This window comes from Kitasatospora fiedleri (assembly GCF_948472415.1).
In the GTDB taxonomy this organism is placed as follows: domain Bacteria; phylum Actinomycetota; class Actinomycetes; order Streptomycetales; family Streptomycetaceae; genus Kitasatospora; species Kitasatospora fiedleri.
The window spans coordinates 618828-733645 of the sequence record NZ_OX419519.1; the positions used below are offsets into that span (position 1 = coordinate 618828).

The 114818-nt window shown below is 75.8% G+C and carries 82 protein-coding genes and 24 pseudogenes (2 of these 106 cut by a window edge); 46 read left to right on the plus strand and 60 right to left on the minus strand.

Annotated features, from left to right (window positions below):
* The 4 genes from QMQ26_RS03215 to QMQ26_RS03230 form a co-directional block, all read left to right on the plus strand.
* Window positions 1–321: the 3' end of an ABC transporter ATP-binding protein gene (locus QMQ26_RS03215; protein WP_282204684.1), read on the plus strand. It extends 660 nt beyond the left edge of the window; the window shows 321 of its 981 coding nt (coding positions 661–981); its start codon lies off the left edge, out of view; the stop codon is at window positions 319–321.
* A gap of 5 nt (window positions 322–326) precedes the next feature.
* Window positions 327–1169: an ABC-2 transporter permease gene (locus QMQ26_RS03220; RefSeq protein WP_282206398.1), complete on the plus strand. Its 843-nt coding sequence runs from the start codon at window positions 327–329 to the stop codon at window positions 1167–1169.
* A gap of 272 nt (window positions 1170–1441) precedes the next feature.
* A complete protein-coding gene (locus QMQ26_RS03225; RefSeq protein WP_404814046.1) occupies window positions 1442–2911 on the plus strand; it encodes a sensor histidine kinase in 1470 nt (489 codons plus the stop codon).
* Window positions 2908–3582, plus strand: a complete 675-nt coding sequence (locus tag QMQ26_RS03230) for a response regulator (protein WP_282204685.1) — start codon at window positions 2908–2910, stop codon at window positions 3580–3582. Before QMQ26_RS03225 ends, QMQ26_RS03230 begins: the two co-directional genes overlap by 4 nt.
* A 361-nt stretch (window positions 3583–3943) precedes the next feature.
* On the opposite strand, the gene QMQ26_RS03235 is transcribed toward QMQ26_RS03230, so the two are convergent.
* Window positions 3944–4120, minus strand: coding sequence for a hypothetical protein (locus tag QMQ26_RS03235; protein WP_282204686.1), 177 nt, complete (start codon window positions 4118–4120; stop codon window positions 3944–3946).
* Window positions 4121–4225: 105 nt separating this feature from the next.
* Here QMQ26_RS03235 and QMQ26_RS03240 point away from each other — a divergent pair, with 105 nt between their 5' ends.
* Entirely contained in the window at window positions 4226–4594 is a 369-nt protein-coding gene (locus tag QMQ26_RS03240; protein ID WP_282204687.1) for a phosphatase PAP2 family protein, read from the plus strand.
* A 114-nt stretch (window positions 4595–4708) separates the two neighbouring features.
* On the opposite strand, the gene QMQ26_RS03245 is transcribed toward QMQ26_RS03240, so the two are convergent.
* The 4 genes and pseudogenes from QMQ26_RS03245 to QMQ26_RS03260 form a co-directional block, all read right to left on the minus strand.
* Window positions 4709–5065 (minus strand): hypothetical protein, encoded by a 357-nt coding sequence (locus QMQ26_RS03245; RefSeq protein WP_282204688.1) that lies wholly within the window; start codon window positions 5063–5065, stop codon window positions 4709–4711.
* A 350-nt stretch (window positions 5066–5415) separates the two neighbouring features.
* Window positions 5416–6402: pseudogene (locus QMQ26_RS03250) on the minus strand (serine/threonine-protein kinase); the annotation flags it as partial.
* Window positions 6403–6445: 43 nt separating this feature from the next.
* A complete protein-coding gene (locus QMQ26_RS03255; RefSeq protein ID WP_282204689.1) occupies window positions 6446–7870 on the minus strand; it encodes a glycosyltransferase family 2 protein in 1425 nt (474 codons plus the stop codon).
* Window positions 7860–8009: a hypothetical protein gene (locus QMQ26_RS03260; RefSeq protein WP_199527991.1), complete on the minus strand. Its 150-nt coding sequence runs from the start codon at window positions 8007–8009 to the stop codon at window positions 7860–7862. The genes QMQ26_RS03255 and QMQ26_RS03260 overlap by 11 nt, the downstream gene beginning before the upstream one ends.
* Window positions 8010–8338: 329 nt before the next feature.
* On the opposite strand from QMQ26_RS03260, the gene QMQ26_RS03265 reads away from it, so the two are divergent.
* The gene (locus QMQ26_RS03265; protein WP_100834796.1) at window positions 8339–8665 is read left to right on the plus strand and encodes a putative quinol monooxygenase; all 327 of its coding nucleotides are present in this window, start codon (window positions 8339–8341) and stop codon (window positions 8663–8665) included.
* A gap of 45 nt (window positions 8666–8710) precedes the next feature.
* On the opposite strand, the gene QMQ26_RS03270 is transcribed toward QMQ26_RS03265, so the two are convergent.
* Window positions 8711–9673 (minus strand): TerC family protein, encoded by a 963-nt coding sequence (locus tag QMQ26_RS03270; protein ID WP_100834797.1) that lies wholly within the window; start codon window positions 9671–9673, stop codon window positions 8711–8713.
* 188 nt (window positions 9674–9861) lie between these two features.
* Between QMQ26_RS03270 and QMQ26_RS03275 the strand changes: the two genes are divergently transcribed.
* Window positions 9862–10938, plus strand: a complete 1077-nt coding sequence (locus QMQ26_RS03275; protein ID WP_282204690.1) for a winged helix DNA-binding domain-containing protein — start codon at window positions 9862–9864, stop codon at window positions 10936–10938.
* A 92-nt stretch (window positions 10939–11030) separates the two neighbouring features.
* On the opposite strand, the gene QMQ26_RS03280 is transcribed toward QMQ26_RS03275, so the two are convergent.
* Complete coding sequence (locus QMQ26_RS03280; protein ID WP_100834799.1) at window positions 11031–11378, minus strand: PRC domain containing protein; 348 nt, start codon at window positions 11376–11378, stop codon at window positions 11031–11033.
* A gap of 295 nt (window positions 11379–11673) precedes the next feature.
* Here QMQ26_RS03280 and QMQ26_RS03285 point away from each other — a divergent pair, with 295 nt between their 5' ends.
* Window positions 11674–14916: a penicillin acylase family protein gene (locus tag QMQ26_RS03285; RefSeq protein ID WP_282204691.1), complete on the plus strand. Its 3243-nt coding sequence runs from the start codon at window positions 11674–11676 to the stop codon at window positions 14914–14916.
* 49 nt (window positions 14917–14965) lie between these two features.
* On the opposite strand, the pseudogene QMQ26_RS03290 reads toward QMQ26_RS03285, so the two are convergent.
* From QMQ26_RS03290 to QMQ26_RS03300, 3 genes and pseudogenes are all read right to left on the minus strand, one after another.
* Window positions 14966–17001: pseudogene (locus tag QMQ26_RS03290) on the minus strand (ABC transporter ATP-binding protein).
* Window positions 17002–17090: 89 nt separating this feature from the next.
* Window positions 17091–18065: an ABC transporter permease gene (locus tag QMQ26_RS03295; protein ID WP_282204692.1), complete on the minus strand. Its 975-nt coding sequence runs from the start codon at window positions 18063–18065 to the stop codon at window positions 17091–17093.
* Between the two features lie 142 nt (window positions 18066–18207).
* A complete protein-coding gene (locus QMQ26_RS03300; protein WP_282204693.1) occupies window positions 18208–19191 on the minus strand; it encodes an ABC transporter permease in 984 nt (327 codons plus the stop codon).
* Window positions 19192–19553: 362 nt separating this feature from the next.
* Here QMQ26_RS03300 and QMQ26_RS03305 point away from each other — a divergent pair, with 362 nt between their 5' ends.
* Window positions 19554–21248, plus strand: a complete 1695-nt coding sequence (locus tag QMQ26_RS03305) for an ABC transporter family substrate-binding protein (protein ID WP_282204694.1) — start codon at window positions 19554–19556, stop codon at window positions 21246–21248.
* Window positions 21249–21361: 113 nt separating this feature from the next.
* Here QMQ26_RS03305 and pip read toward each other — a convergent pair whose 3' ends face one another.
* The 5 genes from pip to QMQ26_RS03330 form a co-directional block, all read right to left on the minus strand.
* The gene (pip, locus tag QMQ26_RS03310; RefSeq protein ID WP_282204695.1) at window positions 21362–22348 is read right to left on the minus strand and encodes a prolyl aminopeptidase; all 987 of its coding nucleotides are present in this window, start codon (window positions 22346–22348) and stop codon (window positions 21362–21364) included.
* A 92-nt stretch (window positions 22349–22440) separates the two neighbouring features.
* The gene (locus QMQ26_RS03315; RefSeq protein ID WP_282204696.1) at window positions 22441–25266 is read right to left on the minus strand and encodes a carbohydrate-binding protein; all 2826 of its coding nucleotides are present in this window, start codon (window positions 25264–25266) and stop codon (window positions 22441–22443) included.
* A gap of 292 nt (window positions 25267–25558) precedes the next feature.
* Window positions 25559–25840: a hypothetical protein gene (locus tag QMQ26_RS03320; protein WP_282204697.1), complete on the minus strand. Its 282-nt coding sequence runs from the start codon at window positions 25838–25840 to the stop codon at window positions 25559–25561.
* A gap of 162 nt (window positions 25841–26002) precedes the next feature.
* Complete coding sequence (locus QMQ26_RS03325; RefSeq protein ID WP_282204698.1) at window positions 26003–26371, minus strand: hypothetical protein; 369 nt, start codon at window positions 26369–26371, stop codon at window positions 26003–26005.
* Between the two features lie 172 nt (window positions 26372–26543).
* Window positions 26544–26846: a DUF3040 domain-containing protein gene (locus QMQ26_RS03330; protein ID WP_159072960.1), complete on the minus strand. Its 303-nt coding sequence runs from the start codon at window positions 26844–26846 to the stop codon at window positions 26544–26546.
* 294 nt (window positions 26847–27140) lie between these two features.
* Between QMQ26_RS03330 and QMQ26_RS03335 the strand changes: the two genes are divergently transcribed.
* The 5 genes and pseudogenes from QMQ26_RS03335 (at window position 27141) to QMQ26_RS03355 (ending at window position 32235) form a co-directional block, all read left to right on the plus strand.
* Window positions 27141–27662, plus strand: coding sequence for an SRPBCC family protein (locus tag QMQ26_RS03335; protein ID WP_318552180.1), 522 nt, complete (start codon window positions 27141–27143; stop codon window positions 27660–27662).
* A 182-nt stretch (window positions 27663–27844) separates the two neighbouring features.
* Window positions 27845–29176, plus strand: a complete 1332-nt coding sequence (locus QMQ26_RS03340; protein WP_282206401.1) for an NAD(P)/FAD-dependent oxidoreductase — start codon at window positions 27845–27847, stop codon at window positions 29174–29176.
* A gap of 59 nt (window positions 29177–29235) precedes the next feature.
* Window positions 29236–29955 (plus strand): annotated as a pseudogene (locus tag QMQ26_RS03345) (DUF1365 domain-containing protein); the annotation flags it as partial.
* A 199-nt stretch (window positions 29956–30154) separates the two neighbouring features.
* Window positions 30155–31417 (plus strand): class I SAM-dependent methyltransferase, encoded by a 1263-nt coding sequence (locus tag QMQ26_RS03350; RefSeq protein WP_282204699.1) that lies wholly within the window; start codon window positions 30155–30157, stop codon window positions 31415–31417.
* A 56-nt stretch (window positions 31418–31473) separates the two neighbouring features.
* A complete protein-coding gene (locus QMQ26_RS03355) occupies window positions 31474–32235 on the plus strand; it encodes a DUF1295 domain-containing protein (RefSeq protein ID WP_282206402.1) in 762 nt (253 codons plus the stop codon).
* Window positions 32236–32274: 39 nt separating this feature from the next.
* On the opposite strand, the gene QMQ26_RS03360 is transcribed toward QMQ26_RS03355, so the two are convergent.
* The 4 genes from QMQ26_RS03360 to QMQ26_RS03375 form a co-directional block, all read right to left on the minus strand.
* Window positions 32275–32718 (minus strand): hypothetical protein, encoded by a 444-nt coding sequence (locus QMQ26_RS03360; RefSeq protein ID WP_100834812.1) that lies wholly within the window; start codon window positions 32716–32718, stop codon window positions 32275–32277.
* A gap of 118 nt (window positions 32719–32836) precedes the next feature.
* Complete coding sequence (locus QMQ26_RS03365) at window positions 32837–33601, minus strand: anti-sigma factor (protein WP_100834813.1); 765 nt, start codon at window positions 33599–33601, stop codon at window positions 32837–32839.
* Window positions 33598–34185 (minus strand): ECF RNA polymerase sigma factor SigK, encoded by a 588-nt coding sequence (gene sigK / locus QMQ26_RS03370; RefSeq protein ID WP_111552376.1) that lies wholly within the window; start codon window positions 34183–34185, stop codon window positions 33598–33600. The genes QMQ26_RS03365 and sigK overlap by 4 nt, the downstream gene beginning before the upstream one ends.
* A gap of 187 nt (window positions 34186–34372) precedes the next feature.
* Entirely contained in the window at window positions 34373–34777 is a 405-nt protein-coding gene (locus QMQ26_RS03375) for an SsgA family sporulation/cell division regulator (protein ID WP_159072961.1), read from the minus strand.
* A 301-nt stretch (window positions 34778–35078) separates the two neighbouring features.
* Here QMQ26_RS03375 and QMQ26_RS03380 point away from each other — a divergent pair, with 301 nt between their 5' ends.
* From QMQ26_RS03380 to QMQ26_RS03390, 3 genes are all read left to right on the plus strand, one after another.
* Window positions 35079–36248 (plus strand): DNA alkylation repair protein, encoded by a 1170-nt coding sequence (locus QMQ26_RS03380; protein WP_282204700.1) that lies wholly within the window; start codon window positions 35079–35081, stop codon window positions 36246–36248.
* A gap of 84 nt (window positions 36249–36332) precedes the next feature.
* Window positions 36333–37418: an S-(hydroxymethyl)mycothiol dehydrogenase gene (locus QMQ26_RS03385; protein ID WP_100834818.1), complete on the plus strand. Its 1086-nt coding sequence runs from the start codon at window positions 36333–36335 to the stop codon at window positions 37416–37418.
* Window positions 37418–38047, plus strand: coding sequence for an MBL fold metallo-hydrolase (locus QMQ26_RS03390; protein ID WP_100834819.1), 630 nt, complete (start codon window positions 37418–37420; stop codon window positions 38045–38047). Before QMQ26_RS03385 ends, QMQ26_RS03390 begins: the two co-directional genes overlap by 1 nt.
* 7 nt (window positions 38048–38054) lie before the next feature.
* On the opposite strand, the gene QMQ26_RS03395 is transcribed toward QMQ26_RS03390, so the two are convergent.
* The 3 genes from QMQ26_RS03395 to QMQ26_RS03405 form a co-directional block, all read right to left on the minus strand.
* Complete coding sequence (locus QMQ26_RS03395; protein WP_282204701.1) at window positions 38055–38702, minus strand: AAA family ATPase; 648 nt, start codon at window positions 38700–38702, stop codon at window positions 38055–38057.
* Window positions 38703–38769: 67 nt separating this feature from the next.
* Window positions 38770–38976 carry a ferredoxin gene (locus tag QMQ26_RS03400; RefSeq protein ID WP_100834821.1) on the minus strand — a complete coding sequence of 69 codons (207 nt, stop codon included), beginning with the start codon at window positions 38974–38976 and terminating at the stop codon, window positions 38770–38772.
* 29 nt (window positions 38977–39005) lie between these two features.
* On the minus strand, window positions 39006–40196 hold the full coding sequence (locus QMQ26_RS03405) for a cytochrome P450 (RefSeq protein WP_282204702.1): 1191 nt from the start codon (window positions 40194–40196) through the stop codon (window positions 39006–39008).
* A 567-nt stretch (window positions 40197–40763) separates the two neighbouring features.
* Between QMQ26_RS03405 and QMQ26_RS03410 the strand changes: the two genes are divergently transcribed.
* A complete protein-coding gene (locus QMQ26_RS03410; protein WP_282204703.1) occupies window positions 40764–41348 on the plus strand; it encodes a TMEM165/GDT1 family protein in 585 nt (194 codons plus the stop codon).
* Between the two features lie 309 nt (window positions 41349–41657).
* Here QMQ26_RS03410 and QMQ26_RS03415 read toward each other — a convergent pair whose 3' ends face one another.
* Complete coding sequence (locus QMQ26_RS03415; RefSeq protein ID WP_100834824.1) at window positions 41658–42161, minus strand: MarR family winged helix-turn-helix transcriptional regulator; 504 nt, start codon at window positions 42159–42161, stop codon at window positions 41658–41660.
* A 93-nt stretch (window positions 42162–42254) separates the two neighbouring features.
* Between QMQ26_RS03415 and QMQ26_RS03420 the strand changes: the two are divergent.
* A pseudogene (locus QMQ26_RS03420) lies at window positions 42255–43417 on the plus strand (PP2C family protein-serine/threonine phosphatase).
* 37 nt (window positions 43418–43454) lie between these two features.
* On the opposite strand, the gene QMQ26_RS03425 reads toward QMQ26_RS03420, so the two are convergent.
* Entirely contained in the window at window positions 43455–43715 is a 261-nt protein-coding gene (locus QMQ26_RS03425) for a hypothetical protein (RefSeq protein ID WP_282204704.1), read from the minus strand.
* A gap of 903 nt (window positions 43716–44618) precedes the next feature.
* On the opposite strand from QMQ26_RS03425, the gene QMQ26_RS03430 reads away from it, so the two are divergent.
* Window positions 44619–45785, plus strand: coding sequence for a PP2C family protein-serine/threonine phosphatase (locus tag QMQ26_RS03430; protein WP_282204705.1), 1167 nt, complete (start codon window positions 44619–44621; stop codon window positions 45783–45785).
* A gap of 616 nt (window positions 45786–46401) precedes the next feature.
* On the opposite strand, the gene QMQ26_RS03435 is transcribed toward QMQ26_RS03430, so the two are convergent.
* The 3 genes and pseudogenes from QMQ26_RS03435 to QMQ26_RS03440 form a co-directional block, all read right to left on the minus strand.
* Window positions 46402–46638: a hypothetical protein gene (locus tag QMQ26_RS03435; protein WP_282204706.1), complete on the minus strand. Its 237-nt coding sequence runs from the start codon at window positions 46636–46638 to the stop codon at window positions 46402–46404.
* A gap of 128 nt (window positions 46639–46766) precedes the next feature.
* A pseudogene (locus QMQ26_RS37910) lies at window positions 46767–47078 on the minus strand (low temperature requirement protein A); the annotation flags it as partial.
* A gap of 54 nt (window positions 47079–47132) precedes the next feature.
* Window positions 47133–48493: pseudogene (locus QMQ26_RS03440) on the minus strand (vWA domain-containing protein).
* Window positions 48494–48590: 97 nt separating this feature from the next.
* Here QMQ26_RS03440 and QMQ26_RS03445 point away from each other — a divergent pair.
* Both QMQ26_RS03445 and QMQ26_RS03450 read left to right on the plus strand, forming a co-directional pair.
* The gene (locus QMQ26_RS03445) at window positions 48591–49328 is read left to right on the plus strand and encodes a DedA family protein (RefSeq protein WP_282204707.1); all 738 of its coding nucleotides are present in this window, start codon (window positions 48591–48593) and stop codon (window positions 49326–49328) included.
* Entirely contained in the window at window positions 49328–50095 is a 768-nt protein-coding gene (locus QMQ26_RS03450) for an HPF/RaiA family ribosome-associated protein (protein WP_282204708.1), read from the plus strand. The genes QMQ26_RS03445 and QMQ26_RS03450 overlap by 1 nt, the downstream gene beginning before the upstream one ends.
* Before the next feature lie 163 nt (window positions 50096–50258).
* Here the strand turns inward: QMQ26_RS03450 and QMQ26_RS03455 are convergent.
* The 4 genes and pseudogenes from QMQ26_RS03455 to QMQ26_RS03470 form a co-directional block, all read right to left on the minus strand.
* A pseudogene (locus tag QMQ26_RS03455) lies at window positions 50259–51111 on the minus strand (DMT family transporter).
* A gap of 96 nt (window positions 51112–51207) precedes the next feature.
* Complete coding sequence (locus QMQ26_RS03460) at window positions 51208–52218, minus strand: hypothetical protein (protein WP_282204709.1); 1011 nt, start codon at window positions 52216–52218, stop codon at window positions 51208–51210.
* Between the two features lie 493 nt (window positions 52219–52711).
* Window positions 52712–54550, minus strand: coding sequence for a hypothetical protein (locus QMQ26_RS03465; RefSeq protein ID WP_282204710.1), 1839 nt, complete (start codon window positions 54548–54550; stop codon window positions 52712–52714).
* 291 nt (window positions 54551–54841) lie between these two features.
* A pseudogene (locus tag QMQ26_RS03470) lies at window positions 54842–56472 on the minus strand (AMP-binding protein).
* A gap of 257 nt (window positions 56473–56729) precedes the next feature.
* Between QMQ26_RS03470 and QMQ26_RS03475 the strand changes: the two are divergent.
* The 9 genes and pseudogenes from QMQ26_RS03475 (at window position 56730) to QMQ26_RS03515 (ending at window position 64751) form a co-directional block, all read left to right on the plus strand.
* On the plus strand, window positions 56730–57605 hold the full coding sequence (locus QMQ26_RS03475) for a 2,3-dihydro-2,3-dihydroxybenzoate dehydrogenase (protein ID WP_282204711.1): 876 nt from the start codon (window positions 56730–56732) through the stop codon (window positions 57603–57605).
* A 213-nt stretch (window positions 57606–57818) separates the two neighbouring features.
* Window positions 57819–59033: an isochorismate synthase gene (locus tag QMQ26_RS03480; RefSeq protein WP_282204712.1), complete on the plus strand. Its 1215-nt coding sequence runs from the start codon at window positions 57819–57821 to the stop codon at window positions 59031–59033.
* The gene (locus tag QMQ26_RS03485; RefSeq protein ID WP_282204713.1) at window positions 59030–59335 is read left to right on the plus strand and encodes a hypothetical protein; all 306 of its coding nucleotides are present in this window, start codon (window positions 59030–59032) and stop codon (window positions 59333–59335) included. Before QMQ26_RS03480 ends, QMQ26_RS03485 begins: the two co-directional genes overlap by 4 nt.
* Window positions 59332–60932: pseudogene (locus tag QMQ26_RS03490) on the plus strand ((2,3-dihydroxybenzoyl)adenylate synthase). Before QMQ26_RS03485 ends, QMQ26_RS03490 begins: the two are co-directional and overlap by 4 nt.
* Window positions 60933–60975: 43 nt before the next feature.
* Entirely contained in the window at window positions 60976–61635 is a 660-nt protein-coding gene (locus QMQ26_RS03495) for an isochorismatase family protein (protein ID WP_282204714.1), read from the plus strand.
* Window positions 61632–62426 (plus strand): ABC transporter ATP-binding protein, encoded by a 795-nt coding sequence (locus tag QMQ26_RS03500; protein ID WP_282204715.1) that lies wholly within the window; start codon window positions 61632–61634, stop codon window positions 62424–62426. The genes QMQ26_RS03495 and QMQ26_RS03500 overlap by 4 nt, the downstream gene beginning before the upstream one ends.
* Window positions 62423–62713 (plus strand): annotated as a pseudogene (locus QMQ26_RS03505) (GNAT family N-acetyltransferase); the annotation flags it as partial. The gene QMQ26_RS03500 and the pseudogene QMQ26_RS03505, both read left to right, overlap by 4 nt.
* A gap of 265 nt (window positions 62714–62978) precedes the next feature.
* Entirely contained in the window at window positions 62979–63878 is a 900-nt protein-coding gene (locus tag QMQ26_RS03510; RefSeq protein ID WP_282204716.1) for an amidohydrolase family protein, read from the plus strand.
* Between the two features lie 51 nt (window positions 63879–63929).
* Complete coding sequence (locus QMQ26_RS03515) at window positions 63930–64751, plus strand: alpha/beta hydrolase (protein ID WP_282204717.1); 822 nt, start codon at window positions 63930–63932, stop codon at window positions 64749–64751.
* Between the two features lie 88 nt (window positions 64752–64839).
* Here QMQ26_RS03515 and QMQ26_RS03520 read toward each other — a convergent pair.
* From QMQ26_RS03520 to argB, 21 genes and pseudogenes are all read right to left on the minus strand, one after another.
* Window positions 64840–65870: pseudogene (locus tag QMQ26_RS03520) on the minus strand (FecCD family ABC transporter permease).
* A gap of 50 nt (window positions 65871–65920) precedes the next feature.
* Entirely contained in the window at window positions 65921–66973 is a 1053-nt protein-coding gene (locus tag QMQ26_RS03525) for a FecCD family ABC transporter permease (RefSeq protein WP_282204718.1), read from the minus strand.
* The gene (locus tag QMQ26_RS03530) at window positions 66970–67803 is read right to left on the minus strand and encodes a siderophore-interacting protein (protein WP_282204719.1); all 834 of its coding nucleotides are present in this window, start codon (window positions 67801–67803) and stop codon (window positions 66970–66972) included. Before QMQ26_RS03530 ends, QMQ26_RS03525 begins: the two co-directional genes overlap by 4 nt.
* A 100-nt stretch (window positions 67804–67903) precedes the next feature.
* Window positions 67904–68929, minus strand: coding sequence for an ABC transporter ATP-binding protein (locus QMQ26_RS03535; protein WP_282204720.1), 1026 nt, complete (start codon window positions 68927–68929; stop codon window positions 67904–67906).
* Between the two features lie 77 nt (window positions 68930–69006).
* A complete protein-coding gene (locus QMQ26_RS03540; RefSeq protein WP_282204721.1) occupies window positions 69007–69651 on the minus strand; it encodes an ABC transporter transmembrane domain-containing protein in 645 nt (214 codons plus the stop codon).
* The gene (locus QMQ26_RS03545) at window positions 69644–71416 is read right to left on the minus strand and encodes an ABC transporter ATP-binding protein (protein ID WP_282204722.1); all 1773 of its coding nucleotides are present in this window, start codon (window positions 71414–71416) and stop codon (window positions 69644–69646) included. Before QMQ26_RS03545 ends, QMQ26_RS03540 begins: the two co-directional genes overlap by 8 nt.
* 397 nt (window positions 71417–71813) lie before the next feature.
* Window positions 71814–72026: an MbtH family protein gene (locus QMQ26_RS03550; protein ID WP_100834845.1), complete on the minus strand. Its 213-nt coding sequence runs from the start codon at window positions 72024–72026 to the stop codon at window positions 71814–71816.
* Between the two features lie 148 nt (window positions 72027–72174).
* A pseudogene (locus tag QMQ26_RS03560) lies at window positions 72175–77111 on the minus strand (amino acid adenylation domain-containing protein); the annotation flags it as partial.
* A 168-nt stretch (window positions 77112–77279) separates the two neighbouring features.
* The gene (locus QMQ26_RS38625; protein WP_282206404.1) at window positions 77280–77927 is read right to left on the minus strand and encodes a condensation domain-containing protein; all 648 of its coding nucleotides are present in this window, start codon (window positions 77925–77927) and stop codon (window positions 77280–77282) included.
* Window positions 77819–80215 (minus strand): annotated as a pseudogene (locus QMQ26_RS03575) (amino acid adenylation domain-containing protein); the annotation flags it as partial. The pseudogene QMQ26_RS03575 and the gene QMQ26_RS38625, both read right to left, overlap by 109 nt.
* Window positions 80216–80424: 209 nt before the next feature.
* A pseudogene (locus QMQ26_RS03580) lies at window positions 80425–80934 on the minus strand (condensation domain-containing protein); the annotation flags it as partial.
* Window positions 80935–80966: 32 nt separating this feature from the next.
* Complete coding sequence (locus QMQ26_RS03585; RefSeq protein WP_282204725.1) at window positions 80967–81746, minus strand: condensation domain-containing protein; 780 nt, start codon at window positions 81744–81746, stop codon at window positions 80967–80969.
* 56 nt (window positions 81747–81802) lie between these two features.
* Window positions 81803–84016 carry a condensation domain-containing protein gene (locus QMQ26_RS03590; RefSeq protein WP_282204726.1) on the minus strand — a complete coding sequence of 738 codons (2214 nt, stop codon included), beginning with the start codon at window positions 84014–84016 and terminating at the stop codon, window positions 81803–81805.
* A 59-nt stretch (window positions 84017–84075) separates the two neighbouring features.
* Window positions 84076–85473, minus strand: a pseudogene (locus QMQ26_RS03595) (amino acid adenylation domain-containing protein); the annotation flags it as partial.
* Window positions 85474–85636: 163 nt separating this feature from the next.
* A pseudogene (locus QMQ26_RS37915) lies at window positions 85637–86263 on the minus strand (condensation domain-containing protein); the annotation flags it as partial.
* Between the two features lie 94 nt (window positions 86264–86357).
* Window positions 86358–86735: pseudogene (locus QMQ26_RS37920) on the minus strand (phosphopantetheine-binding protein); the annotation flags it as partial.
* A 228-nt stretch (window positions 86736–86963) separates the two neighbouring features.
* Window positions 86964–94247: a non-ribosomal peptide synthetase gene (locus tag QMQ26_RS03600; RefSeq protein ID WP_282204727.1), complete on the minus strand. Its 7284-nt coding sequence runs from the start codon at window positions 94245–94247 to the stop codon at window positions 86964–86966.
* 216 nt (window positions 94248–94463) lie between these two features.
* Complete coding sequence (locus QMQ26_RS03605) at window positions 94464–95459, minus strand: ABC transporter substrate-binding protein (protein WP_282204728.1); 996 nt, start codon at window positions 95457–95459, stop codon at window positions 94464–94466.
* 70 nt (window positions 95460–95529) lie between these two features.
* Window positions 95530–95775 carry a phosphopantetheine-binding protein gene (locus QMQ26_RS03610; protein ID WP_100834849.1) on the minus strand — a complete coding sequence of 82 codons (246 nt, stop codon included), beginning with the start codon at window positions 95773–95775 and terminating at the stop codon, window positions 95530–95532.
* A gap of 100 nt (window positions 95776–95875) precedes the next feature.
* The gene (locus QMQ26_RS03615) at window positions 95876–97243 is read right to left on the minus strand and encodes a lysine N(6)-hydroxylase/L-ornithine N(5)-oxygenase family protein (protein ID WP_282204729.1); all 1368 of its coding nucleotides are present in this window, start codon (window positions 97241–97243) and stop codon (window positions 95876–95878) included.
* A gap of 114 nt (window positions 97244–97357) precedes the next feature.
* Window positions 97358–98305, minus strand: a complete 948-nt coding sequence (gene argB / locus QMQ26_RS03620; protein ID WP_282206406.1) for an acetylglutamate kinase — start codon at window positions 98303–98305, stop codon at window positions 97358–97360.
* Window positions 98306–98832: 527 nt separating this feature from the next.
* Here argB and QMQ26_RS37925 point away from each other — a divergent pair.
* The 5 genes and pseudogenes from QMQ26_RS37925 to QMQ26_RS37935 form a co-directional block, all read left to right on the plus strand.
* Window positions 98833–99474, plus strand: a complete 642-nt coding sequence (locus QMQ26_RS37925) for a glycoside hydrolase family 16 protein (protein WP_404814049.1) — start codon at window positions 98833–98835, stop codon at window positions 99472–99474.
* 153 nt (window positions 99475–99627) lie between these two features.
* Window positions 99628–99924, plus strand: a pseudogene (locus QMQ26_RS37930) (ricin-type beta-trefoil lectin domain protein); the annotation flags it as partial.
* A 256-nt stretch (window positions 99925–100180) separates the two neighbouring features.
* Window positions 100181–100528 (plus strand): annotated as a pseudogene (locus tag QMQ26_RS03630) (carbohydrate-binding protein); the annotation flags it as partial.
* Between the two features lie 79 nt (window positions 100529–100607).
* Window positions 100608–100703: pseudogene (locus tag QMQ26_RS03635) on the plus strand (beta-1,3-glucanase family protein); the annotation flags it as partial.
* A gap of 121 nt (window positions 100704–100824) precedes the next feature.
* Window positions 100825–101334 (plus strand): annotated as a pseudogene (locus tag QMQ26_RS37935) (beta-1,3-glucanase family protein); the annotation flags it as partial.
* Here the strand turns inward: QMQ26_RS37935 and QMQ26_RS37940 are convergent.
* Window positions 101301–101525 carry a hypothetical protein gene (locus QMQ26_RS37940; RefSeq protein WP_404814255.1) on the minus strand — a complete coding sequence of 75 codons (225 nt, stop codon included), beginning with the start codon at window positions 101523–101525 and terminating at the stop codon, window positions 101301–101303. The pseudogene QMQ26_RS37935 and the gene QMQ26_RS37940 overlap by 34 nt on opposite strands.
* A gap of 63 nt (window positions 101526–101588) precedes the next feature.
* Here QMQ26_RS37940 and QMQ26_RS37945 point away from each other — a divergent pair.
* Window positions 101589–101851 (plus strand): annotated as a pseudogene (locus QMQ26_RS37945) (carbohydrate-binding protein); the annotation flags it as partial.
* A 131-nt stretch (window positions 101852–101982) separates the two neighbouring features.
* On the opposite strand, the pseudogene QMQ26_RS03650 reads toward QMQ26_RS37945, so the two are convergent.
* The 6 genes and pseudogenes from QMQ26_RS03650 to QMQ26_RS03675 form a co-directional block, all read right to left on the minus strand.
* A pseudogene (locus tag QMQ26_RS03650) lies at window positions 101983–103398 on the minus strand (MFS transporter).
* On the minus strand, window positions 103356–104501 hold the full coding sequence (locus QMQ26_RS03655) for a hypothetical protein (protein WP_282204730.1): 1146 nt from the start codon (window positions 104499–104501) through the stop codon (window positions 103356–103358). The pseudogene QMQ26_RS03650 and the gene QMQ26_RS03655 overlap by 43 nt, the downstream one beginning before the upstream one ends.
* A 360-nt stretch (window positions 104502–104861) precedes the next feature.
* Window positions 104862–105319 (minus strand): annotated as a pseudogene (locus QMQ26_RS03660) (SRPBCC family protein).
* A gap of 254 nt (window positions 105320–105573) precedes the next feature.
* Entirely contained in the window at window positions 105574–106056 is a 483-nt protein-coding gene (locus QMQ26_RS37950; protein WP_404814149.1) for an ATP-binding protein, read from the minus strand.
* Between the two features lie 3 nt (window positions 106057–106059).
* Window positions 106060–106509 (minus strand): STAS domain-containing protein, encoded by a 450-nt coding sequence (locus QMQ26_RS03670; protein ID WP_282204732.1) that lies wholly within the window; start codon window positions 106507–106509, stop codon window positions 106060–106062.
* Between the two features lie 82 nt (window positions 106510–106591).
* A complete protein-coding gene (locus QMQ26_RS03675; RefSeq protein ID WP_282204733.1) occupies window positions 106592–107488 on the minus strand; it encodes a SigB/SigF/SigG family RNA polymerase sigma factor in 897 nt (298 codons plus the stop codon).
* 440 nt (window positions 107489–107928) lie between these two features.
* Between QMQ26_RS03675 and QMQ26_RS03680 the strand changes: the two genes are divergently transcribed.
* A complete protein-coding gene (locus QMQ26_RS03680) occupies window positions 107929–108252 on the plus strand; it encodes a plasmid stabilization protein (RefSeq protein WP_100834857.1) in 324 nt (107 codons plus the stop codon).
* Between the two features lie 629 nt (window positions 108253–108881).
* A complete protein-coding gene (locus tag QMQ26_RS03685) occupies window positions 108882–109262 on the plus strand; it encodes a VOC family protein (protein WP_282204734.1) in 381 nt (126 codons plus the stop codon).
* A 25-nt stretch (window positions 109263–109287) separates the two neighbouring features.
* Here the strand turns inward: QMQ26_RS03685 and QMQ26_RS03690 are convergent, their stop codons facing one another.
* On the minus strand, window positions 109288–109647 hold the full coding sequence (locus QMQ26_RS03690; RefSeq protein WP_282204735.1) for a hypothetical protein: 360 nt from the start codon (window positions 109645–109647) through the stop codon (window positions 109288–109290).
* A 376-nt stretch (window positions 109648–110023) separates the two neighbouring features.
* Between QMQ26_RS03690 and QMQ26_RS03695 the strand changes: the two genes are divergently transcribed.
* The 7 genes from QMQ26_RS03695 to QMQ26_RS03725 form a co-directional block, all read left to right on the plus strand.
* A complete protein-coding gene (locus QMQ26_RS03695; protein WP_100834861.1) occupies window positions 110024–110395 on the plus strand; it encodes a hypothetical protein in 372 nt (123 codons plus the stop codon).
* A gap of 100 nt (window positions 110396–110495) precedes the next feature.
* A complete protein-coding gene (locus tag QMQ26_RS03700) occupies window positions 110496–110705 on the plus strand; it encodes a CsbD family protein (RefSeq protein WP_282204736.1) in 210 nt (69 codons plus the stop codon).
* 435 nt (window positions 110706–111140) lie between these two features.
* Window positions 111141–111440: a WXG100 family type VII secretion target gene (locus QMQ26_RS03705; RefSeq protein ID WP_282204737.1), complete on the plus strand. Its 300-nt coding sequence runs from the start codon at window positions 111141–111143 to the stop codon at window positions 111438–111440.
* Window positions 111440–112651, plus strand: coding sequence for a hypothetical protein (locus QMQ26_RS03710; protein WP_282204738.1), 1212 nt, complete (start codon window positions 111440–111442; stop codon window positions 112649–112651). The genes QMQ26_RS03705 and QMQ26_RS03710 overlap by 1 nt, the downstream gene beginning before the upstream one ends.
* Window positions 112652–112724: 73 nt before the next feature.
* Window positions 112725–113375, plus strand: a complete 651-nt coding sequence (locus tag QMQ26_RS03715; RefSeq protein ID WP_282204739.1) for a hypothetical protein — start codon at window positions 112725–112727, stop codon at window positions 113373–113375.
* Window positions 113372–114148 (plus strand): hypothetical protein, encoded by a 777-nt coding sequence (locus QMQ26_RS03720; RefSeq protein ID WP_282204740.1) that lies wholly within the window; start codon window positions 113372–113374, stop codon window positions 114146–114148. Before QMQ26_RS03715 ends, QMQ26_RS03720 begins: the two co-directional genes overlap by 4 nt.
* A 125-nt stretch (window positions 114149–114273) precedes the next feature.
* On the plus strand, window positions 114274–114818 hold the 5' portion of the coding sequence (locus QMQ26_RS03725) for an HAD family hydrolase (RefSeq protein WP_282204741.1). 142 nt of this gene lie beyond the right edge of the window; only the first 545 of its 687 coding nucleotides appear in the window; its start codon is at window positions 114274–114276; the stop codon falls past the right edge of the window.

Genomic DNA, 114818 nt, shown 5'->3' on the forward strand with positions numbered 1-114818 from the left:
GACCGGGTCACCGTCGCCTCCGCCGACCCGGCGAAGCTGCGCGAACTGCTCACCGGCCCCGGCGTGGAGATCACCGGCCGGGCCGGTGACGAGGAGCTGGAGGTGACCGGCCTGACCGCCCGCCGGATCGGCACCGTCGCGGCCGAACACGGCATCGCGCTGTACGAGTTGGCCACCCGGACGGTCTCGCTGGAACAGGCGTTCATGGACCTGACCCGGGACGCCGTGGAGTACCACGGCACCACCACCGGTGGCGCTGCCACCGCCGCCACCGCCACCACCGCCACCGCCACCGCCGTCGACTCCAGGAGCGCCGCGTGAGCGCCATCGCCCCGTCCCCCGCCCCGTCGTCCGCCGCCGCCGAGCGCCCCGCCCGTCCCCCGTACCGGGTCACCGGCGTCCGGGTGCTGCGCTCGGAGTGGGCGAAGACCTGGTCGCTGCGCTCCACCTGGATCACCCTGGGCCTGGGGCTGTTCTTCCTGGTGGCGTTCGGCCTGATCGCGGCCTTCCAGTTCAAGTCCCGGCTGAACTCGGGCCGCCCGATGGACCGCGACTTCGCCGACGCGAACGCGCTCACCCTCTCGCTGTTCGGCACCAACTTCGCGCAGCTCGCCCTGGGCGTGCTGGGCGTGCTGATCGCGGCGGGCGAGTACTCGACCGGCATGATCCGCTCGACCCTGGCCGCGGTGCCGCGCCGGCTGCCGGTGCTCTGGGCGAAGGCCGCGGTGTTCGGGGTGGTGGCGCTGGTCCTGGCCACCGCCGGGGTGTTCGCGGCCTTCGCGATCGGCAGCGGCGTCCTGTCCGGCACCCGGGCCGCGCTGACCTTCTCGGACCCGGGCGTGCTGCGCGGCCTGTTCGGCGCGGGGCTGTACCTGGGCCTGGTGGGCGTGATCGGCGTGGCGCTGGGCATGCTGCTGCGCTCGATCGCGGGCGGCATCTCGGTGCTGGTCGCCTCGCTGATGCTGGTGCCCGGCCTGGTCCAGCTGCTGCCCAGCTCGTGGCACGACCACATCAGCCCCTACCTGCCCAGCAACGCGGGCCAGGCGGTCTTCGCCCTCCAGCACGACCAGGCCACCCTGTCGCCGGGCGCCGGGCTGGCCGTCTTCGTCCTGTGGACGGCGGCGGCACTGGCGGGCGCGGCGGTACGGCTGGTGCGACGCGACGCGTGAACGCGCGGCGGCCGGACGTCCGGGGGTCGGACGTCCGGGGGTCGAGCGCGTGCGGGCCGAGGGCGGGCTGGCCAAGCGCCCGACGCCTGGCAGACTGACCTGCCGACCTGTCGATCTGTCGACCTACTGGCCCACCGACTTACCGACCTACTGATCTACTGACGACCGATCGACCTGCCAACCTGCCGACCTGCCGACCTGCCACGGCGCCCCGGCGAGCGAGTCCCGGGGCGCCGTGGCGCACCGCCGTCCGACCACCCTGGGGGTCTCCCGTGCCCGATCCGGCCTCCCCCGGCGCCACGCCGCCCGCCGTCCCGCTGTCGGGCCCGCCCGCCCCGGGTGGTGCCGACGCCGCGCCCGGCCACCCCTTCCTGGACCGCCTGGCCCGGATCGGCCAGCGCCTGCGCGGGCTGGACGGGCGGTGGCCGTGGCTGTCGGACGTTGCCGTGGTGGCCTGGGCGTTCCTGCTGCTCGGCGTGCCGGAACTGCTGCACGTCGACGGCGACGAGGAGGGCCCGCGCGGGCACCGCGTGGTCTTCACCCACCTGCCGCTGCCCGCCGCCCTGGCCTTCCAGGCCGCGCTGCTGCTGCCACTGCTGTGGCGCCGCCGCCGGCCGGGGGCAGCGTTCGCCGTGGTGGGCGCGGTGTTCCTGGTGCAGTGGTCGCTGGGCGCGGCGCAGCGGGCGGACGCGGCGCTGCTGCTGGCGCTGTACGCGCTGGCCCTGCACGGGCGGCTGCGGACCCTGGCCTGGGCGTGCGCGGCCAGCGCGGTGGGGGCGGTGGGGGTGGCGGTGCGGATGTCCTCGGCGGTGCCGGTGTGGGACGTGCTGTTCTTCCTGACCACAGCGGTGACGGCGGCCGTCGCGCTGGGCATCGCCGTCCGGATGCGCCGGGCGCGGCTCGCGGGCCTGCGCGAACGGGCGGCCCGGCTGGAGGTGGAGCGCGACCAGCGCAGCCGGTTGGCCGCGGCGGCCGAACGGGCCCGGGTGGCACGGGAGATGCACGACATCATCGGCCACAACCTGTCGGTGATCATCACCCTGGCGGACGGCGGCGCGTACGCGGCCCGTTCCACGCCCGAGCGCGGCCGGGAGGCGCTGGTGCTGATCGGCGACTCGGGGCGGCAGGCGCTGGGCGAGCTGCGCCGGATGCTGGGCGTGCTGCGCGAGCACGGCGACGGCCTCGAACTGGCCCCGCAGCCGAGCATCGCCGACCTGACCGAACTGTGCGGGCGGATTCGGGCGGCCGGGCCGGAGGTGGTCCACCGCACCGAGGGCGCGCTGGAGTCGCTGGACCGCGGGGTGCAGCTGATGGTCTACCGGATCGTCCAGGAGGCGCTGACCAACACGCTCAAGCACGCGGGCCCGGCGGCCCGGGCCCGGGTGTCGGTCTCGCTGGCCGGGGCCCGGCTGCTGGTCCGGGTCGACGACGACGGCGGCCCGCCGGGCGGCGCCCCCTCCCCCGGCGGCCCGCCCGGGGAGGGCCAGGGCGTCACCGGCATGCGGGAACGGGCCGCGCTGTACGGTGGCACCGTCGCGGCGGGCCCGGCCCCGGGCGGGGGCTGGTCGGTGGTCGCCGACCTGGACGTCACCCCCGCGACCGACCTGGGCCTCACCCCGGCTCCCCCGCCCACGAAGCCCACCCCTCTCGCCCCTCTCGCCCCTCCCGCCCCTCCCGCCTCCCCGGCTCCTCCCGCTCCTCCCGTCCCTTCCGTCCTCGACCCGGCCGGAGGCCCGGCATGACCAGCGTCCTGATCGTGGACGACCAGCCCCTGCAACGCTTCGGCTTCCGGATGCTGCTGGAGAGCCAGCCCGACACGTCGGTGGCCGGGGAGGCCGGGCACGGCGCGGAGGCGGTCCGGCTGGCCGCCGAACTGCGGCCGGACGTGGTCCTGATGGACATCCGGATGCCCGGCATGGACGGCATCGAGGCGACCCAGCTGATCGTCGCCGCGGGCGGCCGCTCCCGGGTGCTGGTGCTGACCACCTTCGACCTGGACGAGTACGCGCACGCCGCGCTGCGGGCCGGGGCCAGCGGCTTCCTGCTCAAGGACGCCCACCCCGAGGAACTGCTGGCGGGCGTGCGCGCGGTGGCCGGGGGCGACGCGGTGGTGGCGCCCGCGATCACCCGCCGGCTGCTCGACGCGTACGCCCACCACCTGCCGGCCCGGCCGCCCGGCCCGGTGGAGGAGGACCGGCGGCTGGCCGCGCTGACCGGCCGGGAGCGGGAGATCCTGGTCGCGGTCGGCCGGGGCTGGACCAACGGCGAGATCGCCGGGCGGCTGGTGCTCTCGGAGTCGACGGTGAAGACGCACGTCGGCCGGGTACTCGCCAAGATCGGCGCCCGGGACCGCGTCCAGGCGGTGATCTTCGCCTACGACCTGGGGCTGACCCGCCCCAACCCGCCCTCCTAGCAAAGCGGTTCGCCGACCCGCCGGTGCGAGCGCCCCGGCCCGCGCCGGCCACCACTGGGGCCGCGCCGAACCGGTCCGCCGCCGTGCGGCCGGGCAGCCGTCACCCCCGGCGTCCAGGCCCGGACGGTGGTCCCCGGGGTGGCGGTCGGCGCGGCGCGGTGCCGAGCCGCCGTCAGGTCTTCAAGATCCGTTCAGGACACCTGGGCCGTGCCGGTCGTCACGGTGCCGCCCGCCGCCCTCCGGAAAGGCGCCTCGACCATGTTCCGCTCCTCGGCCCCGCCGACCGCCAGCCTCCTGGACGCGGGATCGCCACCGCGTTCGCCCCGCCGGGCCGGGCCCCGGTGAGCGGCGCGGGGCCGCGTCACTCACCGGCGGTGGCAGCCGCGGCCTGCGGCGGGGCGTTCGCGCTGGTGGCGGTGGTGGTCGCGGTGCACGGGTGGGCGCCGTTCGGGTTCGAGGCGGCGGCGGTGCGCTGGAGCGTGGCGCACCGGCCGGGCGCGGCGCGGTCGGTGGCGGTGGCGGTCACGGAGCTGGGCACCGGCGTCCTCCCGTACCTGCTCGCCCTGGCGGCGGGCGCGGTGTCCCTCCGGACCCGCCGCCCGGCCGGGGCCCGGCGGACGGCGGTGCTGCTGGCCCCCCTGGTGTGGCTGCTGGCGGGGCAGTTGCTCCGGCAGGGACTGATGCGCGCCTTCGCCCGGCCGCGCCCCCGCGCACGGGCTGGGCGTTCGACGCCTCGGGTTTCTCCTTCCCCTCCGGCCACGCCTTCACCTCCGCCCTGTCCGCGGGACTGCTGGCCGTCGCACTGGCCCGGGCCCGGCCCGGAGCCGCCCGCGGCGCGGCAGCGGGAGCGGCCCTGTTCGCCGCCGCGATCGGCACCAGCCGGGTGTACCTGGGCGTGCACTGGCCGCTGGACGTCCTGGGCGGCTGGCTGCTGGCGGCTGGCTGGCTGGCCCTGGGGGTGTGGCTGCTCGGGCGGCGGGATCGGCAGGACCGGCGGGCGGCGGACGGGTAGCGGTGGGCGGAGCCGCCCGGTCGAGGTCCGCCAGCGACGGCGCGGTGCCCGTCGGCCTCGGCGGGGCCTACCCGGTCGGCCGGGCCTGTCGCGAAGGCCGACGGCCGGCCCCGGTCAGGACTTGACCACCTTGAGGATCTTGCCGGTGGCGCCCGCGGTGAGGTAGCCGCCCTCGTCGTAGTCGCCGGAGAGGTAGTAGCGGATGGTGATCTCGTCGGCGAACCAGCCGTAGTCGACGAGCAGATAGGTCGACTTGGGGGTGGGGACGCCGAGTTTGGTCTTGGCGGTGGCCAGGACGGTCGGGATCTGGTTCCAGTCGATCTTGGTGAGGTCGGCGGGGTCCTCGCCCGGGATGACCGTGCCGCCGGGCTCGCTGGTGATCTTGCCGTTGCGGTAGCTGACGTTGTCGTAGTGCTTGGGGTTGTCCTTGGTCAGCACCTTGGCGCTGGCGTACTCCGGATAGATCGACATGTCGATGACGGTGGTGCTGCCGGTGGCCGCGCGGATCTTCTCGACCAGGCCGCGGGCCCCGTCCGGGGTGAGCAGGCCGGTGCCGGGGCGGTGGCGGGGCCGGGGTCGGCGGCGGACGGCGCGCCGGACGGGGCGGTGGCGGACGGGGAGGCGGTGGTGGGCGCGGCCCCGGGGGTGCCCGAGGTGCCGGGGGCGGTGGCGGGGGCCTTCGCGGCGGAGTCGGTGCCGCCGGGCTTCGCGGAGTCGAACCACCCCTGCTGGAACGACCAGCCCAGGAGCCCGGCCGCGACGGCGGCGGCCAGCACGGCCGTCAGCACCGGTCCGGTACGTCGTCGGCGGCGGGGCGGGGGCGCCGTCTCGGTGGGCGCGTGCGGGAGGGCGCCGGCCTCGGTGGGGGCGTACGGCGGCGGGGTGTGCGTCCCGGTGGGGCGGTACGGCGGCGGGGAGTTGGTCTCGGTCGGGGAGAAGGCCGGGCTGCCGCCGAGGGTGCCGTCGATGCCCTGTTCGGCGGCGGCGAAGAGCCGGTCGAGGCGGGCGGCGTCGGGCCGGTCGGCGGGGTCGCGGGCGAGCAGCGCGGTGAGGGTGGGGCCGAGCGGGCCGGAGCGCACCGGTGGCGGGAGCGGCTGGTCGAGGACGGCGGCGAGGGTGGCGATGCTGTTGGCGCGGCGCAGCGGGTGGTGGCCCTCGACGGCGACGTACAGCGTCATGCCGAGCGACCAGAGGTCGGAGGCGGGGTCGCCCTCGTGGCCGCGGATGCGTTCGGGGGCGATGTACTCGGGCGAGCCGATCAGCGCGCCGGTGGCGGTGAGGCTGGTGGACTCGCTGAGCGCCGCGATGCCGAAGTCGGTGAGGACGGGGGTGCCGTCGGTGCGCAGCAGGACGTTGCCCGGTTTGACGTCGCGGTGCTGGATGCCGGCCGCGTGGGCGGCGGTGAGCGCGGCGAGCAGGCCGCGGCCGATCCGGGCGGCCTCCGGCGGGGAGAGCGGGCCGCGGGTGATCCGGTCGTGCAGGGAGCCGCCGGTGACGAGTTCCATCACCAGCCAGGGGTGGGCGAGTTCGGCGTTGTCGACGATGTGGTGGATGGTCACCACGTTGGGGTGCTGGAGCCGGGCCAGCGCCTGGGCCTCGCGCAGCACGCGTTCGCGCAGTTCGTGGGCGGCGGCGGGGTCGGCGGCGAGCATCGCCGGGTCCGGCGGGCGGACCTCCTTGAGCGCGACCTCGCGCTGCAGCATGGTGTCCCTGGCCCGCCAGACCAGGCCCATTCCGCCGCCGCCGAGCCGCGCCAGCAACTCGAAGCGGCCGTCGATCAGTTGGCCGCCCGGCCCGGCTGTCGTCATGGCGCACATCGTAGGGGCTGGGGCGGACGGTCCCCGAACGCCCCTACCCGGCGGCGGGGGCGAGGGCGACCTCGGGCCCGTGCTGGCGGGTGCCCCAGCCGGTGCGCAGGCAGGTGAGCGTGGCGTACCAGCGCACCGGGCGCAGCACCGTCCAGGACCAGGCGACGGCGAGCGGGGTGAGCGCCCAGGTGGCGAGCTGGGAGCGCAGCGGCTGGTCGGAGCGGCGCAGGGTGAGGTAGCGCAGGGTCTGCCCGGCGACGATCAGCAGCGGGACGGCGAGGAGCACCGGCGGCAGCGGGACGCCGGTGCGCCAGGTGCGGGTGAGCAGCAGGGCGGCGGTGGCGGTGGCGGCCAGGTGCTGGTACCAGCGCAGCACCTGGGCCAGCAGCGCGGGGTGGGTGAGCGGAAGGTAGCGCACCCGCCACAGCGAGCGGATGGTGGAGCCGCGCATCCAGCGCAGGTACTGGCGCAGGTGGTGGCCGACGCGCTCCGGCATGGCACTGAACACCAGGGCGGTGGGCTGCTGGACGACCCGGCCGCGCCGCAGCGCGTAGAAGGTGAGCAGCGAGTCGTCGGAGAAGGTGACGGGCCGTCCGGCGAAGGTCTCGGTGAGGTACGCCTCGCGGTGGTCGGTGAGGACCGCGGCGCGGTAGGCGGCGAGCGAGCCGGAACAGACCATGACCGCGCCGAGCGGGGAGAGCGCGGAGCGGTCGACGAGCTGGTTGGTGACGTACCAGAGGTCGGTGATCCGGCTGATCAGGCCGTGCCGGTTGTTGTGGGCGAGGACGACGCCCGCCACCGCCTGGACCCTCGGGTCGGCGAGGGGTTGCAGCAGTTCGTGCAGGGCCCGCGGGTCGAGGCGGGCGTCGGAGTCGACGGTGACCAGGACGTCCGCGCCGGGGCAGTGCGCGGCGGCGGCGAGCTGGGCGGCGCGCTTGCCCCGGTTGGCCTGGCGCTGCCAGGTGGTGCGGACGCCGGCCCGCTCGGCGGCGGCGAGCCACCACGTCCGCAGCTCGGTGCAGTCGGTGGCGGAGCCGTCGTCGACGATGTGCACGGACTGCGGGGGCCGGGCCTGGGCGAGCAGGGAGGCCAGGGAGGTGCGCAGGTAGCCGGGGTCCTCGTTGTACAGCGGGACGAGGACGGCGACCTCCAGCCGGTCGAGTTCCCGCTGCTGCCCGGCGTCGGCCCGGACCGGGCGCTCGGCGAGGTAGAGGACGGTCTGCACGAGGAGCGCCAGCGCGAGCGGCGCCCAGGCCCAGTCCGTCCAGCCCCCGCCCGTCCCCGTCGCGGCGCCCCAGGCGCGCAGCCCGTAGCCGGCCGCGACGACCGCGAGCAGGAACAGCCCGGCGGTGGCGGCCAGCAGCACCCCCGGCCGGTGGCGGTGCGCGACCAGGGGGCGGTCGCCGTCACCGTCCGGGCGGTCGGCGGCAGCGGTACCGGCCGGGCGGCGGTCGCCGTCAGCGGCCACGGCGGAACCCCACCCGCACGCAGAGCACCCCGGCCGCGACCAGCACGGCGGCGACCGCCACCATCCACCATCCGGCGACGGTCAATCCGCCCAGCACCAGCACACCCGCACCGGTCTTCGCCAACTGGTTCTGATACATGCCTGCCCTCACGGGTACGGTGGACGAACGGTCCTCCCCACCGTCGCCGCCGCGCGCCGCTGACGCACCGTCAGGCGGCGGAACGGGTGAGCCCCGCGCCGGGGCCGTCCGCGCCGGGTGCGAGGATCGGGACACGCACGGAGGACTCGCCCGCCGGCACCGCAGGCGCCCGGTGACCGGCCCACTCCCGTCGTACGAGGGCGGTGGCGGCGCGCGCGAGGGCGGTGGCGGCGGGTGGTGGCGGTGGCGGCGGGTGGTGGGCGGATCTGGGAGGGTGGCAGGTGCCGGCACACGTGTCCGTGTGCGTACCAGACACCAGAGGAGCAGTCGTGATCTTCATCGCTGTGAAGTTCACCATCCGGCCCGAGCACAGCGCGGACTGGATCGAGCGGGTCGGGGAGTTCACCTCCGCCACCCGCGCCGAGGAGGGCAACGTCTTCTTCGAGTGGTCCCGCAGCGTCGACGACCCGCACCAGTACGTGCTGTTGGAGGCGTTCCGGGACGGCGAGGCGGGTGCCCGGCACGTCGAGTCGGAGCACTTCAAGACGGCGATGGCCTGGATGCCGGACTCGATCGTCCGGACCCCGGAGATCATCAACGTGGAGGTCCCCGGCAGCGGCTGGAGCGCGATGGCGGAACTCGGCCCGCGCGGCTGAGCCCGCCGCCGCCGGGCGGCCGGGCGGGCGGTGCCCGACGAGCGGTCAGGCGCCGGCCGCCCGGTCCCGGCGGCGGGAGGCCAGCAGGCTGGCCGCGGTGGTGACGACCAGCACCACCACGATGAAGCCCAGCGAGAACGCGATGCCGATCTCCGGGACGTGCACGCCGCTCTCGTGCAGCGCGTGCAGGATCAGCTTGACGCCGATGAAGCCGAGGATCACCGACAGGCCGTAGGACAGGTAGACCAGCCTGGTCAGCAGGCCGCCGATCAGGAAGTACAGCTGGCGCAGGCCCATCAGCGCGAAGGCGTTGGCGGTGAAGACGATGTAGGCGTCCTGGGTCAGGCCGAAGATCGCCGGGATCGAGTCCAGGGCGAACAGCAGGTCGGTGGTGCCGATCGCCAGCATGACGGTCATCATCGGGGTCATCAGCCGGCGGCCGTCCACCCGGACGAACAGCCTGGTGCCGTGGTACTCGTCCGTGGACGGGACGCGCCGCTTGATCAGCCGCAGCAGCCACCCCTCGTGGTACTCCTCCGCCTCCTTGTCCTGCCCGGCCTCCCGCAGCAGCTTGACGGCCGTCCAGACCAGGAACGCGCCGAACAGGTAGAACACCCAGGAGAACCGTTCGACCAGCGCCGCGCCGCCCGCGATGAAGACCGCCCGCAGCGCCAGGGCGACCACCACCCCGAACATCAGCACCCACTGCTGGTAGATCCTCGGCACCGCGAACTTGCCCATGATCAGGATGAACACGAACAGGTTGTCGACGCTCAGCGACTTCTCCGTGACGTACCCGGCGAAGAACTCCACCGCCGACCGCGACCCGGCGTACCCCCACACGAAGCAGCCGAACAGCCCCGCCAGCACCACCCACACCGTGGTCCAGACCCCGGCCTCCTTGATCGAGACCTCGTGCGGCTTGCGCCCCCCGATGAAGAAGTCGGCCACGATCAGGGCGATCAGCACCGCGATGGTGCCGGCCCACAGACCCGCGGACACGTCCAAGGCTGCTCCTCGAGGTCCCGTCGAAAGCACCATCCTGACCGGCCGGAACCGCCCCGCCCGCACGACACACCCGGACGCCCCGGACGGAGGGCGGGTGGGGGTCGGAGCGGGAATTGCGGACGGGAAGTGGCCGGTGCGGTCCGTAGCGTGGCGGTAGGCGAACCACTCGACGGGAGAACCCGCACCGCATGGACGACGTGCTGTCCCTCCGCACCCTGAACCGGACGCTGCTCGAACGGCAGTTCCTCACCGAGCGCACCGGCCGGCCGGTGCCGGAGGTGGTCGAACGGCTGGTCGCGCTCCAGGGGCAGGAGCCGAACTGGCCCCACCTGGGGCTGTGGGCCCGGGTGGCGGGCTTCCGGCGGGCGGACCTGGGGCCGCTGCTCGCGGACGGACGGCTGGTGCGCTCCCTGTCGCTGCGCGGCACCCAGCACCTGTCCGGCGGGGCGGACCTGCCGCAGTGGCGGACGCTGCTCCGGCCGGTGCTGGAGCGCCTCTCCCGGGCCCGGCACTTCGCGGTGGCGACGGAGGGCCTCGACCCGGACGGGATCGCCCTGGCGGCAAGGGAGTTGCTGGCCGAAGGGCCCCTCCCCCGGCGGGCCCTCGGGCAGGCGCTGGCGCGGCGCCGTCCGGGGCGGGACGGGCGGTTGCTGGCGGGCGTCGCGGAGCTGCGGGTGCCGATGGTGCACGGGCCGGAGACCTCCGCCTGGGGGTCCTGGGGCACCCGTCCGAACGTCACCCTGGCGCTCACCGGGGAGCCGGCCGGCGAGCTGCCGGTGGCCGCGGCGGTGCTGCGCTACCTGGCCGCGTTCGGGCCGGCGGGGGTGCGGGACTTCCAGAGCTGGTCCGGACTGACCCGGACCCGCGCGGCGTTCGAGGCGCTGCGGCCCGGGCTGCGGGTGTACCGCGACGAGCGGGGCACCGAGCTGTTCGACCTGCCGGACGCGCCGCTCGCCGACCCGGAGCGGCCCGTCCCGGTGCGCTTCCTGCCCGCCTACGACAACCTGCTGCTCGGGCACGCCGACCGGACCCGGGTGGTCGCCGACGTCCACCGCCCCCTGGTGATGCCGGGCCGGGCCCTGGTCCGCCCGACCTTCCTGCTGGACGGCTCCGTCGCGGGCACCTGGGCGGTCGCCGGAGAGGAGCTGCGGATCTCCCCGTTCGCCCCGCTCCCCGCCGCCCGGGCCCGGGCGGTGACGGCGGAGGCCGAGCGGCTGGCGGCCTTCCTCGGGCCGGAGTGGCGGGTGGCGCTCGCGGCGGGGTGACGGCCCGTCAGGTGGGCACCGGCGGTCCGGACACGCCGGTGCCCACCGCACCCCGTCCGCCGACGGGGTGCGGTGGCGCTCGTGGCGGGCCGTCAGAGGCCGGTGTTGTAGTAGCCGCCGACGGTGCGGCGGTACTCGGGGTCGAGGGCGTGCGACTCGTGGTGGTACTCGGGGGCGTTCTTGATCTCGTCCTTGGTGCTGCCCACCCAGACGGTGCGGGCCTCCTCGTCGATGCGGCGGATGGTGCCCGCCGGGAGGAGGACGCTGCGGCCGAAGATCCACGGGCCGGTGTCGACGACGATGTGGCCGTCCTCGGCCTCGTAGGAGTGCTTGTCGACCTTGCCGATGTGGCCGTCGGCGGCCTCGACCCGGAAGCCGGTCAGATCGACGCCCGGGTTGTAGCCCTCCGCCTTCTCATAGCCCCACATGCCGTTGCTCACAACTGCCTCCTTGGTGAGGGGAGTTCGTCGTTCTGCCGGTTCGGCTGCCCGGTTTTCGGGCGGGCATGCGCGGCTTTTCGACGGATTTGGTGGTTTAAGAGCGACGGAGGGGGCGGCGGTATGGCGCGGGCGGCGGCGGGTGCGCGTTTCCGGGTGTGCCGACGGGGCGTCAACTCGCGTTCATGACAGGTGGATGACAGTTCCGTGGCGGGGCGCGCGGGACCCCTACCGGCAGGTCACCGCGCGGACTAGCGTGCGCCCGGATTCCGATACCAGCTGTCAGGAAGAGGCCCAGGTGCCCGCTGCTCCCGTTCCCCGCCGACTGCGTTCGGCCGCCCTCGCCGTGCTCACCTCCGCCGCGCTGCTGTTCGGCGCGCTCACCGCCCAACCGGCCGCCGGGGCCGCCGCCGGGCCCGCCCCCGCCGCCGGGGACCCGTGCCTGGGGCAGTGCCAGGACATCCTGACGGCGGGCGAGAACGGCCACGCCACGCTGGCCGGGATTCTGCTGCACCAGACCGTGGGGACCCGTCCGGCGCACTCCGCCGACCAGGTCGACGCGTACGACGCGCTGCTGCACGACTACAGCGGCCTGACGCCCGACCAGCTGGCGAGCTACTTCGACGACGCCTCGTTCGGGGTGCCCGCCGGGCAGGTGGAGAGCACCACCACACCGCGCACCGGGGTGACCATCACCCGGGACAAGGCGACCGGCACGCCGCACGTCAAGGGAGTGACCCGCTCGGACACCGAGTTCGGCGCGGGGTACGCGGCCGGGCAGGACCGGCTGTGGCTGATCGACGTGCTGCGGCACGTGGGACGCGGGCAGCTGTCCTCGTTCGCGGGCGGCGCGGCGGGCAACCGGGCGCTGGAGCAGAGCCTGTGGGCGGTGGCCCCGTACACCGAGGCGGACCTCCAGCAGCAGGTGGACCGGGTGAAGGCGGCCGGCCCGCGCGGGGCGCAGGCCTGGCAGGACATCCAGGACTACGTGGCGGGCCTGAACGCCTTCGCGGCGGCCGACGTCGCGGCGAACAACTACCCGGGCGAGTACGTGCTGACCGGCCACGGCTCGACCATCGAGCCGTTCACCGCGACCGACGTGGTGGCGATCTCCTCGGTGATCGGGGCGATCTTCGGCGGCGGCGGGGGCGGCGAGGTCGGCAACGCGCTGGCCCGGCTCGCCTTCCGGCAGCAGCTCGGCACCGAGGCGGGCGACCGGGCGTACGCGGCCTGGCGGGCCGAGGACGACCCGGAGGCGACGCCCACCGTGCACGACGGCAGCAGCTTCCCGTACGCGGCCTCGCCCGCCGCGCCGGTGGGCACCGCGCTGCCCGACCCGGGCTCGGTGACCGAGCTGCCGCACGCCGCCAACGGCACGGGCACCGGGGCGAGTTCGGCCGCGCCCACCACCGCGTCCAGCGCCACGTCCGCCGCCGCGTCCGCCGCCGCCGCGTCCAGCGCCGAGGGCGTGCTGCCCGCCGACCTGATCACCGCGAAGAAGGGCATGTCGAACGCCCTGCTGGTGTCCGGCGCGCACACCGCCTCCGGGCACCCGATCGCGGTCTTCGGCCCGCAGACCGGCTACTACGCGCCGCAGATCCTGATGGTGCAGGAGTTGGACGGGCCGGGCCTGCGCAGCCGGGGCGCGTCCTTCCCGGGGCTGAGCTTCTACGTGGAGATCGGCCGCGGCCTGGACTACTCGTGGAGCGCGACCTCCGCCAACCAGGACATCACCGACACCTTCGCGGTCGACCTGTGCGAGCCGGGCGGCGGCACCCCGAGCACCGCCTCCACCGGCTACCTGCTGGACGGGACGTGCACCCCGTTCGAGCGGCTGACCCGGCACAACGCCTGGCAGCCGAGCACCGCGGACTCCACCGCGGCGGGCTCCTACGATCTGGTGACGCTGCGCTCGGCGTACGGGCTGGTCACCCACACCGGGACGGTCGGCGGGCGGCCGGTGGCGTACACCGCGCTGCGCTCCACCTACCGGCACGAGGCGGACTCGGTGATCGGCTTCCAGCAGTTCAACGACCCGGCGGCGATCACCTCGGCGGCGGCGTTCCAGCGCGCCGCGCAGGACATCGGCTACACCTTCAACTGGTTCTACGCGGACGCCGACCACACCGCGTACTACAACTCCGGCGCCGAGCCGCTGCGCGCGCCCGGCACCGACCCGGACCTGCCGATCCTGGCGCGGTCCGCCTACCTCTGGCAGGGCTGGGACCGGACCGCGAACACCTCCGCGGTCGAGCCGCCCGCCCGGCACGCCCAGTCCACCGACCAGGACTACTACGTCAGTTGGAACAACAAGCAGGCCCCGGGCTTCACCTCGGCCTGGGGCAACGGCGCGGTGCACCGGGCCGACCTGCTGGACTCCCGGGTGAAGGCGCTGACCCAGCGCGGCGGCGTCACCCGCACCGACCTGGTCAAGGCGATGGAGGACGCCGCCAACGTCGACCTGCGGGCCGAGCGGGTGCTGCCCGAGCTGCTCGCGGTGCTGGACTCCGCGCCGGTCACCGACCCGGCGGCGGCCGCCGCGGTCGCCGGGCTGCGGGCCTGGGCGGCGGGCGGCTCGCACCGCCGGGAGGCGAGCAAGGGCGCGGGCGTGTACACCGACGCGGAGGCGATCCGGGTGCTGGACGCCTGGTGGCCGCTGCTGGTGGAGGGCGAGTTCCGGCCCGGCCTGGGCGACGGGCCGTGGCGGGCGCTGACGGCCGTCGCGCCGATCAACGAGACGCCCTCGGGCGGGCAGTTGGGCGGGACGTCCGGCGGCAGCGACATCGCGGCGGGCGAGGCTCACAAGGGCTCGGCGTTCCAGCACGGCTGGTGGTCGTACGTCGACAAGGACCTGCGCACGGTGCTCGGCCGGTCCGTCACCGGCCCGCTGGACCGGGCGTACTGCGGCGGCGGCACGCTCGGCGCCTGCCGGCAGGTACTGCTGACCACGCTCGCCCAGGCGGTGGCGACCCCCGCCGCCACCACCTACCCGGCCGACAAGTACTGCGCGGCGGGCGACCAGCTGTGCGCCGACTCGATCGTGCACCGGGCGATGGGCGGCATCACCGTGCCGCGGATCGCCTGGCAGAACCGGCCCACCTACCAGCAGGTGGTGGAGTTCCCGGCCCGGCGCACCGACGACCTGACCAACCTGGCCCGCGGCGCGACCGCGACCGCCTCCGACTACCAGGACGCGATCGTCGTCTCCTACCCGCCCAAGCAGGCCGTGGACGGCAACCCCGGCACCCGCTGGGCGTCCAAGACGGTGGCCACCGCCTGGCTGAACGTCGACCTGGGCGCGGTCCGCAAGGTCGGCCGGGTGGTGCTGGACTGGTCCGACCAGTACGCCACCTCCTACCGGATCGACGTCTCCACCGACGGCGCCGCCTGGCGCACCGTCTACTCCACCACCACCGACCGCGGCGGCCTGGAGAACCGCTCCTTCACCCCGGTGGACGCCCGGCACGTCCGGGTGGTGCTGCTGGCCCGCGGCACCGACAACCGCTACTCGCTCAACGAGGTCGGCGTGTACGGGAAGTGACCCGCCGCGCCGGGCCCCGGACGGACGCCGTCCGGGGCCCGGCGCGCGTTCAGTCCGGGTAGTGGCAGGCGGCGGTGTGGTCGGCGCCGGGGGCGGCCGGGACGGGGCGCGGCGGTTCGGTGGCGCAGCGGTCGCGCTGGGCGGGGGCGAGGGTGGGGTGGACGGGGCAGCGGGTGCGGAAGGGGCAGCCGAGGTGGCGTTCGGCGGGTGAGGGCGGGTCGCCGGCCAGCAGGCGGCGGGGCGGGCGCGTTCGGCGGGCGGGTCGGGGAGCGGGACGGCGGCGAGCAGGGCCCGGGTGTAGGGGTGGCGGGGGTGGGTGAAGACGCGGGCGGCGGTGCCGGTCTCGACGGTGCGGCCGAGGTACATGACGGCGACCCGGTCGGCGAGGTGGCGCACCACCGACAGGTCGTGCGAGACGAACAGGTAGGCGAGGCCGAGTTCGGCCTTCAGCCGCTGGAGCAGGTTGAGCACCCCGGCCTGGACGGAGACGTCGAGGGCGGAGACGGGTTCGTCCAGCACCAGCAGGTCGGGGCGGACGGCGAGGGCGCGGGCGATGGAGATCCGCTGGCGCTGGCCGCCGGAGAACTCGTGCGGGTAGCGGTCGGCGTGCGCGGGGTCGAGGCCGACCTGGCGCAGCAGTTCGGGGACGCGCCGGCGGGCCTCCGCGGCGGGGGTGCGCTGGGCGAGCAGCGGTTCGGCGAGCACGTCGCCGACCGGCATCCGGGGGTCGAGGGAGGCGGCCGGGTCCTGGAAGACGATCTGGACCCGGGAGCGCAGTCGCCGGACCGCGGCCCGGTCGAGGGCGGCGGTGTCCCGGCCGAGGAGTTCGATCCGGCCGCCCTGCGGGGCGGCCAGCCGGAGGATCTCGTACAGGGTGGTGGACTTGCCGGAGCCGGACTCGCCGACCAGGCCGAGCGTCTCGCCCCGCCGGATGTCGAGGTCGACGCCGTCGACGGCATGCACCTCGCCGGCCCGGCGGCGCAGCAGGCCGCCGCGGTGGCGGGGGAAGCTGCGGGTGAGACCGTGGACGGCGAGGACGGGCTCGCGTTCGGCGCGCGGGCGGGGGACGGCGGCGGCGGGCGGCAGCTCCGGGACGGGGTACACCTCGGCGGGGGCGGGCCGGGCGGCGGCGAGGTGGTCGGCGCGGACGCAGGCGGCGAGGTGGGCCGACGGGGGTTCGCCGGTGCCGGTGAGCGGCGGCTGCGCGGTGCGGCAGCGCTCCTCGACCAGCGGGCAGCGGTCGGCGAACGCGCAGCCGGGGCCGGTGAGTTCACCGGCGGCGGGCGGGGAGCCGGGGATCGGGACGAGTGGTCCGCCGCGGCCGTCGAGCCGGGGGACGGCGCCGATCAGGCCGAGCGTGTAGGGGTGCCGGGGGGCGGCGTACAGCTCGTCGACGGGAGCGGTCTCGACGATCCGCCCGGCGTACATGACGGCGACCCGGTCGGCGCTGCCCGCGATCACCCCGAGGTCGTGGCTGACCAGGACCAGGGCGGCGCCGCTCTCCCGCTGGGCGATGCGCAGCACGTCGAGGACCTGGGCCTGGATGGTGACGTCGAGGGCGGTGGTGGGTTCGTCGGCGAGCAGCACGTCGGGGTCGTTGGCCACCGCCATGGCGATCATGGCGCGTTGGCGCATGCCGCCGGAGAACTCGTGCGGGAAGGCGTCCAGGGCGCGGGCCGGGTCGGGGATGCCGACCAGGTCGAGCAGGTCGGCGGCGCGCTTGCGGGCGGCGGCCCGGCCGAGGTCCTGGTGGATGCGGACGGCTTCGGCGATCTGGTCGCCGATCCGGTAGACCGGGGTGAAGGCGGACAGCGGGTCCTGGAAGACCATGGCGATCCGGCGGCCGCGGACCTCGGCGAGCTGCCGGGCGGGCAGGCCGACCAGTTCGCGGCCGTCCAGCCGGACCGAGCCGCCGGTGCGGGCGGTGGCGGGCAGCAGGCCGAGCACAGCGAGCGCGGTGACGGACTTGCCGGAGCCGGACTCGCCGACCAGGCCGAGCGTCTCGCCCCGGTGCAGGTCGAGGTCGACGCCGCGGACCGCCGGGTGGCCGTCGAAGTCGACGGTGAGGTCGCGGACAGTGAGCAGCGGCGTGGTCGGCGGAGCGGTCGGTGGCGTGGCGGTCTGCGACGTGGCAGGCGGCGGCGTGGCAGGCGGTGGCGTGGCGGGCGGGGTGGTCACGGGGTGCTCCGGCGCGAGGGGGTGGTGGTCGGACGGCGGCGGCGGGGTCGCCGGGCGGGGCGGCGGCGTCCGGCGGCGGCCGTCGGGTCGAGGGCGTCGCGCAGGCCGTCGCCGACCAGGTTGACGGCGAGCACGAACAGCACCAGCAGTCCGGCGGCGAAGTAGAACAGCCAGGGGAAGACGGGGGCGTCGCCCGCGCCGGCGGCCAGCAGGGTGCCGAGCGAGACGTCGGGCGGGCGGACGCCGAAGCCGAAGTAGGAGAGCGCGGCCTCGCTCATCACGGCGCCGCCGACGGTCACGGTGGCGTCGATGATCAGGAACGAGGAGACGTTCGGCAGCACGTGCCGCCAGATGATCCGGAACGGACCGACGCCCATGTACCGTGCGGCGGCGACGAATTCGCGCTCGCGCAGCGAGCGGGTCATCGAGCGGACCACCCGGGCCGTGATCATCCAGTTGAACACGGCGAGCAGCAGCACGAAGGCGATCCAGCCGCTGCCGCGCAGCCGGGGCGAGAGCACGGCGATCACCAGGAAGGCCGGGAAGATCAGCAGCAGGTCGACCAGGAAGGTCAGCACCCGGTCGGTCCAGCCGCCGAAGTACCCGGCGCAGGCCCCGACCAGCGAGGCCAGGCCGGTGGAGAGCACCGCCACCAGCAGTCCGATCACCAGCGACTTCTGTAGGCCCCGGACGGTCTGCGCGAACACGTCCTGACCGAGCCCGTTGGTGCCGAACCAGTGTGCGGCGGAAGGGGGTTGGCGCAGGTTGGCGTAGTCGGGCGCGGCGTAGTCCCAGGGCGTGAGGTAGGGCCCGACGAAGGCCAGCAGGAACAGCAGCACCAGCACGACCGCCCCGGCCACCGCCCCGCGCGAGGCGGCCAGCCGGGCGGCGGCCAACCGCACCCGGCCGCGCGGCGCGAACGCCTCGGCGGAGGACGGCTGCTCGGCGGCGAGGACGAGTTCGGCGCTCATCCCGCCACCACCCGGGCGGACCCGGCGAACGCGACCGCCGACCGGGGTGCGGCTGTCAATCGGAGTGCGGCCGCCGACCGGGGTGCGGCCGTCGATCGGGATGCGGTCGCCAACCGGTCGGCGGGAGAAGCGAGTTCGGCGTTCATGCGGCCCTCACCCGGGGGTCGAGCGCGGCGTGCAGGGCGTCGGCGAGGAAGCCGGCGGCGAGGACGACCACGGCGGCGAACAGGTTGACGGCGACGACCGAGTTGACGTCCTGCTCGTTGACGGCCTGGATGAACCACTCCCCCATGCCGTGCCAGCCGAAAATGGTCTCGGTGAAGGCGGCGCCGGTGAACAGGCCGAGGAAGGCGTAGGCGAACATCGTGGTCATCGGGATGATCGCGGTGCGCAGGCCGTGCTTGAGCAGGGCCCGGCCGCGGGTGAGCCCCTTGGCCTCGGCGGTGCGCAGGTAGTCCGCGCCGAGGACGTCGAGCATGGTGGCGCGCTGGTAGCGGCTGTAGGTGGCCAGGCCGCCGAGGGCGAGCGAGAGGGTGGGCAGCAGCAGGTGCAGCCCCCAGTCGGCGAGGTGGGCGCCGAGGCCGCCGGCCAGGTTGGGCGTCTCGTAGCCGGTGAACGGGATGACGTCGTGTCCGGCGGCGTCCTTGGCGGCGATGGCGCCGTTCTTGAGCAGCAGGGCGAGCAGGAAGACGGGGGTGGAGAGCAGCACGAAGGAGAGCACGGTCAGCAGCCGGTCGGAGAGCCGGTACTGGCGCACCGCGCTCCAGGCCCCGGCGGCGACGCCGAGCAGCATGCCGAGCAGGCTGCCGACCAGCAGCAGCCGGAGCGAGACCCAGATCCGGCGGCCGAACTCGTCGTTGACGGCGGTGCCGTGGATGGTGCGGCCGAGGTCGCCGTGCAGCAGGCCGTCGGCCCAGGTGCCGAAGCGCTGGACCACGGGGGTGCGCTCGTTGAGGTTGAGCGCGGTGAGCTGCCGGTCCACGGACGCGGCGGAGGGCCGGGGCTGCTTGGCCTCGAAGTAGGCGCGGGGGCCGAGTGCGGTGGCGGTGAGGGCGTACGACAGGAACACCGCCGCGGTCAGCAGGGCGGCGTAGTAGCCGAGCCGTTGGGCGAGGTATCGCGTCACGGCCTGCCTCCGGTGTGGTTCGCACACCTGGGGAACATGGTCATTCGCCTTCGTTAGTACGGGTTTTGACGCACTTTCGCGCAGCAGTTGTACGCCACGCCGGACGGTCCGTCCAGGGCCCGCCGCGCCGACGGGTCCACCCGGTCCGGGGAACCCGCTGGTCACAGCTGATCAGACGGGTACGGACGGCGTGTTGCCACAGTGTTGCCCCGCGTTTCACTTCGATCAGTTCTGCACGCCCACCCCTGGTGGGGTGGCTGACGGGCTGTTACGTTCGCCCCGTCGGCACCGACTTGGCTGCCCACCATCAAGTGCCGCCACACCTGGCGGCCCCCACTCTTCGAAACCCGAGGACTCCCCCGATGCGCACACCGCCCGCCACCCGCCGGATCGGCCGCACCGCCGCGGCGGCCCTCGCCGCCCTCCTCGCCGCGACCGCCTGCAGCTCCACCGGCGGGTCGACGGGCGACGTGGCCAAGACCGTCTCCCCCACCGTGGACGCCGAGGACAACAACCCGCAGCCGCTGGACAACATCAAGGACGGCGGCGAGCTGCGGCTGCCGCTCCAGCAGTGGATCACCCAGTGGAACCCGTACCAGGTCGACGGCAGGTACGGGGACGCGGTGGAGATCATGTACTACACCGAGGCCAAGCTCTTCCAGGTCGACGCCAAGGGCGTCTACCACCCCGACCCCTCGTACCTGGTCTCCGCCGAGGTCACCTCCACCTCGCCGCAGGTGGTGACGTACAAGCTCAACCCGAAGGCGGTCTGGTCCGACGGCACCCCGATCGGCTACCGCGACTTCGAGGCGGTCTGGAAGGCGTCCAACGGCAAGGACCCGGCGTACAACCTCGCCGACTCCTCCGGCTACGAGCAGATCTCCGCCGTCGAGCAGGGCGCGGACGCCGGGGAGGTCAAGGTCACCTTCGCCCAGCCGTACGCCGACTGGCAGAACCTGTTCAACCCGCTGCTGCCCGCCTCCGGGATCTCCACCCCGCAGGACTTCAACGACGGCTGGGTGGAGAAGGTCCCGGTCTTCGGCGGCCCGTTCGTGGTCTCGAACGCCGACAAGACCGCGCAGACCATCACGCTCACCCCCAACCCGCACTGGTGGGGCCCGAAGCCCAAGCTGGACCGGATCACCTACCGGGTGCTGGACGCCGCCGCGATCACCCAGGCGTTCCTGAACAACGAGGTCGACCTCGCCTCCGCGGGCACCGCCACCGCGTACGGGCAGCTCAAGGACGCCGCCGGCGCGGCGATCCGCACCGGCACCCCCTGGGACGAGGTGCACATCTCCTTCGGCGGCAACGGCCCGCTCGCCGACCAGAAGGTCCGCCAGGCGCTCGGCCGGGCGATCGACCGCGCCTCGCTGATCAAGATCGCCAACAAGGGCGTCCCGGTGGAGTTCAAGCCGCTCGACAACCACCTGTTCATGACCAACCAGAACGGCTACCGGAACAACGCCGGGGACTGGGCCTCCTACGACCCGACCACCGCGAAGAAGTGGCTGGACGAGGCCGGCTGGAAGGACGCGGGCGGCACCCGCAGCAAGGACGGGCAGCCGCTGGAGCTGCACTACGTGCTGAGCGACGGCTCCAACCAGGCCCAGACCGACCTGGCCACCGCCGTGCAGAACATGCTCCAGCAGGTCGGCGTCAAGCTGACCCTCGACAAGGTCTCCAGCAAGGAGTACTTCACCAAGTACGTCAACCTGGGCAAGTTCGACCTGGCCAGCTGGCGCAACACCGACTCCTTCCCGCTCTCCCAGACGGTGGCGATCTACCGCGCCCCGCAGGGCGACAACGTGTTCGGCAACTACTCGAAGCTCAGCACCCCCGAGATCGACGGCCTGCTGCGCAAGGCCGCCGCCACCCTCGACCCCGCACAGGCCGACGAGCTGTACAACCAGGCCGACGCGAAGATCTGGGAGCTCGGCCACACCCTGGAGCTCTACCAGCGCCCCAGCATCGTCGCCGTCCGCAAGGGCCTGGCCAACTACGGCGCCGGCAGCCTGGCCAGCACCGTGATCACCTCGGTCGGCTGGCAGAAGTAGCCCGCCCCGGGCCGGTGCCCCCGCCCCGGGCGGCACCGGCCCGTCGGCCCCGGCCCGTCGGTCCAGGACCCCGCTGACCCCCGACTCAGGGGCCCCGACTCAGCGGCCCCGGCTCAGCGGTCCTTGAACTCCTCCAGGGCCTCGAACACCGTCCGCCGCATCGCCTCGCCACCGACGTGCCCGGAGTCGTCGAAGACGTGCAGCCGGGCGTCCGGCCACGCCTTCGCCAGCTCCCAGGCCGTCCGCACCGGGCAGCCCATGTCGTACCTGCCGTGCACCAGCACGCCCGGGATGCCCGCCAACTTCCCGGCTCCCCGCAGCAGTTGATCCTCCGCCAGCCAGGCGCCGTTGCTGAAGAAGTGCGCGCAGATCCGGACGAACGCGATCCGGTCGTCCGCCTCCCGGGCGCTGTACATGCCGGGGATGCCGTGGGGCTCGTCCGAGATCACCGCGTCCTCCCAGGCCAGCCAGGCGTCGGCGGCGGCGGCCCGGACCGCCCGGTCGGGGTGCTCCGTCCGCCGCGCGTAGGCGGCCAGCAGGGCGTACACGTCGCCGTCCCAGGTGTGTTCGGGGACGGCGGCCAGGAAGCGGTCCCACGCCTCCGGCTTGAAGGCGGACACCCCGTGGTAGAGCCAGTCGGTCTCGGCCCGGCGGGTGGTGGTCACCGCCTGGAGGACGATCTCGCTGACCCGCTCCGGGTGCTGCTGCGCGTACGCCAGGATCAGCGTCGAGCCCCAGGAGGCGCCGTCCAGCAGCCAGCGCTCGATGCCGAGGTGCGCGCGCAGCCGCTCCATGTCGTCGATCAGGTGCTGCGTGGTGTTCAGCGCCATGTCCGCCGCCGGGTCGCTCGCGTGCGGGATGCTGCGCCCGCAGTTGCGCTGGTCGTAGCGGACCACCCGGTAGCGCGCCGGGTCCCACGCCCGGGTGGGCCGGTCCGGCGCCCCCGCGCCGGGCCCGCCGTGCACGTACAGGGCGGGCTTGCCCGCGGGGTTGCCGAGCTGCTCGTAGGAGATCCGGTTGCCGTCGCCGGTGTCGAGGAACCCGCGGTCGTAGGGGACGGTCGGCGGGTGGAGGAGGTCGTCCAGGGGGGTCGGAGGCATGACGGACGATCCTAACCGGCCTCCTCCGTGCGGCAACTGAATAACCGTCACCCCCCGACGGGCCGCCGGGGGGGTGACGGACCACACCGTGCCTACTGTTGCCAGAGCTGGAGTTCGGAGAGCTGCCCGGCGGGCCAGCCGGTGTTGCCGGTGACCTGGACCCGGACGTAGCGGACCTGGGCGGCGGGGAAGGCGAGGGTGACGGTGTTGTCGGCCGCCGGGTCGAAGAGGTGGGCGGCGGAGGGCTTCAGCGGGGTGAAGGCGGTGCCGTCGGTGGAGCCGAGCAGGGTGAGGGTCTGGGTGCGGGCGCCCCAGCCGGCGGGCAGCCGGAGCACGGCGCGGGAGACCTGCCGGGCGGTGCCGAGGTCGACCTGGGCCCACTGCGGGAAGGCGTTGTTGGCGCTCTCCCAGTAGCTGTTCCGGTTGCCGTCGGTGAGGTTGCCGGAGCCGTAGACGTCGGCGTGCGAGGACTCGGTGGTGGGCCGGCCGGCCGCCAGGTCGGTGGCGGGCGGGGTGGAGGCGCCGGCGAAGCGCAGGTGGTTGAGGTTCCAGCCGCCGGTGTCCTGGACCAGGGTGAGCACCTGGCGTCCGGCGGGCAGGGTGAGGCGGGCGGTGGCATCGCCCCAGGTCTGCCAGTCGCCGGTGGCGGGCAGGGTGACGGCGCCGGTCAGGTCGGCCCCGGTGCCGTTCGCCAGGTGCAGGGCGCCGGTGACGGCGGCGGGCGCGGCGTACCGCAGGGTGACGGTGTACGTCCCGGCGGTGGCGACGTCCACGGTGTAGCGCTGCCACTGGCCGCCCGAGGTCCAGCCGAGGCCGTAGCCGCCGCCGGTGTCGGTGATGGCCTCCAGGTCGACGCCGTCGGCCCGGTAGCCGTTGGCGGTGCCGTTGACGGTGTTGACGAAGTAGCCGGTGCCGGGGCCGCCGGTGTCGTAGTCCTCGGCCTGCACGGTGCCGGGGATCGCGGCGGGCGAACCGCCGTACGGGGCTTCGGGGTTGCCGGTGCCGCCGCCCCAGCTGTTGCCGCTCGCGGTGACGGTGAAGGCCGGTGAGTTGTTGCGGTACGCGGTGGCTCCGGCGGCGCTCAGGCCGGTGACGGTGTTGTCGGTGAGGGTGGCCGAGCCGGTGGGCGCCGGGTAGAACGGCGGGGCGACCACGAAGCCGTTGCGGCCGGGTGCGGTGACGGTGTTGCCGCGCATCAGGGTGTTGGTGGACGCGGAGAGGCCGACGCCGTCGTACAGCGCGTTCAGCACGGTGTTGCCGGTGACGGTGACGTGGTCGACCACGCCGGTGTTCTGGCCGTCGCCGCCGTTGCCGACGTGCAGCGCGGGCTGGCCCTGGCTGTAGCCGTTGCCGCCGGAGCGGACCACGGTGTTGGCGTTCAGGGTGGCGCCGAGCAGGTCGCTGCCGTTGACGCCGAAGCGGCCCGCGCCGAGGCCGATGTAGCGGGCGGTGTCGGAGATCAGGTTGTGCTCGATCAGGTGGCCGCTGCCGCCGTAGACGCCGATGCCCTTGCCGCCCCAGGGCGCGACGACGGTGTTGTGCGTCATGGTGATCCGGGCCATCGGCGTGTAGTACGTCCGGTTGCCGTTGCCGTCGGTGTTGTAGTTCACGGAGTTGACGGCCATGCCGTCGTCGCCGGTGCCGCGGACGAAGTTGTTGTCGGCGGTGATGTCGCTGCCCACCGAGTTGCCGAGCGAGACGTTGTTGACGTTGATGCCGTCGGCCCAGACCGCGGTGACCCGGGCGTTGCGGACGCTGCCGCCGGTGCCCGAGGCCCAGTAGCCGGACTCGACGTGCTGGCTCCAGATGCCGTCGGCGCTCCAGCCGGTGCCGGTGGTGTCCATCGCCCCGCCGCCGCCGTCGACCATCTCCCGGCTGGTGGAGTTGGAGTCCAGGTGGAAGCCCCGGACGTGGGTGGAGGTGAGGTTGAACAGGGCGGCCAGCGGGGTGCGGTTGGGCAGCGGGACGTCGCGGTAGACCGTCGAGTACCACGGGCCGGCGCCGACGATGGTGATGCCCTGGGCGGTCAGGCCGGTGGTGCCGCGCAGGTAGAAGGTGCCGGGCGGGACCCACAGCGTGCGCTGCTGGGCCTGCGCCTGGTTGATGCAGTTCTGGATCGCGGCGGTGGAGTCGACGGCGTCGGGCGCGGCCGAACCGTTGGTCGGGGTGGTGCTCGCGACGGCCCCGCAGTCGGTGATCGACAGCGACCCGGCGGGCCGGGCGGCGGGCGGCGGCGGGTTCTCCGCGTCCAGCACGTCGATGTCGTAGTAGGCGGCGGTGTTGGCGGCGTCCTTGCGCAGTTCGACGGTGCTGCCGGGGGCGATCGGCGCGCCGGTGACGAAGGTGTGCGCCTCGTCGAAGAAGTCCCGCGGGTCGCCGTCGGCGGCGTTCTGGTTGCTGCCGTTGTAGTGGCCGTCGCCGCCCTCGTAGAACCAGCTCTGCTGGGAGTTCAGGTTCAGCGTCTGGCGGAACACCCCGTCCACGTACAGGTTCAGGGTCGCGGTGGTGCCGCCGCCGGTGGCGGAGTCGGGGATGCTCTCGCGCACGTTGATCGCGCTGACCGGCCCGCCGGTGCCGTTGGTCCAGCGCACGCCCTGCCCGGTGGCGGCCAGGTGCACGTACGCGTGCCCGGACGCCTCCAGCGCGGCGCTGGAGTACGGCGTGGTCGGCGCGGCGGTCAGCGCGACGACGGCCGCGCCGCCGGTGGGCGTGCCCGCCTCGGCCTCCCACGGGGCGAACGGGAGGGTGGCGCCCGCGGTGTCGGCGTCCGCGGCTCGGGCGCCCGCCGCGCCGCGGGTGTCCGCCGCGGTGGCGACGGTGGCGGCCGCGGGCGCGGCGAGCGCGGCGGCCAGCAGCGCGGTGGTGGCGAGCAGGGCGGTCCGGGCGCGCGGGCCGGCGCCGGGCAGAGGTCGTCTCATCGAGTCCCTTCCTGGGCGTGCGCGAGGCGCGCTCCGCGAAGGCGCGGGCGCGCTGAGCGAGGAGCGGGGAGCGGTGGAGCGCGGGCGGGGCAGCAGCGAACGTAACCTCGTTGACATGAATCCGCAATGCCTGCACCGGATCACGCAAAATCCCAACTCCACTCGCGCACACCGCAGTCAGGGGCTCGGGCGGGGCGGAGGGCGGGCCCGTGGGGCCGCGACGGGACGGGCCGACAGGGGTGGGGGCGACGGCGCCGTCCCGGCGGTCGACCCGGACGACCGCCGCCCGCCGCTACCCCAGGCCGAGGGCGGCGCGCAGCCGCCCCCGGGTGGCCGCGGCGGCCTCCCGGGTGACGGGGTCGTCGCTGCCGAGGGCATCGCCCAGCAGCAGGTCGGCGGCGGCGACCACGGCGGCGGGGAGGACGATCTCGCGCAGGCCGAGCAGCTGGGCGGCGGCCTGGTGCCCGATCGTCGGGGGACCGGAGGGCCGGTCGTGGGGTTCCGCCGGTTCGGGGACGCGCGGGGGCGTCGCCAGGGGGTGCCCGCCCTGCGGGCGGCGCGGTTCGTTGATCACGGGCATGCTCCGTTCAACGGGCCACGGCCCACGACGGTTACGCGGTCCGCGACGTTCGAGTGCCCCGCCCCCGCGCCCGGCCGGCCCCCGGCCCGGCTCCGTCGCGGGCCGTCGCGGGCCGTCGCGGGCCGTCGCGAGCCACCGTGGGCCGTTACGGCCCGGTCAGGAGGCGTGCCGGTCCGCGACGGCGGCGGGCCCGGGCCCCGACGCGGGCGCGGCCCTGGCCCCGGGCCCGGAGGCGGGCACCGGCGCGGCGGCGGACGGGCCGAGAGCGGGCCGTTCGGGGCGCGGGGCGAGCGTACGGACCCCCGTCGGCAGCGGGGCGGGGGCGGCGGCGGTGTGCGCGGCCCGGAGCCACCGGGCCAGGGCGTGGGCGAACTCGGGACCGATCGCGGCGGCGTGCTGCAACTGGTCCAGATCGCCCGGTCGGAGCGGGACACCGGCCTCCGAGAGGGCGGCCAGCAGGGGTTGCAGCAGCGTCCACTGGAGGCGGACGGCGGGCAGCGGGCTGGTATGCGCAGGCTCTGTCACGTCCGGTCCAACTACCCGCCCCCGACGGGGACACGGCCCGTTCACCCGGTTCCACCACAGGGTGCAACCCGGCTCCGGACGGCGTGCCGCGCCCCGCCGGAAGGCCCGTCCGGTGGTACCGGCGAGGGCCGGCAGGAAGGCCGGCAGGGGGGCCGGCGGCGTCGGCGGGGGCTCAGTCGAGGCGCAGCCGTGCCAGTCGGCGCAGGGCGGCGGCGGCCAGCAGGGCGGTCGCGGTGGCGAGCAGGGCGGCGGCGAGGGGGTGGGGCCCGCCCGCGCCGGCCCACAGGGCGCCGACGGCGGTCGCGGTGGTGAGCAGGGCGACGGCCGCGACCAGCAGGACGGGGCGGTGGCTCAGGCGGGCGGCGGGGCCGGGCGGGTGGTCGAGCCGGCGGTCCAGGCGGGGGTCGGTCCGGCGCAGGTGCTGTTCGATCTCCGCGAGCAGGAGGCGTTCCTGCGGGGTCAGTCGGGTGTCCATGGGTCTGCCGCCTCTCGGGGAGGGGGTGCGGGTGTCGTCGGGCGGGCACGGCGGTGGCGGCCGGTGCGCCGTGCGGGCCGGATCGCCGTTCTCCTCTCGGTGCGGCGGGCCGCGACCATCGCGGGTACCCCTTTCCGGAAAAAAGTCCCGCCGCCGGGCGGTCGGCGCCCACCCGCAGCGCTGGTGCAGCGTTTCGACCCGGGGCGTCCGGGGGTCCGGGAGGTCCGCCCCCACCCCGTCCGCGCCCCCGCACCCATCCGGATCGGGCCCGGCTCCGAACCCCGTGGACACTCCATGGACGTCCCTGTCGACGTCCCCACGGCCGAGGAGGCAGCGATGATCGAGGTGATGCGGGAGATCCCGGTCCGCCGTCCGGCGGATGAGGTGCTGGACTACTTGGCGGATTTCGCGCACGCCGCCGAGTGGGACCCGGGCACCGAGCAGTGCGTCCGGATCGGCCCGAGCGGGAGCGCGGGCACCGGCGCGGGGACGGGCACCGCCACGGGCACGCCGGGGCCGGGCGCGCGGTGGCGGAACGTCTCGGTGTTCCGGGGGCGGCGCACCGAGCTGGTGTACGAGCTGGTGGACCGCGGGCCGGACCAGGTGCTGTTCGTGGGGCGCAACCGCACGGTCACGGCCTCGGACGAGATCACCGTCAGCCCGGGTCCGGGCGGGGCTGGGTCGGTGGTCCGGTACCGGGCGCGGCTGCGGTTCCACGGGCTGGCGCGGCTGGCGGAGCCGTTCCTGCGGCGGGACTTCGAGCGGCTGGCGGACGCGGCCCGACGGCGGATGCCCGAGGTGCTGGACGGCGGCTGAGCGCCCGGCCGGGCCGGTCTCCCCGTTCGGAGCAATCCGCGGACCCGGCGCCTCCGAATGAGGGGCGCAAGGGCCGCCGCGGGCGGCCGGGACCAGTGGGGAGGATCGACGTGACGACACTCGGCACCGTTTCCGCCGGAGGGTTCGTCCCGCCGTCGCGCGAGGGGCGTCCCGTACGGCGGGTGGCCGTGGTGGGTGCGGGGGTGGCGGGGCTGAGCGCGGCGTACGCGCTGGCGCGGGCCGGGGCCGCGGTCGAGCTGTTCGAGGCGGCGGACCGGCTCGGCGGGCACGCGCACACCCAGCGGATCACGGCGGCGGACGGCCGGGAGTTGGCGCTGGACACCGGATTCCTGGTGCACAACACCCGGACGTATCCGGAACTGGTGGGCCTGTTCGACGAGTTGGGCGTGCGGACGCAGGACAGCGACATGAGCATGTCGGTGCACTGCGAGGGCTGCGGCCTGGAGTACGCGGGGGCCCGCGGCCTCTCGGGGCTGCTGGCCACCCCGGGCAACCTGGTCCGGGGCCGGTACCTGCGGATGCTCGGCGAGGTGCCGCGCTTCCACCGCCTGGCCCGCCAGCTGCTGGCCGCGCCGGAGCCGGCCGACCCGGAGCCGGGCGCCGGCGCTGACGGGGCGGACACGGACGGGGCGGACGCGGCCGACCCGAGCCTGCGGGCGTTCCTGGCCCGGCACGGCTTCTCGCCGTACTTCACGCAGCACTTCATCACGCCGCTGGTCTCCGCGGTGTGGTCCTGCGCGCCCGACCTGGCCGGGGACTACCCGGCCCGCTACCTGTTCGCGTTCCTGGCCAACCACGGCCTGCTGAGCGTCACCGGCTCGCCGACCTGGCGCACCGTGGTCGGCGGCTCGGCCACGTACGTGGAGCGGATCGCCGCGCACCTCACCGCGCACTCCGGCACCGTGCACCGCTCGGCGCCGGTGCGCGCGGTGCGGCGGCACCCGGACGGCGTCACGGTGGCCACCGAGGACGGGCGGTGGACCCGGGCGGACGCCGTGGTGGTGGCCGTCCACCCCGACCAGGCGCTGCGGCTGCTCGCCGACCCGACGCCCGCCGAGCGGGAGGTGCTGGGCGCGTTCGCGTACTCCCGCAACCCGACGGTGCTGCACCGGGACGCCTCGGTGCTGCCCCGGGCCGCCTGGGCGCGCGCCTCCTGGAACTACCGGATGCCGGACTGCGACGCGCCCTCCGACCGGGTCCGGGTCAGCTACCACCTGAACCGGCTGCTGCGGCTGGGCGGCGCGGAGGACTACCTGGTCACCCTGAACGAGGACGACCGGCAGCCGGTCCCCGAGCCGCTGGTGGTCTCCCGCACCGTGTACGAGCACCCCGTGTACACCGCCCGCACGGTCGCCGCCCAGCGCCGACTGCCCGAACTGGCCGGTCCCCGCACCACGTTCGCCGGGGCGTACCACGGCTGGGGGTTCCACGAGGACGGCTGCCGCTCCGGCCTGGCCGCCGCCCGCCACCTGCTCGCGACGGTCGCGCCGTGAGTGCCGTGCGCGCGGCGGGTGCCGCGGGTGCGCCGGGCGCCGCGCCGCCCGTGCCGCGCGTGCTGCCCGGCCCGTGGGGCGCGGTGCTGTACGAGACCCGCACCACGCACGTCCGGGCCGAGCCGCGCCGGGTGTTCCGCCACCGCGGCTACCTGTGGCTGGTCGACCTCGACCACCTGCCCCGGCTGCCCCGGGCGCTGCGCCCGCTGGCCCGCTTCCTGCCCCGCGACCACGCCCTCGCGCCCGGCTCCGGCTCCGACCCCGCGAGCATCCGGGAGGACCTGGCCCGCGAACTGGCCGCGCACGGCCTGCGCCCGGCCGGGCGGGTGCTGATGCTGACCCAGGCCCGCTCGTTGGGGTACGTGTTCAACCCGCTGACGGTGTACTGGTGCCGGGACGCGGCGGGCGCGCCGCTGTGCACCGTCGCCGAGGTGCACAACACCTACGGCGAGCGGCACCGCTACCTGCTGTTCCCGGACGGGGCCGGGCACGCGCGGACGGCGAAGGAGTTCTACGTCTCGCCGTTCCTGCCGGTCGACGGCCACTACCGGATGCTGCTGCCGGAGCCGGACGCCCGGCTGCACCTGACCGTGCGACTGGAGCTGCCGGGCGGGCGGGCGTTCACCGCCACGGTGGCCGGCACCGGCCGCCCGGCGGGCCCGGCCGCGCTGCTGCGGGCGGTGCTGCGGCACCCGTTCGCGACCTTCGTCGTCAGTTTGCGCATCCGCTCCCAGGGCATCCGCCTGTGGCTGCGCGGCCTGCCCGTCCACCCGCGCCCGCGCCCGGGGTCGAGCCCGAGGCCGCCGCCGGCCCGTGCCCCCGCCCGGAGGCCGACCCGGGAGCCGGGTCCACCGCCGGTCCCTGCCCCCACGGGCGGCCGGAACCCGGCCCCCGCACCGGCCCGGAGACCGCCGCCGCCCGTCCCCTCCCCCGCACCCGCCACCGTTCCCGTTCCCGTTCCGGAGAGGCACCCCGTCGATGACCACCACCGTCCCCTTCCCGACCGCCGTCGACCCGCTGCGCTGGCCGGACGTCGCCCGGGTGCCGCACGCCCCGCTGCGGGCCGCGGCGGCCGGGCGGCTGCTGCGCCGGGCGGCGGCCCGCCGCGGCCTGCGGGTCGAACTCCCCGGCGGGCGACCGCTGCTGGCCGGCCCGCCGCAGGCCCCGGTGCTGCGGCTGCACCGCCCGGAGGCGTTCCTGCACCGGGTCGGCGCGGGCGGCCTGATCGGCTTCGGCGAGTCCTACCAGGCGGGCGACTGGGACAGTCCGGACCTGGCCCGCCTGCTGACCGCGCTGGCCGCCCGCCCCGAGACCCTGGTGCCGCCCGGCACCGGGTGGCTGCGCCGGCTGTACGTGCGGCGGCCCCCGGCGGCGGAGCTGTCCACGGCCGCCAACGCCCGGCGCAACATCCACCGGCACTACGACCTGTCGAACGAGCTGTTCGGGCTGTTCCTCGACCCGACCATGTCGTACTCCTCGGCGGTGTTCTCCGCCCCCTCCCCCGCCACCCGCTGGGCGGACCTGGTCCCGGCCCAGCACCGCAAGATCGACCGGCTGCTCGACCTGGCCGCCGTCGGCCCCGGCACCCGGCTGCTGGAGATCGGCACCGGCTGGGGCGAACTCGCCCTGCGCGCCGCCGCCCGGGGCGCCCGGGTGGTCACCCTCACGCTCTCCGCGGAACAGCTCGCGCTGGCCCGCCGCCGGATCGCCGACGCCGGGCAGTCCGAGCGGGTCGAGGTCCGGCTCTGCGACTACCGCGAGGCCCGGGGTGAGTTCGACGCGATCGTCAGTTGCGAGATGATCGAGGCCGTCGGACGCCCGTTCTGGCCCGCCTACTTCGGCGCGCTGGACCGGCTGCTCGCCCCCGGCGGCCGGGTCGCCCTGCAGGCCATCACCATGCCGCACGCCCGGATGCTGGCCAGCAGCAGCACGTACACCTGGATTCTCAAGTACGTGTTCCCCGGCGGGCAGATCCCCTCGCTGCGGGCGATCGCGGACACCGCCGCCGCGCACACCCGGCTGCGGGTGGACAGCGCGGACGCGTACGGGCCGCACTACGCCGAGACGCTGCGACTGTGGCGGGAGCGGTTCACCGCCCGGGCCGGGGAGGTCGCGGAGCTGGGCTTCGACGAGGTGTTCCGCCGGATGTGGGAGCTGTACCTGGCGTACTCGGAGGCCGGGTTCCGCACCGGCTACCTGAACGTCCACCAGGTGCTGCTGAGCCGGGACGGCCTGCGGTGAACGCCGCCGCGTTCGGTGTCGGCGCGGCCTGCACCGCCGGCGCGGCCCTCGCCGTGATGCTGCTTGCGTTCGCGGTCGGGGTCCGCACCGGCCGTCACCGGGGCGTCGACGTGGCCTGGGGCCTGGCGTTCACCGCCGTCGCGCTGACCGGCTACGGGCTGTCCGCCGGGTACGGCGACGGCGGGCGGCGGGCGCTGGCCACCGTCCTGGTGGCGGTCTGGGGCCTGCGGCTGGCGGCCCACCTGTGGTGGCGGGCCCGCGGCCTGCCCGAGGACCCGCGCTACGCCCGGATGCTGTCCCGCGCCCCGGAGGGCCCGGCCCGCACCCGGTACGCGCTGCGGACCGTCTACCTGCTCCAGGCCGTCCTGGTCTGGTTCGTCTCGCTGCCGGTGCTGGCCGCCCAGTACCTGCCCGACCCGCTCGGGCCGACCGCCTGGGCGGGCGCGGCCCTGTGGGCGGTCGGCCTGTTCTTCGAGGCGGTCGGCGACGCCCAGTTGGCCCGCTTCAAGGCCGATCCGGCCCACCGCGGCCGGGTGATGGACCGGGGGCTGTGGCGCTACACCCGGCACCCCAACTACTTCGGCGACGCCTGCGTCTGGTGGGGCCTGTTCCTGCTGGTGGCGCACGCGCCGATCGGCTGGGCCTTCGTCGCGAGCCCGCTGCTGATGACGTGGCTGCTGGCCTTCGGCAGCGGCAAGCCCATGCTGGAGAAGCACCTCTCCTCCGGCGAACGCCCCGGCTGGGCCGAGTACACCGCGCGGACCAGTTCCTTCTTCCCGCTCCCGCCGCGCCGCCGCTCCCCGCGGACGGGCGGCTGAGGCCCGGGCCCGGCCACCGCCGGCCCCCACGACCGCCGCTCAGGCCCGGCCGTGCGGGTCGGCGGTGGCGTCCGGGTAGCCCGCCGCCTGCATCACCGCCTCGGCCACCAGCCGGGCCTGTTCGGGCGTCAGGCCCTCGATCGCGTGGCGCAGCGGGCCGGTCCGGACCCCGGCCAGGCCGGCGGCGACGGTGAGGACGGCCTTGGCGGGCTCGCCGAGGCCGTCCCGGGCGGAGGCGCGTCCGGCCTGCCGGGGCCGGCCGAGGCGGTCCATCGCGTGGCGGAAGTCCACGGCGGCGGACGGGCCGTCCGGGCCGTCGGAGGTCGGTACGAAGCCGTTGCGGACCAGCCAGTCGCGGACCTCCGCGACCTGGAAGGCCAGCCGGACGGCCGCCTGCACCGGCGGCTGCCCGGACGCGCCGCGCAGCACCAGTGCGTACAGCCGGGCCCGGTCCTCGTCCCGGAACGGCACCTCGGTCGGCATCGCGCTCTCCCCTCCCCCGCGGGGGTCCACCCCGTTCCCCCCTGCGGAACCTACCCGCGGGAGCGCCCGGTTCCCCCTCGACCCGCCCGGCCGGAGCCGGGCGGGTGCCCGGGCCGGTTCAGCTGAACGGCAGCAGCAGGACCGGGGCGGCGGTCGGGTGCGGGGAGCCGCCGGCCGGTTCGAGGGTGACGCCGACCCCGGCCGCGCCGTTCAGGGCCCCGCTGAGCAGCAGGGTGCCGTCGCCGGTGGGGAGCAGGCCGGCCGGGCGCATGGTGCCGGCGTCGTCGTACCAGAGCTGGTAGGTGCGGCCGGGGCCCGGGTCGGGCAGGCCGGCGGCGAGGAAGCCGGCCCGGTCGCGGGCGGCCGACCAGACCACGGTGGCCGTGCCGCCGTCGGTGGCGGTGGTCGCGGTGCGGGCGTCCGGTGCGGTGAGCAGCGCGGTGACGGACTCCTGCTGCCGGGTGAGCGCGGTGACCCGGTCGCGGGCCCGTTCGGCCTCGCGGTGCTGCTGGACGGCGAGGCCGCCCGCGCCGACGGCCAGGGCGAGGCAGGCGGCGAGCGCCAGCTTCGGGGCGCGGCGGGCGAACCGGGCCCGCGGCGGGGCCGGGCGGGCGACGCGCGGCGCCTCCTGCCGGACGCCCGGCAGCGCGGCCATCACCCGGGACTTCAGCTCCGGGGGCGGGGCCGCGGCCTCGGCCGCCCCGAGCCGGGCCAGGGTGGCGGCGAACTCGGCCGTCTCCTGGGCGCACGACGGGCAGTGGTCGAGGTGGCGCTCGAAGGCATCGTTCTCCTCGGGACTCAGCGCGTGCGCGGCGTACGCGCCGGTCAGGGTGTGCGGGTCGGGGGCGTGCCGGTCGCGGGTGCGCGGGTCGGTGGTGTTCACGCGCCCACCCCCAGGCAGTCGCGCATCCGGATCAGGGCGTCGCGCATCCGGGTCTTGACGGTGCCGAGCGGCGCGCCGAGCACCTGGGCGACCTCGGGGTAGCTGTAGCCGCGGTAGTAGGCCAGGGTGAGCGACTCGCGCTGGAGTTCGGTCAGGGTGCGCAGGCAGCGCCGCACCTGTTCGCGCTCCAGCCGTCCCTCGACCTGTTCGGCGACCTCGTCGTAGGGCGAGCCGCCGTGCGAGGCCGCCGCGGCCTTCCGGTCGCGGTCGGCGGCGGCCTGCGCGGAGCGGACCCGGTCGACGGCCCGCCGGTGCGCGATGGTCAGCACCCAGGACAGCACCTCGCCGCGGTCGGCCTGGTAGCGGGCGGCGGTGCGCCACACCTCCAGCAGGACCTCCTGGGCGACCTCCTCGGACTGCGCGACGTCCCGCACCACCCGCCGCACCAGCCCGAACACCGGGCCGGAGACGGCGTCGTAGAGCGCGGCGAACGCCTCCTGGTCGCCCCGCACCACCCGGGCCAGCAACTCCCGCAGTTCCGGTCCCGGCCGCCGTGGCGGGGCCAGTGACACGACGTGGCTCACCTGCCCACCCCGCCCATGACGTTCCTGCGCTGCACCACCGGCACGGGGGCCTCCCTACGGCGGCCGGAACCCCCGACCGCGACGACTCGACAACACGACTCACCCGCTCTTCGTCACGGCCCGCCGTCCGGATTGCCCCGGACCCGGGCAGTTGTGCGGGTCCTGTCGCCGAGGCCCCCGGCCCGCCCTACGCGGCCCGCAGCCGGGCGATCAGGCCGTCGACGTCGAGGTGCTCGTGCTCGTGGCCGGTCGGGACGAGCGCGTAGCACTCCAGCAGAAAGCCGGTGACGACCTCCGCCGGGATGTTGACCACCGCCGCCCCCGTGCCGCCGTGCAGTGTGATCAGCACCTCGCCGTCGGCGCCGGGCCGGACGGTGACGTCGCCGTGCCCGGCGGGCGCGAGACGGCCCTCGTTGAGCAGGTCGCGCCCGAACACCCATTCCACCGCGTCGATCCGGCCGACCGGTGGGAACACCAGCCGGACGGCGTACGGAACCGAGGAGTCGAAGTGCAGCCCGGCCTCCACCGCCAGGTCCGGGTGCGGGCTGTGCGGAAGCGTGACGGCGGTGGACCAGCAGGTGGCGACGGCCATGCGGTGCGGCCTTCCTTCCAGATGGCGACGGCGAACGGTGCCGAAAGCTGACGGCATGGCCCCGACTACCCACCCGACCCGGAGATGCGTCGATCCACGCAGAACCTTCACCGATGCCCTCCGGTCACCACACGAACGGCCGAATCCGCGGTGCCGGTGGGGCGTGCGGGAGCAGGTGCCGGACCTCCCGTTCCCGTTTGGCGCGCGGCGTGCTGTCAGCGGTGGGCGCTAGCTTCGGGCGACAGCCCGGGTCCGCCTGTCGGGTGGGCGGGCCCGTCGTCCCCGGAGCTCTGGAGCAGGTGTGCCGACCGCCGATGAACTGATCAGTGCCGAGACCGTCCGCGAGTTGGCGGCCGTCCTGGGGGCCGCGGCCCCGCGCGCGTCCGGGTGGCGGGGGGTGGCGGGCTGTGCGGCGGGGTTGGGCGGGCTGGGGCTGAGCGACCGGGCGCGGCTGGTGGGGGGTGCGGTGGTCGCGGAGGCGGGCGGCGGGTACCGGGAGGTGGCGGGGGCGGTGCGGGCCGCGCTGGGGCGGCCGGAGTTGACGGGGTGGATGGTGTGGCCGGTGTCGGAGGCGGTGGCCACCGCCGCGACGGCCTCCGGCGAGCCGGGTGACTTCGCCGACGGACTGGAGCTGCTGGCAGCGCTGACGCCCCGGTTGACCTCGGAGTTCGCGCTGCGCGCCTTCCTGAACGCCGACCTGCCGCGCACCCTGGCCGCCGCGCTGGCCTGGACGTCCTCGCCGGACCCGGCGGTGCGCCGGCTGGCCTGCGAGGGGACCAGGGCGCGGCTGCCGTGGGCCCGGCGGGTCCCGGCGCTGACGGCCGGTCCGGGGGTGACCGTCCCGGTCCTGGACGCGCTGTACCGGGACGCGGACGCGAGCGTGCGCCGTTCGGTGGCCAACCACCTCAACGACCTGTCCCGACTCGATCCGGCGCTGGCCGCCGCGACGGCGGCCCGCTGGGCGGCGGCGCCCGCACCGAGCACGCCGGGCGTGGTGCGGCACGCGATGCGCACGCTGGTGAAGGAGGGCGATCCGGCGGCGCTGGCGCTGGTGGGTTTCCACGGCGGGCGGGCGGACGTCGAGGTGGTCGGCCCGGTGCTGGAGCGGGCCGAGGTCCCGGTGGGCGGCGCGCTGGCGTTCACGGCGCGGGTCGCCAACGTCTCGGACGCGCCGGTCTCGCTGGTGATCGACTACGTGGTGCACCACCGGAAGGCGAACGGCCGCACCACTCCGAAGGTGTTCAAGCTGGCCCGCCGCACCCTGGCGCCGGGGGCCGGCGCCGAGCTGGCCCGGGTCCACTCCTTCCGCCCGATCAGCACCCGGGTCTACCACCCGGGCGGGCACGCGGTGCAGTTGCAGGTGAACGGGCACCGTTTCGACCCGGCGCCGTTCACCCTGCTCCCGGCCGAGGAGCGCTCCCCGCGCGCGCCGGAGGGCCGAACGGGCGACTTCCCGTCCGGAACCGCGTAAGTTCGCTGCTGGGCGACGGCGCCCGCGCCGAACGAACCGGGTGCCGTCGCGGACCGAGTGCCGAGCAGAGGACGGGTACGGAAGATGGCTCAGGTTGTCCGGGGTGTGATCGCGCGTGCGAAGGGGGCGCCGGTGGAGGTGGTGCCCGTCGTGGTGCCGGAGCCGGGGCCGGGTGAGGCGGTGGTGCGGGTGCAGGCGTGCGGGGTGTGCCACACCGACCTGCACTACCGGGAGGGCGGGATCAACGACGAGTTCCCGTTCCTGCTGGGGCACGAGGCGGCGGGCGTGGTGGAGTCGGTCGGCGCGGGCGTGACGGAGGTCGCCCCGGGTGACTTCGTGATCCTCAACTGGCGTGCGGTGTGCGGCCGTTGTCGGGCCTGCAAGCGCGGTCGGCCGTGGTACTGCTTCGCCACCCACAACGCGCGGCAGAAGATGACGCTGGAGGACGGCACCGAGCTGTCCCCGGCGCTGGGCATCGGCGCGTTCGCGGAGAAGACGCTGGTCGCGGCCGGGCAGTGCACCAAGGTCGACCCGGCGGCGTCCCCGGCGGCGGCCGGGCTGCTGGGCTGCGGGGTGATGGCGGGCCTGGGCGCGGCGATCAACACCGGGCAGGTGGGCCGGGGCGACAGCGTCGCGGTGATCGGCTGCGGCGGCGTGGGCAACGCGGCGGTGGTCGGCTCCCGGCTGGCCGGCGCGGGCACGATCATCGCGGTGGACGTGGACGACCGCAAGCTGGCCACCGCGCAGCGCCTGGGCGCGACCCACACCGTCAACTCCCGCGCGGTGGACCCGGTGGAGGCGATCCGCGGGCTGACCGGCGGCAACGGCGCGGACGTGGTGATCGAGGCGGTCGGCCGCCCGGAGACGTACCGGCAGGCGTTCTACGCCCGCGACCTGGCGGGCACGGTGGTGCTGGTGGGCGTGCCGACGCCGGAGATGAAGCTCGAACTGCCGCTGCTGGACGTGTTCGGGCGCGGCGGCGCGCTCAAGTCGTCCTGGTACGGGGACTGCCTGCCGGAGCGGGACTTCCCGATGCTGATCGACCTGTACCTGCAGGGCCGCCTCGACCTGGACGCGTTCGTCAGCGAGACCGTCCCGCTGGACGGCGTGGAGGAGGCGTTCGCCCGGATGCAGCGCGGCGAGGTGCTGCGCTCGGTGGTGGTGTTCTGATGGCGGCCCGGATCGAACGGCTGGTCACCTCGGGCGAGTTCAGCCTGGACGGCGGCACCTGGCAGGTCGACAACAACGTCTGGATCGTCGGGGACGACACCGAGGCGGTGGTGATCGACGCGGCGCACGACGCGCGGGCGATCGCGGCGGCGCTGGGCGGCCGGCGGCTGCTGGCGGTGGTCTCCACCCACGCCCACAACGACCACGTGGACGCGGCGCCGGAGCTGTCGGAGCTGACCGGCGCGCCGGTGCTGCTGCACCCGGCGGACGAGGTGCTGTGGCGGCAGACCCACCCGGACCGCGCGCCGGACGCCCCGCTCGCCGACGGGCAGCGGCTGGCCGTCGCGGGCACCGCGCTGACCGTCCTGCACACCCCGGGCCACAGCCCGGGCGCGGTCAGCCTGTACGCCCCGGAGCTGGGCACCGTCTTCACCGGCGACACCCTGTTCGCGGGCGGCCCGGGCGCCACCGGCCGGTCCTTCTCGGACTTCCCGACCATCATCGCCTCGATCCGCGAGCGGCTGCTGACCCTGCCGCCGGAGACGGTGGTGCACACCGGCCACGGCGATTCGACCACCGTCGGCGCGGAGGCCCCGCAGCTGGAGGAGTGGATCGCCCGGGGCCACTGACCGGGCGTCAGGCCCCGGGGCCCACGGAGTCCACGGGGCCCGCAGGGCCCCGGGGGTCCCCGAACCGGACGCCGGTCAGCCGTTCGCGCGCGGGCGCGTCGGCCAGCAGCACCGACCGGGCGCCGGGGAACGCCGCCCGCCCGCGCCGTTCGAGCCGGGCCAGCAGCCGGGCGGTGCGCCGCACGTGCAGCCGGAAGGTGCGCGGCGCGGCGGTGCGGGCCCGGGCGTGCTGCCCGGCCAGGGCCTCGGCGGGGCGGACGGCGAGCAGCACCACGTGCAGCTCGCGCCCGTACCGCCGGGCCCAGTGGGCGAGCGCCCGGCGCATCCACCAGCGGCTGGCGCAGTCGTGCACCAGCAGCGGGCCGGGGCGGCGGAACGCGGCCCGGGTGCGCAGCAGGTGCAGCAGGCGCACGGCGGGGCGGTAGACGGGGTAGGGCAGGGCGGCGGGCATCCGGGCCTGGCAGGCGAGCCGGGTGGTGCGCGGGTCGATCAGCCCGGCGGGGGCGTCCCAGCGCCGCAGCAGGGTGCTCTTGCCGCTGCCGGGGACGCCGCCGACCACCACGACCGCGTCCGGCCCGTAGTGCAGCGCCAGCGGCGGGCCGGAGCGGCCGCGCAGGTCGGCGACCCCGCGCGGGGCGTACCCGGTGGCCTGCACGTGCTCGCTCCTCCCCGCGGCGCGTTCCTCCCCGCGGCGCGTTCCTCCCCGCGGTCCGCCGGGCAGCCTACCGGGGTGCCCCCTCCTCCAGTCGGATCGCCCCCGCCGGGCAGGCGGCGACGGCGTCGGCGACCTCCCGGACGAGTTCGGCGGGCGGCCGGGCGTCGAGCAGCACGACGGTGCCGTCCTCGTCGCTCTGGTCGAACACCTCGGGGGCGGCGAGGACGCACTGCCCGGCGCCGCAGCACCTGTCCCGGTCGACGTGGACGATCATGGTGGTTCCTCTCGCTTCGGTTCCGGGGTTCACCAGGCGACGGGCAGCGACTCGACGCCGTAGACGGTCATCTCGTGCCGGAAGCGGATCTCCTCGAAGGGCACGGCCAGCCGCAGGTCGGGCAGCCGGCGCAGCAGGGTGTCGAGGGCGATCTCCAGTTCCAGCCGGGCCAGCGGCTGGCCGAGGCACTGGTGGACGCCGAAGCCGAAGGCGAGGTGGCGGCGGGTGTCGCGGGTCAGGTCGAGGGCGTCGCCGTCGGGGTAGCGCTCGTGGTCGCGGTTGGCGGTGTTGAGCTGGCAGATGACGCCCTCGCCGGCCCGGATCAGCACGCCGCCGATCTCGGCGTCCTCGATCGCGACCCGGGTGACGCCGGTCTGCACGATGCTGAGCCAGCGCAGCAGTTCCTCGACGGCGGCGGGCGTGGCCTCGGGGTGGGCGCGCAGGTGGGCGAGCTGGTCGGGGTGGCGCAGCAGGGCGAGGACGGAGAGCGCGGTCATGTTGGCGGTGGTCTCGTGGCCGGCGATCAGCAGCAGGCGGCCCATGGCGCCGATGTCCTGGGTGGAGAGTTCGCCGCGGGCGACCAGGCGGCTGAGGATGCCGTCGTCGGGGTGGGCGCGCTTGCTGTCGGTGAGGGCGTCGAGGTAGTCGACCAGGCTCTGCTGGGCGGCGGTGGCCTGTTCGGTGCCGGTGCTGCGGTCCAGCAGGGTGCGGCTGCAGTGCTGGAAGAACTCGTGGTCCTCGTAGGGGACGCCGAGCAGCAGGCAGATCACCAGGGAGGGCAGCGGGAGGGCGAACTCGGCGACCAGGTCGGCGGCGGTGCGGCCGGCGGTCATCCGGTCGAACAGGTCGTCGGCGACCTGCTGGATCGCGGGGCGCAGCGCGGCGGTCTTGCGGAGGGTGAAGTCGCCGGTGAGCATCCGGCGCAGGTGGCCGTGCTCGGGGTCGTCCATCCGGATGAACGAGGTGTTGCCGGTGCCGAGTTGGCGGGCGGCGGCGCTGAGGAAGGGGAAGCCGGGGCGGGTGGCGTCGGCGCTGAAGCGGGGGTCGGCGAGGACGGTGCGGGCGTCCTGGTGGCGGGTGATCAGCCAGCAGGGGGTGTCGTCCCAGAGGGCGACCCGGGTGACGGGTTCGTCCTGCCGGGCCTGCTGGTAGACGGGCGGCGGCGCGAACGGGCAGGCGCCGCGCGGGGCGGGGTGGGAGGTGGTGGCGGCAGTGGCCATGCTGGGGTCCCTTCCCGGGGCCGGGGGCTGCCGTCCGGGCCCGGTGCGGGCGGGGGTGCGGCAGGGCGGCCCGGCAATTGAGTGCCTAGGGCAACTAACTCACGGTCACGCTAACTCGCGTTCCGTGGCCACGGGAAGGACACCCGGCCGCCGGGGCGGATTCTGTCCGGATTCCGGCGTGTCCGAACCGCCGCCGCGGGCGGCCGTCCCCGCACCCACCAGGCGGGTCCGGGTCGGACGGGGCGGGCGGGCGGCCGGGCGCGCGGTCGAGAACGGGCCACCGCCCGTCCGGGGGCGGTTTCCCCCCGGCCCCGTCGATCGCCTACACTCGGAGCCGCGAAGGGGAGTAGTCCCGAAACACCACCGGTCGACACACTGGACGGCGTGCCCGTCCCGGCCCGTGGGTCGCGGCGCGCAAGCCGCCGCGACGGACGAGACCTTCGGCCTGTGCATGACCCTGCCGCGCCACCGCGCGGGAGGTCTCGTCGTGCCGGGCCGAGAGGTTCGCCCGTCGCCCGCCCGGTGCCGTTCGAGCCCGCGGCCCGGCCCCTTGCAGAAAGCACCGCGATGTCCTTCGACCCCCTGGCGATGCTCACCGCCTTCGGGCTGATCTTCCTGGCCGAACTTCCCGACAAGACGATGTTCGCCTCGCTGGCCATGGGCACCCGCATGCGCCCGCTCTACGTCTGGTTCGGCACCTCGGCGGCGTTCATCGTGCACGTGGCGATCGCCGTCGGCGCGGGCAGCCTGCTGAGCCTGCTGCCGGGCCTGGCCGTCAAGCTGGTCTCCGCCGCGCTGTTCGCCTTCGGCGCGATCGTGCTGCTGCGCTCGGGCGGCGACGAGGACGACGAGGAGGGCGGCCCGAAGACGGTCACCGGCTTCTGGCCGGTCTGGGCGACGGCGTTCACCACGGTGTTCATCGGCGAGTGGGGCGACCTGACCCAGATCACCACCGCCAACCTCGCCGCCACCAACGGCTGGCTGCCCACCGCGATCGGCTCCGCCGCCGCCCTGATGTCGGTCTCCGCCCTCGCCCTGCTGGTCGGCCGGGTCATCGCCAAGCGCGTCCCGCTGCGCACCATCCAGCGCGTCGGCGGCCTGTGCATGGCGGTCCTGGCCGTCTGGACCCTGGTCGAGGCGTTCACCGGCTGACGACCGCCTCCCCCGACGGCCCGGCCGCCCCGCCTCCACCCCGACGGCCCGGCCGCCCCGCCTCCACCCCGACGGCCCGGCCGCCCCGCCTCCACCCCGACGGGACGGCCGGGCCGTCGCCGTTCTCCCGCGCCGCGGGGGTCGCGGGCGGCGGGGGCCCCGCAACATTTGCCGTTTGACAACAATGGCCTGTCGGCAACAATCTTGCGTCTGAGTCAGGCGCGCACAGCAACCTCCCGGGGACGGTTCCCCGGGGGGCTTCCCCGCTGCCCGCCGTTGGGAACCCGGGCAGGAGGCACGGTGGGTGTGCTAGGCCGACCGCGTCGCCGAAGGCGACCCGGCGACCCCGAGGGCGGGCGGGCGGACGGTGCCCGCCAGGACGTCCTGGAAGGACTCCAGGCCGCGCACCAGGGCCTTGCGCTCCGCGGGCGGCATCGCGTCCAGGACCGCCCCGATCTGCCGCTCCCGCCGGGCCCGCAGCTCGGCGAGGAAGGCCAGGCCGCGACCGCTGAGCCGCAGCTCCAGCTCGCGCCGACTGGTGGTGCTCGGCGCGCGGTCGAGGAACCCGACCGCCTCCAGCCGGTCGCACAGGCGGCTCGCCGAGGACGGCGTCGAGTCCAGCGCCTCGGTCAGCGTCCGCAGGTTGATCCCGTCCTGACGCTCCAGCACATACATGACGCGCAACTGTGACGCCGACAGGGGGGCGGTCGCCAGATCGCGTCCGCCGCCCCAGAGGATCTCCAGCAGTTCCACCACCGAGGACGCCGTTTGCGCGGCGTCGCCTGGACCCGGAAGGGCGGAGAAGGGGCTCATGGTCCCTATCTTGGCACTACCGGTCACCCACGGGCAGCCGTCCGACGGCCGCCCGGTCCGCTTCTCGACGAAATGACCGACGTGACGAACCTGATGGCAGTCGAGCGCGCCCTGCGCACCGCTGCACCCCACGACCTGCTCGACGCCCTGCGTGACTGCCTGACCCGGTGCTACGCGGCGTCCGAGGTCGAGCTGCTGATGGTCGACTACAGCCTCAGCGTCCTGCAGCCGGTGTCCGCGCGACGGCAGCCCGGGGCGGCGGTCCCCGCGCACGGGAACCCGGCCGGGCGGGCCTTCGGCGCGCAGGAGCTGTTCGCCCAGGAGGACGGGCACGACGGGGCGGTGATCGCCTACGTGCCGGTCACGGTCCGCGGCGACCGGCTCGGCGTCCTGACGGTCCGACTGCCCGCGGGCGGCCTCACCCCGGAGGTGGCGGAGGAGCTGTGCGAGACCGCCGAGATGCTGGCCCGCGAGATCCTGGTCGCCGGGCGGGACACCGACCTCTACCTCCAGGCCCGCCGCCGCAACCGGCTCACCCTGGCCGCCGAGATGCAGTGGCAGCTGCTCCCCGCCCAGGCCTGCCGGCACGCCGAGTACGCGATCGGCGCGCAGTTGGAGCCCGCGTACGCGATCCACGGCGACAACTTCGACTGGTCGGCGGGCGGCGACCGACTGGTGCTGACCGTCTCCAACGGGATGGGCGAGGGCATCGAGGCCGCGCTGCTCACCAACCTGGCCGTCAACGCGCTGCGCAACGCCCGCCGGGCGGGCATCAGCATCGCCGACCAGGCGGCCCTCGCCGACCAGGCCGTCTACGCCCAGTACCGGGGCCGGATGTTCCTCTCCGTCCTGCTGCTGGACTTCGCGCTGGACACCGGCCGGGTCCGGGTGGTGGACGCGGGCTCCCGCAGCTGCTGCGGCTGCGCGCGAGCACGGTCGAGCGGGTGCCCTTCGAGGCCCAGCTGCCGCTCGGCATGGCGGACGAGACCCCGTACGGCGAGCAGGAGTTCGAGGTGCGGCCGGGGGACCGGCTGATCATCGTCAGCGACGGCGTCTCCGAGGTCGCCTCGACCGCCGGGGAGCGCTACGGCGAACGGGCGCTGATCCGGGCGATCCACGCCACCCGGCTGCTGTCCGCCGCCGAGGTGCCGCGGGCCATCCTGGCCGAGCTGGCCGGCCACCGCGCCGCCGACCCGGACGACGACGCCCTGATCGTCTGCGTCGACTGGTACGGCCGCCCGGGCGCGGACGCCTGAACCGGGGCCGGTGGGCGGCCCGGCGGGTGACCCGGCATCAGGGCGGGCACTGCGGGCCCGGGTCGGCGACCGTCAGCTCCGGCGCGGCCGGGGGCAGGTCCTGGACCAGCGCGCAGAGCTGCTCCAGCGCCTCGTACAGCACCGGCTGGTCGGCGGCGGCCGCCGCCGACAGCGCCTGGCTCAGCAGCTCGCGGCGGCGCCGCCGGGTCGCCTCCAGCAGACGGTCGCCGACCGTGGTGAGCGAGACGGCGACCTTCCGCCCGGACTGGACCCGGGCGACCAGCCCGCGGTGCTCCAACCGGTCGTAGAGCCGGGTCGTCGACGAGGGCTGAGACCGAGTCTGGCGGCCAGCACGGTGGGGTTGCCGCTGCCGTCCTCCAGCACCAGCAGAGCCCGCATCTGCTGGTCGGAGACGGCAGCGGCAACCTCCTCGTGCGCGCGCCGCCACAGTTCGATCATGGCTTCGGCAACGTGTTCGGCGGCGCGGATCGCGTCTTCCGCGCGGCTTTCCTGCCCAGGCATGGTGCGTTCCTCCACCCGTGTCGCTGCCGCGCGCGTACCCGAACAACGGGGGGACATGTGAGGAATTCACGCATTTGGAGGAAGGAACCCGTTTCAGGCGGCCTCCGGCGGCTACACTTGTCGCGAGACAAATGTTGTCGGACAGCACACGTCGACCGCCGCGCCCGGCCGACGGAGGGAGAACCAGGCGGCCCCGCCGCCCTCGACACCGCCCTCCCCCGCTCCCCGCGACTAGGGAACCATGACCGCTCCGTCCTTCGTCCAGACGATCACCTCCCCGGCCGAGGCGGCCCGCGCCCGGTCCACGGTGCACCACCTGGCCCGGTGGGCCGGCCTGCGCCGCTCGAACGCGTCCGGCTGACCTCCTCGCTCACCGCCCACCTGCAGCGGCTCACCGCGGAGCGCTGCGCGGCCCGGCTGAACGTGCAGGGCGCCGGCTCCCCGCCCCGGCTCCACCTGGCGCTGTACCGCAGGCCGCCGCCGACACGCCCGTCTGGCAAACCACCCTCACCGTGGGCCCGCCGGAGGGCGGACTGCACCCGGCCTGGCAGGGCTCGGCGGACGGCGGCGACCCGACCACCGACCTGGTCGAGGCCCTGTTCGCCGGGACACCGACGCCTCCGCCGTCCTCGACCTGCTGGAGTGGCACAGCCGCGAACTGGAGGAGACCAACCGCGGCGTGGTGGCGCTGCACGCGGAACTCGCCGAGGCGGACCGCGCCCAACGGCTCCTGCTGGCCTCCGAGCAGGCCGCCCGGCTGCACGCCGAACGGATGCGCGCCCGCCTCACCTTCCTCTCCGGCGGCGGCGCGCTGCTCAGCGCCTCGCTGGACCGGGCCGAGATCCTGCGCCACCTCGACGAGTTGCTCGTCCCCGGCCACGCCGAGCGGGCGGACATCTGGCTGACCGACCACGCCGGCCGGCTCCTGCCGCCCCCGGCGGCCCGGGCGCCGGCCGACCCGCCCGGACGCCGACCACCCCGTCACCGCCGCGGCCCGCACCGGCCTGCCGCAGCGCGCCGCCGCCGACGGCCCGGACGCCCCCGCCGCCTCACCCTCCCGCTCACCGCCCGCAATACCGTCCACGGCGTGCTGGACCTGGTCCGCGCCGCCGACTTCGACCCGGACGACGTCGCCATGCTGACCGAGTTCGCCGGCCGCGCCGCCGTCGCCTTCGACAACGCCCAGCGCTACGAGCGCGAGCGGCACACCGCCGAGACCCTCCAGCGGGCCATGCTCACCGACCTGCCGACCGGCTCCGGCGTCCGCCTCGCGGCCCGCTACCTCCCGGCCACCCGCGGCATGAACGTCGGCGGCGACTGGTACGACGCCTTCACCCGCCCCGACGGCTCGCTGCTCACCGTCGTGGGCGACGTCACCGGCCACGGCCTGCGGGCCGCGGTGATGATGGGTCAGCTCCGGCACGCCCTGCGCGCCTACGGCATGAGCCAGGACTCGCCCGGGGAGCTGCTCACCCGCCTGCACGTCTTCCTGCGCCACACCGAGCCCGGCCTGTGCGCCACCGCCGTGATCGCCCACCACCGCCCCGGCAGCCCGGAGGTCACCTGGGCCACCGCCGGCCACCTCCCGCCGCTGCTGCGCGGGGCCGACGGGGAGATCCGGGCGCTGCGGCAGCGCGGCGGGGCGATGCTCGGCCTCCCGATGGACCAGACCGTCCGCGACCACCGCCTCCTCCTCGCTCCCGGCTCCGCCCTGCTGCTCTACACCGACGGCCTGGTCGAGCGCCGCCGCGAGGACGTGGCTCGGCATCGACCGGCTCGCCACGGTCCTCGGCTCCTCCGCACCGCTCGGGCGGCGACACCGAGGCCGGCGCCGAGGACGTCCTGAACCGGATGCTGCCGCGAACTGTTCGCGCGAGGACGACATCTGCTTCCTGCTCACCAGGCCCCGGCGGCCTGACCGGCCACCGGACCCCGTCCGCCCGCTACCCGGCGCGCTCCGGGCGGTAGCCGCGCGCCCACAGGGTGGCGAGCAGCAGCAGGAGCACCACCGGGCCGGCGGCGAGCGACACGCGGCAGCAGGGCCAGCAGCAGCGGCAGCAGCACCGCCGGGGCGAAGTGCGCCAGGAGGCCGCGCGCCCGGCCCGGGGTGTCCAGGGTCGGCAGCACCGCCACCGCCGTCACCGCGAAGTAGCCGGCCAGGGCGGCGCACAGCAGCCGCCGGGTGTCGTCGGGCAGCGGGCCGCCGGCGTGCTCGACCGGCCGGCCGAGACCGGCCGCCAGCGCCGCCAGCGCGGCGGAGCCAGCGCGTGGCAGAGCAGCACCCAGCGCGGCCGGCCGCCGCGAGCAGCTGCGGGAAGGCGACCGCGCCGCGCCGCACGCTCAGCACCGACAGCGCGGCCAGCAGCGTCATCGCGGCCAGCCGGTCCAGGCCAGCCGGACGTCCCAGTGCTCCCGGTCGGACGCGGCGCGGATCACCTGGATCACGCCCTCGCCGAGCACGATCACCATGAACAGGCCCAGCCGCTCCCCAGGTGCGTGGCGTCCACCTCCGCCTCGCCGCAGCTCCGGCAGCGGCCGGTCCGCCCCCGGCCCGCCCGGGTGCCGCCGCTGCCGGGCCGCCAGCGCGCGGCGATCCGTTCCCGGTCGTCGCCCCTGGCGGCGGCCAGCAGCAGCGCGTCCACCAGCAGGCCCGCGCCCCACAGCCAGTAGCGCCAGCCCTCCGGCGCGAAGAGCGACACACCCACGGCACCCCGCCCGCCGCGTACTGCGCGATCGGCCAGTCCGGCACCACCAGCAGGCTCCGGCCCTGCCGCCACAGCCGCCCCGCGTACCAGCGCAGCAGCACGTAGGCGAGCGCGAAGGCGTTCGCCCGGGTGCTCTCGTGCACGCCCTCGACGGCCGCCGCCATCACCGCCATCCCGGCCATCGCCGCGAACAGCGCGAACGAGCTGGTCCGCTCCGCGGCACGTCCCCGTACACCGTGAAGCACGCCCAGCTCAGCCAGAACGCCCGCGAACAGCAGCCCGTACAGCCCGACCGCGCCCCAGTCCGGCCCGGCGTGCAGGAGGTGCGCCAGCTGCCCGACCCCGGCCACCGCGATCAGGTCGAAGAACAGCTCGTTCCACCCCGCGTGCCGCTCGGCCGCCGCGCCCGTCCCGTCCTCCGCGTCCACCCCCATGATCGGCACCGCCCGGCGGGACGGCTCCGGCGCGCCGCACGCGCCGCACGCGCCTCAGCGCAGGATGCCCGCCCGGCGGGCCGCCGCCACCCACTGTGGGAACTCGGACAGCAGGCGGTCGTAGAGCTCCGGGTCCGGGAGGGTGCTGATGTCGTCGACCGCGAAGAAGCCGACGTTGTCGACCCGGCGGCCGGGCAGCGTGTCGAAGCGCTCCAGGACGCCGTAGTCGCCGTGGCCGAGGCCGACGAACTGCCAGAACACCGGCTCCTCGACGGCCGCCCGCAGCTCGCGCTCGATCTCGCTGTTGCGGTAGACGCCGCCGTCGGAGAAGAACAGCACCAGGGTCGGCTCGTCCGCCGGGTTCTCCCGGACGTGGTCGCGGACCTGCGCGATCACCCGCTGCTCGTCGTTGCCGATGCCGACGGACTTCATGTCGATCCGCCCGTCGGGCAGCGGCGGACGGAGCCTGCGGCGGCGAACAGCGACACCTCACCGACCCGGACGTGCCGGCCCAGCCACTGCGGCAGCTCGGACAGCCGCAGGTCGGGCAGCCGGGCGGGCCAGGTGGCGAAGGTCCAGGTCGCCTGCATGGTGCGGTCCGCGTCCAACTGGGCGGCGACGGCGGCCATCCGCTCCACCACGTCGGCGACCACGCCCCGATGGTAGAGCCCGGCCATCGAACCGGAGGCGTCCAGCACCAGGACCACCCGCGCGGTGAGGTGCTGGGCGCCGTGCTTGCGCAGGCTGACCGCGACCTGCCGCTTGCGCAGGCTCAGCCGCTCGCGCATGTCGACGGGCAGCGCCAGCTCGTCCCGGGCCGAATCCTCCTGACGTGCCGTCACCTCCGGCACGGGCGAGGGCATGGGCACGGGCGAGGGCATGGGCACGGGCGAGGGCTCCGGCTCCGGCTCCGGCTCCGGCTCCGGCTCCGGCTCCGGCTCCGGGAGGGTGAACCCGTGCGCGACGGCGAGACCCGCCAGGCCGTCCGCCCAGCCCTGGCCGACGGCGCGGAACTTCCAGCGGCCCCCGCGCCGGTACAGCTCGCCGCAGACCAGCGCGGTCTCCGCGCCCGCGCCGGGGTCGAAACGGGCCAACTCGGCCCCGCCACGGGCGTCGCCGAGCAGCAGCGACAGCCCGGGGACGGCGCCGAGCCCGGCGCCGTCCGAGAGCGCCAGCAGCAGCACCCGCTGCACGGCGGGCGCCAGCGCGGCCAGGTCGACGTCGATCCCGTCCGGCCGCACCAGGACGCCGGGGGCCTGCGCGCGGACCAACCGCGGGCCGTCGTCCGGCCCGATCAGCAGCGCGGCGGTGCCGACCGCGGGGACCCCGGGCCCGGCGCGCCAGGCGAGTCGGGCCCGGACGGCGGCGGCGTCGACCGGCAGGTTGCCGCCCTTGGGGAGTGGAGTCGCTGTCACCTCCCCAGTCTGCCCGCCGCGCCCGCGCCGGGCACCGTCCGGTCCCGGTCCGTCGCGCGTGCGCGGGTTACGGTGGGACGGGAGCGAGGTGGTCCGGGTGCGGACGGTGACCGACTGGCTGGGCGGCCTGTCCGGGCCGGTGGTGTACGCGGTGGTGGCGGCGCTGGTGTTCGCCGAGGACGCGCTGTTCTTCGGCTTCGTGCTGCCCGGCGAGACCGCGGCGGTGCTCGGCGGGGTGCTGGCCCACCAGGGCGGCGTCTCGCTGGGCTGGGTCCTGGTGACGGTGGTGGGCGCGGCGGTGCTCGGCGACTCGGTCGGCTACGAGGTGGGCCGGCGGCTGGGCCCGCGGGTGCTGGAGACCACGTCGCTGCGCCGGCACGCGGACCGGATCGGCCGCGCCCAGGACCTGATCCGCCGCCGGGGCCCGGCGGCCGTCCTGCTGGGCCGGTTCGTGGCCTTCTTCCGCGCCCTGATGCCCGCCCTGGCGGGGGTGTCCCGGATGCCGTACCGCCGGTTCCTGCTGTTCAACGCGCTCGGCGGCCTGCTGTGGGGCGTCGGCTTCGTCCTGCTCGGCTACTTCGCGGGCGCGGCTACACCAGGGTCGAGGGGACGGTCGGCCGGACCGCCGCGCTGGTGGTGGCGGGCGTGCTGGTGCTGGCGGTGCTGGTCCACTACGTCCGCGGCCACCGCAGGGAGCACGCCCGGGAGAAGGAGCACCCGGGCGCGGAGGAGCACGCGGGCGGGGACGACTGACCCGGCCGGAGGGGGCCGTTCGGCCCTCGGCCCGGCCCCGGTGCGCGGCGCACAGTGGGGGGCATCGGGAAAGGAGTTCTGATGGACCGTCTGCAGACCCGCCCCAGGGCCGAGGTGCTGGTGGAGACCCGCGGCGCGGTGTCGGCCGGTGCGCCGGACTACGCGCGGGTGAAGGTGCGGGCCGTGCTGGAACGGCTGGAGGAGCCGGTGCTCGGGGTGCGGGTGCGGCTGGTCCAGGAGCCGCACCGCACGGTGGCCCGGCCGTCACTGGCCCAGGTGGTGGTGGACCTGAACGGCCGCCCGGTGCGGGCGCACGTCGCGGCGCGGACCATGCGCGAGGCCGTCGACCTGCTCCAGGACCGGCTGGTCTCCCGGCTGGCCCGGCTGCGCCGGCAGCGGCAGCACCCGCACGAGCCGCTGGGCCTCCCGGCCGACGGCGGCGGGCACCGTCCCGAGCACCGGGTCCGCCCGCCCGAGGAGCGCCGGGTGGTGCGGCACGGGAGCTACGGCCCGGCCCGCTGCACGCCGCTCGCCGCGGTGCGCGAACTGGAGGCGCTGGACCACGACTTCCACCTGTTCACGGACGCGGGCAGCGGCCGGGAGGGCGTGGTGTACCGGGGCACCGCGGGCGGCTACCGGCTGGCCTCGGCCGGGCCGCTGTCCGCGCCGGTGCCGGGGCTGGTGACCGGTCGGCTGGCCGTGCCGCGGCTGACCCTCGCCGGGGCCCGGGAGCGGCTGGACCTGAGCGGTCTGCCGTTCGTCTTCTTCACCGACGCCGGGACCGGCCGCGGCCACGTCCTGTACCGCCGCTACGACGGCCACTACGGGCTGGTCGCGCCCGCCGGGTAGCGGACCGGCTCCCGGCGGCCGTGGGGGTCCGGCCGGGAGCGGCGCGGCCCGGGGGCCGGGGGCGGTGTGGGGCCGTCCCCGGTTCCCCGCGCGTCCGCTGCGGGGCGCGGGGGGACGCTCCGGGGCGCGGCGGGACGCTCCGGGGCGGGGCGCGGCGGCCGGTTCAGCGCGTCGTCTCGCGGATGTTCGGGACGGCCCGGACCAGGGTGACCACGCCGCCGGCCACCAGGGCGACGGCGAGGAGTTCGGGGATCAGCAGCAGGCCGGTGCGGACCTGCTCGTCGAACAGGACGACGCCGAGCAGCAGGCTGACCGAGGCGTCGCCGATGGTCAGCGCGGGCTGGGAGGCGAGCAGCGGGCCGGCCTGGAGGGCGTTCTCCAGCAGCAGGACGGCGGCGATGCCGGTGAGCGCGAAGCCGTACGTCTGCCAGGCGGTCAGGAAGGCGGCCGGGCCGTGGTCGGAGAAGGTGCCGGTGGCGGACTTCAGCAGGGCCGCGGTCAGCGCGTTGCCGATCGCGGCGGCGGTGCCCAGGGCCCCGGCCCGGAACACCGGGCCCCGGCCGCGGGCGGCGGCCACGCAGAGCGCCATCGCCCCGAGGCAGCCGGCCAGGACGGGCGTCCACCGGCTCATCGGCGCGTGGTCCTCGGCCCCGGAGGGCGCGGCGCACCCGAGGAACAGCGCGAGGCCGCCGACCACGGCCGCGACGCCCGCCCATCCGGCGGGCGGAATCCGCCGGTGCAGCAGCGGCACGGCGATCAGCAGCGCGAACGGCAGTTCCAGCACGAAGACCGGCTGCACCAGCGCGAGCGGCCCGAACACCAGGGCCAGGGCCTGGAACAGCGCCGCCCCGGCCACCCCGAGGATGCCCAGCACCCAGGCCGGGTCCCGGGCCAGCACCGCCAGGAAGCGCAGCCCCCCCCCGCGCCACCCGGGACGCCGCCTTCCGCTGGAAGGCGGTCCCGGCCGCGTTGGAGGCGGCCCCGAGCACGGCGAACACCACAGCGAGCACGTCCACCCGAGACCGGTTCCCCCCTCCGCGCGCGCCGAACCCCGCTTCCCCCGGACGGCCGAAGCCCCTTCCCCGCGCGGGGAAGGGGCTTCGGAGCGGCGGTTACCGCTGGCCGGTCCAGGCGGAGCGGGGCTGGGTCTTCACGCCGCGGAGGGAGGCCGGGTCGATGTCGACGTCGGCGTAGAAGACGCCGAGGTTGTAGCCGTCGCCCTGGGTGTTGACGGTGACGTTGATGCCGGTGTCGCCGTTGCGCAGGTACGGGGAGACGTCCCAGCGGTTGGCGTCGTAGCCGAAGGAGTTGGGGTAGGCGGGGTTGCGCGGGAAGCGCTGGGCCGGGTCGGCGTTGTCGAGGTTGGAGGTGAAGGCGTCGTCCGCCGGGTGCAGGGCGTCGGAGAAGCGGGTGAGCGGGCCGTTGGTGGACTTCATGTCCATCGTGTCGCCGGTCCACTTGTGGTCGCCGTCATAGACGACCCAGCCGAGGTGGCCGGTGACGGGGCCGCTGGCGGGGGTCTTGATGCCGCTCAGGACGCCGGTGAGGGCGGGGCTGTTGGGCAGTTCGGGCTGGAAGCCGTCCCAGACGTGCAGGTGGCGCAGGGGCTCGCACTCGCGCTCGTAGGCGACGACGACCGTCCAGCCGCCCCAGCTGTGGGCCTTGACGACGGAGTCCATGTCGGCGGCCTCGTAGGTGCCGGAGCCGTGGTTGCGGACCTGCTCGGTGATGTCGGCGGAGGCCTGGTAGCTGCTCTCGTCGTCGGTGGTGATGTAGCCGATGGAGGGCTGCTGGTTGGCGATGTTGGTGTACTGGGCGTCGCCGGGGAACTTGAAGTAGATCTCGTCGATCTGGCTCTCGGGCAGGACGGTGCTGCCGATGCCGCGGGTGCCGCCCCAGTAGAGGCGGGCGAACTTGACGGTGGCGTCCTCGGGGATCTGGAGGTCGGCGGAGCTGGAGGAGTAGATCGGGTCGCCGAGCGGGCCGATGTGGCCGGGGCCGTCGATGTTGATGTACTTCATCTGGAAGTTGTTGTTGATCGGGCGCGAGCCGTCCCCGTTGCGGGCCTGCTCGCAGGGAGCCTGGGCCGGGTCGACGGGGGGCTGGGTCTCGTCGCAGGTCATCAGGGTGTTGCTGATGTGGGTGATGCCGCCGTGGAAGTCGCCCTCGAAACGGGTGGTGAAGGGCAGCCGGTTCTCGGTGATGGTGGTCGCGGCCGCGACCCGCTGGTGGGGGCGGCGGGACGGCTGTCGGTGGAGTACGCGGCCGGGACGGCCAGGGTGCTCGCGGCGGCCACGAAGGCGGAGGTGGCGATCAGTGCGCGCCGGGTGGGACGGGGACGAGACAAGGCGGGATCTCCTCTGACGAACGGTCGGTTGCCTTCTTGCGAAGACACGCCAACCTGACCATCCGTCAGGCCGGAGATCGGCGTATTGGGCCGAACGACGGCATTCCTGAGTGTTTCCTGGGAACGCCGTCGTCCGGAGGTGGCGGCCGGGTCGACGGCGCACGTGGTGCGGCCCGCCGCGCGCTCGGGCCGGAGTGCGCGGCGGGCCGGGTCCGGGGGTGGTCGGCCGGTGGGGCGGGCGGTCGGCGGGACGGGCGGTCAGCGGGCCGTCACGGGTAGGAGACGACGTTGCTGGGGCCGCCGAAGGTGGGGTCGACGGCGCGGCCGGTGCCGTTGATCACCGAGTCGATGCCGCCGGAGCCGTTCAGGAAGACGGTCAGCAGGTCGTGGAACGTGACGCCCGGGGTGCTCGGGGCCTGGAAGGCCGTCGAGTTGCGGATGTCGACGCCCTGGTTGAAGTAGGAGTAGCTGCCCATGCCCCAGCCCTCGAAGGTCTTCACCTTCGGGCCGACGGCGAACGCCGGGTAGCCCTTCTGCTTCCTGCTCGCCATCCAGGCGGCCTGGTTCGGCACGTCGTAGGGGTTCTCGTTCTGGAAGAACACCACCTTGCCGTGCTCGCCGTTCCACTCGACCTCGGTCTTCTGGAAGTGCTCGACGGCGAGGCCGGTGGCGGTGACCCGGTCGCCGTTGACGACCAGTCCGGTGTCGCTGCGGGCGCCGGTCCAACTGCCGCCGCCGGCACCGTGGTCGGCGCGCCAGATCCAGGCGTCGTCGATCAGGGTGTCGTCGCTGTTGACCTCCAGCGCGGTGTCGGCCGCGCCGTTCAGCGCGCCGCCGACCCGGAAGAACACGTCGGACAGGGCGATCGGGTCGTTCCGGTGCGAGTCGTCGCTCCCCCGGTTGCCGACCTGCATCAGGACCTTGGACTTCTTCTCCCCCGCGTCGATGATCAGGCCGGAGACGTTGACGCCGTCCACGTCGTCGACCTTGAGGGCGGCGTTGCCCTCGGTCGGGACGAGGGTGGCGAAGCCGAGGCCGATCACCTGGGTGCCGGGGCGGGTCACCTTGATCGCGTCGGGCAGTTGGTGGACGCCGGGGGTGAGCAGCAGGTGGCGGCCGGCCTTGAGGGCGGCGTTGATCTGCTTGACGTCGGCGCCGGGGCGGACCACGTAGAAGTCGTCCAGGGAGATCGAGCGGCCCGGGGTGGGACCGTCCGCCCAGCTGGTGCCGCGCGAGTCGCGCCGGACGGCGGGCACGAACACCCGGTACCGGCCGCGGTCGTCCAGGTAGAGGTAGGGGGCCTCGCGGGTGACCGGGCAGGTGTCCAGGGTGGTGTAGGGGGCGGCGGCCGGGTCGGTGGAGAAGGACTGCGCGGGGGCGCCCTCGGTGCCGCAGAACACCTGGTTCCAGACGCCGTTGCTCCAGCCGTCCAGGCTGCTGGTGCGGGTGAAGAACTGCTGCTGGGAGCCGTTGACCACGGTGGCGCCGGTGAACTGGGAGTCGGCGATGAAGCCGCCGCTGGCCCAGGAGGGCGAGCCGGTGCAGTAGTCCATCAGCGTCACGTTGCCGTTCAGCCGGACCCGGCGCAGCGGCGCGGCCTGGGAGACCGCCCAGAAGTCGGTGTTGCCGTAACAGCCGCTCTGGCCCGCGACGTTGACGGTGAGGTTGCTGAGCGAGCGCCAGAAGTTGGTGGTGGCGTAGCACTGCGACTGGTCGCCGCCGACGCACTGGTTGTACACGTTGACGGAGCCGTTGATCACCACGTCGCCGGGGTTGCGGCCGAGGCCGGCCACGCTCTCGTAGAAGCCGACCGGGAAGACCAGCGGGTCGGCGGCGGTGCCGTAGGTGCCGGGCTTGAACAGGACCGCGTAGCGCTGGGGGCCGAACTCGTTGCCGGCCTGGGCCTGGGCGAGGGCGTTCAGCCGGTCCTGGATCTGGGCCTTGGGCATGCTCGGGTCGAGCACGATCGCGTTCTCGCCGAGGCTGCCGCCGCCGGGCGGCACGGGGGCCGCGGCGGCCTGGGTGGTGGGGGCGACGAGGGCCGCGACCAGGGCGGTCGCGGCGGCGGCCGCGAGGCCGTATCTGCGGTACCGGGGAGCTCGGTTCATGGGGGTGCACACCCGTCTGGTGGGTTCCGGGGAGGACGGCCGGGACCGGACGGCTCGCTGACGGCACGTCAGCTCTCGAACCGGCCCGCTTACTTCACGCCGAGATTTAACGTCTGAGAAAAGAGGGGCGTCAAGACCTGTGACGTGCCCGGTCCGGCCGGGCACGGCGGAGGGCCGGACCCCGGGCGGGGTCCGGCCCTCGGTGCGGCGCCGGTCAGCGCCGGTCAGCGCCGGTCAGCGCCGGTGGGCGGTGGTCGGCGGCCCCGGTCGGCGGTCGGTGGCGGCGGGGGCTCAGCCGGCCAGGATCGCCGCCGCCAGCTCACGCATCTCGACCTTGCGGACCTTGCCGGTGACCGTCATCGGGAACTCGTCGACCACGTGTACGTAGCGCGGGACCTTGAAGTGGGCCAGCCGTCCGGTGCAGAATGCGCGCACCGCCTCGGCCGTGAGCGGCGGCGCGCCCTCGCGCATCCGCACCCAGGCCATCAGCTCCTCGCCGTACTTGGCGTCGGGCACCCCGATCACCTGGACGTCGAGCACGTCCGGGTGGGTGTACAGGAACTCCTCGATCTCGCGCGGGTACACGTTCTCGCCGCCGCGGATCACCATGTCCTTGATCCGGCCGGTGATGGAGAGGTACCCCTCCGCGTCCATCACCGCCAGGTCGCCGGTGTGCATCCAGCCGTCGGCGTCGACCGCCTCGGCGGTCCGCTCCGGCTCGGCCCAGTAGCCGAGCATCACCGAGTAGCCGCGGGTGCACAGTTCGCCGGGCTCGCCGCGCGGGACGGTGCGGCCGGTGTCCGGGTCGACCACCTTGACCTCCAGGTGCGGCCCGACCCGGCCGACGGTGGAGACCCGGCGCTCGACCGAGTCGTCGACCCGGGTCTGGGTGGAGACCGGGGAGGTCTCCGTCATGCCGTAGCAGATCGACACCTCGGTCATGCCCATCCGGTCCATCACGCCCTTCATCACCTCGGTCGGGCACGGGGCGCCCGCCATGATGCCGGTGCGCAGGCTGGACAGGTCGTACCCGTCGAAGCCCGGGTCGGCCAGCTCGGCGATGAACATGGTCGGCACCCGTACAGCGAGGTGCACCGCTCGGCGGCCACCGCGGCGAGCGTGGCGGCGGCGTCGAAGGCCGGGGCCGGGATCACCGTGCAGGCGCCGTGCGAGGTGGCGGCGAGGTTGCCCATCACCATGCCGAAGCAGTGGTAGAAGGGGACCGGGAGGCAGATCCGGTCCCGCTCGGTGTAGTGGCACAGCTCGCCGACGAAGTAGCCGTTGTTCAGGATGTTGCGGTGCGAGAGCGTCGCGCCCTTGGGGAAGCCGGTGGTGCCCGAGGTGTACTGGATGTTGATCGGGTCGTCGGCGCTCAACTCCCGCTCGATCGCCTCCAGTTCGGCCCGGTCGCCGGCCCGCCCGGCGGCCAGCAGGTCCGGCCAGTCCGGGCCGTCCAGCAGCACCACCGCGGCCAGCTCCGGACAGCGCGGGCGCACCTCGGCGATCATGCCCGCGTAGTCGGAGGTCCGGAACCGCTCGGCGGCCACCAGCAGCCGCACCCCCGCCTGCACCAGCACGTACTCCACCTCGTGCGCGCGGTACGCCGGGTTGATCGTCACCAGGATCGCGCCGAGCCGGGCGGTGGCGTACTGGGTGAGCGTCCACTCGGCCCGGTTCGGCGCCCAGATGCCCACCCGGTCGCCCCGGCCCACGCCCCGCGCGCGCAGCCCGAGCGCCACCGCGTCCACGTCGGCGGCGAACTCGGCGTACGTCCAGCGCCGGCCGGTGGCGCACTCGACCAGCGCCTCCCGCTCCGGGAAGGCCCGCACCGCCCGGTCGAGGTCGGCCCCGATGGTGTCGCCGAGCAGCGGCACCGCGGACGGGCCGGAGGAGTGGCTGAGCGGGAGCGGATCGCGCGACAAGGGGGCCTCCTGGGCGGGGTGTACCGACGGGTACCCATGCTGCGCAGCCGGAGGCCGCTTGACCAGCCCCTTCCCGGGATTCGGTCCGGCGCCCGGTCCGCGAGCGCGCGGTCGGCGGGGGCGGGGGTGACGGGGGGTCAGTCCGGCGTCGGGGCAGGGTGGTCGCGGGGCAGCTCAGGAAGCATGATTAGGCTAACCTAACCTAAGTGGGTCGGGGTCCTCCGATCCGCCGCATCCGTACACCCGGGAGCACCCCCATGCCGTTCACCACCCGCATACCCGCACCCGCCACCGCGGCCACCGGCACCGGCCCCGAGCCCGGCGCCGCCCTCGGTGCCGGGGACAGCTTCGAGGGGCGGGTCGCGCTGGTCACCGGCGCCGCCCAGGGCATCGGCGCGGCCGTGGCCGCCCTGCTCGCCGCGCGCGGCGCCCGGGTGGTCGGCTGCGACCTGCGCGGCGGCGACGGCGGTGAGAGCGGCGGTGACGGCGGTGCGGACGGTGGCGGCCCGGCGACCGGCCCGGGCGCCGTCCAGCGGCTGGACGTCACCGACGGGGCCGCCGTCGAGGCGCTGGTGGAACGCGTGGAGCGCGAGGTCGGCCCGGTGGACGTGCTGGTGAACGTCGCGGGCGTGCTGCACGTGGCGCCCGCGCTGGAACTCACCGACGCCGACTGGCAGCACTCCTTCGACGTCAACACCACCGGCGTCTTCCACACCTGCCGCGCCGTCGGGCGCCGGATGGCCGAGCGCGGCCGGGGCAGCATCGTCACCGTCGGCTCCAACGCCGCCGGCGTCCCGCGCACCGGCATGGCCGCGTACGCCGCGTCCAAGGCCGCCACCACCATGTACGTCCGCTGCCTGGGCCTGGAGCTCGCCGCCGCCGGGGTGCGCTGCAACCTGGTCTCCCCCGGCTCCACCGACACCGCCATGCAGCGCTCGCTGTGGACCGACCCCGACGCCGAACGCCGCGTCCTGGAGGGCGATCCGGGCAGCTACCGGGTCGGCATCCCGCTCGGCCGGATCGCCGATCCCGAGGACGTCGCCGAGGCCGTCGCCTTCCTGGCCGGCGACCGCGCCCGGCACATCACCATGCACGACCTGTACGTCGACGGCGGCGCGACGCTGCGGGCCTGACCCGCCCGGCGCGTCCGACGCCTCCGGCCCGCCCGACGCGGCGCGCCCCGGCCCGGCCGGCGGGCTCCGCGGGTCCGTGCGGCGGTCCTCCCGCGACCGCCCCGGGCCGCTCCGCCACGTCCCGCCCCGAACTCCCCTTCTCGTCCCCCTCCGCCATCCTCCCGCCCTCGCAGTGCCGGCGCGCGCCCCGCGTCGGCGGAACGGAGCAGCAGCATGACCACGGCCTCCGAGCTCCGGCCGCCCGCCACCAGTACCGCCTCCGGCGGCGCCGGTCCGCTACCCGGCGACCTGCCCGGCAGCGACCTGCTGGCCGCGTACCGTCCCGGACCGGACCGGGCCCTGCTCGCCACGCCCACCCGCACCCTGCTCGCCGAGGGCGTGCACCGCACGGTCGACGACCCGGCGGCGGCCGGGCGGGTGCTCGCCGAGGCCCGGCCCGACGGCGGGGAGCGGCTGCTGATCGGCGCGATCCCGTTCGACCCGGCCGCGCCCGCCCGGCTGTTCGTCCCCGACCGGGTCCGCCGGGCCGGGCCGGTACCGCCGCCGTCCGGGGTGCCGCTGGCCACCGACCGCACCGGCGAAGGGCGTTGGCACAGCCGCCCGGTGCCGGAACCGGACGGGTACCGGGCGGCGGTCGCGGAGGCCGTGCGCCGGCTGGCCGGCGACTCGCCGCTGGAGAAGGTGGTGCTGGCCCGCACCCTGGAGCTGACCGCGCCCGGCGGGAGCGACCTGGCCGCGATGGCGGCCCGGCTGGTGCACCGCGACCCGCACGGCTACACCTTCGCGGTGCCGGCCGGCGGCACCGCCACCCTGATCGGCGCCAGCCCCGAGCTGCTGGTGTCGCGGCGCGGCACCCGGGTGGTCTCCAACCCGCTGGCCGGTTCGGCCGCCCGCAGCGCCGACCCGGTGGAGGACCGGCGGCGCGCCGAGGCGCTGCTGGAGTCCGCCAAGGACCTCGCCGAGCACGCCTTCGTGGTCGACGCGGTCCGCGCCGCGCTCGCCCCGTTCTGCACCGAGCTGGTCGCGCCGGAGCGGCCGTCCCTGCTGCGCACCGCCGCGATGTGGCACCTGTCCTCCACCGTCACCGGCGTCCTGCGCGAACCCGCCACCAGCGCGCTGGAGTTGGCCCTCGCCCTGCACCCGACCCCGGCGGTCTGCGGCACCCCCACCGCGCACGCCCGGGCCGCGATCGGCGAACTGGAGCCCTTCGACCGGGGCCTGTACACGGGCGTGGTCGGCTGGGGCGACGCCTCCGGCGACGGCGAGTGGGTGGTCACCCTGCGCTGCGCCGAGGCCGACGGCGACCGGCTGCGCCTGTTCGCGGGCGCGGGCGTGGTCGCCGCCTCCGACCCGGAGCTCGAACTCGCCGAGACCGCCGCCAAGTTCCGCACCTTCCTGCACGCGGTGGGCCTGGCGGACACCCGATGAGCCCCCACCCCGACGAGGCCGTCACCCGCCGCTGGAACGGCCGCCTGCTGGACGCCGGACTGCGCCAGCACGACACCGCGCCCGAGACCGGCGCCCGGGCCGGCGCCGAGACCCGCACCGCCGCCGGAGCCGGAGTTCACGCCGGGGCCGGGGCCGAGGCCGGGGCCGGGGCCGACGTCCAGACCGGGACGACCCGCACCGCCGCCGGGTCGGGTGCCGGAGCCGACGCCGGGCCCGGTACCGTCGCGGCGGCCGATTCCCTGCCCATCCAGTCGAGTTGCCCGCCGGAGGACGTCCGATGACCCTGTACCCGCCCGAGGCCGCCGCCCGTCACCGTGCCGCCGGGTACTGGACCGGTGAGCTGCTGGACGCGATGATCCGGCGGCACGCCGCCGCGACGCCGGAGCGGGTCGCGGTCACCGACCGGGAGCGGCGGTGGAGTTACGCCGAGCTGGACGCCCGGGCGGACCGGCTGGCGGCCGGACTGGCGGCCCGCGGGCTGCGCCGGGGTGACCGGGTGGTGCTGCAACTGCCGAACGTGGCGGAGTTCTTCGAGGTGTTCTTCGGCGCGCTGCGGGCCGGGGTGGTGCCGGTGATGGCGCTGCCCGCGCACCGGCGCTCCGAGATCGGGTACTTCTGCGAGTTCGCCGAGGCCCGGGCGCTGTTCGTGCCCGACCGCCACGAGGGCTTCGACCACCGGGAGCTGGCGGCCGAGGTGCGGGCGGCGGTGCCGCAGCCGCTGGAGGTGTTCGTGGTGGGCGAGCCGGGGCCGTTCTCCCCGCTGGCCGAGCTGCGGGCCCCGCGGACGCGCCGCTGCCCGCCCCGCCGGACTCCGGCGACCTGGCCTTCCTCCAGCTGTCCGGCGGCTCGACCGGCCTGCCGAAGCTGATCCCGCGCTGCCACGACGACTACCTGTACAGCGTCCGGGCGTCCGCCGGGATCTGCGGGCTCTCGGCGGAGTCGGTGTACCTGTGCGCGCTCCCGGCGGCGCACAACTTCCCGCTGTCCTCCCCCGGCACGCTCGGCACCTTCTTCGCGGGCGGCCGGGTGGTGCTGGCCCCCGACCCGAGCCCGGCCACCGCGCTCGGCCTGATCGCCCGCGAGCGGGTCACGCTGACCGGCGTGGTGCCGCCGCTCGCGCTGGCCTGGGCGGGCGCCGCCGAGGCCGCCGGGCCGGACGGGCCGGACCTGTCCAGCCTGGAGCTGCTCCAGGTCGGCGGGGCCAAGCTCAGCGAGGAGGCCGCGCGCCGGCTCGGACCGGCGCTCGGCTGCCGCCTCCAGCAGGTGTTCGGGATGGCGGAGGGCCTGGTCAACTACACCCGTCCCGAGGACGACGAGCACACCGTGCTGACCACCCAGGGCCGTCCGATCTCCCCGGACGACGAGGTCCGGGTGGTCGACGACGAGGACCGCGACCTGCCCGACGGCACCGCCGGCCACCTGCTCACCCGCGGCCCGTACACCATCCGCGGCTACTGGCGGGCCCCGGAGCACAACGCCCGCTCGTTCACCGCCGACGGCTTCTACCGGACCGGCGACATCGTCCGCCGCACCGCCACCGGGCACCTGGTGGTGGAGGGCCGGGCCAAGGACCAGATCAACCGGGGCGGCGAGAAGGTCGCCGCCGAGGAGGTGGAGAACGTGCTGCTGGCGCACCCGGCGGTGCACGACGCGTCGGTGGTGGCCGAGCCCGACGAGTTCCTCGGCGAGCGGTCCTGCGCGTACGTGATCCTCCGGCCGGGCGCCGAGCGGCCCCGGCCGGTCGAGCTGAAGTCGTTCGTGCGGGCCGCCGGGCTGGCCGGGTACAAGGTGCCGGACCGGGTCGAGTTCGTCGCGGCCTTCCCGTCCACCGGCATCGGCAAGGTCAGCAAGAAGGACCTGCGCGCCCACCAGAACTGACCGTCCGCCGGACGCGTCAGGCCCGTCAGAGAGGACCCTCCCCGTGGCGCTTCCCGCCATCGCCCCCTACGAGCTGCCCACCGAGCTGCCGCCGAGCCGCGTCCCGTGGCGGGTCGACCCGGCCCGGGCCGCCGTCCTGGTGCACGACCTCCAGCACTACTTCCTGGGGGCCTTCCCGGCCGCCGGGCCGCCGCTGGAGCCCGTGCTGGCCCACACCGCGCGCATCCTGGCCGCCGCCCGGGCGGCCGGGCTGCCGGTGTTCTACTCGCACCAGCGCGGCGGCCAGACGCCCGAACAGCGCGGCCTGCAACTGGACTTCTGGGGCCCCGGCCTGCCCGCCGACGAGCACGCCCAGGCGATGCCCGCCGCGGTCGCGCCCGAGCCCGGCGACCGGCTGGTGCTGAAGTGGAAGTACAGCGCGTTCGTCCGCACCGACCTGGCCGAGCAGTTGGCCGAGCTGGGCCGCGACCAGCTGGTCATCGTCGGCGTGTACGCCCACATCGGGGTGCAGATGACCGCCGCCGACGCCTGGCAGCGCGACCTCCAGGCGTTCGTGGTCGCCGACGCCGTCGCGGACTTCTCCGCCGAGCAGCACCGCGAGGCGCTGCGCTGGACGGCCGGGAAGTGCGCCGTCGTCCTGGACACCGCGCGGTTGCTGGCCCAGGTGGCGGCGGCGGAGCCGGCCCCGGAGGGGGTGTCGTGACGCTCCCCGCCGCCCGGCTGCTGGCCGCCGGGGTCACCCTCCGGTACGGCGACCGGCCGGTCGCCGCCGACCTGACGGTGGGCGTCCCGGACGGCTCGTTCACCGTGATCGTCGGGCCGAACGCCTGCGGCAAGTCCACCCTGCTGCGGGCCTTCGCCCGGCTGCTGCGGCCGACCGCCGGGCAGGTGCTGCTCGACGGCGAGCGGATCGCGACCCTGCCGGCCCGGCAGCTGGCCCGCCGGATGGGCCTGCTGCCGCAGAGCTCGACCGCGCCCGAGGGCATCACCGTCGCCGACCTGGTCGCCCGCGGGCGCTACCCGCACCAGGGGCTGCTGCGCCAGTGGTCGCCCGAGGACCGGCGGATCGTCTGCGACGCGATGACCGCCACCAACGTCGAGGCGCTCGCCGACCGCTTCGTCGACGAGCTGTCCGGCGGGCAGCGCCAGCGGGTCTGGCTGGCCATGGCGATCGCCCAGCAGACCCCGCTGCTGCTGCTCGACGAACCCACCACCTTCCTCGACATCGCGCACCAGGTCGAGGTCCTCGACCTGTGCGCCCGGCTGCGCCGCGAGCAGGGCCGCACCCTGGTCGCCGTGCTGCACGACCTCAACCAGGCCGCCCGGTACGCCACCCACCTGATCGCGCTGCGCGACGGCGCGGTGGTCGCCGAGGGGCCGCCCGGCGAGATCGTCACCGCCGACCTGGTCCGGCGGGTGTTCGACCTGCCCTGCCAGGTCGTCCCCGACCCGCAGACCGGCACCCCGCTGGTCGTCCCGCTCGCGCCGCGATGACCGCCGCCGCCCTCTCCGCCGTCGCGGTGCGCACCGACTTCCGCGACGCCCGCGCCCTGTACGAGCTGTCGCTGCCGTTCATCCGCTCCGGGGCGCTGCGCGCCCGCACCCCCGCCGACTACCGGCACGCCGCGGACACCTTCCTGGTCGTCCGCGGTGCCGCCGCCCCGGACGCCTGCGCCGCGCTGCGCGTGCTCGACCCCGACCCCGGCCACCCGCCCACCGGCGTGCTGCACAACCTCTGCGTGCGCGCCGACCGGCAGGGCCTGGGGCTGGGCAGCCTGCTGATCACCGCCGTCCTGGCGCACGCCCGCCGCACCGCGCTGACCGCCGTGGTCACCGCCACCACCGGCGACGGCACGGTCTTCCGGCACCACGGCTTCGCCGAGATCCCCGCCTCCGCCGCGCCCCCGTCCTGGTCGGCCGCGCTCGACCCGCCCGCGGCTCCCGGGTCTACCGCCGCCTGCTCTGACCCCGCGCCACCGGTCCGGGCCCGGGGCGCGTACGGTCGGAGCGGTGTCCCGCGGACGCGGCGGGCGGAGAGGAGTCCCGATGGGTCCGGCGCGGACGGGGTGCGACCCGGAGGCCGCCGAGGTGCGGCGGTTCTGGGGCGGGTTGGGGCTGCCCGGGCTGATCGACGTGCACACGCACTTCATGCCGGAGCGGGTGCTGCGGAAGGTCTGGGCGTACTTCGACGCCAACGGGCCGCTGATCGGCGCCCGCGGCTGGCCGATCACCTACCGCCGCGCGGAGGACGAACGCACCGCGCTGCTGCGGGAGTTCGGGGTCCGGGCGTTCACCTCGCTGCTGTACCCGCACAAGCCGGGCATGGCGGGCTGGCTGAACGGCTGGGCGGCGGAGTTCGCGGGGCGGACGCCCGACTGCCTGCACACCGCGACGCTGTACCCGGAGCCGGGCGTGGCGGGGTACGTCCGGGAGGCGCTGGAGGCCGGGGCGCGGGTGTTCAAGGCGCACGTGCAGGTCGGCGGCTACGATCCGGCCGACGCGCGGCTGGACGCCGCGTGGGGCCTGCTGGCGGAGGCCGGCACGCCGGTGGTGATCCACTGCGGTTCGGGCCCGGCGCCCGGCGCGCACACCGGGCCGGAGCCGGTCGCCCGGGTGCTGGCCCGGCACCCCCGGCTGACCCTGGTGGTCGCCCACCTGGGCATGCCCGAGTACCGGGAGTTCCTCGACCTGGCCGACCGCCACGCGCGCGTCCACCTGGACACCACCATGGCGTTCACCGACTTCACCGAGGACCTGATGCCCTTCCCCCGCGAGCTGCTCCCCCGCCTCGCGGACCGCGGCGACCGCGTCCTGCTCGGCACCGACTTCCCCAACATCCCCTACCCGTACCTGCACCAGCTCCGCGCCCTGGAGCGCCTCGGCCTGGGCGCCGGCTGGCTGCGCGCGGTCTGCCACGACAACGCGGCCCGGCTGTTCGGCCGGTGAGACGGCGGCCGGGCCGGGAATGAACGGCGGGCGGGGGTGCTGCGGGCCGGTATGGATCTTTCGCTGCCGCCCGTCGCCCCCGTCCCCTCGCCGTCCGGGGGCCTGACCCGGCACGGCGTCAGTTACGCGCTGCGCACCGGCTTCCGGCCGCTGCTGCTGGACCTGCACGTGCCGGCCGGGGCGGGGCCGTTCCCGGTGGTGGTGTGGCTGCACGGCGGCGCGTTCCGGGCCGGCGACCGCCGCTACCTGCCGGACACGGTGCGGCCCGGCGCGGTGTTCGAGACGCTGGTGGCGGCGGGCGTCGCGGTCGCGACGGTCGACTACCGGCTCTCCGGCGAGGCCGTCTTCCCGGCCCAGCTGGATGACGTGACGGCCGCGTTGGGCTACCTGCGGTCGTACGCCGGGGAGTTGGGGCTGGACGTCGACCGGCTCGGGGTGTGGGGCGAGTCCGCGGGGGCGACGCTGGGGGCGCTGGCGGCGCTCACCACGGACGCGGTGGCGGCCGCGGTCTGCTGGTACCCGCCCACCGACCTGGCCGCCCTCGGCCACGACGGGCCGGACTCCCCGATCACCCAGCTGCTGGGCGGCCCGGCCGCCGAGCTGCCGGAGGCGGCCGCACTGGCCAGCCCGGCCCGACGGGTCGCGCCGGGCGCCCCGCCGTTCCTGCTGGTGCACGGGGTGCGGGACGAACAGGTGCCGTTCGCCCAGTCCGAGGTGCTGCACGGGCGGCTGCGCGCGGCGGGCGCCCGCTCGGTGCTGGTGCCGGTCGAGGGCGCCGGGCACTGCTTCGCCGGGTACCCGGACGTGCCCGGCCTGGTCGCGCAGGCGGTGGCGTTCCTGTCCCGCGAGCTGGCCGCCCGCCCCGCGGGCTGAGCGGGCGCGGGGCGGTCCGGGGCGGTCCGGGGCGGGGTCGGCGCGAGACGGGCGGTGGCGGTGCCGGCGCGAGACGGGCGGTGGCGGCTCAGGCGGTGCGCCGCCACTGACGGACGATCAGCCAGAGCAGGTAGCCGCCGCCGACCACGCCGGTCAGCACGCCGACCGGCAGCTGGGTGGGGGCCAACAGCCGCTGCGCGGCCAGGTCGGAGAGGGCCAGCAGCAGGGCGCCCAGCAGGGCCGAGCCGAGCAGGTTGGGGCCGGTGGCGCGGGTGAGGCGGCGGACGGCCTGCGGGGCCATCAGCGCGACGAACGGGACCGGCCCGGCGGCGGCGGTCGCCGCGGCGGTGAGCGCGACGCCGACCAGCACCAGCCAGACCTGTACGGCCTCGGTGCGCACGCCCAGCGAGGCGGCCGTGTCGTCGCCCATCTCCAGCATCCGCAGCGGGCGGCCGAGCAGCACCGCGGCGGGCAGCAGGACCAACAGGGCGAGCGCCATCGGCGTGCAGTGCTCCCAGCCGCGGGCGTTGAGGCTGCCGGTGAGCCAGACCGCGGCGCTCTGGGCGTCGCTGAACGAGGCCCGGGCGATCAGGTAGGCGTTGAGCGAGGCGAGCAGCGAGGAGACGCCGATGCCGACCAGGACCAGCCGGTAGCCCTGGGTGCCGCCGCGCCGGGCCAGCAGGTAGACCAGCAGCGAGGTGGCCAGCCCGCCGACCACCGCCCCGCCGGCGACGGTGGCCGCGCCGCCGCCGATCAGCAGGATGACGACGAGCGCGCCGGTCGCCGAGCCGACGGTGAAGCCGATGACGTCGGGGCTGCCCAGCGGGTTGCGGGCCAGGGTCTGGAAGAGCGACCGGCGAGCCCGAGCGCCGCGCCGACCAGCAGCGCGGTGAGCAGCCGGGGCAGCCGCACCTCCATGACGATGTAGCGGTCGGCGCGCCGGCCGCCGCCGCCGAGGATGTCGAGCACGTCCCGGACCGGCAGCGGGTAGTCGCCGGCGGTGAGGGTCCACGCGGCGGTGCCGAGCAGGGCGAGCAGCAGCAGGCCGGCCACCAGGGTGGCGCGCGGGTGCCAGCGCAGCGAGCGCCCGCCGGGCAGCGGCAGCGACCGGATCGGCAGCGGGCGGGCCGGGGGCGTGGCGGGCGGGGCGTCGATGACGGGGGTGGGGTTCACAGGCGGGCGATCCTCCGGCCGCGCACCAGCGCGATGAAGAGCGGGGCGCCGAGGAAGGCGGTGACCACGCCGACCTGGAGTTCGGCGGGGCGGAGCAGGAGCCGGCCGAGGATGTCGGAGGCGAGCAGCAGGACGGGGGCGAGGGCCGCCGAGAGCAGCATGATCCAGCGCTGGTCGGGGCCGCAGAGGCGGCGGGCCAGGTGCGGGACGGCGAGGCCGACGAAGGCGATCGGGCCGACGGCGGCGGTGGCGGCGCCGCACAGCAGGGTGATGGCGAGCAGGCTGAGGGCGCGGGTGCGGCCGGGGTGGGCGCCGAGGGCGTGGCCGGTGTCGTCGCCGAGGGCGAGCGCGTTGAGCGGGCGGCCGAGCAGCAGCGCGAGCACCCCGCCGACCAGCAGGAACGGCAGCACCTGGCCGACGGCGGCGGAGTCGACGCCGGCGAAGGTGCCGATCTGCCAGTAGCGGAAGCGGTTGAGGGTGAGCGGGTCGAGCAGCACCAGGGCGTTGACGAAGGCGGTGAGCACGGCGGTGACGGCGGTGCCGGCCAGCGCGAGCCGGGCGGGGGTGGCGGAGGCCCGGCCGCTGCCGCCGAGGAGTTGCACGACGAACGCGGCGACGGCGGCGCCGAGCAGCGCGAACCAGACGAAGGCGTGGAAGGTGCGCAGGTCGAACAGGGCGGTGCCGGCGGCGACGGCGGCCGCGGCGCCGCCGTTGATGCCGAGCAGGCCGGGGTCGGCGAGCGGGTTGCGGGTGAGGGCCTGCATCATCGCGCCGGAGATGCCGAGCGCCGCGCCGACGGTGACGCCGAGCAGGGTGCGCGGGATGCGCGAGTGGTGGACGACGATCCAGTCCTCGCCGGTCGGGTCGCGGTGCAGCAGGACGTGCAGCACCTGCCCGGGGGCGATGGCGCGGGCGCCGACGCCCAGCGAGAGGACGGCCAGGACGGCGAGCAGGGCGAGGGCGCCGAACAGCCAGGCGGTGCGGCGGGCGGCGGTGGTGGCGGCGCGGCGGGGCTTGGCGACCGGCCGGGCGGAGACGTGCGTGCTCATGCGTGCGGGGTGTGCTCGTCCTCGTGGTGGTCGTGGTTGGCGGTGCCGCGCTTCCAGTAGCCGTCGACGTCGACCTGGTCGCGGCCGAGGCCGCGTTCGTTGCGCAGGTGGCGGCGGATCGGACGGAGCGTGTGGGCCTCGCCGGCGATCCAGGCGAAGCCCATGCCGGGCGGCAGTTCGGCGGCGCGCACGGCGCGTTCGAGGTGGTCGGTGGTGCCGGGGGCGGCGGCGCCGCGGTGCAGCCAGACGACGGTGGCGTCGGCGGTGGTGGCGAGGTGCTGCTCGTCCTCGGGGCCGGGGACCTCGGCGAAGGCGAGCACCTTGACGCCGGCGGGCAGCATCTCCAGCCAGCGGGCGAGCGCGGGCAGCGCGGTCTCGTCGGCGCCGAGCAGGTACCAGTCGTGGACGAAGTCGATCTCCTCGGAGCCGCGCGGCCCGAACACGCCGAGCTTCATGCCGGGCCGGGCGGCGGCGGCCCAGCCGGAGCCGACGCCGGTGCCGTGCAGCACCATGTCGATGTCGAGTTCGCGGGCCTCGCGCCGGTACTGGCGGATCGTGTAGTCCCGGGTGATGGGCTCCACGGGGGCGTCCATCCAGGTGTCGTTCTCGACCACGGGTTCGGTCGGCAGGTCGTGGCCGGGCGCGGCGAAGCAGAGCTTGACGTGGTCGGTGGGGGCCTGTTCGCAGAAGCCGTCGAGGGCGTCGCCGGCGAAGGTGACCCTGACCGTGCCGGGGGTGATCCGCTGGACCCGCTTGACGTCCAGCAGGCGGTACTTGAGCGGGTGGCGGACGATCCGCATCCGCGGGGGCACGGTCGTGGTGGTGGTCATCGGTCAGCCCATTCGATCGGTGGTGGCCGGGGTGCCGCGCGCCGCCGCACCCGTGCCCCCGGCGGGGGCGGGGTGCGGCGGCGACAGCGTGCGCCTGCGCTTAGGCTAGCCTAACCTTCTCCTCGCCGGAAGGGTGACCCGCCCCCGCCGCCGCGTCCGCTGACAGCTGGTCAGCGACCACCCGCCCGGCGTCCAGCCGGACCACCCGGGGCAGCCGGGCGATGGTGGCCGGGCGGTGCGCGATGACGATCAGCGTGCAGTCGGCGCGCAGCTCGTCCAGGGCGTGCTCCAGCCGGGCGGCGGTGACCGGGTCGATGTCCGCGGTGGCCTCGTCCAGCACCAGCACCGCCGGGTCGGCCAGCACCGCGCGCACCACGCCGAGGATCTGCCGCTCCCCCGCCGACAGCCGGGCGCCGCGCTGCCCGACCTCGGCGTCCGGGCCGCCCAGGCCGTCCAGCCACTGCGTCAGGCCGAGCCGCTCCACCGCCCGTTCGATCGCCGCCCGGTCGGGCTCGCCGCGCACCAGCGCCAGGTTCTCCGCGACGGTGCCGGTGACCAGCCGCACCTCCTGCGGGACGAGCACGATCCGGCGGCGCAGCTGCCGCTCGGGCAGCTCGGCCAGCGGGGCGCCGGCGAAGGTCACCCGGCCCGCGTCGGGGGCGTACAGGCCGCACAGCAGCTTGGAGAGCGTGGTCTTGCCGGAGCCGGTCTCGCCGACCACGCCGGTCCGGCTGCCGGGCGGGAACGCCAGGGTGACGCCGTGCAGGTCGGGGCCGTCCGCGCGGTAGCCGAAGTCGACGCCCTCGCAGCGCAGTTCGCCGCGCTCGGGCAGGCCGTCGACCTCCTCGGAGGGCGCGGCGGCGGTGGTCGCGGAGAGCAGGTCGAGCAGCCGGGCCAGGCCGGTGCGGGCGGTGGCGACCTCGCCGACCAGCTGCGAGAGGTCGGTGAACGAGTCGAACAGGTTGCGGCTGGCCACCACGAACACCACCACGGTGGTGACGCCGATCGCGTCCCGGGTGACCAGCCAGCCGCCGACGGCGAGCAGGGCGACCAGCGCCAGGCCCTCGATCAGGCTGACCAGGTCGATCCGGTTCTCCACCCGCAGCGCCCGCCGGGCCGCCCGCACCGCGTGCCGGTTCTCCCGGTCGAAGCGCCGGGTCCAGCCGGTCAGGCCGCGCGAGGTCTGGAGCGCCTCGCGGGCGGTCAGCGTCTCGGTGAAGGTGGCCGCGACGGTGGCCTCGGCGCTCGCCTTGCCGCCGAACGCCGCCGCCGCGTCGCGCTGGAACCAGCGGTCACCAGCAGGGTGGGCGGCAGGAACACCACTAGCTGGACCAGCAGCAACTGCCAGGAGTACCCGGCCAGTACGGCCAGCGTGAAGCCGAGGGTGGCCAGCGCGGAGACCAGGTTGCGCAGGTGCAGCCGGACGAACGCGGCCAGCGCGGCCACCTCGCCGGTGGCGCGGCGCAGCAGGTCGCCGCTGCGGTGGGTCTCCAGGAAGCGCAGCGGCGCGGTGGCCAGGTTCTCCACCGCCTGCTCGCGCAGGGTGCGCACCACGTCCTCGCCGCTGCGGATCAGCAGCAGCTCGCCGACCCGGGCCAGCACCAGTTGGACGGCGGCGAGCCCGGTGAGCAGGGCGACGGCCAGGCCGAGCCCGCCCCGGTCCTTGTGGAACAGCGCGCCGGTGGCTAGGCCCACCAGCGGGGCGACCGCCACCAGCGCGGCGGAGTCGGCGAGTCCGACGCCGAGCGCGACGGCGAGCCGGACCCGGTGCGGGCGGAGGTAGGGCAGGGCGCGGCGCAGCACGCCGCGCTCGTCGGCCTCCTCGCGCAGCAGCGGCTGATCAGCCACGGGTGGCCTCCACGAGGTTTGGTGACACGCCGTCGGTGCCGGTCGGGTCGGCGACGCCGGTCGGGTCGGCGGTGCCGGACGGGTCGGCGGTCCCGGACGGGTCGGTGGCGCGGGGCGGGCCGTCGGCGCCGGACGGGTCGGGGTCGGCGGATGGGTCGCCGGTGCCGGACGGGTCGGGGTCGGCGGTCGGGTCGCCGGTCCGGGGGGCGTGGAGTTCGACCACCCGGTCGGCGGCGGCCAGCACGGCGGCGCGGTGGGTGGCGAACAGCAGGGTGCGGCGGCCCTCGGCCCAGGCGCGCAGCCGCTCCAGGACCAGGGCCTCGGTGGCGGTGTCGAGCGCGGAGGTGGCGTCGTCGAGCAGCAGCACGGCGGGGTCACCGAGCAGCGCGCGGGCGATGGCCAGGCGCTGGACCTGGCCGCCGGACAGCGCGGTGCCGCCCTCGCCGAGTTCGGTGGCGTAGCCGTCGGGCATGGCGGCGAGCTGGTCGTGCAGCCCGGCGGTGCGGCAGGCCCGTTCGAGCGCCTCCGGCGGGAGGTCGCGGCCCAGGCGCAGGTTGTCGGCGACGGTGCCGGAGAGCAGCACCGGCCGCTGGGCGACGTAGGCGATCCGGGCCCGGACCTCGTCCAGGCGGGCGGCGCGCAGGTCGGTGCCGCCGTAGCGGACGGTGCCCTCGTCGGGGTCGTCGAGGCGGACGCCGAGCCGCAGCAGGGTGCTCTTGCCCGCGCCGGTGGCGCCGTGCAGGGCGACGAACTCGCCCGGGGCGACGGCCAGTCCGACCGGTCCGAGGACGGTCTTGCCGTCCCGCCGGGCGATCGCCCCGGTGAACTCCAGCGCGCCCGCCACCGGCAGCTCCACCGGCTCGGCCGGGTCGGTGACGCCCGCGCCGATGGACAGCGCCTCGTCGATCCGGGCGGCGGCCACGTCGGCCTGGCCGCGTTCGAGCAGCCGGTCGACCAGGACCCGGGTGGCGAGGGTGACGATGGCCATCCAGGTGGTGAAGGCGACCAGTCCGCCGACGGTCAGGTGCCCGTCCAGCACGGCGAGGCCGCCGAGGCCGACCCCGGCGGCGACGGCCAGCCGCGGGACGAGCGGGGCGACGGCGGCCCAGCCGGCCTCGATCCGGGCGGCGGTGACGGTGCGCCGGGTGACCTCGGCGCTGGCGGTGTGGTGCCGGTCGACCAGCGGGCGGTGGCCGCCGGTGCCGCGCAGGCCGGTGCCGAGCTGGAGCAGGTCGGCGACGGCGTCGGCCCGGCGGCCGTGGGCGGCGGCCAGGTCGGCGGAGGCGGCGGCGAACCGGCGCGGGTAGTACAGGTTGACCCAGACCAGGAACGGCAGGGTGGCCAGGGTGACCAGCAGCAGGCTCAGGTCGAGCGCGCCGATCGCGGGCAGCACGGTGACGAAGGTGGTGCCGAGCACCACCCAGATCGCCAGGCCGTGCACCCACTCGCGGACCAGGTCGGTGTCCCGGGTGGCGCGCATCGCCAGGTCGCCGTGGCCGCGCGAGGCGAGCGCGGCCCGGTCCAGGCCGGCCAGGTGGCGCAGCAGCCGCCCGCGCAGGTCGGCGCCGACCTTGGCGTCCGCGTACCCGGCCCAGTACTGCCAGCCGTACAGGCCGGCGAACTGGACCAGCGCGGCGAGCGCGGTGGCGGCCGCCCAGCGCAGCAGGGCGCCGCTGTCGTGCTTCTCCAGGCCGTCGTCCAGCGCCTTCTGCACGCACCACGGGACGGCGAGCAGGGCGAGCTGGCGGATCGCGGCGGCGGTCATCGCGGCGGCGACGGTGGCCCGGTGCGGGCGCAGCGCGCCGCGCAGCAGGGCCTTGGCCCGGCGGCGGCGCTCGGCGGAGAGCGCGGTGGGCGGGAGGTCCTCGTCGGCGAGGTCGTCGGGGGTGAGGTCGTCGGGGTGAGGCCGTCGGGGACGAGGCCGTCCGGAGCGGGACCGTCGGGGGTGGGGCCGTCGCCGTCGGGTTCCCGGGGGTGCGGCCGTCGACGGCGGTGGGGTCGGGGCTGGCGGGGTCGCCGTCGGGCGGGCCGGCGGCGGGGGCTGGCTGGTGGGTGCTCACGGCGTTGGCCATCCGTCGGGTAGCGGGTTCGCGGGGCGCGGCGGAGGGGGCGGCCCGGGTGGGCGGGCCGCCCTCGCGGCGGGCTGCTGGTGGGAGGGGAGGTCAGGCGGTGCGGGCGACCAGGCTGGCGGGGCGCAGGTCGGTCCAGTGCGCGTCGATGTACGCGGTGGCGCCCTCCCGGGTGTCCTCGCCGTGGACGGTGCGCCAGCCGGCCGGGACCTCGGCGAAGGCGGGCCACAGCGAGTGCTGGTTCTCGTCGTTGACCAGCACCAGGTAGCGGGCGTCGTCGTCCTCGAACGGGTTGGTGGAAGCCATCGGGGTGTTCTCCTCGTCGCGGGTGGTGCGGGGCGGGTGGTGCGGGGTGGAGCGGGACGGTGGCGGGTGGGGGGTCGGCGGGTCAGGCGGAGCAGGAGGGCGGGCCGCCGAGCGCGGCGTCGACCAGCCGGTCGACCAGGAACTCGGCGAGGGCCGAGACGGTGGGCCGGGTCAGCAGGTCGGGCAGGCGCAGGTCCCCCTCGAAGTCGGTGCGCAGGCGCTGGAGCAGTTCCATCGCCAGCAGCGAGTGGCCGCCGAGGTCGAAGAAGTTCTCGTCGATGCCGACCTCGGGCAGCCCGAGCACCTCGACGAACGCCGCGTGCACCGCCCGCTCGCTCGGGTAGCGCGGGGCGCGCCGCTCGCCGTCGGCGGTGAAGTCCTCGGCCCGGGGCGCGGGGAGCGCCTTGCGGTCGAGCTTGCCGTTGACGGTCAGCGGCAGGGCGTCCAGGACCACGAAGGCCGAGGGCACCATGTACGCGGGCAGCCGGGCGGCCAGCGTACGACGGATCGCAGCGGCCGAGATAAGGGTACCCTCACCTGGCACCAGGTAGGCAGCCAGCCGCTTCACCCCCGGCGTGTCCTCCCGCACCACGACCGCCGCCTGGGCGACGTCCTGATGTGCGGTCAACGCGTCCTCGATCTCGCCGGGCTCGACGCGGTAGCCGCGGATCTTGACCTGGTCGTCGGCCCGGCCCAGGAAGTCGAGCAGGCCGTCGGCGCGCCAGCGGACCACGTCGCCGGTGCGGTACATCCGGGCGCCCGGCGCGCCGAACGGGTCGGCGACGAAGCGCTCGGCCGTCAGGCCGGGGCGGTTGAGGTAGCCGCGGGCCAGGCCGACACCGGAGACGTAGAGCTCGCCCGCGACGCCGACCGGGACCGGCGCAGGTGGGCGTCCAGCACGTGGGCGACGGTGTTCCAGATCGGCCGGCCGACGGTGGCGGTGGCCGAGTCGAGGGTGCCGCCGCCGAGCGTGTTGATGGTGTACTCGGTCGGGCCGTACAGGTTGTAACCCATCACGCCCGGCGTCTCGGACAGGCGCGTCCACAGCGTCTCGGCCACCGCCTCGCCGCCGAGCAGCACCAGCACCGGCCGGTGCCGCCCCTCGTCCAGCAGGCCGCACTCGACCAGCGCCTGCGCGTAAGAGGGTGTCACGTTGATGACATCCACTCGCTCTTCGGCGCAGTACGCGGAGAGCGCCTCCGCGTCGCGGCGCAGCGCCTCGTCCAGGACGTGCACCTCGTGGCCCTCGACCAGCCAGAGCAGTTCCTCCCACGACATGTCGAAGGAGAAGGAGACCGTGTGGGCGATGCGAAGGCGACGGCCGCCGGCCGAGGCGACCACCGGGTCGAAGATCGCCTCGCGGTGGTTCAACTGCATGTTGGTCAGGCCGTGGTACGGCGTCACCACCCCCTTCGGGCGGCCGGTCGAACCCGAGGTGAAGATCACGTACGCGGCGGCGTCCGGGTCGTACGGCACCCGGTAGGGGGTGTCGGGGAGGGCCGCGAGTTCGGCGACCACGGCCGGGTCGTCCAGCAGCAGGCGGGGCACGCCCGGGGTGAACGGCATCCGGGGCAGGGCGGTGCTGTGGGTGACCAGGACGACGGGGGCGGTGTCCTCGACCATGAACGCCAACCGGTCGGCCGGGTAGTCGAGTTCCAACGGCAGATACGCCGCACCGGCCCGCAGCACCGCGAACAGCGCCGCCACCATGTCCAACGACCGCGGCAACCCCAACGCCACCACCGTCTCCGGACCAGCACCCCGCGCCGCCAACAACCGCGCCAACCGATCCACCCGCGCATCCAACTCCGCGTACGACCACGACTCCGACCCGAACACCAACGCCGTCTCCCCCGGCACCGACACCGCCCGCTGCGCCAACAACTCCGCCACCGACGCCGACGGCAACCCCCGCCCCGTCGAAGCCCACCCCGCCAACAACTCCCGCTCACCCGCCGTCAACACGTCCAGGCTGCCGACCCGGCGGTGCGGGTCCTCGGCGACCTGGGCGAGCACGGCGAGCAGCCGTTCGAGCAGGGCTTCGGCGGTGCCGCGGTCGTAGAGGTCGGCGGCGTACTCGAAGGCGATGTCGATCTCCTCGGTGGAGGAGGTCTCCTCGAAGTTGAAGTCGAGTTCGAACTTGGCCGCGCCCAGCTCGCTCGGGACGATCCGGCTCTCCAGGCCGAGCAGGCGGCCGGCCTCCCCGTCGCTGTGCTGGTAGCCGAGCATCACCTGGAACAGCGGGTGCCGGCCGGGCACCCGGGGCGGGTTGACGGCCTCCACCAGGCGGTCGAACGGGAGGTCCTGGTGGGCGAACGCGGCCAGGTCGAACTCCCGCACGCGGCCCAGCAGTTCGGCGAAGGTCGGGTCGCCGGACAGGTCGGTGCGCAGCACCACGGTGTTGACGAAGAAGCCGACCAGCCGGTCCAGCCCGCTGTCCGAGCGGCCCGCGACGGGGGCGCCGAGCGGGATGTCCTCGCCTGCGCCCAGGCGGTGCAGCAGGGTGGCGACGGCGGCCTGGAGCAGCATGAAGGTGGTGGTGCCGGTGGACCGGGCGGCCGCGCGCAGGCCCCGGTAGACGGCGGGCGGGACCTGCCCGTACACGGTGTCGCCCCGGTGGGCGGCGACGGGGGTGCGCGGGTGGTCCAGCGGGAGGGCCAGCTCCTCCGGCAGCCCGGCCAGGGCCTGCCGCCAGTGGTCGAGCTGGCGCTCCAGCAGGCTGCCGGGGCCCTCGGCGAGCAGTTCCTGCTGCCAGAGCGTGTAGTCGGCGTACTGGACGGCCGGCGGCGGGAGTTCGGTGCCGGTGTAGGCGGCGGTGAGCTCCTCGACGAACGGGTTCATCGACCACTCGTCGCCCGCGATGTGGTGGAACAGCAGCACCAGCACGTGCTCCTCGGGCCCGAGTTCGAGCACGGTGACGCGCAGCGGCCGCTCGGTGGCGAGGTCGAAGCCGCGGCGGACGGCGGCCTGCACGGCGGCGTCGAGCCCGGCCGCGGTGACCGTCCGGACCTCGATCGCCTCGGCGGCGGCCGGGGCGTCCAGGACCTGCTGGAACACCGAGCCGTCGCGTTCGGTGAAGACGGTGCGCAGGCTCTCGTGCCGCTCGCTGACGGTGCGGACGGCGGTGCGCAGCGCGTCCCGGTCGAGCGGGCCGGTGACGTGGACGACCAGCGGGACGTTGTAGGTCGCGCCGTCGCCGTCGAGGTTCTGCAGGAACCACATCCGGCGCTGGGCGTGCGAGAGCGGCAGGTCGGCGGGGCGGGTGCGGCGGGTGAGGGCGGGGCGGGTGTCGGCCGCGTCGTCCAGGCGGTGGGCCAGGGCGGCGGGGGTGGGGGCCTCGAACAGGTCGCGGACGGTCAGCGCGCCGCCGAGCGTCTTGCGGACCCGGGCGATCAGGCGGGCGGCGAGCAGCGAGTGGCCGCCGAGGTCGAAGAAGTTCTCCTCGGGCCCGACCTCGGCGAGGCCCAGCGCCTCGCCGAACGCGCCGCACAGGATCTCCTCGCGGGCCCCGCGCGGGGCGCGTTCGCCGCCGCCGCCCTGCGGGGCGGGGAGCGCCTGGCGGTCGAGCTTGCCGTTGACGGTCAGCGGCAGGGCGTCCAGGACCACGAGGGCCGAGGGCACCATGTACTCGGGCAGCCGGGCGGCCAGCGCGGTGCGCACCTCGTCCGGTTCGGCGGTGCCGACCAGGTAGGCGACCAGGCGCTTGACGCCCGGGGTGTCCTCGCGGACCACGACGGCGGCCTGGGCGATGCCCGGGTGCGCGGTCAACGCGTCCTCGATCTCGCCGGGCTCGATCCGGTAGCCGCGGATCTTGACCTGGTCGTCGGCCCGGCCCAGGAAGTCGAGCAGGCCGTCGGCGCGCCAGCGGACCACGTCGCCGGTGCGGTACATCCGGGCGCCCGGCGCGCCGAACGGGTCGGCGACGAAGCGCTCGGCCGTCAGGCCCGGACGGTTGAGGTAGCCGCGCGCCAGGCCGACACCGGAGACGTAGAGCTCGCCCGCGACGCCGACCGGGACCGGGCGCAGGTGGGCGTCCAGCACGTGCGCCACGGTGTTCCAGATCGGCCGGCCGACGGTGGCGGTGACCGAGTCGAGCGTGCCGCCGCCCAGGGTGTTGATGGTGTACTCGGTCGGGCCGTACAGGTTGTAGCCCATCACGCCGGGGGTGTCGCGCAGCTTGGACCACAGCGTCTCGGCGACGGCTTCGCCGCCGAGCAGCACCAGCACCGGGCGGTGGCGGTCCTCGTCCAGCAGGCCGCACTCGACCAGCGCCTGGGCGTAAGAGGGTGTCACGTTGATGACATCCACCAACTGCTTGGCGCAGTAGTCGGCCAGGCCCTGGGCGTCGCGGCGCAGCGCCTCGTCCAGGACGTGCACCTCGTGGCCCTCGACCAGCCAGAGCAGCTCCTCCCACGACATGTCGAAGGAGAACGACACCGTGTGGGCGATCCGCAGGCGACGGCCACCGGCCGAGGCGACCACCGGGTCGAAGATCGCCTCGCGGTGGTTCAACTGCATGTTGGTCAGGCCGTGGTACGGCGTCACCACCCCCTTCGGCCGGCCGGTCGAACCCGAGGTGAAGATCACGTACGCGGCGGCGTCCGGGTCGTACGGCACCCGGTACGGCTCGGCCGGCAGGGCGGCCAGCTCGGCGACCACCGCCGGGTCGTCCAGCCGGACGGTGGCGGGTGGGCGGGCAGCAGGGCGGCGGTGGCGGAGTCCGTCACCAGGACGACGGGGGCGGTGTCCTCGACCATGAACGCCAACCGGTCGGCCGGGTAGTCGAGTTCCAACGGCAGATACGCCGCACCGGCCCGCAGCACCGCGAACAGCGCCGCCACCATGTCCAACGACCGCGGCAACCCCAACGCCACCACCGTCTCCGGACCAGCACCCCGCGCCGCCAACAACCGCGCCAACCGGTCCACCCGCGCATCCAACTCCGCGTACGACCACGACTCCGACCCGAACACCAACGCCGTCTCCCCGGCACCGACACCGCCCGCTGCGCCAACAACTCCGCCACCGACGCCGACGGCAACCCCCGCCCCGTCGAAGCCCACCCGGCCAACAACTCCCGCTCACCCGCCGTCAACACGTCCAGGCTGCGGACGGGGCGGTCGGGGTCGGCGGTGAGCTGGTCGAGCAGGACGATCAGGCGCTGGGCGTGCTGTTCGACCTCGGTGCGGGTGAAGACGTCGGGGCGGTACTTCCACTCGAAGGTGAGCGCCTCGCCGGGGTTGGTGATGAAGATCAGCGGGAAGTGCGCGGCGTCGACGTCCTCGACCTCGCGCACGCCGAGGCGTTCGCGCAGTTCGGCCCGGGTGGCGGCGTCGGCGGGGTGTTGCGGAGCACCTGGAGGGTGTCGAAGAGGCGGCCGAAGCCGGTGCCGCGCTGGATCGCGCCCAGGCCGGTCTGGTGGTGCGGCAGCAGCTCGGCCTGCTCGGCCTGGTGGCGGGCCAGGAACGCGGCGACGCCCTCGCCGCCGTTCAGGGTGGCGCGCACCGGGACGGTGTTGAGGAACATGCCGATGGTGCCGTCGATGCCGGGCAGTTCGGCGGGGCGGCCGGAGACGGTGGCGCCGAACACCACGTCCTGCCGGTTGGTCAGCCCGGCCAGCAGCAGCGCCCACGCGCCGGAGAGCACGGTGTTCAGGGTGAGGCCGTGGGTGCGGGTGAACGCGCCTATGCGGGTGGTGAGTTCGGTGCTCAGCCGGGCGGTGACGGAGTGCGGCAGCAGCCCGGCCCGCTCGCGGGCCTGCGGGGCGAGCAGGGTCGGTTCGTCCAGGCCGGTCAGCGCCTCGCGCCAGGCCGCGGTGCCCTGCTCGGCGTCGCGGGCGGCCAGCCAGCGCAGGAACTCCCGGTAGGGCAGGCCGGGTTCGGGGCGGGCAGGCCGGCGCAGCGGCTCAGCAGCTCCTGGAGGAACAGGCCGGAGGACCAGCCGTCCCAGAGCAGCGCGTGGTTGGTGACCAGGATGCGCTGCCCGCCGCCGGGGGCGAGCACCGAGACCAGGCGCAGCAGCGGCGGCGCGGCCGGGTCGAACCGGGTGGCAGCCTCGGCGGCCTTCAACTCCTCGATGCGCAGCGCGAACTGATCGTCCGTCAGGTCGGAGAGGTCGGTCTCGGTGAGCGGGACGTCGACGGCGCGCGGCACGAACTGGACCGGCCGGTCGGGGCCGGTCTGCAGGAAGCCGGCCCGCAGGTTGGGGTGGGCGTCCAGGACGGCGGCGACGGCGGCGCGCAGGGTCTCCAGCGGGACGCGGCGGTCGAGGGTGATGACGTCGCGGGCGGTGTAGACGTCCACGGCGCTGTCGTCGTAGTCGGCCTCGAACAGCAGGCCCTCCTGGAGCGGGGAGACCGGCCAGACCTCCTCGATCTCCAGGTGCGGGGCGGCGGCCCGGACGGCGGCGAGTTCGGCCTCGGTGGCGGCGGGGAGCTCGGGCAGCGCGGGCCCGGCGGTGGCGGCCTCCCGGCTGTCGGCGAGGGCGGCCAGCGCGGCGGGGGTGCGCCGCTCGAAGACGTCGCGCGGGCTGAGGGCGAGCCCTTCGGCGCGGGCGGCGCCGATCAGGCGGATCGAGGAGATCGAGTCGCCGCCGAGCCGGAAGAAGTCGTCCTCCGCGCCGACCGGCGGGGCCTCCCCGTCGGCGGCCACGGGCAGGCCGAGCACCTCGGCGTACAGCTCGCACAGCAGCTGCTCGGTCGCGGTCTCGGCGGCGCGCGAACCGGCCGCGCCCGCGTAGTCGAGGGCGTCCTCGGGGAGCGCGGCGCGGTCGAGCTTGCCGTTGACGGTCAGCGGCAGGGCGTCCAGCACGGCGAACGCGGAGGGCACCATGTACGCGGGCAGCCGGGCGGCCAGCGCGGCCCGGACCTCGGCGGTGTCCAACTCGCCCGCGCCGGAGGGCACCAGGTAGGCGACCAGCCGGTCGACGGGGCCGCGCCGGACCAGCACCGCGCCGTGCGCGACGGCCGGGTGCTCGGCCAACGCGGCCTCGATCTCGCCGAGTTCGATCCGGTAGCCGCGGATCTTCACCTGCTCGTCGGCCCGGCCCAGGTAGTCGAGCGTGCCGTCGGGGCGGCGGCGCACCAGGTCGCCGGTGCGGTACATCCGGCTGCCCGGCTCGCCGAACGGGTCGGCGACGAACCGGCCCGCGGTCAGGCCCGGCCGGTCCAGGTAGCCGCGCGCCAACTGGACGCCCGCCAGGTACAGTTCGCCGGGCGCGCCGTCCGGCACCGGCCGCAGCAGCGCGTCCAGCACGTACGCGCTGCCGCCGGTGAGCGGGCGGCCGACGGCCGGGGTGGGGCTGTCGGCGAGGTCGGCGACCAGGGCGTCCACGGTGAACTCGGTCGGGCCGTAGTAGTTGAGCACGGTGGTGCCGGGCGCGGCGCGCAGCGCCTCGCGCAGCTGCGTCCACAGCGCCTCGGGCAGCGCCTCGCCGCCGAGCAGCAGCACCGGCGGGCGGTGCTCGCCGGTCAACAGGCCGCTGTCCAGCAGCTGTTGGGCGTAGGTGGGGGTGACGTCCAGGGCGTGGACCCGCTCGGCGTGGGTGTAGGCGACGACGGCCTCGGCGTCGCGGCGGTCGTCCTCGCCGAGCAGGTGCAGTTCGTGGCCGCCGAGCAGCCAGATCAGCTGCTCCCAGGAGGAGTCGAAGGAGAACGAGGCGGTGTGCAGGGCGCGCAGCCGGGGCTCCCCGGTGGCGGCCTCGGCGGCGGCGCGGGCGGCGGCGAACTCGCGGGTCAGGTGGTCGTGCGCGAGGTTGGCCAGGCCCGCGTGGGTGAGCACCACGCCCTTGGGGCGGCCGGTGGAGCCGGAGGTGTGGATGACGTACGCGGCCTGCGCGGGGGCGACCGGGACGGTCACCGGTGCGACGGGCGCGGCGAGCCGGGCCCGGACGTCCGGGTCGTCGAGCAGCACGACGGTGGCGGCGGGGTGCTCGGGCAGCCGGGCCAGCACCGCGCGGGTGGTGAGCAGGACGGCGGGTCGGGCGTCGTCCAGCAGCAGGGCCAGCCGCTCGTCGGGGTGGTCGAGGTCCATCGGCAGGTAGGCACCGCCGGCCCGCAGCACGGCGAACAGCGCGGTGACCGCCTCGGTGGAGCGCGGCAGGGCGAGGGCGCAGAGCTGTTCGGCGCGCAGGCCCCCGGCCAGCAGCAGGTGGGCCAACGCGTCGACGTCGGCGTCGAGTTCGGGGAAGGTGCGGGTGGTGCGGGTGCCGTCGAGGGCGGGGCCGACCAGGGCGCGGGCGGCGGTGCCGCTCCCGGCGGCCTCGGCGGCGCGCTCGCGCAGCAGGGCGTCGACGCCCGGCGGCGGGACGGCGGGCAGCGCGGGCCGGCGGTGGCGGCGGGCAGCGCGGCGCGTTCGGCGGCGGTGAGCAGGTCGAGGCGGGCCAGCGGGGTGTCCGGGTCGGCGGCGAAGCGCTCGACCAGGGCGAGGAAGCGCTCGGCGACGGTGGTGACCGTCCCGGCGTCGAACACGTCGGGCCGGTACTCGAGTTCGAGCCGCAGGTCGGCGCCGGGCAGCAGGGTCAGGCCGAGCGGGTAGTGGGTGGCGTCGCGGGCGCCGAGCGCGGTGACGGTCGGGCCGTCGGTGCCGGCCAGCGCGGTCTTCAGCGCCTCGCCGCCGCCCTGGTAGTTCTCCACCACCAGCAGGGTGTCGAACAGGGCGCCGTCCGCCCCGGCGGCGCGCTGGATCGCGGCCAGGCCGAGGTGCTGGTGCTCCATCAGCTCGGCCTGCGCGGACTGCACCTCCGCGGCGGCGGCGGCCAGGGTGGCGTCGGCGGCGGGGCGCACCCGGACGGGGACGGTGTTGATGAACAGGCCGACCATGCCCTCCGCGCCCGGCAGGTCGGCGGGGCGGCCGGAGACGGTGGTGCCGAACACGGTGTCGGTGCTGCCGGTGAGCGCCCCGACCAGCACGCCCCACAGCGTGTACGCGACGTTGCCCAGGGTCAGTCCCGGGCGCGGACGGCGGCGGCGAACCGGGCGGTCAGCTCGGTCCCGGCCTGCCGGACGATCAGCCCGGGCTCCACCGCGCCCGCCCCGGCGACCGCCGGGGCGACCGGGTGCGGGGTGTCGAACCCGGCGAGGGCCGCCGCCCAGGCCCGCTCGGCGGCGGCGGTGTCCCGGGTGGCCAGCAGCGCGAGGTGGTCCCGGTAGGGGCGCACCGGCGGCAGCTGCTCGCCCCGGTAGAGCGCGAGCAGCTCGCGCACCACGATCGGCATCGACCAGCCGTCCAGCAGCAGGTGGTGGCAGGTCAGCACCAGCCGGTGCCGGTCGGCGCCCAGCCGCAGCAGGGCGAAGCGCAGCAGCGGCGGCGCGTCCAGCTCGAACGGGTGCCGCCAGTCCGCGTCCATCTCCCGCTGCACGGCGTCCGGCCCGCGCCCGGCCAGGTCGGCGACCCGCAGCGGGGTCTCCACGGTGCGCTGGACGAACTGCAGGACGTCCTGCGGGTCCTCGTACCAGAACCCGACCCGCAGGTTGGCGTGCCGCTCCAGCAGCGCGTCCACGGCGGCGGCCAGCCGGGGCACCTCGACCGGCCCGGCCAGGTCGAGGTGCGACTGCACCACGTACACGTCCCGCGCGGCGTCGTCGTACAGCGCGTGGAACAGCAGGCCCTCCTGGAGCGAGGACAGCGGGTACACGTCCTCCAGGTCCGACGGGGCCGCACCGGTCGCACCGGTCGAGCCGGACGCCTGCGGGTCGTCGTGCGGGGTGGTGGAGTCGTTCATCGCGGGGTTCTCAGTCCTGGGCTCGGAGGAGGGGTGGGTGGGGGGCGCGGGGGTGGTCATCGGCGGCGGCGCCCGCGCAGCTTGGACTCCAGCCGGTCGAGCTGGGCCTGCTTGAGGGTGACCAGCGGCGGGTTCGCCGCGGCCGGGACGGCGGCGCTGCCGCCGCTGCCGGTGCCGGTGCTGCTGTCGGTGGCGGTGTCGTCGGTGCCGACCTGGCGGTCGGCGGTGGCGAGGGCGAGGGCGCCGAGGGCGTCCAGCGCGGCGAGCCAGGCGTCGGCGATCCCGGCTGCCTCCGGCTCGGTCAACAGGGCCTGCGGCCAGGACAGTTCGACCGCCAGCTCGGGCCGGCCGTCTCGGTCGGCGACGACCACGGCGTCGATCTCCAGCGGGTACCCGACCGGGGCCGCCGGGTCGGGTCCGGCCCCGGCGGCGACCGCCGCGCGGTCGGGGGCCGGGGCGAGCGGCCAGCCGCCCGCCGACGGGGCGGCCTGGTCGGTGCGGCCCCGGTAGTTGAACAGCACCGGGGAGGCCGGGGCGGCGGCCAGCAGCGGGGCGGTCTGCGGGTTGAGGTGGCGCAGCAGGCCGTGGCCGAGCCCCTTGTCGGGGGCGGCGCGCAGCTGCTCCCGGACCCGGTCCAGCGCGTCCGCGGTGGCGGCGGGGTCGAGTCCGGCCAGGTCGAGGCGGACGGGGTGGACGGTGGTGAACCAGCCGACGGTGCCGGACAGGTCGGGGGTGTGGCCGTCGTGGCCGCCGCGGCCGTGGCCCTCCAGGTCGAGCTGGAGCGCGGGGGCGGCGTCGGGCCGGGTGCGGGCCAGGCCCAGGACGAGGGCGGCGAGCAGCAGTTCGTCGGTGCCGGTACCGGGGACGGCGAGCAGCGGGGCGGTGCGGTCGGCGGGCAGGGTGCGGCGCAGGGTGCGCAGGGTGGCCGCGGTGTCGCGGGCCGGGTCGGCGGCCAGGTGGGCGAGCGGCCCGGGCGGGCCGGTGAGCGCGGTGCGCCAGTGGGCGGTCTCGGCGAGGCGGGTGCGCTGCTGGGCGTGGGTGTGCAGGTGGGCGGCCCAGTCGCGGAGGGCGACGGGTTCGGGGGCGAGGGCGGGGCGGCGGCCGGCGGCGGCCTCGCGGTGGGCGGCGGCCAGGCGTGGGAGCAGGATGCGCCAGGAGACACCGTCCACGGCGAGGTGGTGGACGGTCAGCAGCAGTCGGCCCTCGGCCTGTTCGCCCGCGTCGAACCAGACGGCGCGCAGCATCCGTCCGGCGGCCGGGTCGAGGGCGTCGGCGGCCCGGTCGGCCTCGGCGGTGAGCCGTTCGGCGGTGGGGCCGCCGGGGGCGGGGACGCGGCGCAGCAGGGCGGGATCGGCGGTGGGCGGGAGGACCCGCTGGGTCCACAGGCCGTCGGTGTCGTCCAGCGCGGTGCGCAGCGCGGGGTGGGCCTCGACCAGGGCGGCGAGCGCGGTGCGCAGCGCCTGCTCGCCGAGTCCGCCGGGGACGGCGAGCAGCACGGACTGGTTGAACCGCCGGACCGGGCCGCCGCGTTCGCGCAGCCAGTGCACGACGGGCAGCAGCGGCACCGGGCCCTCGGCCGGGGCGGCCGGGGCGGCGGACGCGGCGGGCTCGGTGGGCTCGGCGGGTGCGGCGCCGCCGAACGCGGCGGTCAGCGCGGCGGGCGTCGGGTGCTGGAAGACGTCCTTGGTGGTGATCGCGTACCCGGCGTTCCTGGCCCGGCTGACCACCTGGAGCGAGACGATGCTGTCGCCGCCGAGCGCGAAGAAGTTCTCCTCCTCGCCGACCTCGGCCAGGCCCAGCACCTCCGCGAACACCCGGGCGAAGGCGGAGGGCCCGCGCCGGGCCGGAGCCTGGGCGGCGGCCTGGACGGCGGTCGGGGCGGCGGCCGGTCCGGCGGGCTGCCGTCCGGGGTCGGGCAGCGCCTTGCGGTCGAGCTTGCCGTTGACGGACAGCGGCAGGGCGGCGAGTTCCACCACCACGGCGGGCACCAGGTGCTCGGGCAGGGTCGCGGCCAGCGCGGTCCGCGCGCCGTGGCCGGTGGCGCCGGAGCCGGCGGCGGGCACCACGTACCCGACCAGTTGCCGGGTGCCGCCGGCGAGCTGCCGGACCGCGACCGCCGCCTGGGCGATGCCGGGGACGGCGGCGAGGGCGGCCTCGACCTCGCCGAGTTCGATCCGGAAGCCGCGGATCTTGACCTGGTCGTCGGTGCGGCCCAGGTACTCGACGCTGCCGTCGATCCGGTGGCGCACCAGGTCGCCGGTGCGGTACATCGCTCGCCGGGCCCGCCGTACGGGTCGGCGACGAACCGGCTCGCGGTCAGGCCGGGGCGGCCCAGGTAGCCGCGGGCCAGCTGGACGCCCGCCAGGTACAGCTCGCCGGGGACGCCGACCGGGCAGGGGCGCAGCGCGGCGTCCAGCACGTGCAGGCGGGTGTTCCAGGCGGGTCGGCCGATCGGGACGGTGCCCGCGCCGGCCCAGGCCCGGTGGTGGGTGACGTCGACGGCGGCCTCGGTGGGGCCGTACAGGTTGTGCAGTTCGATCTGCGGCCAGAGCGCCAGGAAGCGGTCGACGGCGGCGGCGGGCAGCGCCTCGCCGGAGCAGAACACCCGTCGCACGGTGGCGAACCGGCGGCGCAGGGCCGGGTCGGTCTCGGCGGCGGCGGTGAACGCGGCGAGCATGGACGGCACGAAGTGGCAGGTGGTGACGGCGGCGCGGGCGGTCAGGTCGGCCAGTTGGGCGGGGTCGCGGTGGCTGCCGGGGCGGGCCAGCACGACGCGGGCGCCGACGGTCAGCGGGAGGAAGAACTCCCAGACCGAGACGTCGAACCCGGCCGGGGTCTTCTGCAGGACGCGGTCGGCGGCGCCGATCGCGTACAGCTCCCGCATCCACTCCAGGCGGTTGACGATGGCCCGGTGGGTGACGACCACGCCCTTGGGGCGGCCGGTGGAGCCGGAGGTGAAGATGACGTAGGCGGCGTGGTCGGGGCCGGGCTCGGTGAGGACGGCGTCCTGCGGGCCGGTGGCGTCGACCGGCAGGACGGGGACGCCGTCCACCGCCGGGACGGCGTCGGTGGCACCGGGCAGGGTGAGCACGCAGACCGGGCGGGCGTCCTCGATCATGCCCGCGAGGCGTTCGGCCGGGTACTCGGTGTCCAGCGGCAGGTAGGCGGCGCCGGCCCGCTCCACGCCCAGCAGGGCGACCATCAGGTCGGTGGAGCGCGGCACGGCGACGCCGACCACGGCGTCCGGTCCGGCGCCGTGGGCGGTCAGCGCGCCCGCCAACGTGCCTGCGCGATCCCACAGTTGACGGTAGGTCAGCTGTTCGCCCTCGAAGTCGACGGCGACCGCGTCGGGCGTGGCGGCGACCTGTTCGGCGATCCGGGTGACCAGGGTGCCCGCGCGGACCGGGATGGCGGTGGCGTTCCACTCCCCCGCCAGGCCGCGCAGTTCCTCGGCGGAGGTGGGTTCGATCCGGCCGATCGGCTGCCGGGGGTCGGTCAGGGCCTGGTCCAGGACGCGCAGCAGGCGGGTGCCGAACAGGCGGGCGGTGGCCCGGTCGAACAGGTCCTCGGCGTGGATGACGGTCAGGTCGGTGCGGGTGCCGTCGGCGGACTCCACGAAGGTGAACGCCAGGTCGAAGCGGGCGGCGTGCACCGGGTCGGGCAGCAGGGCGGTGCGGGCGCCGAGCAGGCGGTCCAGGCCGCCGGCCTCCTTGCGGTACTGCACCATCACCTGGAACAGCGGTGGCGGCCCAGGCTCCGTTCGGGGTTGACCAGTTCGACCAGGCGGTCGAAGGGCAGCTCCTGGTGGGCGAGCGCGCCGAGCACGGTCCCCTGGCGCGCTCCACCAGCTCGGTGAAGGCCGGGTCGCCGCTCAGGTCGTGGCGCAGCACCAGGGTGTTGACGAAGAAGCCGACCAGCTGCTCCAGCGCCTCGTCGCCGCGGCCGGCCACCGGCGCGCCGAGCGCGACGTCGGCGGTGCCGGCCAGCCGGCCCAGCAGCAGGCGGCGGCGGCCTGCACCACCATGAACGGCGTCGCGCCGCTGGTGCGGCTGAACTCGCCCAGCCGGGACTGGAGTTCGGCGCGGCAGGGCGAGCCGGACGGCGCCGCCGCGCCCGCTGGCCTCGGCGGGGCGGGGGCGGTCGGCGGGCAGCGCGAGTTCGGCGGGCAGCCCGGCCAGCCGCTCGGCCCAGTACGCGGACTGCTCCTGCATCGGCCGTTCGGCCTGCCACAGCGTGTGGTCGGCGAACTGGAGCGGCAGCGGCGGGAGTTCGGGGCGCGCCCGGCCCGGCGGGCGGCGTACGCGGCGTCCAGGTCGCGCGCGCAGCAGCACGCCCTCGGACCACTCGTCGCCCGCGATGTGGTGCAGGGCCACGCTCAGCACGTGGCGGTGCGGTCCGGCGCTGAGCAGCACGGCGCGCACCGGGATCTCCCCGGCCAGATCGAAGACGTGCGCGCCGGCGGTGGCGGTCTCGGCGTCCAGCCGGTGCCCGGCCACCTGGCGGACCTCGAACGGCACCCCGGCCTGCTCGGCGGTCAGGACGCGCTGGTAGGGGGCGGCCGTCCTGCTCGGCGCAGACGGTGCGCAGCGCCTCGTGCCGGGCCAGCACGTCGCCGAAGGCGGCCTTCAGGGCGTCGGCGTCGAGTTCGCCGTCGATCCGCAGGGCGCACGGGATGGTGTAGGCGGTGGACGGGCCCTGGAGGCGGTCCAGGAACCAGAGCCTGGCCTGCGCGGGGGCGAGCGGGACCAGCTCGGGGCGCGGGCGGGCGGTGAGTGCGGCGTAGCCGGTGGCGGCGTCCTCCAGCCGGGCGGCGAACGCGGCGGGGGTGCGGGCCTCGAACAGGGCGCGGATGGCGACCTCGACGCCGAGCGCGGCGCGCAGCCGGCCGACCACCCGGGTGGCGAGCAGCGAGTGGCCGCCGAGGGCGAAGAAGTCCTCGTCGACGCCGACCGCGGGCAGGCCGAGCACCTCGGCGTACGCCTCGCACACCAGCCGTTCGCGCGCGGTGCGCGCGGGCCCGGCCGGCCGGGGCGGCGTAGGCGTCGGCGCCGGGCTCGGGCAGCGCCTGGCGGTCGAGCTTGCCGTTGACGTTCAGCGGCAGCGCGGCCAGCACGACCAGCGCGGCGGGCACCAGGTACTCGGGCAGCGCCTCGCCGAGCGCCTTGCGCAGCGCGGCGGGGTCGGCGTCGGTGCCGGGGGTGGGCACGACGTAGCCGATCAGGCGCTTGGCGCCGCCGGGGCGGGGCGGACCACGACGGCGGCCTGGGCGACGCCGGGCAGCGCGGCGAGCGCGGCCTCGGCCTCGCCGGGTTCGACCCGGAAGCCGCGGATCTTGACCTGGTCGTCCTCGCGGCCCAGGTAGTCCAGGCTGCCGTCGGAGCGGTGCCGGACCAGGTCGCCGGTGCGGTACATCCGCTCGCCGGGCCCGCCGTACGGGTCGGCGACGAAGCGGGACGCGGTCAGCGCGGGCCGGTTGCCGTAGCCGCGGGCCAGGCCGGGCCCGGCGACGTACAGCTCGCCGGGGGTGCCGGGCGGGACGGGGCGCAGCCGGGCGTCCAGCACGTAGGTGCGGGTGTTGCCGATCGGCCGGCCGACGAAGGGGGTCGGGCTGTCGGCGAGGTCGGCGCCGAGGGTGTCGACGGTGTACTCGGTGGGGCCGTAGAAGTTGTGGCCGAGCACGCCGGGGGTGGCCCGGAGGCGCCGCCACAGGGTGTCGCCGACGGCCTCGCCGCCGACCAGGAACAGCAGCGGGCGGTGCGCCGGGTCGTCCAACAGGCCCCACTCGACGAGCTGGGCGCCGAAGGACGGGGTGACGTCCAGGGTGTCGATCCGGTCGGCCGTCAGGCGGGCCGCGAGGGCCTGCGGGTCGCGGCGCAACTCCTCGCCGTAGACGTGCAGTTCGTGGCCGAGCAGCAGCCACAGCAGCTGCTCCCAGGAGGAGTCGAAGGAGAACGAGGCGGTGTGCGCGGCGCGCAGCACGCGGCCGCCGGCGGCGGCGACGGCCCGGGCGAAGACGGTGCCGCCGTGGTGCTCCAGCAGGTTGGCCAGGCCGCGGTGCGGGACCTGCACGCCCTTGGGGCGGCCGGTGGAGCCGGAGGTGTGGATGACGTAGGCGAGGTGGCCGGGCTCGGGGCGGACGGGTTCGGCGTCCAGGGTGCCGAGTTCGGCGAGCGGGACGGCGCCGAGTTCGGCGTCGGCCAGCGCGGGTCGCTCGGCGGCGAGTTCGGCGGTGGTGAGGGTGAGCAGCGGGGCGGCGTCGGCGAGCATCAGCGCGATCCGCTCGTCCGGGTGGTCGAGGTCGACCGGCAGGTAGGCGGCGCCGGCGGCGAGCACGCCGAGCAGGGCGGCGACCAGGTCGGCGGAGCGCGGCAGGGCGAGGGCGACCACGGTGTCCGGGCGGGCGCCGAGCGCGGCCAGGTGGCGGGCGTAGGTGTCGACCCGGTCGGCGAGTTGACGGAACGTCAGCCGCTCGGCGCCGTGCACGACGGCGGTCCGGTCGGGGTGGGCGGCGGCGGTGGCCCGGAAGGCGTCGACCACGGTGCCGGGGGGCACCGGGCGGCCGGTGGCGTTCCAGGCGTCCAACGCGGTGCGCCGCTCCTCGGCGGTCAGCACCTCCAGCGCGCCGACGGGGGTGCCGGGCTCGGCGGCGATGGCGGCGAGCAGGCGCAGCAGGCGGGCGCCGAGGGCGGCGGCCCGGTCGGGGGCGAAGGTGTCGGGGCGGTACTCGACGGTCAGCTGCGGGCGCTCGCCGGGCAGCACCAGGACGGTCAGCGGGTAGTGGGTGGCGCCCCGGTTGCCGATGCCCGCGACGCGCACCGCTCCGGCGGCCAGTTCGCCGGGCCGCATCGGGTAGTTCTCGAACACCAGCAGGGTGTCGAACAGGGTGCCGTGCCCGGCGGCGGCCTGGATCTGCGCCAGGCCCAGGTACTGGTGGTCGAGCAGCGCGGCCTGCGCCTGCTGGAGGCGGGCCAGCGCGTCGGCGACCGGCTCGTCCTCGTCGAGCGTGCAGCGCACCGGGAGGGTGTTGCTGAACAGGCCCACCGCGGCCTCCACGCCCGGGAGTTCGCCTGGGCGGCCGGAGACGGTGGTGCCGAACACCACGTCGGTGCGGCCGGTGAGGCGGCCCAGCAGGATCGCCCAGGCGCCCTGCACCAGGGTGTTGAGGGTCAGGCCGTGGCGGCGGGCGGTGGCGGTGAGCGCGGCGGCCAGCTCGGCCGGGATCGGCAGCTCCAGTTCGCGGGCGGCCCCGGCGCCCTCCTCGGGTGCGGTCGCGCCCAGGGCGTCGGCGAGCAGGGTGGGGCCCTCCAGGCCGGCCAGGGCGCGGCGCCAGGCGGCGGTGTCGGCGTCCGCGTCGCGTCCGGCCAGCCAGGCCAGGTGGTCGGCCCAGCGCGGGGCGGCGGGCAGTTCCTCGCCCCGGTAGGCGGTCAGCACCTCGCGCAGCAGCACGGGCGTGGACCAGCCGTCCATCACGATGTGGTGGCGGGTCAGCAGCAGCCGGTGCCGCTCGGGGCCGAGCGCGAGCAGCGCGCAGCGCACCAGCGGGGGCCGGGCCAGGTCGAAGCGGCGGGCGGCCTGCTCGTCGGCGATCCGGGCGGCCTCGGCGGCCTGCCGGTCGGCGTCGAGCCCGGACAGGTCGTGCTCGGTCCACGGGACGGGGGCCGGGGCGGCGAGGGCCTGCACGGGCTCGCCGGCGGCGGTGAGCGCGAAGGCGGCGCGCAGCGCGCCGTGCCGGGCCACGGCGGTGTCCACGGCCCGCACCAGGGCGGCGCGGTCCAGCGGGCCGTCCAGGTCGAGCGAGGTGAGCGAGGTGTAGGTGGCGTCGTCGCCGGCGGGCAGCATCCGGTCGTGGAAGAGCAGGCCCTCCTGGAGCGGGGAGAGCGGCAGCACGTCCTCCAGGCCCGGGTAGCGGGCGGCCAGGGCGTCCAGGTCGGCCTGGGCGACGGGGGCGAGCGGCACGTCGGAGGGGGTGGGCGCGGCGGCGTCCGGGCGGGCCGCCCACCGGGCGAGGGCGTCCAGCCGGTCGAACCACTCCTCGGCCAGCGCCCGGACCTCGGCCTCGCCGAACAGCGCCTCGGGCCAGGTGAGGTGGACGGTCAGCTCGGGTCCGTCGGCCCGCTCGTGGACGAACGCACCGATCTCCAGGGCGTGTCCGCAGGGCCGGTCGGGGTCGGTGGTGGCGGTGATCGCGTCCCCGGCCTCGGGGGCGGGCGTCCAGGGCTCGCCGCTCGCGCCGAACCGGCCCAGGTAGTTGAAGAGCAGCCGGGGCTCGGGGGCGTCGGCGAGGGCGAGCGCCCCGGCGGCGTCCAGGTGGCGCAGCAGGCCCCAGCCGGTGCCCGCGTTGGGCAGGGCGCGGAGCCGCTCCTTGACCTCGGCGAGCGCGGCGCCGGGCTCCTGGCGGCCGGCCAGGTCGAGGTGCAGCGGGAACTCGCTGGTCAGCCAGCCGACGGTGCGCGAGGTGTCGGCGCCGGGGACGAGCTGGTCCTCGCGGCCGTGGCCCTCCAGGCGCAGCAGCAGGGTGGTGGCGGCGGCGTCCCCGTGCAGGGCGCGGCGGCGTTCCTGCACGGCCAGGGCGAGGCCGGTCAGCAGGACGTGGTCGACGCCGGCCCGGCGGGCGGCGGGGACGGTGGTGAGCAGCGGCGCGGTGCGCCCGGCGGGCAGGGTGAGCCGCAGCCGGCGGGTGCGGGCGGCGGTGTCGCGGCGCGGGTCGAGCGGCGCCTCGGCCAGCAGCGGGGCCTGCGGGTGGGCGGACTGCTGCTTCCAGTAAGGGAGTTCGGCCTGCACGGCGGGGCTCGCGGCGGCGTCGGCCAGGCCGTGCGCCCAGGCCCGCGGCGAGGTCGGCACGGGGGCGAGCGGGCGGCCCTGGTAGGCGTCCCGCAGGTCGGGCAGCAGGATGCGCCAGGAGACGCCGTCGACGGCGAGGTGGTGCACCACCAGCACCAGCAGCCCGGACCGCTCGGGCCCGGCGTCCAGGTGGACGGCCTGGAGCAGCACGCCGAGCCCGGGGTCGAGCCGGCCGGCGGCGGCCTCCCGTTCGACCTCGGCGGCGGAGGTCAGCTCGGCGGCCTCGACCCGTAGCTGGCGCAGCAGTTCGGCCCCGGGCAGGGCGGCGGCGGGCCGGACCTCCAGCGTCCAGTCCGGCGCGGTCCCGGGGGTGGCGGCGGGGGTGGTGTGCAGGCGCAGCCGGAGGGCGTCGTGGTGGGCGGTGAGGGTGTCGAGGGCGGCGGCGAGGCGGTCCGGGTCGAGTCCGGCGGGGACGGTGAGCGTGACGGCCTGGCCGAAGCGGCCGATCGGGCCGCCCTGGTGGCGCAGCCACTCGCCGATGGGGGTGGCGGGCAGCGGGCCCTCGCGGTCGACGGCGGGGGCGGCCGGGGTGGCGGGCGCCGGGGCGTCGAGCGGGGTGAGCGCGGTGGCGATCCGGGCGACGGTGCGCCGGTCGAAGACGGTGCGCGGGGTGAGGGCGAGCCCGGCGTGCCGGGCCCGGCCGGCCAGCTGGATGGCGGAGATGCTGTCGCCGCCGAGCGAGAAGAAGTTGTCGTCGGCGCCGATCTGGTCCACCGGCAGGCCGAGGACCTCGGCGACCAGCGCGGCCAGGATGCGCTCGGTGGCGGTGCGCGGCGCGGTCGGGCCGGCCGGGTCGGCGGACGGCGCGGGCAGCGCCTTGCGGTCGAGCTTGCCGTTGACGGACAGCGGCAGGGCGTCCAGGCCGACCAGTACGGCGGGGACGAAGTACTCGGGCAGGGTGAGCGCCAGCCGGTCGCGCAGCGCCTGCGGGTCGGCGGCGGGCGGCACCACGTAGCCGACCAGCTGCCGGGCGCCGCCGGGGAGTTGGCGCACCGTGACGGCGGCCTGGTCGACGCCGGGCAGGGCGGCGAGGGCGGCCTCGACCTCGCCGAGTTCGATCCGGAAGCCGCGGATCTTGACCTGGTCGTCGGTGCGGCCCAGGTACTCCACCGCGCCGTCGGGGCGGTGGCGCACCAGGTCGCCGGTGCGGTACATCCGCTCGCCGGGCCCGCCGTAGGGGTCGGCGACGAACCGGCCGGCGGTCAGGCCGGGGCGGCCCAGGTAGCCGCGGGCCAGCTGGACGCCAGCCAGGTACAGCTCGCCGGGCACGCCGACCGGGCAGGGGCGCAGCGCGGCGTCCAGCACGTACAGGCGGGTGTTCCAGACCGGGCGGCCGATCGGGACGGTGCCCGCGCCGGGGGCGGTGCGGTGGTGGGTGACGTCGACGGCGGCCTCGGTGGGGCCGTACAGGTTGTGCAGCGGGACGTCGGGGAGGGCGGCGTACCAGCGCTCGACGGTGTCGGCGGGCAGCGCCTCGCCGGAGCAGAAGGCGCGGCGCAGGGTGGCGCAGCGGGCGGCGAGGCCGGGCTCCTCCAGGAAGGCCCGCAGCATGGAGGGGACGAAGTGCAGGGTGGTGACGGCCCGTTCGGTGATCAGGTCGGCGAGGTAGCCGGGCTCCTTGTGGCCGTCGGGGCGGGCCAGCACGACGGTGGCGCCCTCGCACAGGGCCCAGAAGAACTCCCAGACCGAGACGTCGAACCCGGCCGGGGTCTTCTGCAGGACGCGGTCGTCGGCGGTGAGCCGGTACGCGTGCTGCATCCACTCCAGGCGGTTGGCGATGGCCCGGTGGGTGACGACGACGCCCTTGGGGCGGCCGGTGGAGCCGGAGGTGTAGATGACGTAGGCGGCGTGGTCGGGCCCGGCGGGCACCGGTGCGGCCCGGGGCGCGTCGGGCTCGCGGGCGTCGAGCAGCAGGGCGCGGGAGCGGGCCCCGGCCGGGAGCCGGTCCAGGACGGCGCCGACGGTGAGGACGCGGACCGGGTCGGCGTCCTCGACCATGCCGGCCAGCCGCTCGGCGGGGTGGTCGGTGTCCAGCGGCAGGTAGGCGGCGCCGGCCCGCTCCACGCCCAGCAGGGCGACCATCAGGTCGGTGGAGCGCGGCACGGCGACCGCGACCACGGTGTCCGGGCCGGCCCCGTGCGCCGCCAGCTCCTCGGCCAGGTCGCCTGCGCGGAGCCAGAGTTGACGGTACGTCAGCTCGCCGTCGGGGGCGGTCACGGCCGGGGCGTCCGGGGTGCGTTCGACCCGGGCGGCGATCCGCTCGGCCAGGGTGCCGGGCGGCACCTCCCGCGCGGTGGCGTTCCAGCGCTCCAGGACGTCCGCGCGCTCCTCGTCGGCGAGCAGTTCCAGGGTGCCGAGCGGGCGCTGCGGCTCGGCCGCCAGGCGCTCCAGCAGGGCGGTGAACCGGCTTGCGTGCAGGGCGAGTTCGGCCTCGGTGTAGAGCAGCGGGTTGGCGTCGAACTCCAGCTGGAGCCGGTGGTCGGGGGTCTTGGCGACGGAGAGCGAGAGGTCGTCGACCGGGCCGGCCGCGAGGTTGACGGTGTGGCCAGGGCTGCCCGCGAAGTCCAGGTCGAGGTCGAAGGGCTTGATGTTGAGCAGCGGCCCGTACAGCCGTCCGTCGGTGCCGACCAGGCCGAGCGCGCGGCGCAACTCCTCGCCCCGGTACAGCTGGTGGCGCCGGACGTCCTTCAGTTCGGCGGCCGAGCGGCGCAGCAGGGCGTCGAAGCCGTCGGCCGGGTCGACGGCCAGCCGCAGCGGCAGGATGTTGACGGCCATGCCGACCACCCGCGGGGTGCCGGGCGCGGTGCGGGCCATCAGGTGCAGGCCGAGGACCGGGTCGGCGGTGCCGGTCATCCGGTGCAGGTAGGCGGCGAGGGCGGCGTGCGCGGCCTCGGCCCAGGTCGCCCGGGCGGCCTTGGCGGCGGCCAGCACGGGGGCGGTGCGCCCGGCGTCCAGGGTGATCCGGTGGCGGAGCGCGGCGGGCGCGGCGGCGGCCTGCTGCTCGGTGAGGGCGCGGACCTCCGGGCGGTCGGCGTGGCGGGCCAGCCACCAGTCGCGGTCGGCCGCCGCGGACTCACCCCGGGCGTAGGCCCGTTCGGCCTCGCGCAGGACGGCGGCGGGCCGCAGCGGGCTGTCCGGGACGGCGTCCCCGGCGACCAGCGCGGTGTACACCTCGGCGACCCGGCGGGTGAACAGGGCCACGCCGTAGCCGTCGATCACCAGGTGGTGGAACCACTGGAACCACAGGTGCCGCTGCTCGCCGGTGCGCACCAGCAGCGCGCCGTGCAGCGCCTCGCGCTCCAGGTCGGCGGGGCGGGCGAGCTGGCGGCGGACCAGGTCGACGGCGGCCTGCTCGGGGTCGGTGGCGGCGCTGGTGTCGAGCCGGGCGAGCGTCCAGGCGTCGGGGTCGAAGCGGCGCCGGCGGGCCCGGTCGGTGCCCTCGGCGACGGCCAGGTGCAGTCCGTCGGACTCGGCGAGGGTGCGGGCGAGGGCGGCTTCGAGCAGGTCGGGCTGGAGCGGGCCGTCGATCCGGACGTACTGGCCGACGTTGTGGGCCGGGCTGCCGGGGTCGATCCGTTGCGCGGAGAGGACGCCGGCCTGGGCGGCCGTCAGCTCCTCCCGGTCGCCGTGCTCGGCCTGCGTGGTCGTGGTGCCAGCCATGGTCCGGCCCTTCCCGGTGTCGGCGGCCGCCGGGCCCGGTGTGGGCGCGGGCCGGGGCCGCGGCGTGGTGCTCGTGCGTCGTGCTCGTGCGTGGTGCTGGTGCGAGGGGTGCCCGCGCGGGGGCGGCCCGTACGGGGTGCTCGCGCGCGGGGTGGTGGTGCGGGGGACGCGTCGGGCGGGCCGCTGCCGCAAGCGGTCCGCCCGACTGCGCCGGTGCTACTGGCCCTTGAGGATGGTCTCGATCTGGTCGAGGACGTCGATCGAGGTGCCGTAGCGGTCGGTGGTGGCGTACGTCAGCGGCACGACCTTGCCGGCCTTGACCGCCTTGAGGTTCTGCCAGGACGGCTGCTTGTCCAGGTCCTTGGTGTCCTGCGGGACCTCGCCGGTGGCGGCCGTCCTCGGGATCAGGATGACGTCGGCGTCGGCGAGCACGTCGAGCTTCTCCACCGAGTAGGTGACCTCGTGGTCGGTGGTGTCGGCGGACGCCTGGGAGAACTTCGCGCCCGCGTCGGCCAGCACCCGGCCGACCCAGGAGCTGGCGGTGTCGACCAGGAACTCGCCGCCGCCGTAGGAGGAGGCGATGGTCCACTTGGTCGAGTTGAGCTTGTCCGCGTAGTCGGTCTTGATCTTCGCGGCCTTGGTCTCGTAGTCGGACTTCAGCTTCTTGAACTCCGCCTCCTTGCCGACCGCGGTGGCGATCTTCTCCTGCGCGTTCAGCAGGTCGACCGGCTTGTCGATGCCGAAGTACAGGGTGGGGGCGATGCCTTCGAGCTTGCTGACGCCCCAGTCGAACGCGGTGGCGCCCTCGACGATGATCAGGTCCGGGCGCAGCGAGGCGACCTTCTCGATGTTGATCTCGATGCCGGAGCCGATCGGCTCGATCTTCTTGGCGGCCTCGGTCTGCGAGGGCAGCAGCTCCATCGGGTTGTTCTCGTCGATGGTGCTGGTGCCGACCGGCTGCACGCCCAGGTCGAGCAGCGCGCCGGTGGCGTACGAGATGCTGACGATCCGCTTGACGTCCGCCGGGACGGTGATCTTGCCGTTGGTGGCCTCGACGGTGACCGGGCCGGCGCTGTTGACGGCGCCGCCGCTCGGGGCGGCGTCCTTGCTGCCACTGTCGCCGCTGGAGCCGCAGGCCGTGGCGGCGAGCGCGACGGCGGCGGCCGCGGCGAGCGCTCTGGCGGTGCGGGAGGTCAGGGCGCGGGTGTTCATGGTTCTCCTAGCGGGGGGTGGTGCGGGCGGCGGGGACAGCGGGGTACGGCGGGTGGTGCGCGGGCGCGGGTCAGGTACGGGTCAGGTACGCGGACCAGGCCAGCAGGGTGGGCGCGGTGCCGAGGTCGGCCAGGTCGGCGAACTCGACCCGGGCGCCGCGGGCGCGCCAGGTCTCGACCAGGTGCATCACCCGCATCGAGTCCAGGCCGAGGTCGCGCAGGTCGTCCTCGTCGTGGATGTCCTCGGGGCGCTCGCCGAGCAGGTCGGCGATCTCGGCGCGCAGCGTGTCGGGGTCGAAGCCGACGGGGGCGGTCATGTCGTGAGGTCCGTTCCGGAGGTGACGCGGGGTCGGGTGGGCCGGCCGGGCCGGGGCGGCGCGCGGTGCGGGCCCCGGCGGCGTTCGGGCGCGGCAGGGCTCAGGCCGTGGCGGCGGCGGTCGCGGCGCCGCGGGCCCGCAGGTCGCGGCCGGCCCGGCGCAGCAGCATCGAGTCGCGGATCTCGCCGGAGCGCACGGCCAGCGTGGAGAGCAGCGAGGAGGTGATGCCGTGGGTGTGCTCGGTGCCGCCCTGGAGGTAGATGCCGACGTCGAGGCGGTCGTCGGTGAGCACCCGGTGGTCGCGGTCGACCCGCAGCCGGCCCTGCTCGTCGGTGCGGCAGGCGGCGGCGAGCTGCTCGCCGAGCAGTTCGCGCGGGTCGACGTGGGTGTACCCGGTGGCGAGCACCACCGCGTCGCACTCCAGGACCTGCTCGCGGCCGGTGGTCAGCGAGCGGACATGCGCCCGGGCGCCGTCGGGGCCCTCCTCGGCGGCGGTCAGCCGGGTGGCGTTCAGGATCCGCAGGCGCTCGTGCCCGGCGACCTTCTCCTGGTAGGCGGTGCGGTACAGCGCCTCGATCAGTTCGCCGTCCACCACCGAGTAGTTGGTGTTGGCGTGCTGGGCCAGCAGGGTCCGCTTGGCGATCTCGGGCGCGGCGTAGAACTCGTCCACGGCCGACGGGTCGAAGATCCGGTTGGCGAACGGGCTGTCGTCGGCGGGGCTGTAGCCGTACCGGGTGAGGACGGCGCAGACCTCCGCCTCGGGGAAGGTGCGGTGCAGGAACTCGACGGCCTCGGCGGCGGACTGCCCGGCGCCGACCACGGCGATCCGCCGGTGCTTGAGCGGGCGCTGCGCCAACTCCGGTGCGCGCAGCAGCAGGTCGCGGGTGTGCCAGAGGTGCGCGCCGGTGCGGACGCCCTCGGGCAGCCGGGGGGTGAGGCCGGTGCCGACCGCGATGTTGCGGGCCTGGCGCACCCGGCGGTCGCCGCCGCCGAGGGCCTCGGAGACCACCTCGACCCGCTCGGTGCGGCCGTCGGGCCCGGTGACCGGGCGGATGCCGGTGACGGTGCGGGCGTAGCCGACCCGGTCGGCGAACTCGGCGGCGCACCACTCGAAGTAGTCGTGGAACTCGAGCCGGGTCGGGTAGAAGGTCTTCAGGTTGATGAAGTCGGCGAGCCGGCCGCGCTCCTGGAGGTAGGACAGGAAGGTGAAGCGGCTGCGCGGGTCGCGCTGGGTGACCAGGTCCTTGAGGAAGGAGACCTGCATGGTCGCGCCGTCCAGCAGCATGCCCCGGTGCCAGCCGAAGCCCTCCTGGCGCTCCAGGAAGCTGGCCCGCAGCGGGGGTTCGCCGGCGGACCGGTTGTGGTCGTCGACCGCGATCGCGAGGGCGAGGTTGGCGGGGCCGAAGCCTATGCCGACCAGGTCGTCGACATCCCCGTCCGTGCGGACCGCCTCGTTCTCCAGCGACATGCGCGTCCTTCCCTCTTCCCGGTACCGGTGCGGTGGGGGCGGGTGGACCCGCACCCCCTTTTTACTTTGGTAAGGCTTACCTAACTTCTCTTACCGCGGGCGGCTGAGTCAAGTTCAGTCCGCGCCGCGGCCAGCGCCTTTGCCCGCGGGCCAGCGGCCGGCGAGCACCGCGCCCGCGCCCGAACCCGCGTCGGCGACCACCTCCGCGCCCGCCTCCGGGCCGCGGACCACCCGGGTGCCGGGCGCGGCCGGGCCGAACGCCCGCAGCACCGCGTCGGGCTCCCGCCCGTCCAGCACCCGCACCTCGCCGACCCCGGCGCGCAGCGCCGCCAGACAGGCCGCCATCTTGGGCACCATGCCGCCCGCCAGCCCGGGCAGCATCCGGGCCAGCTCACCGGCCGTCAGCTGCCCGATCGGGCCGCCCTGCGGGGGCCAACTCCGGTACAGGCCGGGCACGTCGGTGAGCATCAGCAGCGCCCGCGCGCCGAGCGCCCCGGCCACCGCGGCGGCGGCCGTGTCGGCGTTCACGTTGTAGACGGCGCCGTCGGAGCGGTCGGCGGCGGGGGCGATCGAGGAGAGCACCGGAATCCGGCCGTCCGCGAGCAGGGCGTCCAGCAGCCCGGTGCGCACCTCGGCGACCTCGCCGACCCGGCCCAGGTCGACCCGCCGCCCGTCCGCCCGGCCCCAGCGGCGGACCGCCGCCAGGGTGCCGGCGTCCTCGCCGGTCAGGCCGACGGCGAACGGGCCCTGCGCGTTGAGCAGGCCGACCAGTTCGCGCTGCACCCGTCCGGCCAGCACCATCCGGACCTCGTCCATCACCTCGGGCGTGGTGACCCGCAGCCCGCCCGCGAACGGCGCGCTCACGCCGATCCGGCTCAGGTGCGCGTCGATCTGCGGGCCGCCGCCGTGCACCACCACCGGGCGCAGTCCGGCGTACCGCAGCAGCACCACGGAGCGGGCGAAGGACGCCTTCAACTCCCGGTCCACCATGGCGTTCCCGCCGAACTTCAGCACCACGGTCGCGCCCCGGTGGGCCCGCAGGCCGGCCAGGCAGGACAGCAGGTCGGGGCCCGGCTCCGGGCCCCGTCCGGGCCTCGGCCCCGAGTCCTTCCCCGAGTCCGACGACTCCGCACACAGTCCGGCCACCGCTCGCCTCCCACGCTCCTAGCGCCACCCCGGTCAGTTAGGCAAGGGTTACCTTACATGTCGTCCGGACCGCTGCCCAGCACGCCTCGGTGGGGCACCCGGCACCCTCGAGAGAGCGCTCTCACAGGTCTCTGTCCGGCCAACCGGCGTCAGTCTCCAAGTCCTGAACGCCAGTTCCCGCCGAAGCTCGGGAAAATCGGCCGTTCTTTGACGTTGCCATGCCGATATCCCGTCCGTACGATTCAGGCCAACCGGCGGAGGCGCCCGCCGCAGAGAGCGCTCTCAGACAAAGGATTCCTCCATGGCTGCTGCCACCCGCACGCGCCGTTGGTCCCTCGGCGGATTCGTGCTCCTCGTCGCCACCACCCTGGTGGCCGCCGCGCCGTTCGGCACCTCCCCACCGGTGCCGCCCGGGCCGCCGTCGTCGCCCGGCCGCCGCCCCGGTGGCCGCCGGCAGCTGGGGCGACGACTTCGACGGACCGGCCGGCTCGGCCGTCGACCCCGCCAAGTGGACGCTGGAGACCGGCGGTTCGGGCAACGGCAACCACGAGTTGCAGTACTACACGGCGGGCGCCGCGAACGCCGCGCTGGACGGCCAGGGCCACCTGGTGATCACCGCCAAGCGCAACTCCGACCCGGGCCTGTCCTGTTGGTACGGCACCTGCCAGTACACCTCGGCCCGGCTGAACACCGCCCGCACCTTCACCCAGGCGTACGGGCACTTCGAGTCCCGGATCAAGATCCCGCGCGGGCAGGGCATCTGGCCCGCCTTCTGGATGCTCGGCAACGACCTCTCCACCGCGGGCTGGCCCACCAGCGGCGAGCTCGACGTCATGGAGAACATCGGCCGCGAACCGGGCACCGTGCACGGCACCATCCACGGTCCCGGCTACTCCGGCGCGGGCGGCATCGGCGCCCCGTACAGCCTGCCCGGCGGGCAGTCCTTCGCCGACGCCTTCCACACCTTCGCCGTCGACTGGAGCCCCACCGCGATCACCTGGTCCGTGGACGGCACCGCCTACCAGACCCGCACCCCGCCGACCTCGGCGGCAACCGCTGGGTCTTCGACCACCCGTTCTTCGTGATCCTCAACCTCGCGGTCGGCGGCGACTGGCCCGGCAACCCGACGGCTCCTCCACCTACCCGCAGACCATGACCGTCGACTACGTGCACACCACCACCTGGGGCGGCAGCACCGGCGGCACCTCCACCGGCCGGGATCACCGGCCCGGCGGCATGTGCGTGGACGTGGCGGGCGGCTCCAGCGCCGACAGCACCCCGTCCAACTGCACAACTGCACCGGCGCCGCCGCCCAGCAGTGGACCGTCGGCAGCGACGGCACCGTCCGCGCCCTCGGCAAGTGCCTGGACGTCGCCGCCGCCTCCCACAACGACGGCGCGGCGATCCAGCTCTACACCTGCAACGGCACCAGCGCCCAGCAGTGGACCCACCGCTCCGGCAACGACTTCCTCAACCCCGGCTCCGGCAAGTGCCTGGACTCCCCGAACGGCTCCGCCGCCGACGGCACCCGGCTCCAGCTGTGGACCTGCAACGGCTCCGCCGCGCAGAAGTGGACGCTCGCTGACGCCCGATCAGCCCTGAACCGGTTCACTCGCCGGCACCCCGGCACCCGACCACGGGCCGTCCCCCACCGGCCCCTTCCCCGCGCGGCCGGCCGCGTCCGGCACCTACCGCCGGCCGGCCGCGCCCCTCACCGCACCACCGCACCGCACCGCACCACCCACGCGTCCCTTCCTCCCCTCCCCCCGCCCGAGAGGACTCCCCCACGCCATGACGCACCGCCCCCCGGCGAAGCTCTCCCGCCGCACCCTGCTGGCCGCCGCCACCCTCGCCCTGCCGCCGGCTACCTGGCGTTCGCGGCGGCGAGGCCCAGGCGCAGACCCCGGCGACCCTGGCGCTCGACCTCGCCAACACCACCGGCAACAACACCGGTCTACGCCTACGTGGTCGGCCGCGACCCGGCGGCCGGCGGCGGCTGGGCCTTCCTCCAGTCCAACGGCTCCAGCCTGTACCACCGCGCCGAACCCGGCCAACGACCAGACGCCGCTGGGCGTGGACTGCGCGATCGCGCTGAACGCCTCGGGGGCCGCGCCGCGCCGGGTGACGCTGCCGCACCTGGACAGCGGGCGGATCTACTTCTCGGTCGGCGCCAAGCTGACCTTCCTGATGAACCGCGGCGGCGCCTGGCCCTGCCTCGGTGGTCAACCCGAGCGACCCGAACATCGACGTCCGGCACGACTTCTGCGAATTCACCTTCAACAACGACCAGTTGTTCGGCAACATCACCTTCGTCGACATGGTCTGCCTGCCGATCGCCTTCCAGCTGGAGGTCTCCGGCGGCGCCACCCAGACGGTGCGCGCGCCTGCCCTCCGACGGCCTGGCCCGGGTCGCGTCCGCGCTGCGCGCCCAGTCCTCCGCCGACGGCTCGGACTGGAGCAAGCTGGTCGTCAACCGCGGCGGCGGCGACCTGCGGGTGCTCGCCCCGAACCTGGCGATCCGCGGGCAACAGCGCCCTGTTCAGCGGGTACTTCGAGCCCTACGTCGACCAGGTGTGGAGCAAGTACGCGAGCACCGACCTGCGGATCGACACCCAGTACACCTGGGGCGCGTTCACCGGCCGGGTCAGCGGCAACACGCTCACCTTCCCCGGCGCCGGGTCCTTCGCCAAGCCGTCCACGCTGGCGATCTTCTCTGCAGCGACGCGCCGTTCACCACCGGCAACGACCTGATGGGCAACCTGAGCGCCCGGCTGGCCGCCGCGTTCAACCGCACCACGCTGCTCAGCAACCCCAACCAGCCCACCGGCGAGAACCCGGCCGCGTTCTACACCCAGGCCCGCACCAACCACTACGCCCGAATCCTGCACTCCACCACGCCCGACGGCCTCGGCTACGCCTTCCCGTACGACGACGTCCACCCGGCGGGCGTCGACTTCGAGGGCAAGGTGCAGTCCGGCAGCCCCACCCGCTGGGTGATCACCGTCGGCGGCCTGGCGGGCGGCGGTGGCGGCAGCACACCACCGCCGCCGAGCGGGGGCGGCAGCGCGTTCGCCACCGTGCAGGCCGAGTCGTACACCGCGCAGTCCGGCGCCCAGACCGAGACGTGCTCCGACACCGCGGCGGCACGGACGTCGGCTGGCTGTCCAACGGCGACTGGCTGCGCTACTCGCTGGACTTCGGCTCCGCCGGCGCCACCCGGATCGACGCCCGGGTCGCCTCCGGCGCCGCGGCCGGCGTCAGCGGCCTGGTCCAGGTCCGCCTGGGCAGCCCCACCGCGACCCGGTCGGCAGCTTCGCCGTCGGCAACACCGGCGGCTGGCAGACCTGGACGACCGTCCCGGCCGACCTGAGCCGGATCACCGGGTCCCAGACGGTCTACCTGACCTTCAGCAGCGGCCAGCCCGCCGACTTCGTCAACCTCAACTGGTTCAAGTTCTCCTGACGCCCGGAGCGGCGCGGTGCGGGGACGGCCCGTCTCGGAGGCCGTCCCCGCACCGCGCTACGCCGCCGCCCGTACGCCGCCGCCGTACGCCGCCGCCCGTACGCCGCCGCCCGTACGCCGCCGCCCCGGCGTCAGGTGCCGGCGTCGGCCCGTTCGACCTGGCTGAGCGGCGCGGCCAGCGACTCCAGGCTGCGGCGTTCGGCCCGGACGCCGAGGAACGCCTCGACCAGGCCCGCGGCCACCATCAGCGCCGCGCCGATGCAGAACGCCAGTGTCGCGTCGCCGACCTCGCCGCTGCTGACCAGGCCGTTGAAGAGCAGCGGCCCGGAGATGCCGCCCGCCGCCGTGCCGACCGCGTAGAAGAAGGCGATGCACAGCGCCCGGGTCTCCAGCGGGAAGATCTCGCTGACCGTCAGGTAGGCGGCGCTCGCCCCGGCGGAGGCGAAGACAGCACGACCGTCCAGCAGGCCGTCATGGTGGTGGCGCTCAGCGAGCCGTGGTCGAAGAGCCAGGCGGTGCCGAACAGCAGCACGCCCGAGCCGATGTAGCTGCCCGCGATCATCGGTTTGCGGCCGACCGAGTCGAAGAAGTGGCCGAGCAGCACCGGCCCGAGGAAGTTGCCGACCGCGATCACCGCGAAGTAGTAGCCGGTCCGGCCGCCGGGACGTCGAAGAACTGGGTGAGGATCGCCGCGTACCCGAAGGTGATCGAGTTGTAGAGGAAGGACTGTCCGATGAACAGCGACAGGCCCAGGATCGTGCGGCGCGGGTAGGTGGAGACCAGGGTCCGGGCGATGGTGACGAAGCCGATCGGGCCGCGCTCGCGGATCGTGATCGGCGGCTCGTCCACCGGGGGCAGCGGCTTGCGGTCTCGCGCTCGACGATCGCCTCGGCCTCGGCGACGATCCGTTCCGCCTCCTCGCCCTGCCCGTGCGTGAACAGCCAGCGCGGGCTCTCCGGGACGTGCCGGCGCACCAGCAGGATGACCAGGCCGAGCACCACGCCGATGCCGAACGCCAGCCGCCAGCCGACGTCGGTGGCGAACAGCGAGGTGTTCAGCAGCAGGATGGAGGCGAACGCGCCGAGCGCGGCGCCGATCCAGAAGCTGCCGTTGACGATCAGGTCGATCCGGCCGCGCACCCGGGCCGGGATCAGTTCGTCGATCGCCGAGTTGATGGCGGCGTACTCGCCGCCGATGCCGAAGCCGGTGAAGAACCGGCAGAGGAAGAAGAACCAGGGCGTCCAGGACAGCGCGGTGATGCCGGTCGCGACCAGGTAGACGGCCAGGGTGAGCATGAACAGCTTCTTCCGGCCCAGCCGGTCGGTCAGCCAGCCGAAGAACAGCGCCCCGGTGCAGGCGCCCGCCACGTAGATCGCGGCGGCGACGGTGGTGACCTGGGCGCTGCTGATCGCGATGCCGCTGCCCGGCTCGGCCAGCCGGGCGGCCAGGTTGCCGACCACGGTGACTTCCAGGCCGTCCAGGATCCAGACGGTGCCCAGGCCGATCAGGATGCGCCAGTGCCAGGGTGACCAGGGGAGCCGGTCCAACCGGCCCGGGACGTCCGTCTCGACGGCTGTCGGGCCGTCCCCGGCGGCGGAAGCGGCGGTGCGGCGGTGCGGTGCGGACATCTTCGACCTCCGTCGTCCGGCCGTGCGCCCGGGCGTCCGGGCGGGCCAGGGGCGCGTCTGCCCGGCGCCGCCCCCGGCACACCTCCGTGGTCGGCCCACCCACGATCAGCCCACCCGGGTTGCCCCGGCGGCGCCGATCCGCTCCAGCAGCTCCGGGACGCCGGCCTGTCGGCGGTGCGGGCGGAAGGCCGGGGCCAGGTCGCGGGCCAGGGCGGCGCAGCGCGGGGAGCCGATCCGGGCGGCCAGGTCGAGGGACTCGGCGGTGGCGGCGAGGGCCTGTTCGACCTCGCCGGTGCGCAGGAGGGTGCGGGCCTGGTAGGCGAGGAAGACGCCGCGGGTCTTGCCCGGGCGGGCGGGAGCTGGGCCAGCCCCTCGGTGATCCGGGTGCGGGCGGCGGCGGGGTGGCCGAGGTCGAGCAGGCAGCCGCCGGAGTCGACGGCGAGGTCGGCGGGGCCCATCCAGGCGCACCAGGCGGGGGCCGGGTCGGGGGACGGGGTGGCGAGGGCGCGTTCGGCGGCGGCCAGGTCGCGCCGGCAGGCGGCCGGGTCGTGGCGGGCGGCGTGGGCGCGGGCCCGGCGGAGCAGCAGCAGGGCGCGGGCGGTGGGGTGGAGGGTGGCGGTGAGGGCGTAGTCGAGGCGGTCGGCGGCGGCCGCGGGCCGGCCGAGCCAGGTGGCCTGGTAGGCGGCGTCGGCGAGGACCCCGGCGGCGCGTTCGTGGTCGCCGGCGCGGTGGGCGGACTGGAGGGCGAGTTCCCACCGGCGTCCGGCGGCGGGGTGGCGGCCCTGGTCGAAGCGGTGCCAGCCGCTGGTGGTGGCGAGGGAGGCGGCCAGCCGGTGCAGCCGTCGGCCGGTGGGTTCGTCGTACCGGCCGGTGGTGATCAGGGTCCGGACGGTGGCGAGTTGGGCGTCCAGCAGGCGGGCGGACCGGCCGCGCTGCTCGGTGGGCAGGGCGGCCAGTCCGTGGCCGCCGCTCTCCAGCCAGGCGACGAACTCGGCGTCCACCCGGGTGCCGCCCAGCAGCATCCCAGCCGCCCGGGGTCGGTCGTCCCGCCGGGCCCGCCGGGTGCGGCCAGCGCGGCGAGCGAGGCCGCGCCGAACCCCACGAAACTGCGACGGTCCACGGCGCCTCCCGGTGCGTCTCGGCGTCCGCCCGGCCGGGGGCGTACGGGGTCCTCGCCCCCGCACCCTGCTCCGACCGGGACGACGAGCGTACTGGCCGCCGGCCCCGCCGGGCACCGGTACCACCGGTATCGACCGCTCCCGACCGTTCCCGCCCCGTACCGACCGGACCTGCCCGGCTCGGACGGCAGCGCGCCGCCCCGCTGGACGGTGCGGGGCGGCGCGAATACAGGAAGGGGATCAGGCGGGGGCGGGCGGCGGGGGTCAGGCGGGGGTGATCCGCCCGCGCCAGCCGCCGTTCTCCACGCCGCGCTCTTCGATGAAGGACTTGAAGCGGTCGAGGTCACCGCTCACCCGACGGTCGACCATGCCGAGGGCGTCGGCGGCGTGCTCGGCCATGCCCTGGGGGTCGTAGTCCATCGCCAGGCGCACCTCGCAGCGCGTGTCGCCGAGCGGGGTGAAGCTGACCGTGCCCTTCTGCTGGACGTCGCCGCCGACGGTCCGCCAGGCGATCTTCTGGTCGGGCAGCTGGTCGATGATCTCGGTGTCGAACTCCCGGGTCACCCCGGCGATCTTCGTCCGCCAGTGGTTGTGCCGCTCGTCGATCTGCACCACCTGCTCGACGCCGTCCATGAAGTGGGGAAGTCCTCGAACTGCGTCCACTGGTCGTACGCGGTGTGCAGGGGGACGTCCACCTCGACGGTCTTCTGGACCATGCTCATGCGTGCTCCTCCGTTTCACGTTTCGGTCGTTTGCGTACGGGCCTGGCAGGCGCCTGACCGGTTCGCCCCGGATCAAACGCTTCCGTCCGTTTCGCCGCCGGACCGGCCGCCAGGGCGCGGTCGAGCAGCGCGCGGAGGTCACCCGAGTCACCTCGGCGCACGTGACCACCGCCTCGGCTCCGAGAACGCGGCACGGCCCCGGCGGGCGGGACCGCTCCTTGCTTCCGCTGCGACACCGCGTTCAGGCACCGCGTTCAGGGTTCCGCCGGGGGGCGGACGATCTCCAGCCACACCGTCTTCCCGCCGCCCACCGCCGGTTCGCTGCCCCACGCGGCGGCCAGCCGGTCGACCACCCGCAGCCCGTGCCCGCCGGGCCGGGCGGGCTCCACGGGCGGGCGCAGCACCGGGGGGCGGTCGTCGGCGTCCCGGACGGCGACCCGCAGCAGCGGCCCGTACCTGGTCAGTTCCAGCGTGTAGGGCCCGGCGGCGTGTTGGCAGGCGTTGGTCACCAGTTCGCTGGTCATCAGCAGGACGTCCTGGGCGGCGGCCCGGGTGCCCTCGTCCGGCGCGGCCAGCCAGCCCCAGGTCCGCAGCGCGCCACGGGTGAACTCCCGGCTCCGGGCGACCGCCCCGGGCGCGGCGGCCAGCGGCAGGCACCGCGCGCTCCGGCCCGGCGGGGACCGGCCCGGCGGGGGCGGCGGAGTAGGCCGGGTCGGCGGGGTCGGCGGGGTGCGCAGCCATCACGGGGCCCCGGGCGGGTCGTCCGCGCCGGACGTACCGGCCTCCGCCGGTCCGCCGGGCTCCGCCGGTTCTCCCGGATCCGCCGCGAGCGCGTCCTCGACGGTGGGGTGAATGGCCAGCACCTCGTCCGCGCCGGTGATCTCCAGCAGGCGGCCGACCACCCGCCCGGGCGCGGCCAGCAGCAGCGGCAGGCCGGTCCGCCGGGCGGCGGCGTGGGCGCGCAGCAACAGGTTGAGGCCGGTGGAGTCGCAGAAGAGGCAGTCCACCACCACCCGTCCGGGCCGGTCGTCGACCGCCTGTTCCAGCGCGTCCAGGAGGGGTTCGACGCTGTCGTGGTCGAGTTCGCCCTCGGGCCGCACCACGAGCGCGCCGGGCGGGTGGCGCAGCACGACGGTGAGCGGGGTGACGGTGAGCGGGACACCGGGGCCCGGGCCGGGCTGTGCGTCCACGTGCGAACACCTCCTGCCGTTCGGCGTCGGCTCCTCGTCCCCCGGGTGGCACGGTCTCGCGGCTACCCGGGCGGCCCGGACCTCAATCAGCCGCGCCGTGCACCGCGCACCCGGCCTCCTCCTCGCCCGGCTCGCCGGGTATGCCGTCGGCGTCCGCCTCGCCCCGCTCCTCCCCGGCCGCGCCCTCGATCTCGGCGCGCAGTCCGGCGAGGGTGGCGGAGAGGATACGGGAGACGTGCATCTGGGAGACGCCGATCTCGGCGGCGATCTCGTTCTGGGTGAGCCCGCCCCAGAACCGCAGCAGCAGGACGGCGCGCTCCCGTTCGGGCAGTCGGCTGATGAACGGCTTGGCCATCACCCGGAGTTCGGCGACCTCCAGTTCGGGGTCGCAGCCGCCGAGCCGGTTGATCAGCGCGCTGCCGCTGTCGTCGGAGTCCTCGTCGCGCAGCGAGTCGAGCGAGTCGCAGCGGCAGAGCCGGCCGGCGTCGATCCCCTCGGCGGCCTCCTCCTCGGTGACGTGCAGTTCCTCGGCGAGTTCGGCGGTGTCGGGCAGCCGGCCGAGGCTCTGTTCGAGCCGGTCGGAGGCGCGGGCGGCGGCCAGGTAGCGCTCCTGCACGCTGCGCGGGACGCGCAGCGGCCACGAGGTGTCGCGGAAGAACCGCTTGATCTCGCCGGAGACGGTGGGGATCGCGTACGTGACGAACTCGACGCCGCGCTCCGGGTCGAAGCCGTCGACGGCCTTGATCAGCCCGACGGTGCCGACCTGGATGATGTCGTCGAGCTCCTCGGGGCGGTGCCGGAACCGGGCGGCGACGAACCGCACCAGCGGCATGTTCAGCTCGATCAGGGTGCCGCGGACGTAGCTGTGGGCGGGGTCCTCGGGGGGCAGTTCGGCCAGTCGGGCGAACAGCGCGTCGCTGAGCCGGCGCGCCTCGTACTTGCCCATCGCCCGCATCTCCCGCCGGGTGGGCCGGTGCATCGGGTCGACCTCGGCCGTCCCTGGTCCGGGGGTGGACGCGGGGCGCTGCCGGACGCGGGGATGCCGCGCAGAGTGGACGTGGTGGTCACGGGGAGTCATCTCCGGGGAACGGTGGGACCCTCCCTGACGCGCGGACTGCGGCGTGCCGGGCTCCGGACGGTGGAAGAACCCCGTCCGGGACTCGGTGGGCCGCACGGCGGCAGGGCGGGCGGAGAACCGTGGAACCCGGCTTCTTCAGGCGACGGCTCCCAGCACGCGGCTCGCGGCTCGCATGCCGTGGGGTGACGGACCCCTGCGGGTCGGCCGCGCCGGGCGGTGCGCCCGGCATGGCGACCTATTCCTACCCCCGTCCGGCCGCCGCGAACCGGATTCCCCCGATTCACCCGCCTTGATCCGGGTATGCGGGCCGGTGAACCGTCCGCGACGAGAGGAGTCCGACCATGCCCGCCGGATCGAGCCCCAAGCGGGAGCGGCAGTACGAGCACATCAAGGAGAGCCAGCTGGAGCGGGGGTCGAGCGAGAAGCGCGCCGAGGAGATCGCCGCCCGCACGGTCAACAAGGAGCGCGCCCGGCACGGCGAGAGCCGGACGGCCAGCCGCAGCTCCCTCCACGACGTCTCCTCCGGCCACCGGGGCGGCAAGCGCTCGCACCGCGGCGCCGGCGGCCCGACGTACGACCAGCTGTACAACGAGGCGCGGCAGCGCGGCGTCAAGGGCCGCTCGAAGATGAACAAGGACCAGCTCGCGCACGCCCTGGGGCGGTGACCGCGATGACCATCCCGATGCCCGCCGACCCGGACGTCCGGCCGCCCGACCCGCCCGACGTCCCGCCCCGGCCGACCGACCCGCCCGGCCCGTTCTCCCCGGTCCCGCCCGACCCGCAGCCCCCGAACCCCGGTCCCCCCGGTCCCGGCCGCCCCGATCCCCTCCCGGACCCGCAGCCGCCGGGCCGCCCCGGCCCCCCGCTCCACCCCGACCCGCAGCCCGAACCCACCCCGCAACCCAGCCCCCCACCACCGGGCCCGTAACCCCAGGCACCCCGCCCCGCCCCGCCCCATCCGGCAGGGCGGGGCGGTCGTCGTCAGCCCCGGGGCCACCGGGGCCGCGTCGGGCGCCGGTCGGCCGTCCTCTTCGAGCCCGTCCTGCTCGACCTCCGCCGGCTCGCCCGGTCCGAGGGGTCCAGCCGCTGTTACGGCTTCTCACGGGGGTGACGGCCCTTCACGGACAGGTGTGCGGCGCACGGCGCTCCGGGCGCGACACTCCGGGCGGGAAAACCGGTCGCGTCCGGCCGCTCCCCCGGGTACGGTCACGGGCGGGTCCGCGCCGCGGCGGCCGTGGGGCCGCAGGGGTGCGGACGAGTCGTCACATCCCCTCAGCGGAAGCAGGTTCGGTCGATGGCGTGTCGGATCAGTGAACTCGTACTCGGCTGCCGGGAACCCGAGGTCCTGGCGCGGTTCTGGTGCGAGGTGCTGGACTTCGTGGTGCTCGGCCGCGAGGACGACGGCAGCGTCGAGATCGGCCCGCGCGAGGGCTTCGGCGGCGCGCAGCCGACGCTGTTCCTGAGCGCCCGGGCCGAGCCGGAGCCCGGCAAGTCCCGGCTGCACATCGACGTCAACCCGACCGACCGGGACCAGGACGCCGAGCTGGAGCGACTGCTCGCCCTCGGCGCCCGCCCGGCCGACATCGGGCAGACCGGCGAGGAGTCCTGGCACGTCCTGGTGGACCCCGAGGGCAACGAGTTCTGCCTGCTCAAGGCCCGCATCAAGGAGCTCTGACCGCTCCCCGCCGGCCGGCCGGAGCTCAACCGCCCCCGAGCGGCTCGACCCGGCCGGCCCCCGGCCCCGCCGACACCCGCCCCGCACCGGCCCGTGCCCGCGCCCGGAAGAACCGGCTCAGCGGGACGGCGGTGGCGCACACGAACAGCCCGAACAGCGTGATCGGCAGCAGCCCGACCGGCCGCAGGTGCTCCAGCGGGTGGCGCCACACCCCGGGCAGGTTGCTCCACCGGTTGGCGGCCGGGTCCGCCACCATGACGGCCGCGCCCAGCAGCGGCCCGGACGGCCGCCCCCGGGCCACCAGCAGGGCCACCAGCGGATCGGCCGGCAGCAGCACGTGGAGGAGGAACCGGCTCGCCGGCGGCCGGCCCCGGTAGGTGTGCACCCCACCGCAGAACGCCGCGTACCCGTGCGCCCCGGCCCCTCGACGGACCCCGCCACGTACCCGATCCGGCACATCTGCGGCCGGCCCGGCCGCGCCCCCTCCGCATACCGCCCACCCCGGGCCCCGCCGCCCCCGCTCTCCCCGGGTTTCCGTTCCGGCCGGGCGGTCGGACGACCCGGCGGCGGTGCCGTCGGGCGGGCTGGAGGGGCGTGCCGTACCGCACCGTGGCCGCCGTGACCGTCCCGGCGGACGCCACCCGCCGCCGCGGGGCTGATTCGGTCCGGGCGCACCGGGCAGACGCCACCGAACCAGGGGCAACCGGGCAACGGACCCCACGGGACGAAGAAGCAACGGAGCTAGCGAAAGGACCTGGACCATGCTGCTGCTCGGACTTCTGCTGTTCGCGGCGTCCGGTGCGTTCGCGGGCCTGCTGATCGCCGACAACCTCGGCGGCGGGCCCGAGACGGGCGTCACCGTGCTCGGCCACCAGATCGCCACCATGAGCACCCTCGGCGCGTTCCTGGCCGGGCTGGCACTCGCGCTGATCTTCTGCGCCGGGCTCGCCCTGATGCGCGGCGGCCTGCGCTGGCGCCGCCACCACCGGGCGGCTCCCGTGCAGGACACCCCCGTGGCGCTGGACCACACCGCCGAATCGGGTGCCACCAGGGCGGACCTGTCGTCCGCCGACCGGCCCACGACGACGACCCAGCGCCCGCAGGGCCGCCCGCGCCACCGCTTCACGCACTGACGGGGCCGCCGCCGCCCGACGACCCCGCCCCCGTGACCGGACGGAACGGGCGCAGGAAACGACCGCACGAAACGACCGCACGATCGAGGAGGACCGACCCATGAGTGACGCATCCGACCGCATGAAGCACAAGGCCCAGGAGGCCGTCGGCGCGGCGAAGGAGAAGACCGGTGCCGCGACCGGGAACGACCGACTGGAGAACGAGGGCCGCGGCGACCAGGCCGAGTCCCAGGCGAAGCAGGGCGTCGACAAGGCCAAGGACCGGATCGCCGAAGGCGTGGACAAGGTCAAGGGCGCCTTCAAGCGCTGAGCCCGCACCCCGGCCGCCGCCCGTCGAACACCGACGGGCGGCGGCCGATCCGTGTCGGCGCTCCGGCGGCCCTCCGCCGGATTCACCGAGGTCAAGTACAGGTCAAGGGTGGTCCAGGTCGAGACAAAATGGGTGTTCACCCGCCGGTTCGGTGGCGGATTTCCGGCAGTTCGGCCCCCGTCCCCACCCTCCACCGGCGCGATGTTCCGCATCCGCTCCGGCGCTTGACCACGGAACCGCCGACCGGGCCACCAACTCCACCTCACCAGAGGCGACTTGACACCCCCATCCCGCCACCGCGGCTACCGGCGATTTCCGACCGCGTTTTCAGGAAACACCCAGCATCCCCCCGCTGCCGCAATTCCGGGTAGGCTGCGCGGAATTGCGCCGGGCGAAGGGGCCGGACGCGGTGGCACGGGGAGACGAGGGGGAGCTGTGGCCCAGGGGGCGTTCCGGGTGGAGGCCGACGAGCTCGGCCGGGTGTCGAAGGAGCTCGCCGAGGCGAACGGCAGCATGGGGGGCGCGATGCACGCCCTGGGCCGGACTTCGCCGCAGGTGACCGGGCACCGTGAACTGGACAGTGCGTGCGCGGCGTTCGCCGACGACTGGAAGTACGGGCTGAAGCAGCTCAACGAGACGCTGCACGCGATCAGCGAGGGCCTGGACGTGACCGTGCGGGCGTACCGGGAGACCGACGAGACGGTGCGCCGGATGATGGCGGGGGAGGCCGTCTGATGTCGACCCTCCCGTTCCCGGCCTGGGCCGCGCCGACCGATCGCGACGGCTTCGACGCGCTCGGCTTCGACCCGGCGCCCGGCAGCCTGCCCGGCATCGACGAGCTGGTCCGGGACCTCCGGCAGGCCGCGAAGGAGTTGGAGGACGCCCGGAACAGCGTGAACCGGGCGTCCTGCGGCGGCGGGGCCTGGCAGGGCGAGGCGGCGGACGCGTTCTCCGCCCGGATCGCCGAGCTGCCCGGCCGACTCGACGTCGCCCACGCCTCGTTCGACTCGGCGTACACCGCGCTGGCGGGCTGGCGCGACCAGCTCGCCACCCTGCAGCGCACCGCCGCCGACCAGGAGGAGCAGGCCCGGGCGGCGAAGGCCCGGCGCGACCGGGCCGCCGACAACCCGGACCTGAAGCTGGGCGGCCTCTGGTTCCAGGAGGCGGACCAACTCGCCGACGCCGAGGCAAGGTTGCGCAAGGCGGACGCCGAACTGCGGGCCGCCGACGCCGACTTCCAGGGGGTCGTGGCCCGGGCCGAGGCGCTGCGCGCCGAGCACGACCAACTGGCCCGGCAGGCCGCCCGGGTGGTGGCCCGGGCCGGCGAGCAGGCGCCCGACGGGTCGGGCTGGTTCGCCCACCTGATGGACACCGTGAAGAAGGTCGCCCAGGCGCACGTCCAGCTCGCCGAGGACGCCATGGAGTGGGCCAGGTCGCACGCCAACGCGATCGCGGCGGTCGGCGACCTGCTCTCCAACGCGAGCACCCTGGTCGGCCTGGGCTCGATCGCGCTGGCCGGCGCCGGGCTGGTGTTCCCGCCGCTGGAGATCGGCGCCGCCGCGCTGAACGCGGTCTCCATGGGCCTGTCGGGCGCCGCCCTGGTCACCCACGGGGTGGCCGCGGCGGCGGGGGCGGACGTCCCCCCGCTGAGCTTCGCGGTCGACGTGATGGGCATGGTCCCGGTGATCGGCGAGGTCGGGAAGACCGGCAAGCTCGCCGCCTCGCTGTTCGCCCGGGAGGCGGTCGGCAACGGCGTCGCCCTGGGCGCGACCGGCATCACCCTCGACGGCTGGTCGAAGGACGCCGACGGCCTGCGGCAGTTCCTCCCCCGCGACGGTGGCCAGTGGGGCGAACTCCTGCTGGGCGGCCCGCTGCTGGTGGGCCTGGACAACGCCTGGCACGACGGCTCGGAGAAGGACGAGGCCGCTGCCCGGGACGGTCGTTGACGATGCGTCAGGACGGCACCCCGCCCGGAATCACCGCAGCGGACGAAACCACCGGAGCGACCGGAGCGGCCCGATGGATCTGACCCGCACCGCGCTGCTGTTCGACGGGCGCGGGACCGTCGACGAGCTGGTCAACTCCTTCACCCTCGACGAGCCCCAACTGCGCTGGCTCTGCTGGCTCTACGGCTACCGGCTCGAACAGCTGCGGCAGGTCGGCCGCACCCACCACAGGCGGGTGCGGGCCGTCCTGGACCCGGACCCGGCCGCCCGGGTCCGGGGAGCCTGGATGCGCGCCCCGGACCTGCGGCCCGGCATGCCCGCGCCGGTGCCGTGGACCGGCCCGCACACCGGGTCCCCGGCCGGGTGGACGCCGCCGGGGTGGCCGCCCGGCTGCGGGCCGCTGCGGCCCGCGCCCGACCGGATGCCCCGGGCGACTGCCGAGCAGGTCCGCTCGGAGTACCGCCCGGCGGGCCTGCTGGTGATCGGCGGCGTGCTCGGGGTGGTCGCCCTGGCCCTGGCCGCGAGCGCCCCGGTGGCGGCGGCCGCCCTGGGCGTCGTCGCGCTGGCGTTCCTGCTCGGCTACCTGCCCGCCCGGCACCACCGCGACCGGCTGGTCGCGGCGGGCGCCGACCGGCGTCCCCCGTACGACCCGCCGCCGGGCCCCGGCACCCCGCCGCCACCGCCTCCCCCGCCCGGCCCCCAGAACCGTGAGGACGACCGTTGACCGGCAGCACCATGGGAAACACCGAGAACACCGAGAACACCGAGAACGTGGAGAGCAGCTGGAGCGTGGGGAGCCCGGGGCGCGCGGAGACCGTGGAGTTCGACGTCCCGCCCGACTTCGTGCCGTTCGAGCCCGCCGACGACGTGGACGACGCCTACGAGCTGGTCCTGGCCCGTCTCGGGTCCGCCGCCGAGGGCCTTCCCCCGGCCCGGCGGCAGGCGCTCACCGAGCTGTACGCGGCCGGGTCCGCCGCGCTGGCCGACGCGGGCGCGATCTGGTCCGGCACCTGCGTCGGCACGATCGGCGACCGGCTGTCGACGGCGACGCTCACCGTCACCGCGCTGGACACCGAGGACGACACCCCGCAGGCCACCGTCGCCGCCGGGCTCGTCGAGGTCCTCGCCCCGCCGGCCGCCCTGCGGGCGGCGCGCCCGCTGCTGGTGCGCCGGTTCGACGCCCCCGCCGGACCGGCCGTGATCACCCTCGAACAGCAGCCGGGCTGGCAGCTCGGCGCCGGGGGGAGCGTCCCGCTGCTCTCCGCCAAGGCGTACCTCCCGATGCCGCCCGCCCTCCGGGGTGTGCTGCTGCTCGAACTCGGCACCCCGGACGTCGACAACTGGCCCGAGGTCTACGCCCCGCTGCTGGTCCGGATCGTCCGCAGCGTCCGCTTCCGGCTGCCGCCGGCCGACCCGCCCTCCCCTCCCCCGCCCGCGCCCGCCACCGGCGCGGGCACCGCCGCCCGGCACGACCCGTTCGGCACCCGGCTGAACTGACCGCCCCCGCCGGGTCGCCGGGGCCGGTCGGAGGCCGGGGGTGTGGGGTGCGGCGGCCCGGGTAGACGGGGGCCCGCACCGGAACGGTTCCGGGCGGGGGGACGGATCGCGAGGAGGCGAAGGGCATGGCAGCGGACGTCGCGGCCGCGCTGTTCGACGTGGACGGCACGCTGGTGGACACCACCTACCTGCACACCCTCGCCTGGTGGCAGGCGCTGGCGCAGTTCGGCCACGAGGTGGACGCGGCCCCGATCCACCGGGCCATCGGCATGGGCAGCGACCAGCTGCTCGACCACCTGCTCGGGGACGACCGGGACCGGTCGGAGGACGAGGCGATCGGCGCCGCGCACCTCGCGCTGTACGCCCAGCACTGGCCCGGCCTGCGGGCCTTCCCGGGGGCGGCGGAGCTGCTCCGGGAGTGCGCCGGGCGCGGGTGGCGGGTGGTGCTGTCGACCTCCGCGTCGGGCCGGGAACTGGACGTGCTGCGGAAGGTGCTGGCCGCCGACGACGCGGTGCACGCGGTGACCGACGCGGACGCGGTGGCCGCCTCGAAACCGGCCCCGGACCTGGTGCGGGCCGCACTGGAACAGGTCGGCGCCCGGGCGGACCGCTCGGTGTTCGTCGGCGACAGCGTGTGGGACGTCGAGGCGGCGAACCGGGCCGGGACCCC

Excerpts from the sequence above, each read along its gene's own strand:
- QMQ26_RS03480 (WP_282204712.1), top strand. The coding sequence starts at position 57,819 with ATGACCACGGCCTCCGAGCTCCGGCCGCCCGCCACCAGTACCGCCTCC.
- QMQ26_RS03330 (WP_159072960.1), bottom strand. The coding sequence starts at position 26,846 with ATGGACACCCGACTGACCCCGCAGGAACGCCTCCTGCTCGCGGAGATC.
- QMQ26_RS03465 (WP_282204710.1), bottom strand. The coding sequence starts at position 54,550 with ATGAACCGAGCTCCCCGGTACCGCAGATACGGCCTCGCGGCCGCCGCC.
- QMQ26_RS03415 (WP_100834824.1), bottom strand. The coding sequence starts at position 42,161 with ATGAGCCCCTTCTCCGCCCTTCCGGGTCCAGGCGACGCCGCGCAAACG.
- QMQ26_RS03610 (WP_100834849.1), bottom strand. The coding sequence starts at position 95,775 with ATGACCGCCCCCGTCGGCTTCGACCCCGACACGCTGCGCGCCGAGATC.
- QMQ26_RS03230 (WP_282204685.1), top strand. The coding sequence starts at position 2,908 with ATGACCAGCGTCCTGATCGTGGACGACCAGCCCCTGCAACGCTTCGGC.
- QMQ26_RS03295 (WP_282204692.1), bottom strand. The coding sequence starts at position 18,065 with ATGAGCGCCGAACTCGTCCTCGCCGCCGAGCAGCCGTCCTCCGCCGAG.
- QMQ26_RS03400 (WP_100834821.1), bottom strand. The coding sequence starts at position 38,976 with ATGATCGTCCACGTCGACCGGGACAGGTGCTGCGGCGCCGGGCAGTGC.
- QMQ26_RS03590 (WP_282204726.1), bottom strand. The coding sequence starts at position 84,016 with ATGTACCGCACCGGCGACCTGGTGCGCCACCGGATCGACGGCAGCGTC.
- QMQ26_RS03335 (WP_318552180.1), top strand. The coding sequence starts at position 27,141 with ATGGACGTCCCTGTCGACGTCCCCACGGCCGAGGAGGCAGCGATGATC.
- QMQ26_RS03375 (WP_159072961.1), bottom strand. The coding sequence starts at position 34,777 with ATGGCCGTCGCCACCTGCTGGTCCACCGCCGTCACGCTTCCGCACAGC.
- QMQ26_RS03615 (WP_282204729.1), bottom strand. The coding sequence starts at position 97,243 with ATGTCGCTGGAGAACGAGGCGGTCCGCACGGACGGGGATGTCGACGAC.
- QMQ26_RS03315 (WP_282204696.1), bottom strand. The coding sequence starts at position 25,266 with ATGAGACGACCTCTGCCCGGCGCCGGCCCGCGCGCCCGGACCGCCCTG.
- QMQ26_RS03530 (WP_282204719.1), bottom strand. The coding sequence starts at position 67,803 with ATGACCACCACCACGACCGTGCCCCCGCGGATGCGGATCGTCCGCCAC.
- QMQ26_RS03355 (WP_282206402.1), top strand. The coding sequence starts at position 31,474 with ATGCTGCTTGCGTTCGCGGTCGGGGTCCGCACCGGCCGTCACCGGGGC.
- QMQ26_RS03385 (WP_100834818.1), top strand. The coding sequence starts at position 36,333 with ATGGCTCAGGTTGTCCGGGGTGTGATCGCGCGTGCGAAGGGGGCGCCG.
- QMQ26_RS03515 (WP_282204717.1), top strand. The coding sequence starts at position 63,930 with ATGGATCTTTCGCTGCCGCCCGTCGCCCCCGTCCCCTCGCCGTCCGGG.
- QMQ26_RS03450 (WP_282204708.1), top strand. The coding sequence starts at position 49,328 with ATGGACCGTCTGCAGACCCGCCCCAGGGCCGAGGTGCTGGTGGAGACC.
- QMQ26_RS03350 (WP_282204699.1), top strand. The coding sequence starts at position 30,155 with ATGACCACCACCGTCCCCTTCCCGACCGCCGTCGACCCGCTGCGCTGG.
- pip (WP_282204695.1), bottom strand. The coding sequence starts at position 22,348 with ATGCCTCCGACCCCCCTGGACGACCTCCTCCACCCGCCGACCGTCCCC.
- QMQ26_RS03475 (WP_282204711.1), top strand. The coding sequence starts at position 56,730 with ATGCCGTTCACCACCCGCATACCCGCACCCGCCACCGCGGCCACCGGC.
- QMQ26_RS03405 (WP_282204702.1), bottom strand. The coding sequence starts at position 40,196 with ATGGCCACTGCCGCCACCACCTCCCACCCCGCCCCGCGCGGCGCCTGC.
- QMQ26_RS03460 (WP_282204709.1), bottom strand. The coding sequence starts at position 52,218 with ATGACCTGCGACGAGACCCAGCCCCCCGTCGACCCGGCCCAGGCTCCC.
- QMQ26_RS03525 (WP_282204718.1), bottom strand. The coding sequence starts at position 66,973 with ATGAGCACGCACGTCTCCGCCCGGCCGGTCGCCAAGCCCCGCCGCGCC.
- QMQ26_RS03360 (WP_100834812.1), bottom strand. The coding sequence starts at position 32,718 with ATGCCGACCGAGGTGCCGTTCCGGGACGAGGACCGGGCCCGGCTGTAC.
- QMQ26_RS03695 (WP_100834861.1), top strand. The coding sequence starts at position 110,024 with ATGCTGCTGCTCGGACTTCTGCTGTTCGCGGCGTCCGGTGCGTTCGCG.
- QMQ26_RS03655 (WP_282204730.1), bottom strand. The coding sequence starts at position 104,501 with ATGCTGCTGGGCGGCACCCGGGTGGACGCCGAGTTCGTCGCCTGGCTG.
- QMQ26_RS03675 (WP_282204733.1), bottom strand. The coding sequence starts at position 107,488 with ATGCACCGGCCCACCCGGCGGGAGATGCGGGCGATGGGCAAGTACGAG.
- QMQ26_RS03585 (WP_282204725.1), bottom strand. The coding sequence starts at position 81,746 with ATGAACGACTCCACCACCCCGCACGACGACCCGCAGGCGTCCGGCTCG.
- QMQ26_RS03550 (WP_100834845.1), bottom strand. The coding sequence starts at position 72,026 with ATGGCTTCCACCAACCCGTTCGAGGACGACGACGCCCGCTACCTGGTG.
- QMQ26_RS03245 (WP_282204688.1), bottom strand. The coding sequence starts at position 5,065 with ATGTCGATCTATCCGGAGTACGCCAGCGCCAAGGTGCTGACCAAGGAC.
- QMQ26_RS03710 (WP_282204738.1), top strand. The coding sequence starts at position 111,440 with ATGTCGACCCTCCCGTTCCCGGCCTGGGCCGCGCCGACCGATCGCGAC.
- QMQ26_RS03275 (WP_282204690.1), top strand. The coding sequence starts at position 9,862 with ATGGACGACGTGCTGTCCCTCCGCACCCTGAACCGGACGCTGCTCGAA.
- QMQ26_RS03390 (WP_100834819.1), top strand. The coding sequence starts at position 37,418 with ATGGCGGCCCGGATCGAACGGCTGGTCACCTCGGGCGAGTTCAGCCTG.
- QMQ26_RS03305 (WP_282204694.1), top strand. The coding sequence starts at position 19,554 with ATGCGCACACCGCCCGCCACCCGCCGGATCGGCCGCACCGCCGCGGCG.
- QMQ26_RS03600 (WP_282204727.1), bottom strand. The coding sequence starts at position 94,247 with ATGGCTGGCACCACGACCACGCAGGCCGAGCACGGCGACCGGGAGGAG.
- QMQ26_RS03485 (WP_282204713.1), top strand. The coding sequence starts at position 59,030 with ATGAGCCCCCACCCCGACGAGGCCGTCACCCGCCGCTGGAACGGCCGC.
- QMQ26_RS03260 (WP_199527991.1), bottom strand. The coding sequence starts at position 8,009 with ATGTATCAGAACCAGTTGGCGAAGACCGGTGCGGGTGTGCTGGTGCTG.
- QMQ26_RS03685 (WP_282204734.1), top strand. The coding sequence starts at position 108,882 with ATGGCGTGTCGGATCAGTGAACTCGTACTCGGCTGCCGGGAACCCGAG.
- QMQ26_RS03680 (WP_100834857.1), top strand. The coding sequence starts at position 107,929 with ATGCCCGCCGGATCGAGCCCCAAGCGGGAGCGGCAGTACGAGCACATC.
- QMQ26_RS03410 (WP_282204703.1), top strand. The coding sequence starts at position 40,764 with ATGTCCTTCGACCCCCTGGCGATGCTCACCGCCTTCGGGCTGATCTTC.
- QMQ26_RS03510 (WP_282204716.1), top strand. The coding sequence starts at position 62,979 with ATGGGTCCGGCGCGGACGGGGTGCGACCCGGAGGCCGCCGAGGTGCGG.
- QMQ26_RS03700 (WP_282204736.1), top strand. The coding sequence starts at position 110,496 with ATGAGTGACGCATCCGACCGCATGAAGCACAAGGCCCAGGAGGCCGTC.
- QMQ26_RS03715 (WP_282204739.1), top strand. The coding sequence starts at position 112,725 with ATGGATCTGACCCGCACCGCGCTGCTGTTCGACGGGCGCGGGACCGTC.
- QMQ26_RS03605 (WP_282204728.1), bottom strand. The coding sequence starts at position 95,459 with ATGAACACCCGCGCCCTGACCTCCCGCACCGCCAGAGCGCTCGCCGCG.
- QMQ26_RS03545 (WP_282204722.1), bottom strand. The coding sequence starts at position 71,416 with ATGACCGCCGCCGCGATCCGCCAGCTCGCCCTGCTCGCCGTCCCGTGG.